Below are 115,343 nucleotides of genomic sequence, written 5' to 3'. Positions count from 1 at the left end.
ACGACGTGTGCCCCCTCGGATACCAGCCTGCGTGCAGTCTCGCTGCCAATTCCGCCGGCCCCCCCTGTAATAAACGCCACTTTCCGGGAAAATTCGGTTTCAGCCGGTGCAAGGGACAATTTATACAATTCAAGCGGCCAGTATTCTACATTGTAGGACTCATTTGCACTTAGCGATACGAATTTACCCAGGCTCGTCGCGCCCCGCATAACGGCAATCGCACGGTGATACAGTGCTCCGCTTACTTGGGATAATGCCCAGCTCTTGCCTGTGTTGATCATACCCACACCGGGGATGAGAATAACGCGAGGGGCTGCTTCGAACATGACATCGCCTTCGTTTTTGTTGCTTTCAAAATACTGTTTGTACTGCTCTTTATATGCAGCTACGCCTTCGGTCAGCTTCGTTTTCAGACCATCAATATCCTCAGCATCCGGCGTCCAGTCGATGAATAACGGAACGACTTTGGTATGTACCAAATGATCCGGGCAAGCAGCTCCCACCTGTGACAGCTCTGGTGAATTGGCTCCACCGACAAAAGCAAGTACATCATCCTGATCGTCATAGGACAGAATCATTTTTTTGCTATCCGATACGGCACCGCGAAGCGTTGGCATGATTTTGGCTACAATCTCACGCCGTACTTCCGCAGCAAGTGCCGGATGTTTAACGCCACCAAACAAACTACCTTCATCCACACGAGCTTCAATGAACGCTTCCGCCTCATTGATAATCTTGATTGTTTGGGCGTAACATTCCTCGGATGTCTCTCCCCAAGTGACGAGTCCGTGCTTCTCCATCAGAACCAGTTCCGCATTCGGATTCGCGAATACGCTTTCAGCAATCATCTTGGATAACGTAAATCCTGGGCGAACATACGGGACCCACACAAACCGATCTCCATAAATCTCTCTCGCCAACTCTTTCCCGTTATCGGCACAACATAGACTGATAATCGCATCCGGATGCGTGTGGTCCACATGGTTGTATGGAAGAAAGGCATGCAGCAAGGTCTCGATCGAGGCACGCGGGTGCTTGGAATCGATCATGCAATGACCCAAATATTCAACCATCTCTTCATCCGTCATCGATTCACGTTCAATCAGGGGACGAATGTCTTCCAGAGCCAGGCCTGTAAAATGCTTCGCTTGCATCGAGCCCAGATCGGAGCCGCTTCCTTTCACGTACATGACTTCTACATCACGTCCACGAAAATCCTTCACTGTTGTTTTGGTAGACGTATTTCCACCATAAATGTTGCATACACTCCGGTCTGCACCAATCAGATTGGATCGGTAAACCAGCTGCTCAAGTCCCGTCGTTTGCTCAGATGCCTGTGAAGAATTCCATAAACTCTGTACCATTCATTTCCCTCCGATAATGTTTGTTTTATTCCTAATCAGAGTTTAACATCTTTGTTTTGTTTTGAAAACAAAAGATTTTAAATATAAACGGAAATAATCAAAAGATCAAACTCCCTGCTAATGCGTTGAATTAAAAGACACCCTGACGATGCCGTCAGAGTGTCAAGAATGCAGAGAAAAACCAATAGAGTTTCAACATGCCTTTTAAAATTCAACCATCCTTACCCAGCAATATCATTGATACAAATAGGTATTGATTTTAGAAGATTCCCGCTTTTTGGGACGTATTTTTAATTCCGTAAGTATCATTGACCACCGTATTACCATAGCTCGTCAAGCTGCCGTTAGGTCCTGTTGCCAAATCAAGATAGTTTAGTCCAGAGCTATTACCGTACCAAGACCATGCAAGCCATCCTACCCCTTTTTCCTGACCATATTTCATGATGGCATATTCATCGACATCTCCATTCGTGTGATAGCCTCCGAATTCCCCAATGATTAACGCCAGCCCCTTGTTCAGCACATTTTCCATATTGGATTTGACGGTGGCCGCATCCTTGCCTGCATACTCATACATGTGAATGGAGAACACTGTATTTTTCTGTGAATCCGCGGCAAATACGCTTTGTCCGTAATCGACGATCGATTGAGGATACTGACCCCAGCCTGCTGCATCTACAATCAAGGTATTTTTAATACCCGCATCTCTTAATTTCGGAATAGCTTTTTTGTACCCATCTGCCCAGGCGCTTCCGTTCCATGTTCCGTACCACTCGTTTGCAATGTTTACAATAACCCGATCTTCCTTCCCGATCAGTGCTTCCTTGATGCTGATCCAGTAGTTGACCGCTGCATCCAACGAATTGTAGTCATCTTTGCCAGTGGCATCATGTACTTCAAGCACAGCAATCATCTTGTTTGCATTGACGACATTAATGATGTTTTTTACGGAATTCAGATCATCTTTGGTGTATTGTGTACCGTTTGACAAAACAATTCGTACCGTATTGGCACCCGTTTTTGCGATCGCAGGGATAGCCGTGTTTAGATCATTTTTGAACCAAGAGTGCCCATGATTGATCCCCCTCATGTAAAATGGTTTACCCGTAGAATCGTACAATTTGCCCCCATTCACATAAAAACCTGTTGCTGCTGCGGCTTTGGGAGCCGCGCTCCCCAAAATGACAAACATCAGTGCTGCAATGACTGTTAAGATTGTACCCTTTTGCAACTTGGCCATGGCATATAACCTCCTGAGTTTTTTATATTTCAATTAACCCTGCACAAGGCAACAGGCTAACTAAAATCAAATTCATCAACTAATTAAGTGAGTTATATAAACAAACAATTTTAAATATTATGTTTATGATTTACTTTATCGTTTAAGTTATGAGATTATCATAAAATGAAAACGCTTACTAGTCAACTCATTCTTAACTCTTTTTGGAAAAAAAGAAACGCCCGTCCAATGATAAAAAATCGGACAGGCATTTCTTATAATCCATTACACAATTATTTTCGCCTTGCAAAATCAACAAATTTGAATTTGTCCGGACGGTGCCGGGATTCCGTAAACTGAAAAGGACTCGCATCCTCCAGATAGACCTGGCTTCGTACAACGACCACATTATGGAAGCCTTCCAGATCCATCAATCTTCGATCTTCTTCGGTAGGCTCTTCCACCAAGATCTCTTTCTTGGCAAAAGAAATGGACAAACCGAGCTGATCCTCCATGTACTCATAAATGGAATCATTGCATATCTCTTTGGTTAATCCCGGAACAAGACGTTGACTGACATAGTCTTTGTCCAGAATGACACGTTCACCATCCACATTTCTTACGCGCACGATTTTCCAGACCTGCTCGCCCAACCCAAATTGAACGGTTTTAAACAAGGCCTGATCTACCTTCAGTTCCTCTAATTCCTCAACATGCGTTCTGGCCCGCTGTCCCATTTTCTTGGCCAGTTCCTTGAAGCTGACCAGTCCCGAAATGGGAAAATCAATCATGCGGATATCCAGTACAATGGACCCCTTGCCTTGAATTTTTTGAATGTAACCTTCTTCATACAGCATTTTCAGTGCTTTGCGTATCGTCTCTCTGGACGTCTGATAGCTTTCGGACAAATCAAGCTCCGATGGCAGAAGCGAACCAGCCTCGATCTCTCCATTCCGAATATGAGCTGCGATATCTTCGTAGATTCGGATAAACTTGTTATTCATCATTCATCACCATAGTTCATTACCCTTTTTATCATATTAGCAACCTATTATAGCATTATTGGCAGGGTTAATACACTTGGTGGTTCGACCAGCCCGGCTGATAAATAAAAGTTTACAAGGAGTGACTCAGAAACCACTTGTACAGGTCCGGATTGCTGTATGCTTCATCCCAGGCATTATGGTTCCCTTCCGGATAGACAGTTAGCTTCACGTTTGCCTCGATCGCTTCAAGGGCATCCACAATTCCTTGCGATTCCGAGAGAGGAACAACATCGTCCATGGCACCGTGAAATGCCCAGATCGGCACATCCCGCAAGGCTTCTGCTCTGGATGGATCGATTCCCCCGCACACGGGGGCTACGGCAGCAAACACATGAGGATAGTCGATGGGCAGATGCCACGCCCCGTAACCGCCCATGCTTAATCCGGTAAGATATACTCTCTTCGGATCTGCAGGGTAGTTCTCCAGCACATGTTCAACAATGGCATGCAGAGCTTCCTTTTCCATGGCCCAGAATTCATCCTCCGGACATTGAGGCGATATGACGATAAAAGGAAAGCTATGATCCTGATCTACAATGTTCGGGAGTCCGTTTGCTTTCACCTTATTCAAATCACTGCCACGTTCGCCTGATCCGTGAAGAAACAGAATAACAGGCCACTTCTTATCTGCTGGCTGGTCTTCCGTAACCGGAATGTGCAGCAAGTAGTCCAATGTCAATGTTTTGGTTATTTCCTTGACGATTCGATGCCCCGTCTGGGTCATAACTGTCCCCTCACTTCTATTCTTTAATCTTTTTCAACGCTTCGTCCAGAGCTCCAACCACCTTGTCACACCAAGCATCAAATTCAGGATCTTCGGTTTGCAGCTCTGGATGATCCAGCATATAATGGATCGTTTTCCGTATTCCCTGATCCGCTCTCGTTGTTGCTACAAATTCAGGTACAAGCCTCTTCAGTTTGCTATTGTCAAATACGACCGTGTTGGCCTTATCTCCAAGCAAACCGCCGCGAAGGTCCTGATCACTGCATGCAGCCAAAAATTCCGAAGGGACATGAACCGCATTCAGCTTGACTCCAAGTACTCCTGCGATAATTTCATAGATCTGGTTCCACGTCACGGACTCGTCCGAGGTAATATGTACAGACTCACCAATGGCATGGATATTCCCCATCAGACCGATAAAACCTTTGGCAAAATCACTATTATGCGTAATCGTCCATAGCGACGTGCCGTCACCGTGAATGATTACGGGTTTGCCTTCACGAATCCGCTTGAGAACCTGCCAGCTTCCTTTGGCACCATGCACGCCCAGAGGCACTGACAGGTCACCATACGTATGGCTTGGACGTACAATCGTCACCGGAAAACCATGCTCCCGGTACTGCTTCATCAAATAGTCCTCACAAGCGATCTTATTGCGTGAATACTCCCAGTAGGGATTGGATAATGGTGTACCTTCCGTAATGCGATAGTCGGCAAGTGGTGTCTGATAGGCTGATGCCGAGCTTATGAATATGAATTGTTTGGTTTTGTCTTTAAATAAACGATAATCTCGTTCGAGCTGTGACGGGACAAAAGCTATAAAGTCTGCAACAACATCAAATTCAAGATCCGCAATGAGTTCTGCAACCCGTACTTCATCGTTGATGTCGGCCTGAAGCACATTGACTTCCGCGGGCAGATCATCATTACGATTGCCGCGATTGATCAAATAAAGCTCACAACCCTGACTGGCGAGCTGCTGCGTAATTGCTGTACTGATTGTACCCGTGCCTCCAATAAATAGCGCTTTCATATTAGGCCACCTCCAGATGAAATGTCTCACAAGTCCATGATAGCACGCATGCAAAAGAGGAGCAAAGCCAGCTTGTCACTGACTCTGCTCCTCACGTTTAAACGACCTTAATTGTTCCGTAGATCATGTACATGCCGCAGTGAATTTCATATTCTCCAGGCTGCAAATTTTCATCAACGGTGTAGTAGTTGTCTCCTTTTTGCATGTACAAATCCATTCCCAGAGCTTGTGAACCAACCGATTTCACATGGGTGACTGACCGGGTAAGAATAAAATTAATTTTAGTGGGAACTCCCGCTTTAACTTCAATCACCCCAGGTTCGAATCCGTCATTACTCACATTCACATCAATGACTTCATATCCTTCCAATTCTTCAGGCGTCTTCGCTTGTGCTGTTACTGAACTTCCTGCACCGGGAGACATGTCCTTGCCCATGAAGTAAACCAAAAATGATCCGAGTAATACAATAACAGCAAGGCCAAGCGTAAGCCACGGCCACATTTTCTTAATTGAGCTATTCATATCCGCATGCCTCTTTTCCTGAAATAAAAGTACAGCCTATATCATACCTTAACACGCTGCAGAAGAAAATGGCTCCTATGGGCCATGTCAGATCATACTTAGCAAGGGAGGGCTGAATATCCAACTGAAAACTTCGTTTTAATTAGAAAAAGCCTGATTTCTCAGGCTTCTCTACTAGTTTATATCTATATCCATGATAACTCTAGCGCATCCCCGGTGTACTGGGGTTCGTTAAGAGGAATACTGTGGAGCACTTCGACTCCGTTTCAGCCTCAGCTTATATAACTCTGGCAGTGCAACGCCGATCAAAACGATAATGACGCCAAACCACTGCAGTCCACTTACATGCTCATGAAGTACAATGGAAGATAACAACACCGCAACCGGAAGCTCTACTGCACCCAGAATGCCTGCCATATCGCCCCCAATATGAGGAACCCCAATGGCGAACAACACTGGCGGAATGAAAGCACCGAAGAAACCGAGCAGTAATCCGAACACAAGCAGTTGGCTCCAGATCAATCCGTTAAACAGGAAGGTCGGCGGGAACAGAATGCAGAGCAGAATCAAACCGCCGGTAACCATCCACGCGCTGCGAAAAGCAGGATGAGCTGACGGAACGGCTTTGCCGCTAAACAGTACAAACAGGGAATAACTCACTGCCGCCAACAGTCCGAGTGCAATACCCAGGCCGTTAAACTCGCTCAGTCCCTGCTCCAGGAACCCTGCTGCAAGCAGTGTACCTCCGAACAGGATAATCAGAGTTAGGAAGGTTACTTTGTCTGGACGTTGGCGTTTACTTACCGCCTGAATCAACACGCTAATCCAGGTAAACTGAAACAAGAGAATAATGGCGAGTGATGCGGGAATGTAACGTAATGACTGATAGTATACCAAACCGGTTATAACTGTTGGCGTTCCGGCAGCCATTAACAGCAGACGCTGCTTCCATGTCAGTCGCGTAAACACACTCGTCGCTGTCCCAGATGTTTTGCTAGTTTGTGATCTGCGTTTTGTTTTAAATTTCGTATATAGTACAAGCAACCAGGACAGGATGAACCCCGTGATCAGCTGTGAACCAACAACCTCTCCGAGTTGGTATCCCTCACCGTATGCCAGCACAACTATAGTGGACAAGATGCCATAGCTCATCGCTCCAGCGAGAACCGACAAATAGTACTTCATTATGAATAAACCTCCTGATGATCGATAATACGTCCGCATGTCTAATCCATGCCAAGGTCACAACCTGCCATCCAAACGCAAAAAATCCTAACTTCGAGCAAGGAATACATGAAATTCCTGGCATCGTAGTTAGGAAGTATAGGCTTCCCGTAGAGACCCTCGCCCTGTGTACACTTTTGGCCTGCGAGGTTATACGAAATGAAGTATGCTTTTGTGATTGTGATGTTACGTATGTGACGACTTTTCATATATTACATGGCAGGTAAGATGTTGTCAACCCCATCATTCCATCGAAAATGAAATTGGACAGCTAGGGTATCAAACGATATCATCCACGGCGTCATCTCATTCAGGAGATTCCCAAGCCAGCGTTTGTTCCAAACCCTCCTGTAAACCTTGCAGATCCAAGCCGTCCACGGCAAAAGCTTCCCTGATCAATGCCGGGGCCACAAATTCATCATATTTGCCTAGATACGGGGCCTCGTCTTCCGCCAGCAGTCCTGAAGCATCCTCAACGGTCCGGCATTCGCTCATTATCTCTGCCAGAAGTGTTCGTGCATCCACTTTTCCAGAGACGACAAAATAATAAGGCTCCATGGGCACGACCGAACGCAGCGCAAATCGATCGGACAGATTATGCTTCATCAATCGTTCCAGTGTTCGAAACGATTTGCTTCCCACCCAAGGGAGAACGTACAGGGAATCACCGCCAGCCGGAATAACCACCTGCTTCAGCAATCCACTTTCCCTTGCCAACCGGCGTGCACGCTCCAAGCGATTCACCGCTTGTGGAGACAGATAAGGATAGATCACGGAATCCGACAGAACCTCACGCATTTTCTGAATGACCAGCGTATGAATGTCACCCCCCGCTCCAAGCCACAGGGTGTCTACTTTGCCTTTGGCCGCCTTCACATATACGGCTTTGTGTTTATGATCCACTTCTTCTACTTTCCACAGCTTTCCTGCAAGGGAAAAGCAATACCCAGGCGGTGGAACTGTCGTAATCGAACCGATTTCCTCTGAACCATTCAGCACCTTGTGTTCCTCATCGTCTTTGAAAACCGCGTAAAATCGATAATTATTCACCGTTTTCTCGCCAGTGAGCCCAATGATTAAGGTCTGTTCTTCCGTCCACTGCAGATGATCGGTTTCAATCAGATAATTTAAGAACGTCTGGTACTGGTCGGCCCGGATCTGACTGAACGGTGCAAGAGACAGAACGGCATACGCGAGCTCGCGTGGCTCTGCCTCCCCCATGCTTTTCAGCATGCTCATCGTCTGATGGTAGAGAACGCCCATTGGCATTTTGCGAGCCTCAAGCGGTTCGACCCATTTGGTCTTCACATACAGCTCTATGACAGCAATGGCACGAAGCAGCGTCCATGGCATTCGAGCTGGAAGCTGCGCTTCTTCATCCTCTTCTTCCGGACAAACGAATAACATTTCCGAAGCCATGTCATCCCGTCTTCCTGACCTTCCGAGACGCTGGACAAAACTCGAAGCGCTGTAAGGGGCACCGAGCTGCACTACCCGTTCCAATTCACCAAGGTCAATCCCCAGTTCCAATGTTACCGTAGCCGCAGCTACGGCCGGACCCACCCCGGTCCGCAGGGCTGCCTCCGTCTCTTCGCGAAGCATGGCTGATATGCTTCCGTGATGTACATGAAATACATCCCTTTCTTCCCGCCGTGCAGCGACTCTTCTCATTTCAAGGATGGTCACTTCGGCATCCGTTCGGCTGTTGGTGAAGATTAGCGCCTTTTTGCGATGAGTGCTCTCATAGATGAAATCGTAATAGGCTTTGCGTGCGTTGTGCAGATGTTCGGCCTGCTCCTCATCCCGGGCATCCGGAAAAGAGAAATGCTCCACCCGCAGGCGCAGCTTGCGGCCGCCTGGAGAAGACACGACATCTACCCCTTCCTGTGTTCCTGCTGCGAGCCATGAAGTTGCGGCCTCATAATCACTCAGCGTTGCAGATAATCCAACTCTGCGGGGTCTGCAGCCAGCCATCCGCTCAATCCGGGCCAGTTCACTCAGTACCTGAATTCCCCGATCTGCTCCCATAAATGCATGGACCTCATCAATAATAACGTACCGCAAATCATGAAACAGCGCTGGTATGGCATTGGGACGGTTCATGAGCAAACCCTCGAGCGATTCCGGAGTAATCTGGAGCACGCCGGACGGATTACGCACCAATCGTGTTTTTTCTGCTTGAGGAACATCCCCGTGCCAGTGCCACACCGGTATGTTGCCCTCAGATAGCAGATCCTTCAGCCGCTCGAATTGATCATTGATCAGTGCCTTTAACGGCCCGATGTACAGAATACCCACCGATTTGGAAGGACGTTCATACAACTCCGTCAGTGCAGGAAAAAAGGCTGCTTCCGTCTTGCCTGAAGCTGTTCCTGCCGCAATCAGCATATGATGCGGGGTATCGAAGCAGATATGACAAGCCTCAATCTGTGCAGGGCGGAGCGAATCCCATCTTTTTTTATAAATAAATTCCTGGACAAAAGGCGCCAGTCTGTAAAAAGGATTATCGCTCATAATTCAAATTCCGCCAGAAAATCGTCCATCTCATCCGGAGCAGAAGATGCTGCCGTTCCTTTACCGCCATCCTGTGGCGCGTCTGCCCGCTCACCAAGCAATTGGGCATAGGTCACTTCCGGATTATGGTGGAGCGTATGCAGTACATCCATAAAATCACGCACTACTTCACGGGTGGTTAACAGCTCGTCCGCCCCGAGACGGTTCACCGCCGTTTGCATGAAATCAACCAGATCTTCATCCGTCAAGCTGGCCTGGTAACCAAAATGAAGGGCATGAATCTGACGCAGCTTCTGCAGCAGGATGAGAATCTCTTCATGAGATAACATCGCCAGCTTCAGAATAGGTCCTGTGTAATTCGCATATTCTCTCGCTGCATACCGACCATCGATCAGTCTGGAACGAAGCGCCTCATAACTGAACAATCCACGTCTCTCATCCTCTACAAATTGCGGCGTACCGCCAACAAAGATGCCGAGGTGCTCCGCCTTGCCCTGCATCGTGTCATTAAACATGGTCAGCAATTTCTCATAATTGCTTTGCCGAGAGATGCTATTTGTGATTTTGTACAGATTCACCGCTTCATCAATAAAGAGCAGCAACCCTTTATAACCTATTCGTGCCGTAAACTCCGACCATAATTTGAAATAATCATACCAGTTGTCATCATCAATGATCACGCCGACAGCAAGTTCCTTCTTGGCTTCCGTCTTGGTGGCATACTCCCCTCTGAGCCAGCGAAGCGCAGCCTGTTTGCGATCATCATCTCCCAGCTTGTATCCGTTCCAGTACGAAGCAAGAACTTTGGCAAAATCAAAGCCGTGCACCAGGTTCTGCATTTCGTTCGTGACGGCGTAAATCTGCTTCTCCACCTCTGACGGCAGGGCAGGATCATCAGGTCGCAAACCCTGATTCTGCATCGTTTGCTGCTGCAGGGCAGCAATCCACTTCTGCAGGATCGGTTCAAGTGCTCCGCCATCCGGACGTGTGCGCGTGGACAGACGGGTCATCAGTTCTCTGTACGTTGAGAGTCCTTGACCTTTGGTGCCTACCAATCTTCGCTCTGGGGACAGATCTGCGTCTGCTACAACGAACTCCCGGTCCATCGCATAGTTACGAATCATTTGTAAAAGAAAGCTTTTCCCGCTGCCGTACCTACCTGTAATCAGTTTAAATGCAGCTCCGCCTTCGGCAATGTTATCCAAATCACGCAATATTGCATCCACTTCAGGCTTGCGGCCGACGGCAATCTGCTCCAGTCCAATTCGCGGCACAACACCCGCTGTCAATGAATTCACCAGCGCGGTGGTCAGCCGTTTCGGTATTTTTAGCTCTGTCACTGTCCTCTCACCTCTTCACATGTTCAATTACATTCATATATTCAGTAACAATCCGGTCACTGTCGATCAGCAGGTCACCAATCGTTTCCATGGCCAGATCATTAATTTCATCAAGCAGAAGTGCAGGCATTGTTCCATATTGCTCAGCCACAAGATTCAGTTCAGTATCCGGGTCCTCGCCGAGCAGAGCATGAATGGCCAGCACATGCTGAGGAGCAAGCTGGTCCGCCAAGTGCAGCCACTCTTCATCCACATCCCCGGCAATCGCTTCCTCCCACTGCAAACGGACTGGTGCATTATTCGTTGCGATGGCTTCGGAACGTTCAGCTACCGCCCCATCAGCCTCTCGTTCGAGAGAGTGATCCTTTTTCAGTTCAGTCATAAATTTCACAGTTTCGCTGGCTTCTCCCTCAACCTCTACCTGATGTTCGAAGGAAGCCGCTTCCTGTACCTGCTCCACGTCTTCCTCAATCGTTAAAGCCTGGCGGACATATTCACTCTCCTGCTGTAATGATGTCAGTTTCTCCGCATCAATTCGAATGATTGGTTTCACGGCAGCTTCTGCTTGTTTAGCGGCATAGGCCTTGTCCAAATAACGTTCGATCAAGCCTGCGAGTTCAGGTTCCAGAGTCTTTCCGCGCAATCGGCCTCTGAAACCGAGCAGTTCCCGGCACTTGTTTTCGGTACATCGAAAAATGCGTGTAACCAACTGAACGAAATCCGAATTTTCTCCAACCGGAACATAGGATAAGGGAACCGTTTTCCCATAAAGGGTATCGTCATATACCGCTTTGCGAAAGAGCACCCGCTCCGTTGTTCTTGGCTTATCCTGTATAAACTGGTCCGCGATCCCCGCCTGACGTGTTCGCCGCAGATAGGAATCGACGAGCGCCATAACCTTGGGAATAAGCTCTTCCAGAACTTCCTGGCCGCCATCCCTATAAAATTTGCTGAGCGAGATGTCATAGTCATAATATCGCCGCAGCAGATTCAACGAAACGTCGGAGATTTGATTCTGCAAAATCCGCTGCATCTCCATATCCTGTATCTCAGCGGTAAGGTATCCGCCTGAAATGTCCAGTATCTCGGACAACGGTAAATCCAGTTGATGAACCAACGTGTAATCCACGAGCCATTCCTGCATATACGTGTCCAGCTGTGGATTCTGAACACGGTAATGTATCCATAACTGTTTCAGTTGATCGTAGCCCGCTTGAGGATCACTCCACCCTACTCCGTTAATCAATTCATACGTATGAACGAATACGTAGGACAGATCTGTATCCAAGAAACGTCCTTGCCTTACTTCCGACCTCCAGTATAAGTACCACTCGCGCTGGGACTCGTTCATGACACCATAAGTCGGCCAGTAGCTCATGAACGGAACAAACGGAGCAGGATCTCCCTCCACCTCTTCAAGCTGCCGCGCCTCTTCCACGAATCGCTTCTCCGAAGACAATATGCTGCCGCCAGCACGGCTTGAATGAAATTGCCTGTGGGGGAGGGTTGAACGTTCAGGCACCGGAACAGCCGAAGCTTCTGGTTCTTCGGTCAGATCGATCTCCATAAATTCCAACTGTCTTGAATGGTCTTTCATTGAAACTGTTTCACCATCCTCGATAATTCATAATACGAACAAGTGTATCCATATGCCTCATTATAGCACTTGTCCTGTGACAATGGCGAAGAGAATGCATTTTTCAATAAAAAGAAAAAATGGCGTTCAAACTGGTCTCCAGTTCAAACGCCACCTTATCATTCTTTCTCAGCCAGCCTTGATAAAATGAATTGTTGATTCGTTATGAATATCAGACCATGGTGATCCGATTTTTCCCTTCATTCTTCGATTGAAGCAAAGCCTGCGTTGCCTTTTCAATTAAACCGGACACGGCCAGACTCACTTCAGGCACCATAACAGCACCGCCCACACTGACGGTAACGACTTCATTCGGGCTGGACGGGTCCCGCTGAATTTGAAGAGCAAGCACATGCTGCCTGATCTCTTCTGCAAGCTGGTCAGCCTGTTCTGACGTTGTACCCTTGAGTTTCAGCATGAAAGTTCCTCCGCGCAGGCGGGAGATCAGTGCTTCATTCTGCTCACTAACGACAGCCAGCACTTCGCCTATCCATTGCAGGCAGAGGTCTCCGCCCTGAAGACCGTAGGTAGCGTTGTAGGATCGGAAATCGTCGATATCAATAATCAGCAGTCCCAGACTGCATTTTTCCTGCAAACACGCATCCCAATCTTCCTGAAGCTGCGATTTAAATATGGATTGAATCGGCATCTCCGTTAATGGATCTGTATTAAGATAGTTTTGCAGCTGATTGGTTGTCTCCGTATAACCTTCCTGCTCGTGGTTGGATACTCCACTGTTGAGAACGACCATGACCGAAGGTTTGCCTGCGTGCGTCACCGAAGCAAGTGTAACTTCCAGGAGCAGGGAAGCTCCTGCAGCTGTTGTGAAGTAGGACTGATTCGTGTACAAACGTGTATCCTCTAATTGGAGCTCTTCCAAATGCTGCTGCAAGACGGATCTTGCATTATCAGGCACGAATTGGCTGAAGTCCATGCCGTTCAGAGGCTTCGAGTTTTCATACCCCAGCAGTTCTGCCGCCCGGTTGTTGCAATATATAATTTTGCCATCCGTCAACGTAAAGAATGCTACAGGTGAGAACTCCATCAGCTGCAAATAGCGTTGTTCATTTTGCCGCAAAATTCGTGCGTTTTGCAGTGCCTGCTCTTCGGCCTGAACCAGCTGATTTTCCGTTTGACGACGCACAATGCTTTTGAGCAGAGGCAGCACACTCAGCTCTTTGATTGTCCAAGGATAGGAAGTGGATTGTACAACCTCTCGCCACTTCTCAAACGATTTACGCGGAGAGAGACGCACTCCGTCATCGGTTTTAAGTACAGCTTTGGCCGGGTCCCCTGCCCAATCGACAAGCTGAATCACCTCAGGCCTGAACCAGATCATATAATGATGCTGCCCGGGTGAGATCGCTACATAGATTACGCCAGACACTTTCTCCTTGTAGGCTAACGCAGCTCCGTACTCCAAACTCAGCTTGGATGTATGGTAACTATAGTCCTCTGATTTACCCGCAAGCCAAGCGGCAAGCTCACGCACTTGTTCACGTGTCGGTGTATCCCCATACAACATTAATTTGTCCTGGTAGCAGATGGCCGCCCCGGAAGCACTCATAATACCAAGTAACGTTTGCTCTTCACTCTGAAGCTCTTCCATAATTCTGGCCGGGCTGGTATTCCCGATAAATATGCTCGATATCCGGGAAGCAGCTTCCCGCGACCTGATCTCTGCCTGATATTCGTCCAGCTGTTGACGCTGGAACAATTCGCTGGAGAAAAACGCACCGAGGAAGTTGCATAAGTTCCGTACACGATGAGGTACATATCTGGCTGAATAATGATGGCATGTAATGAGGCCCCACAGTTGATTGTCATGGATCAGAGAGATCGTTACTGTCGCTCCAACGCCCATGTTCTGTAAATATTCAATATGCAGTGGCGATACACTGCGCAGGACCGAAAGACTTAGATTAAGAGGTTTACCCGTTAAGGGCTGCAATGTAGGGATGATCTCTACAGGTTTGTAATTGACATTAACGATGGTACGCAGCCAGTTCCGCAAATACAATTCACGTGCCTGTTTAGGAATATCCGAAGCCGGATAATGATGTCCGAGAAATGGTTCCAGCTGTTCCTCACGCGCTTCGGCAATGACCTTTCCGTTCCATTGCTCGTCAAATTCATAAATCATGACCCGGTCATAACCAAGCATTTCCTTCACTTGCTCCGCTGCAATCTGACTGGCCTCAATTCGGCTGTCCGTGCTCTTGATCCTTCCGAAAAAGCGTGAGATCCACTCAAAATCATTGCCTTCCATCGTTCTGCTCTCATTGGAAGGCTCCATCTCCAGTATGAGCAACCCTTCGCTCTCATGGATCACCGACGTGAACATCTGATCATGTCCAGCGATGTTGATTGTAATATCCATATATTGCAGATCTGAGGTAACTGAAGCACTGAAGCTGCGTGCGAGAATCTGGTGAAGACTCTCTCTGCCAATCAGATTTTCGAGAGGCAGACCGAGCACTTTATCGGTTTCAAGGCCGAGCAGCTCTTCTGTATTCTGACTGCATTGTACAATGGTAGGGACACTCTGGGTATTCACAGCCAGTAGTACACCATGAGGCTGAATGAAGCCGGGAATATGAATCGGTTCTTTATCACAATTGTTGAGATCTATCGGATCATTGGTGTACGTACCTTGATGAAGCAGCGTACGGTTCAGCAGATTATTATCTTTCCTCGACTTCGATTCGGCCATGGACTGAAAAAACCCCTCTCATATATTTCAATATATACCAACGTTAAAAGGTTCTTTCATTGCAAGTATTTGCTAATTACATTCTAAGTTTATATATCTCATTTGGTATTAATCCATTGGTCAAGCAGCCGGAAAGTTTCCGAGGCCGTATGAACCATTTCATTTTGATCTTCCTCGCTCTTAGCGAATTGAACCAGCTGCGCCATGAATTCAGCCCATCTTGTTCTGGTTTCCGAGCCATAAGCATTGAAATATTCAAGTCCATGGCCCGCTTCAATCGGCAAAAACTGAGAGAGACGTTTGGTTATGATCTGCCCTCCGTTAGTAGACCCTTCAATGACGTAAAGATACCCGAACAATCGTGCAGGCGAAGAAATATCCGGCAATTCCTCACATCTTGGCAGCTGCTTGATCTCTTCATCACTAGAACCTAAATTACGCAGGTCGTTTTCGAGCAAAATGGCTTTGCCCCGGATCCCGTAATCAAGCCCTGTATTCGCCCAAAACGGCTGCTGAAGAGCATGTTCTTCCAACGGTTTTAAAAAACCGTAAAATTTCGCTAAGTATTCCTTATACTCTTCTAAGCTCACGGTTTGATTCATAATAGCCTTCGCATAGTCGTTCTGTTCCACTTGTCTGTGATAATGCGCTGTCTCACTCTTCAGACGTTCCATAATGGTACTGGCTGTCATGTAATCACACCTTTCTCTACTTCCTTTATCATAATTAAAACCAAACAAGAATCACATGTTCAGTGCAGGTTGTAATGGATGCCTTTCTTAATCCAGATAAAGATTCTATGTTAGTATACTTTTTCTCGCAGAAGAAAACTACTTGTACCCAGAACCGTTACGTTTAGAGCGTTTTATAGGGTTGTTAATGTACGTTCCCTCTCGTATGTATAGTCCATTCTCCTTAAATTACGAGGTAAATAGACCCCACCATCACGTTTGCATGAAGCCAGCAATAACGTAAACCCGCTATTAACATTGTTAATCTAGCAGTGTAACTAACGTGCTATTTAGCACAGTAAGTCTACAATGGTTAATGCTGGCATTTCATCGAAATGATACACTGAGGATATATTCTGTCATTGGAGGTATCGTATTCATGGAGGTACGTGTTCAAGAAATTATCGATCATTTGACTGCTCAAGTTGAATTGCAGGATAACACCGTGGATCAGTTAATTAGCGGATCGATGGATCAGCTCGTCACGGGTGTCGTTGTTGCATTCATGCCCACTCAGCAGGTCATTGAACGTGCAGTACAACAGGGAGCCAACCTGATCATTGCCCACGAGCCCCCCTTCTATAACCACCATAGTCATACGGATTGGCTAACCGAAGATCCTGTCTATCAGACCAAGCGTAACCTCATTGATGAAGCCGGAATTGCCATTTATCGCTGTCATGATTCCATTCACCAAGTTCAACCCGACGGCATCACCGAAGGTTTAGTTCAAGCATTAGGATGGACATCCTTCCTTGAGCAAAGAAAGCCGGAAGCAGATGTTCTTTCCTTTGATCCAGGTATGACGGTTCAGCAAATTGCAGAACATATCAAACATACCCTTCAGATTGAATATGTGCGCGTTGCCGGTAACTTGGAGATGACTTGTCAGCGTGCAGCTGTGTTGGTCGGTTTTCGCGGTAATGGGAATCTAACGATCCCCCTGCTGCATAACGAACGATTGAACCTGATTATTGCAGGAGAGGGCTTCGAATGGGAAACACCGGAATACATACGTGATGCTGTACAACTAGGCAGGCAGCAGGCTCTTATCATGATCGGTCATGCCGAAAGTGAGTCTTCCGGGATGAAACTCCTTGCCAAGAGGCTGGATCAAGCCTATCCTGAATTAACTGTAACCTTTGTTGGAGAACAGCCTATATATAACGTGCTTTAATTGATTTTGACTTGATCGCCGCCCTCTGCGAAGAGGGTTTCTTTTTATTTTCCTGCAAAAGATCCTTAGCTGCTGTCTGACTGATTGAGTTTAGATTGTACGATTTCTACTTTGCTCACATGTGGATTTTTATGCACCAATGTTGTACGCTGATGGCTATGGTTTTGGAGTTCAGGACATTTGTCCTTGGCGTTCGGGGCACTTCTATCATTTAATAGAAGTCGAAGTAACACAGTGATAAGGAGCGTACAGCATGAAAGGAATTATTTTTGCATTACTCGGCGGTGCCTGCATTACGCTGCAAGGTGTGGCCAACACCCGAATTAGTACGGACATGGGTACATGGCAAGCCGCCACCATTACACAGTTTACCGGCTTTATCTTGGCAGCCATCATTCTGATGTTTGTCCGGGATGTCAATCTTCAGGGATTAAAACAAGTCAAGCCGCTATATCTCGCCGGAGGAGCTTTCGGTGCGGTTATTATTTTCAGTGAAGTGTCTGCCATTCAACAAATTGGGGTTACCTTCACCATCTCTGCCCTGCTGATTGCACAGCTGTTCCTGACTTTTCTGGTCGACAGCAACGGGTGGTTTGGTGTTGTGAAGCAGAAGATGAAGCTGCCGCAATTTCTAGGCATAGCACTCATGATTACGGGTGTTATTATTATGAAACTGTAGTTTTTTTAGTTTGCACAAGAACAGGTCGGGGGCGAAGTACTTTATGGAAGAAGTCCATGATGAAAATCAATTGCTGCACTACTTGAAGCAGTACCAGCTCGAAACCGTATTCCCCGAGCCCCTGCGTCCATTGATGACCATATGTCATTTTGAAAAATGTGAATTGATCTGCCGACAAGGCGAAGCATCCGAATACTTATATGTGCTGGTTGAAGGCAAAATCAAGATTTTTACGACGTCTGCCCAGGACAAAACACTCGTGCTCTGCTTCAAAACCCCACTTGAAGTTGTTGGGGACGTGGAGTATGTCCGGGAAAGTCACATCATCAATACCGTGCAGGCTGTCACGCCTGTCGTCATGCTGCGTATCCACTACCGACACCTGGCCGAACATGCAGGCGACTACGCCCCTTTGCTTCAATTTTTGCTAAAGATCATTTCTCATAAGTTCTATATTGATTCAAACTTCTCAAGCTTCAACCTGATGTACCCGGTCGAGGTGCGGTTAGCCAGCTACCTGCTGTCTATCTCCACCGAGGAGGCAGGTGCCGTCGTACATGAAGGGCTGGATTCGTTCAATCTGACGGACATTGCCAATCTGATCGGCACAAGCTATCGGCATCTAAATCGGGTCATTCAGAAGCTATGTACGGACGGGTTCATTGAACGCAACCAAGGTTTTATTCAGGTCAAGGATCGAGCCGGTTTGCGTCAAATTGCAGGTCACAACATCTATGAATAAGGAGATTACAGCTCATGATTGTTACGGGTATTTTGCTCGCATTACTTGCAGGTTCACTCGTCAGTCTGCAAACCGTTTTTAATAGTAAAGTTAATGAAAAGACCGGGTCATGGTCCACGACAACGATGGTTCTTTTCACCGGATTTCTTGCCTCATTCCTGATTTCGCTGCTCGTGGAAGGCAAAAACACGTTCAGTTTCCAGCATATGCAGCCATGGTACTGGATAAGTGGTGCTATCGGGGTAGGCGTCGTATTCTGTCTCGTTCAGGGCATGAAGCTGCTCGGGCCTACCTTTGCCATATCCATTGTCCTGACCTCCCAACTGAGTTTTGCCCTGTTGTTTGATTCGATGGGTTGGCTTGGGCTGGAGAAGATCCCCTTCTCCTGGAATCAGCTGCTCGGGGTGCTTGTCATCGTGGGGGGGATTGTACTGTTCAAATTTGGCGGTAGTAAAAGCAATACAGCGGAGAAACCTCGACGTGCTCTGCGGTCCGATTCATAATTACACATGCAAAAAAAAGAGTGCCCGGCCATCAGTAAGATGATGGTTTGGACACTCTTTTTCTTATAGACACAAGCAATAGGCAAGTATGCAAGTAATCTTATACAAACTCTACGTTGTGGTACACTTGCTGAACATCTTCAAGGTCTTCCAGGGCATCAATCAGTTTTTCGAATTGAGCCTGTGCATCCTCGGGAAGTTCAATATGGTTTTGCGCCAGCATTGTCAGCTCGGCTACGGTGAACTCGGTAACACCAGCAGCTTTGAAAGCTTCCTGTACGGCATGGAATTGATCTGGCTCCGCGTATACAATCACGGATTCATCCTCATCCACGATATCCCGTACATCAACGTCTGCTTCGAGCAGGATTTCCAGTACTTCTTCAGAGTTTTTACCCTCTACGCCGATGACCGCAGTGGGATCAAACATGTAAGCAACCGAACCGCTGACACCCATGTTCCCGCCGTTTTTGTTGAACGCGGAGCGAACTTCAGGTGCAGTCCGGTTCACATTGTTGGTGAGTGCATCCACGATGACCATCGCACCATTTGGTCCGAAGCCTTCATAACGCAGCTCTTCATAGTTCTCGTCCCCGCTGCCTTTGGCCTTTTCCATCGCACGATCGATAATCGCTTTTGGTACATTATACGTTTTCGCACGTTCCAGCACGACTTTTAGTGCGCGGTTTGCCTCCGGGTCTGGTTCACCCTTCTTGGCAGCTACATAAATCTCAACGCCGAACTTGGCATAAACCCGGCTTGTATTTGCATCTTTTGAAGCTTTTTTTTCCTTAATATTATTCCACTTACGACCCATATCGTTTCCGCTCACTTTCAACATGTAATCTGCATTCTACCTAGTTATTATATCTTGTTGAGACTGCTTCAACAAGTTCAGTATGACGAAATAATGGTAATGTTTCATAGCAAACGGTCATCAGATGAAGTCTGAAACGTCATTCGGCCTTTCATTAACCTTTCGGCTCCCTCCCAAATATACTTCGATTTCCTAATGTATTACGAGCTTCGCCGAATACCAGTTCAATCAACGAATCTAGCACAAAGAGCATTCCCGCAGGAATGCTCTTCTAACGAACGCAATTCAATCAGGCATGAAACTGCTGGCCGTCCAGCACTTCAGGCACATAACCGGCACGAATAACAAAATCACCGAAATGTTCCCCTTCATGACGTTCTCTCGCATACTGATGCACCATCGGAGTTAACGTATCCAGGATCTCTGCTTCACCAATATTTTCTTTGTAAAGCTTGTTCAGACGATGACCCGTAAAACTGCCGCCCAGATACATATTGTATTTGCCCGGAGCCTTCCCGATAAATGAAACCTCGGCGAGCATTGGGCGTGCACAACCATTCGGGCATCCAGTCATACGAATGACGATCTCTTCGTCTCTCAGCCCTGCTTCATCCAGGACAGGTTCCAGCTTGTCGATCAAGGACGGCAGGTAGCGCTCGGACTCTGCCATGGCCAGACCACAGGTAGGAAGTGCCACACACGCCATGGAGCTCCGGCGCAGAGCCGAATAGTGAGCGCCATCTGTAAGATTATACTGCTGAATCAGTGCTTCGATTTTTTTCTTCTTCTGACTGCTGATGTTCCCGATAATCAGGTTTTGGTTGGCTGTCAGCCGGAAATCGCCGTTATGAATCTTCGCAATTTCACGCAATCCCGTCATAAGCGGATAGCCGTCGATATCTTTTACCCGTCCGTTTTGGATAAACAACGTATAATGCCATTTACCATTGCTGCCTTTGACCCAGCCGTAACGATCTCCGTTATGATCAAAATGGTAAGCACGCGCTGCTTCCAAGCTCCAGCCCAGGCGGCTCGTCAACTCATCTACGAACCAGGCGAGCCCGCGGTCATCGATGGTATATTTGAAACGTGCGTGCTTGCGTACGGCACGATCACCATAGTCCCGCTGAATCATGACCGTTTTCTCCGCAACATCAATCATTTGCTCCGGTGTGCAGAAGCCGATGACTTTGGATACTTGTGGATATGTCTTCGGATCACCATGCGACATCCCCATTCCGCCGCCGACCGACACGTTGAATCCCTGCAGCTTGCCGTTCTCGACGATGGCGATAAACCCAAGATCCTGTGAGAATACATCGACATCATTGGATGGAGGAACCGCAATCCCGATCTTGAACTTCCGCGGCAAATATACTTTGCCGTAGATTGGTTCCACTTCCTCGTCACTCGCTCCGGTATCGATGACTTTCTCTCCATCCAACCACAACTCATGATATGCGCGAGTACGTGGATCCAGATGGTTACTCACCTGACAAGCCCACTCATACACTTCTGCGTGCACATCCGACTGATTCGGGTTCGGATTACACATCACGTTCCGGTTCACGTCTCCACATGCCGCAAGTGTACTCAGCAGGGAATCGTTCACCTCACGAATCGTGTTTTTGAGATCCCATTTTAATACACCATGAAGCTGGAAAGACTGACGTGTAGTCAAGCGAATGGTTCCGTTAGCATATTTATGGGCGACTCGGTCCATCATGAGCCATTGCTCAGGAGTGACAATTCCGCCCGAAGCTCGTACACGCAGCATGAACTGGTAAGCTGGCTCAAGCTTCGACTTGTTTCGTTCGTTGCGCAGATCACGGTCATCCTGCATATAGCTACCGTGATGCTTCATCAGCCGGTTGTCATCCTCCGGAATCGAACCGCTAATACGGTCCGCCAGTGTTTCGGTAAGACTGCCGCGCAAGTAATTACTTTTGATCTTTATATCTTCCACATCACTATTGGCGCGCTGCGGATTCAGTAAGTTATTATAAGCCATGCTGCTTTCTCCTCTCGTCTCTGCGGGTGACTCATCCGGTATTTCCGGATTAATACACGTCCCGCTGATAACGTTTTTCCTGTTGCAACCTAGTCAGATACTCCGAAGCCTGCTCAGAAGTCAAACCGCCCTCTTGTTCAAGAATGGTAGCAAGTGCGCCATGAACATCATGCGCCATTTTTTTCTCATCACCGCATACATAAATGACTGCGCCTTCCTGAAGCCATTGATACAGCTCTTTGCTATTCTCCAGCATCCGGTGCTGAACATATACCTTATGCTCCGTATCCCGAGAGAAGGCCACATCCATCTTGGTGAGAACGCCGTCTTTGAGCCAGCGCTGCCATTCCGTTTGATATAGGAAATCCGTGAGAAAATGTTGATCCCCGTAGAACAACCACGTTTTGCCCTGCGCGCCCGTTTCTTCACGCTCACCCAGGAACGATCTGAATGGGGCTACTCCCGTTCCAGGCCCGATCATGATGATTGGGGCATCCGGGTTCTCCGGCAATTTGAAGTTCGGGTTATGCTGAATGTACACGGGTAGGCTGTCTCCTGCCTCAATCCGCTCTGCGAGATGAACTGAACAAACTCCATAACGCTCTCTTCCGCGCGCTTCGTAACGCACCGTACGCACCGTAAGATGTACTTCATCCGGGAATGACTTCGAACTGCTGGCGATGGAATATAAGCGTGCAGGGATTTTACGAAGAACGGCGACAAATTCTCCCGCCGGTATGCCCTTCAGATTATAATCCTGTACCAGATCCAGCAGATCACAGCTGTTCATAACATTGCGGAACTCGGCGTCATTTGCAAGCAAATCGGCAAGTCCACTGTCAGGACTTAGTTTTGCAAGCTCCTGGACTACAGGTTTGGTCACAGCAGTAATTTCGAAATAGCGCAGCAACGCTTCATATACCGATACCTGCTCACCGGATTTGTTCACCGTTACACGTTCATCGGCATTCCATCCCATGGCTGCAATCAGCTCATCTACCAGGCGAGGATGATTTTCCGGGAATACACCCAGGCTGTCTCCCGGATCGTAGTCCAGATTGGAACCTTCCAGGGACAATTCGATATGACGAGTCTCACGGTCTGATCCCCTGCCGTTCAGATTAAGATTCTCCAGCACTTCTGCCTTGAATGGGTTGGTCCGATTGTATTCGGATTCCCCGCCACTCACCGCAGCGACAACAGCTTCGCTGGATAGGGTGCCCGCCGTCGCTGGCGTGCTGCTAAGGGAGGCAAGAACGTCATTCATCCATTCCGCAGCCGCTTCGTCAAAATCAACGTCACAGTCTACACGAGGAACAATTGGCGTACCACCAAGCTCCTGCAGACGCTGGTCGAAATCCTTGCCAGTTTGGCAGAAGAACTCGTACGACGTATCGCCCAGCGCCAGCACGGAATATTTTAATCCATCAAGCTTCGGAGCGCGTTTGCTGTTCAGGAACTCATGAAGCGGAATCGCATTATCCGGCGGTTCGCCTTCACCGTGAGTACTGACAACAATGAGCAGATTCTCAATTTTTTTCAGTCCGTTCGGTTTGAAATCTCCCATGGATGATAACGTCACCTGAAGACCTTGCTCTTCCAATTTTTTAGCCAGCTTCTTCGATAATCCGCTGGAGTTCCCTGTTTGGGATCCGTAGAGTACCGTCACTTCCCGGGAAGCTGGAGGTACACTGACAGCCGCTACCGCTTCCGCCTGTACGTTCGGTGCTGCACCTGTTCCGGCCGCTACTGCTGCAATCCCCTGAATAGCTGTTAAATATCCGCTAAGCCAAGTCTTTTGTGAATCGTTCAATGTAGGAATAAGACGGTTGAGCAGCTCAACCTGTTCCTGATTAAATGGGCTGTTTGTAACTTGAAGTTCCACCATTTGCCACCTCGCGCATTGCTTCAATTTTAATTCCTACTAAAATGATCAAATTTAATTCTACTCTCTAGAACCTAACACACCGGGTGTTGGGGGTCAATTTCAATCATTTTATAACATTTATCAGTTTCGCTGATAAAGGAACAATATGTACGAACTCACTTCATTTATGGTCATGCAAAAAAAGCTTACTAAGACCATTAATCCAGATCTTAGTAAGCCTTCTCTTCTTCTACTTCATTATATTGCTTTGTCAGTTGGGCCACACCAATTTGTCCATCATTGCGTACACAAGCGCAGCCGATTCAGCACGGGTCGCTTCGGCAAGCGGCTTGACCTCGCCGTTGTACCCGCTAACGATACCCAGATCCACTAAAATGGCCACACTGTCCCGGGCATATGAACGGATTGCAGATGCGTCGCGGAAGCGAGCGAGGTTATCCGTGGAAACCGATTCGGGTTCGACGAATCCTGCAACCTGCAGTGCTCTTACCGTCAGCGTGATCATTTCCTGACGGGTGATGGTGGCTTCGGGCTTAAATTGCCCATCTCCCGTGCCGTCAGTAATGCCAAGCGAACGAGCGGCATTAACAGCTTCGTAGTACGAAGCGTCAGTACTTACATCCGAGAACGGAATGGCAGACGCACCATTCAAGCCGAGTGCCGTAATCAGCCACTGCACGTAATGACCGCGCGTCATCTCCTGTTTCGGATGTAATTGCCGTTCGCTGCCGTTTTCAGCTGCATCCACGATGCCGCGGACAGCCAGTGCCTCCAATGCATTCTTGGCCCATGGCACATCGGCAATATCTGTGAATTTCTGCTGCACAGATACGGCTGCATAATTTCCTGCTGCCGACGCTACGGGGAATGCTACCTCCCTCTTCTCTTGATCGTAACGGCTTTGCGGCAACGGGGCTGCCACATGGCTCGCATTCAACGCGAACGATACAATTCGGTCTCGCTCTGCACCTGACAGCGGTAGGTAAGGCAGGTGAAGCTTCAGCCCATGTGTATCTGGCCAAGCATCTCCATCCATAACGAGTTCAAGGCGTACTCCATGCTGCGTTCCGAGTTGATCGGCGACTGTTTTTGACAGCTCCATGCGGATGATTCGCACCTTAGCCAGTTCGCGGCCTGCCAAGTCTTCTGTTGACAGCGTCGCAGGGAGCTCTAGTGTTCCCAGTTCCGTAACGATCTGGAACACACGCGATTCGCCTTGATCCGCCAATGCCGAGGCTGGCAGGGACACTTCATAAGTGCTTGCACCTGAGACAGGTTTCTGTCGAAGTTCAACCTGACGGAGTCCCGTACCTGTAAGAGGTGCAGCTTGGAAGGCTTCTTGGATTACAGAAGCATCCACTTTCGTCTGCACAATCCCATCCTTATCTGCCACCCCTTGTAACTCAAGAATGGAACGATCTTTTTGTGATTCAGGTTTTGGCGAAGAATTCCCTGGTGTTGGAGTACCAGACCCCGGTTGTCCTCCGGAATTGCTCGAGCCTCCATTAGAACTTCCACCTGAACCATCCGAGCCGGATCCGCCCGGGGAAGGCGTATACCCAGGTATGTACACCGTTAACGGCTGGGTCATGGCTTTGCTGTCATCCGAGGTTCGAGTGACCTCCAGTTCCAATGTCACCGCAGTTTCCTTGGATGGCGGCACGATTGTTCCATCGGTTTGAATGACGGATGGTAACGAGCTTACAGCGATCTTTATAGTAAAGCCTTGCGGTACTACAGGCAGTTTTAACTGCTTGACGCCTGCAGAAGGCTGCTCCAAGGTTGTAATCCGTGCAGCCACATCAGCAGCGGCCTCTTCAGCGGTACGCACTAGATAAGCAGCAGATAAACCGCGAATGGTGCGCCCCGAAGCGTCAAAGGCCTCCACTTTGTAATAGTAATCCGTGCCAAGACGCAGCCCGTTGTCGGTGTATTCCCGAAGACTACCGCTGTAAACGATATTATACTCCCCCTGTTCCTTGTTCGAACGGTAGAGCTTGTAGCTTGCTGCACCTAGCTGGGCATCCCAGCGAAGCGTAACACTCGCTGCATCGGCTATTTCAGCATTCAGCCCGGCCGTGTTATCCCTCGGTGGTGGTGCATCCGGCTTGGCGATGACGATCCAGCTGATAAGCGGGTCCTGTGATGCCGTATTGCGCACCGTCAGTTCAAGCTTATTCTCCGTAACGGCAATACCTGTATGAGATCTGACATTAGCAGGCGTATACGTCACCGGCCCCGTGTTATTGCCGTTAATCAGGAAGTTTGCTCTGCGGGACGTATTGGTCCACGGATCGTTAAATCCTGCGTACACATCATAAGTTCCATTCGGCACTTCAAAGGTATAGGTAAGATCGCTGCCCTTGGGTGAATTGCTCACATTGCCACCGTTCAAATAACGCACGGTAGAGTAGATATCCCCGCCAGCTGAACCGGATGGCAGTGCATCAGCACTAAGATATCCCCAATTCCGTCCTTCCGCCGGTGCATACATCTGGTCAGCCGTTCCCGAATTGACTAGCGAACCTTTCATAAATTCACCCATTCGTTTGTAATCTGCCGTTTCATAGCCTCCGCTGTTCACGAAATAAAGTGCGTTCTCCGGTATGACATATACTCGGACTGCCTGTTTCTTGTTGCCATACTCCGGTGTCGTGACCTGCAGCGTAACCGGTCCCGGTTTGGCAAAATCATCTGCAGTCATCGCCCGGTTATCCACCGTCCATACGGCTGGTGTTGGCACAAGCACATCTCCATCCCGCACGTTCACTGTTGCTGGCAGAGAAGGCACTTTCCCGAGAGGCACAGCCTCAGGCAGCGGGTCGGAGATGTCCACCTTACCCATGGAATTCAGCAGATCAGGGGTCCAGCTGTCGTACCACCGAATCGCAATATCGGAGCCTATGCCAAACTCAATCGGCAAGAACACGTATTTAGCCCCATCATTGGAGAAATTACCGCCGTTCCACGTATCCCCCACATAAATGAATTTCCCTTTTTCCGGGTCAACAGGAATGACGGATGTAGTCTGCGTGCCGAATGCCTTGCCTGGATCAGGATCGCTCGGCAGTGTTCGTATGAATGGATTCGTCATTGTGGACCATGGACCAAAAATGTTATCCGCCACCGTTACCTTGTTTTCGTTCGGGGACCATCCTGACGCACCGGAGGTCAAGATGTAATATTTCCCCTGATACTTGAACATGGCAGGCGCTTCGCGTTGTCCACCAGGGAATACTCTCACGTAATCGACGCCATATTCCGCTTGATACGTAGCATCTCGTACCGGATTGCCTTTCTCATCCGTGAGACCTTGCTTATGCCAACCTGTTACATCGCTGTAATCTTCGTTCAGTTTAGAAACATACAGGGTCAGATTTTCCTCACTGGAATAGATCAGGTATGCCGTACCGTCATCGTCCTTGAATAAAGTCATGTCACGTGCCATGCCCCGATCGCTTGGGAAGTAATCTTTCTCCCCTTCCGGAGCTCTGTCCATCCGGTAGCTCTTTTGGTAAACGAACGGCCCTGTTGGCGAATCGCTAATGGCATAACCAGCCTGTGCTTTTCCGTAATTGGCACTATTGTTGTAGGGATCCTTGTCTCCATCCATGTGAGCCCACATGACGTACTTTTTCGTTTTGTCATTATAGATCACCTTCGGACGTTCAATAATTCGCCCTTTACGGATATCGGCCCAAATGTCCACCCTATCTTCACGCCCAGCATACAATTCGGAAATCAGTGGATCATTCTCGAAATCATCCATGGACTGAATCATCGTGAGTGCCATGCCTTCATCCGTCCAGTTCAGCAGATCCGTCGATGAATACACGCGAATACCAACGGCAGGCCATCCTCCCGTATGATATTCCCCATACCAATAGTACTTATCTGTCTGCTCATCGTAGAAAAAGCCCGCCCCATGGGCATCGATGGGCTTGCCGCCAAGATCCGGCCATAACTGGCCCGGTGTAAAGCTCGTGCGTATTGTGGCAGCACTCAGCGGTGCAGATGCAGGAGAAGGAACACCATCCACAGTTGCCTGAAGAATATAATAATATCCTGTGCCCATTGTCAGGCCGCTATCGTTAAACGTGTTAGCCCCGCCGCTATAGACCTCTTGATACGTCCCACTTGCACTGGTGGATCTGGATACGGAATAGGTAACATCCGAACCGGGGAGCGCATTCCACCCAAGGGTAATCGACGTACTGGTCACGTCCGAAACGGTAAATTCGGCTGGGGAATCCATCAGGTACGTTGTCACCTCTGCAGCTGCATATTCGGACTCTCCGGCTGCATTATACGCCGTTACGCGATAGCTGTAGCCTTGGCCGGATGCAAGACCTTGATCCGTGTAAGTGAGTGCCTGCCCTTCGTACACCTGCTCATATTGCTCACTGCCCGCCTCTGAACGGACGATACGGTATCCGGTTGCCTTATCCACAGCTGGCCAAGACAATTTCACACTGGATGTATTCAGGGCCAGAGCTTTCAATTCTCCTGGAGCCTGCGGTGCGGTTGCTGCTGTCCGAACCTCGAGTGGTGCCGACCATAACGATTCCGTCATTCCCCCGTATTCATAGGCGAGCTTGTAATAATAGACCGTATCGGTGATTAAATCATCGTCTACATAACCGAGTGATTCGGTATCCGCCACCAAGGAATATCCCGCTTCAGGCGAGGTGGAACGATACAGGCGATAGCTGGTCGCACCTGCTGTCTCGGTCCACTGCAGCGAAACCGAAGATGACGTCTGCCCATCGGCTGTGAGCACAGCATCATTTCCTGGCGGCGGCTCGGCGATGATTACGTCATCTGCATGAACGGATTGCCAGCGATTTCGTATGCCGATGCTGCCTTGACTGTATGTCGTATCGTTCAAATCGAATACCAAGCGATTTGCTCCGTTTTCGACGATGTACCCGCGAATGGAAGGTCCTGACAGCACGATTTTCAGGGTATACCATGTGTGTTTGGCAAAAGAATAATCCACTGACTTCAAGGTGGTATCCGCTCCATTCACCCGCTTGGAGAAAACGAGTTTATTGGCTGGAACCTGCATTTGAAAATAATAAAAATTGCTCTTATCCTGAAACCGCGGCAGCATTCCCGGATATCCCTGACCATCACCCGTGTAAAAGCGCATGGATACGGTCATGTCGGACATAATGTCGCCGGTGGAGATAATACCTTCCCCGGTATCGCTCTGAAAAAGCGTCTGGTTCGATGCGTCTGCAGGATCTGAGCTTACCTCCCATAGACCTGAGCTTACGTCCCATGCGGGTGAAGCCGAGTAATCCCCATCCGAAAAATCGTCCTGCAGCAGTGTAATAGGCATGCTGTAAGGATCAGCATATGTCTTGCCTGGCAGCATCAAAGGTCCGGAAGATAACACGAGCGTAGCAGATAACATGAATATGAGTGGCTTTCTGAGTTTATCCAATATCCATTCTCTCCTTTGCCTCGGAAAATGAAAGCATGGTCCTGATCACACGGTGCTGTTATTCGGCGTTACCTGTGTATCCAGCGCGCAGTAAGCGTTTCACCTCCTTCGTTTAATGAAATCGGTTTCATTGCAGGGCAAAAAAAGACCTGTCTCCCCCGCTAAGTGCAATGATCCCAATACGGATTACCGTGTCTTCTTTGCCCTAAGTCGTGAAACAGGTTTGCATATGTCATGTGAATGTAAGTGCTTTCTCGCATTATATTATCGCCTTATTGATGCTGTCAACCGCATCACAGCTCGAACATTTTTCGCAGAACCACGCAAAAAAACACGCATTTTGCCTGCTTCCGCAAGCAAAATACGTGTTTTTGATCATTGGTTCGAGCTTGCTAGCAATTCAGCTTGTACGACACCCATTCCAATGAGGCCAGAACGGATTATTCTCTGATTGCGACAAAGTCTCACCTCTTCATTTCGACATCAATTTAGAATACTTTGGTTGTCCACGATTCGCAGTTCCACGTTTCCGTCACAACATCACGATAGAATTCCGGTTCGTGCGAAATCAACAGAATGCTGCCTTTGTAGGCTTTGAGCGCGCGTTTCAGCTCATCCTTGGCATCCACGTCCAGATGGTTCGTCGGCTCATCGAGTACAAGCAGGTTGGTTTCGTTGTTGATCAGTTTGCACAGTCGCACTTTAGCCTTTTCTCCACCACTCAGCACAGCAACCTTACTCTCAATGTGTTTCGTGGTCAGTCCACATTTCGCAAGTGCAGCACGAACCTCGAATTGGGTATACGACGGGAACTCCTGCCAGATCTCTTCGATACAGGTATTGTAGTTCGCATCCTTTATTTCCTGCTGGAAGTACCCGATCTCCAGATGCTCTCCGCGCTGAACTGTTCCTTCCAGGGCCGGAATTTCACCCAAAATGCTGCGCATCAGGGTGGTTTTACCGATTCCGTTTGCACCCACGAGTGCAATCTTCTGACCACGCTCCATACGCAGATCCAGCGGTCTGGACAATGGCTCGTTGTAACCGATCACCAGTCCTTTGGTTTCAAAAATAAGCTTGCCGGATGTTCTGGCATCACGGAAGTTGAACTGTGGCTTCGGCTTCTCCTTGGCGAGTTCAATCACATCCATTTTGTCGAGCTTCTTCTGTCTGGACATCGCCATGTTGCGTGTCGCCACACTGGCCTTATTACGTGCAACAAAATCCTTCAGATCGGCAATTTCCTGCTGCTGACGCTTGTAGGCCGATTCCAGCTGCTGCTTTTTCATTTCATAAACTTCCTGGAAGTGATCATAATCACCCACGTAACGGGTCAGATCCTGATTTTCCATGTGGTAGATCAAGTTAATGACACTGTTCAGAAATGGAATGTCATGCGAGATCAGAATAAATGCATTCTCATACTCTTGCAAATAACGCTTCAGCCATTCAATATGCTGTTCATCCAGATAGTTCGTCGGCTCGTCGAGGAGCAGAATATCTGGCTTTTCAAGCAACAGCTTGGCGAGCAGCACTTTGGTCCGCTGACCACCGCTCAGATCGTTAACGTCCTTATCAAGACCGATATCCGTGAGACCCAGACCGCGTGCAGTCTCGTCCACTTTTGCATCAATCATATAAAAGTCCTGGTTGGTCAGGGTATCCTGGATGGTTCCGACATCCTCAAGCAGCTGTTCCAGTTCCTCGGGAGTCACGTCTCCCATCTTGCCATACATCTCGTTCATTTCCTGCTCCATGTCGAACAGGTATTGGAACGCACTGCGCAGGACATCACGAATGGATTGTCCCTTGTTCAGCACGGCATGCTGATCGAGATATCCCACGCGCATGCGCTTGGACCACTCGACTTTGCCTTCATCAGGCTGGAGCTTGCCAGTAATAATGTTCATGAAGGTGGATTTACCTTCACCATTGGCCCCGATCAGTCCAATGTGTTCGCCTTTCAACAGGCGGAAAGATACGTCGTTAAAGATAGCACGGTCACCAAAACCGTGACTTAATTTTTCCACATTTAATATGCTCATTCATGACACCTTTTCTATATAGACTTCATTCCTGTATATTATAATCGTTATAACCTGCACAACTCAACGCCATATTTGCCTTATATGCATGAATCGGTTAAAATTTGGCCTTAAACTACTATAGAACGGAGCTCTCTCAGGCGAGCATCAGGTGAACATTATGATTGAAGTAAAACAATCCAAATTGGGTGATGGCGAATTTAATCGAGGGGTTTTTGCTACAGTGGATATTCCCAAAGGCCAATTGATCCATCAGGCCCCGGTTGTCCCTTATCCCAACGAAGACCACGAACATGTCGAAAAAACGATCCTGGAGGATTATGTATTTGAGTATGGTGCCAACCACACCGCCATTTTGCTGGGATACGGCAGCTTGATCAATCATTCGTACGAGCCCAACGCAACCTATGATATCAACTTTGAAAACCATACATTTGACTTCTATGCTTATACAGATATCAAAGCGGGCGAAGAAATCCTGATCAATTACAATGGCGAAGAAGACAACATGGACCCGCTATGGTTCCTGGACGATTATGAAGAACGGATGCGTGAGCTGAACGAAGCTGAGGAACGTAACGAAGAGAATGGTGAGAACAACGAAGCTAATTAACCTTGGTAGAAAAACGAGCAAGCCAGGGACAGGATTAAAAAATGGCAGCGTTACATTTCGCTGAAATCCTGCTGAGCACTTCGGCTGCTCCCTTCTCACAACGTAAACAAGCAAGCCCTCCATACAGGAAGGACTTGCTTGTTTGACGTGGAATAAATTCGTTCAACGCGTGCCACCGTTCTCAATCCAGTATGGGCGGATCAGTGTGCAAATCCTCGTCAGGTGTCGTTGTTCTCCACTTCGTGAATGCCACTTCAAACCCCGCACGCTTGGGAGAACACAGGAATGGACCCGCCTGCTTGTTCGCCGGATAGGCAAAACGCGCAACCCGAATGGTTCTCCACGGATGTTCGTCTGTACGCGCCCGAATGACTACCGCTTCATTGTGGTAGGAAGCTCGAATGGTAACCTTACGTCCTCCCCATTCCGGAACGGGAGATAACGACCAGTCCGAGAAGTGATCCGTTACCACAGCGCCGATATGAACGACCCCATCGTTTACTTCCACGCCAGCCTTGATCCATTGTTCACGACTGTGCCAGAGCATTAAACCTGCCTGATCATAGAGTTCAGTAAAAGAACTTAGATCAAACGTAATTTCGACGGCTTCATTACCGTCCCAAGGCGTCAGAAGGGCGTGTCCATTTTGGTGCCTGAATCCGTAGAACGTGTTCTCCCAAAAATCACTGCCTTCCTGTGCCTCCACAATGAAACGGTCTCCCTCGGTACGGGTTCCAACTGGTTCAGTGGTCCATTTGGCATCTGATGTACCCAGAAATTGTGCTGCAGACATGTTTTCAACACCCTCCCCTAATCAAAACGTCAAATCAAAGAGCCCAAATCCGATGCAGCCGTAGGATATGCAAAATTCATGGTGCTTAACTGATCGGCTGTCAGTTCGAATTGAATGGCCATGGCAAACAGGTTAATCATTTCTTCGGTCTCGCTGCCCAGTACATGAGCCCCCAGAATGCGACCTGAGTTGTTGTCGATCACAACTTTGGCCTTGGCATACTTCTCATTTGTCCGTTTATAAGTATACCATTGCGACATGTCATTTACCTTCACCTCATAGCCTTCCTCCTGTGCTTGATCCGCGCTAAGACCAACAGAGCCAAGCGATGGTACAGTAAACACGATGGACGGCATAACGTTGTAGTTCGGCACCGTATGGTTGCCCTTCAGCAAATTCAAGGCGACAGCCCGTGATTCCTGACCGGCCAGAGGCGTTAGGGGAAGCCCTCTCGTTGCAGCAACGTCACCGGCAGCGTATACCTTGGGGTTGCTGGTGCTTTGAAGATACTCATTCACGGTAATACCCTTCTCACCATAACTGACCTTCCCCTTTTCCAGTTCCAATCCATCCACGTTAGGGATACGTCCCGCTCCATGCACGACCCGTCCACCATGCCACTGATGATCGGCTCCGTTCCGGGTACCACTGACCACGAAGGTCTCCCCCTGTTTCCGAACAGACTTCACTTCCGCATTCAGATGAACGTGAATGCCGATCTCTTCCGATTTTTGAACCAGCAAGTCAACAAGCTCCGGATCAAACTGCTCCAACGGCTGCTCTCCACGGTGGATCATGTGCACCTCGCTTCCTGCTCTTGCAGCGATGTGAGCAAATTCAAATGCAATGTAACCTCCGCCCACCAAAACCAGTTGATCCGGAAGCTGATCCAGTTCCAGAAAATCATCGCTGTTAAGAAGATGTTCTGAACCATCTATTGGGAGCGGTGCCGGCTGCGCGCCTGTTGCAATCAGAATATGTTTTCCCTGCAGCACTTCATCTCCCACACGAATGTGATCTTCATCTACAAAAGAAGCCTTGCCATGGAAAGTATCCATCCCCGCCTGTTTGAATTTATCCTCGCTGGCTCTCGGAATGCTCGCCGTAAATGTTCGTTTGAAAGCCATAAGTTCCGGCCAGTTTATGGTCGTTCTTCCCCGAACACCCTTCCCCAGCATTCGTTCATTCCAGTCGATCAGTTCAGAAGCTCCTGCCAATACTTTCTTCGGATCGCACCCTCGCAGGGCGCAAGTTCCGCCAAATTCACGCTCATCAACCACGGCTATTTTCCAACCAGCTTCAGCACAGCGAGTTACAACTGAATTCGCTGCACTACCGGTTCCAATTGCAATTAGATCGTATACTTGTGTCATAACTGGCTCCTCCTCTTCCCTTTTCTCCATTGAATTTTATAGTAAACCCGCCTTCTGTAAATAGTCGGACGCTACCTGCTCCGGACGGGCTCCATTCACATTCACCTCATAATTCATCTGACGCATCTCATTGTCTGTAATGCGTCCCGCCAGCTGATTCAGTATCTCGATGAGCTGAGGATAGGCATCCGCCGTCTCCTTGCGCAGCAGCGGAGCTCCCTGATATGGCGGGAACAGCTTCTGATCATCTTCAAGCACCACGAGATTATACTGCCTTAGCTCACTGTCCGTGGAATAGGCATCAACCAGATTAATATCGCCTCGCTGAAGAGCTGCATATCGAAGTTTGGGTTCCATCGTGGCAACGTTAGGAAACCGAATGCCATATTTCTTCTGTATTCCCAGATAGCCGTCCTCACGGTCTGAGAATTCCAGTGTGAATCCAGCCTTAATCTGCTGCTGAGCAGATTTGAGGTCTGATATGGTTTTCAGGTCATATTGGTCAGCAACCTCCTGCGGGACTGCGAGTGTGTATGTGTTGTTGTAATCCATCGGGTTCAATAGCACCATATTAAACTTGGCATCCATTCCGTCTCTTGCCTGTTCATAGACTTCCGTACGATCCGTACTGACAGCCGTTTCCTTCAGGAATTCTGATATTGCTGTCCCCGTGAATTCGGGGTAGATATCGATGTCGCCGGAGCGAAGAGCATTAAACAAAAAGGGGGTTTTCCCCAAACCAGGTTTCAATTCAACTGTAAGATCTGTATGCTCCTCAATCAGCAGCTTGTACATGTTAATGAGAATCTCAGGCTCTGCGCCCAGCTTGCCCGCAATGACCAGGTCCTTCTGTCCTCCGCGAAATAATAGCGGGAGGGTTATCACGAGTATAGCGATCAAAGCGAGTGTACTGAGCGTACCCACCGTTTTACGGAATGACATCCGCTGAAATTGCCGAAGCAGGACATCAAACAAAATTGCCAGCAGTGCTGCCGGTATCGCCCCCAACATAATAAGTGCTGTATCATTACGATCAATCCCGAGCAAAATCAGATCACCGAGGCCACCTGCGCCTATTAATGCTGCAAGAGTTGCGGTACCCACAATAAGAACCATTGCCGTACGAATGCCCGCCATAATGACAGGCATTGCAAGCGGAAGCTCCACTTTGCTCAAACGCTGTCGACTATTCATACCCATCGCATTGGCGGCTTCAATCATGGAAGGGTCCACTTCGGTTATCCCTGTATAAGTATTACGGAGGATCGGAAGCAGGGCATACACCACTAGAGCAATAATCGCTGGTACTGTACCTATGCCGAACAGCGGAATGAGCAACCCAAGAAGAGCAAGTGATGGAATGGTCTGCAGGATAGCCGTAACACCGATGATCGGTTCAGCAACTTTGGGTTTTCGGGTTAGATAAATGCCGAGTGGAATTGCAATGAGAACGGCGAGAAATAGGGCGATAAAAGAAATCTGAACATGCTCCAGAAGAGCGGTTAACAGCTGCCCTTTGCGCTCAGTAAATACCTCTGAGAACTTACTCATGGGTCTCACCCCGCTCTTGCAGTTGACCAGACCAGTACCTCAGCATATCCGTCCTGCTCACTTGTCCTACAATCTGATGATTCTTCTCGACCAGTAAGGTATCGTATGCATCCAAGACATCCAATAAATCCGTCAATGTCATAGAAATCGGGACTGCTGTCTTGGCAGACTTCGGAACATGGCCTGGTGCAATAGGTGTCATAATCGATTCAAGATTGAAATTCGTCTGAGTATGAGAAGACAAGTGCATGCTATGATCTTGATCTTGATTCACATCTGTACCAGGACTTCCGACAAAATGATGCACAAATTCATTCACGGGGTTCTGTAACAGCTCTTCAGGTGTTCCCACCTGCAGTACTTGTCCATCCTTCAAAATACATATGCGATCACCCAGCTTCATGGCTTCTTGTATGTCATGCGTAACAAATACAATTGTTTTCTTCATCTTACGTTGAATCTCCAGAATATCGTCCTGCAATTTCTCTCTGCTCATCGGGTCGAGTGCACTGAACGGTTCATCCATAAGTACAATCTCGGGATCTGCTGCCAATGCCCGCAGTACGCCGATTCTTTGCTGCTGTCCACCCGACAGTTCTGCTGGTTTGCGATCACTGTAGGTCTCTCCGTTTAATCCCACCATATCAAGCAGGTTATGTACCCGTTCATGAATCTGGACAGGCTTCCATTTTTTCAATTCAGGAACAACAGCGATATTTTCGGCAATCGTCATGTGCGGAAACAAGGCGATCTGCTGCAGGACATACCCGATATTCCAGCGCAATTCGTGAATGTTAAATTCATCGATTGGCCGCTCCTGGATACGAATCGTTCCACCCGTTCGTTCTATCAGCCGATTTATCATTTTGAGCATCGTCGTTTTGCCGCAGCCGCTAGGCCCAATCATGACCAATAGTTCGCCTTTATTAATCTTGAGATTAACCTGATGAAGCGCCTGTGTCCCATCAGGGTATTGCTTGGATACATTTTCGAATTCAATCATCCGCACGCGTCTCTCCTTTATTAACCTTTCATTCTCATCTATTTCCCCAAAAGAACACCCCCATAATCATTACTGTTGTTTGAGTACCTCTGCTTAACGGAGGGTTGTTGCCACTATTCAATGCAGCCTGAATATGAAAAAGTCCAACACAAAAAGGACGGAGCATGAAGCACCGTCCTCCAAATCATGCAGAGCTGTTCCGGACTTATTCATTTCATACCTGTACATGCATCCTAATCAACTGCTCCAGTGATATCGGATCACGTCCGGTCACAACTTTCACTGTATCTGTGGTTTGATCTTCTGTCCCTTCTTCCCGGATCCGTCTGTCCAGTCCGGCAAGGAAGGTGGCATACTCCGTCGGCATTCCTGATTCCAACATACCTCTTGTTAATGCTTCGTCCGTTAGTGGACGATAGTGTATGGTCTTTTGTAATACTCGACTGAAGATATCTGCGACCTGACCGTAGGATAAGGCCTCCGGTCCTGTTATAACATGCTCTGTATTATGGGGTTCCTTATCAGTGAGAGCATGAAAAGCTACAGCAGCGATGTCATCCGCGCTAACAAAACCAACTCTACCCTCCCCTGTAGCACTGTAAATTTCTCCATGCTGCTCCATCGTCATCCGGTGTGGTCCCTCGGTAAAGTTCTCCATGAAGTACGATGGTTGGAGCACAGCCCACTCCGGAGCAAGCTGCTTCAAGGTCTGATGAACCTTCCCGAATACCGGGTCATCTTCATCTACAGAAGCACTGCCAAGCAGAACCAGACGTTTCACACCTCCCCAGACCGCTTCCTTAATGAATGGAATCATGACGTCCTCCGGATTCATATCCAGGATCGGTACAACGAGGTATACATGATCCACGTTTTTCAGTGCAGCTGCATACGTGGAAGAATCGTACCAATCAAAATGGACCTGGTTATCATCCAAATCGGAAGCAGACTTCTTTCGAACAGCGAGGCGAACGGGATAGTTTTGGTTCTGAAGCATAGCCGCAATCCGGCTGCCCGTCTTGCCGCTTGCTCCCGTAATGAGCGTTAGGGGTTTATCGTTAATCATATGAATTCCTCCTCAATTTTAATAAATTTTATACTTTCCTTACTGGCTCACTCTGTTTCAATAGACTCAAGTACCACCAGGGGATTCCAATAGTCCTTGTAATGTGTAATCTTGCCGTTATCGTCATAAGTGACGACCGATATGTAGGCCTGGTGATATGGCTTGTTCGTGATGAGCGAGCGACCTTTGCAAGTGAACTCAGCTACGAATTGATTCGTATCCTGTGAAGCCATAATTACCGGCTCAGAGAACTCCTGAATCTCCATTTGTTCGAAAAGAGTATGAATATGCTGCGAGATTGCGGCGCTCCCATTCAATTGCTGCGGATATCCTACCGGGGAATATGGAAATTCAAAAACGGCTTTTGCTGTAAACAGCTCTGCCCATTGATCCAGCTTACGTTCCAACAACAGTTGAGTAAATCCATGCATAATGTGCTCGGCCACGTTCTTTTCCACTTGTTTGTTCGTATCATTCATATCTGATGTCCTCCTCAAAAATGGATGTGTTTTTTCAGACCATTCAGTCTAGAATTGTGAAAAAATAAACGCGTTACGCGTTCATTCTCTAAATCCAACTTTAATCCAATACCTTTAAGGTTGTGCGTACCAGATCCTGCAGGACTTCAGAATCAGCACCACATTTGGCTGTAAACGTCAGCGACAAACGAGAATAGTTCAGAAACCGGGCAAGACCAGGCAATTCCTCCTCTGTATGACGAAGTTCACCATTATTTCTCCCACGGATTAGTGCTGCAAGGAACACATCCTCCATCTGTTTGTTGTTCTCCTGAATAAATGCAGCAATTTCGTGGTTTTGCGGTGCCTGTTCGACGGCACTGTTGATGATAAAACACTCATTGCGGCGCTCATCATCCGAAAGAACACGAACCGCTTCGTTAAACATCTCTTCCACACCCTGGCGAATATTCGAGCATTCATTCAGGAATTCGATGCTGGCATCGGTTTTCTGCTGAACATAAAACTTGAGTGCAGAGACAAACAGTTCATGTTTCGTTCCATAGGTGTCGTATAAGCTCTGACGAGCGATGCCCAGTTCTTTCAGCAGCACCGACAAGGAAGTCCCTTCATAGCCGTACGACCCGAATACTGACGTCGCTTTTCGAAGAACAAATTCCGTATCAAATTCCTTGGCTCTTCCCAAATCCCGACCTCACCTCCCTCTTCATGAGAATAGAATACATTTTCCAGACCGATCAGTCAAGAAAATATTCTGCGTTGAGTTGAAAGCCAGGTGGTATAATGAAAGTAGATTCAATTTTACATCATTTACATTTCAGGATTATTTTCAACATATAAGGAGTGAGCACGATGCATATTCAAATTACAGATTTGGCTGCAGCGAGATTAACCGAGAGCTTGAATGACCAACCTGGCTACTTCAAAGTGTTTTATGACACTGAAGGCTGTGGCTGCAACGGAATTCTGGTCCTCTTGATCGTAGATGAACCTGCTGCACTGGATGAGCAGATCGAGACCAACCTGGTTCCATTCTATGTTGATCCGAAACAACAATTAAATCTTGAACAGCATATGAAACTGGATACCGAGGAAAACTATCCTTCCTTCACATTGAGCAGTGATTCCGGTGTACTTAGCAGCAACGTTCGGGTTAGGGATACGCGAGCTGTAAGTGCGGGAAAATCCAGTGCACCTGATGCATGCATGCTGTAAACAATAATCCATGATCTCAAACAATCGTTGAACATTATATATCCGATAAGCAAAGACTCTGCACTGAATGCAGAGTCTTTTTTTGTGTTCATTTTGGCCAAATGACCGAAACTATGAATCTCGCATGATTTGTTTACAACTCGGAAACAATTGGAGAACCTATGGATATAATCCTCTAGTATACTCGGTATATAGAAAAGCATGCCTGGTATCGATCAGATGCAGCATGCCAGAGATTCATTAACCCGAGGAGGAACATCATGAAATCATTCACACGCAAATCTATCATTTCCACTCTACTCATAGGCTCAGTCGTAGCAGGCGCTGCCTTCACTGCCTTTCCCTTTGTACCATCTATGACACCAGTCGCATCGGCTGCAAGCTCCAGCTTCACTCAATTTTTACATGATAACGCACCAAGCCGCACCATTAAAACAAGCAGCAGCGGTCTCGCAACTGTAACGAATCTGTCCAGCACCGTGGTACTCGTGAACAAAAAAAGAAATCTGCCTTCCACCTATGCACCCAAAGATTTGGTTGTACCGAATATTCCATTCAGCTTCTCCGGCTCCAGTCCGAAGAAACAGATGCGTAAGGTCGCTGCTACCGCGATCGAAAAGCTGTTTGCAGCAGCCAAAAAAGACGGCATTGATATCAAAGCCGTATCAGGTTACCGGTCCTATTCGACACAGAAATCGATCTTCGAACGCAATGCAAGTATCAAAGGTGAAGCTGTAGCCAACAAGACAAGTGCTCGCCCAGGTCAAAGTGAACATCAAACCGGACTTGCCATGGATATTTCCAGTGCATCCGTAGGCTACGATCTGCAGCAGAGCTTCGGCAACACCAAAGAAGGCAAATGGCTGAAGGCCAATGCCCACAAGTATGGATTCATCATTCGATATGGCAAGGATCAGGAGAAGTTGACAGGTTACTCTTATGAACCTTGGCATGTGCGTTACGTTGGGGTCTATATCGCTGGGGAAATTACAAGTCAGAAACTTACTCTGGAACAATATCTGGAGCGTGCCAAATAACGAAGAGGTTGCTGTACACTAAGGAAATGAATGAACCAGGAGCCGGTGCCCGGAAGGGGGCATTCTGCTCCTGCATTCTGCACGACGATAACTGCATGGTGCTATGGTTAAGACATCATACATTTTTGCAGCAACATTTTTAATGATCAAAAACTGACCATTCTTTTGACTGCGAGAGGCAGTCGTTTCAAACCTTCGGTTCCCGCCCAGGAACCTGCTCCTGCCAGAAGTGCATTGTGACACAAATAAAATGCAGCATGGTAGGCAAGCGTACCGACGATGATTTCCATGACCAAAAATCGCTTCAATGTGGAGGATTGAATGACATATACCTTAAATTCGTGATAGGAGCTCTCCCTCCTGAATCTGGTGATGAACGTCCTCATGTTTCACCTCTACTGTTTTTATTAAAGGTTATGGCCCTTTGGTCTTGTCTTATTCGAAAATAATACTTACCAAAAGTAACTAAGCGTGTTATAGTCAACTTATACTTTATACATAAGCGAGGTAAACCACCATGAGTGCACTGGAAAACTTGGTCAAAAACCGTAGATCCGCCGTTATTTTTGAAGAAGGTATCGAAATCCCGGAAGCCGATTTGCAGCAGATGTTTGCTTTAAACAAATTTGCCCCATCCGCCTTTAACCTTCAGCATACCCACTACCTGGTCTTGACCGACCCGGCCCAAAAAGAAAAAGCATACGAAGCCTCACAGCAATACAAAGTTAAAACCGCCTCGGCTGTCATCGTTGTTCTGGGTGATATCAAGGCTCACCACCACATCCGCACGATTAACGAAGGTTTACTGCATTTGGGTGTGCTCAATCCGTTTGAATATGAACAGGAGTCCCAAAGTGTTTTTGACTTCTACGAAGCCCGTGGCAGTGTGTTTCAGCGTGAAGACGCCATCCGTAATGCCAGCCTGTCGGCGATGCAGCTGATGCTGATTGCACAGGATATGGGATGGGATACGTGTCCGATGATTGGTTTTGACGCCGATGAACTGCAGAGCAGTCTGAATGTTCCCGAACATTACGTTCCAGTCATGATGATTACGATTGGTAAAAAGTCAGAAGCCAAACAACGCCCACGCGGCTATCGCAAACCCATCAACGAGTACGTCAGCTTTAATAAAATGCATGCAGAGTAAATCCATTCAAATAGATATACCAAAAAAGCCACGGTTCCGTGGCTTTAATACATTTCATAGATCAGCTGCTCCGACAATTGAAAGTTCTCATCGAACTCCGCATAGATGTACATTCGGCCTGCTGGTGTATCACCCGCGTCATACCCGAGCTTGAAAACCTCACAGTCCTGAAATTCCACATCTGCCAAAACCAGTTCAGATACATCCTCATCCGGATGCGCTTCGGCGATGAACACCAGCGCCTGTTCAGCAAGCGAATATCCATATCCGAAATCTCCCTTCCTGCAACTCTCCTTTCTCGAAAAGAGTTATGCAAATTTTTTTATACCATGTTAACATCCATCAAGTAAGTGAATTCCTCCTGAGAAGGGAAGATCGAAAATGGAAATGTCTATGGAACATCTGGCGGCATGTCGAATTGCTTATGTAAGGCAGGTTGGTCCTTATGGTTCTGCTAACGTGCAAGCTATGAACCAGTTGAAACGATGGGCAAACGAGAAACGTTTACTCACTGAAGCTGCCGTTTTATATGGCATACCACAGGATGATCCAACAACGACACCACCGCTCCACTGCAGATACGATGCCGCAATCGTGCTCCATGAACTTGAACTCCCGGGAGATGACTCGATTGAGATTGGAGAGCTCCAGGGCGGGAATTATCTCATCTGCAAGGTTAGACACACACCAGAAGGTATTCAGCAAGCATGGAATGAAATAATTCCTTACTTGCAAAACAACCGTTATATCATGGATCACCAACCGGTTCTGGAGCGATATCGATGGGATCTCCTCGAACAGCATGAGTGCGAAATTTGTGTGCCTGTGAAACAGGTCTAATCTAATCCGTTGGCGTTGGACAGCACAAAAAAGTGACTTCATCATTGAAGTCACTTTTTCACTAGTCTACGCTGTAAAAATATTAAAATGCCCAGTTGCCTTTGCGGAATACTGGTTCAATTGTGCCATCCTGCAGCTCGCCGTCAATGTCCAGTTCAGCCGATCCAATCATGAAGTCGACATGAGTCAAACTCACATTGCACTCATGTTTAAGCAATTCCTCATTAGACATCGTTGTGCCGTCCTTCATATTAAACGGATATGCGCTGCCTACAGCCAGATGGCAGGATGCATTCTCATCAATACCGGTATTATAGAAAATACGATTCAGGTTCGAGATAGGTGAATCATGCGGCACAAGTGCCACCTCACCCAGATAACGCGCTCCTTCATCCGTAGCGAACAGGTTCTTCAGATGCTCTTCACCGGAAGCCGCTGTGAAAGCCACAACCTGACCGTCCTTAAACGTTATTCTCATCTGATCTACCAGCTGTCCGTTCAAGTTCAGAGGCATCGTACTGCTGACATAACCATTAACACCGCTGCGCTTCGGCATGGTGAATACTTCTTCGGTTGGCATGTTCGCAACGGTATACACACCCGCTTTGTTCTCACTTCCGCCACCACCCCAGATGTGATTGTCTACCAGCTCAATTTTCAAGTCCGTTCCTGGTGCGCGGTAGTGCAGGCTCTTGTAGTTTTTCTGATTCAGCTGATCACTCTTCGTGTTCAGGGTATCCAGGTGCTGTCTCCAGTTCTGGATGGCATCACCGCCATCCACACGATTCATTTGGAAGATGGTGTCCCACATCACATTAATGCGGTCTTCCTCAGGTATGTCGGCAAATACCTTATTCGCCCACGCCTTGGTCGGCGCCTTGATCAGGCACCAGCTGATTTCATGGTTGCGCGTATATTTCGAATAACCACGGCGTGCCTGGGCAGCCGCCTTGGTCGCACGTGAAACCTTGTCGGAATCAATTCCGTTATACAGTTCCGGGTCCGGTACTTTGATCGTCAAGGTAGCGCCGCCAGCCTCTGCAAATCTCTCCATCATGTCGCCTTTCCATGCCGGATAGTAATCGAAGCTGTCGTCAGAACCTTGCTGGAAACGACTGCGTGTAATTTGATCGTCTTCAAAATCCACCTGTACATACTTGGCCCCGGCTGCATATGCCTTCGCTACGATCAGGCGAGTAAACTCAAGCGTTTCAATAGGAGCTGTAACAAGCAGATCCTGTCCTTTTTGAATGTTCACGCCTACTTTGACCACCAGTTCTGCATATTGCTCCAGCGATTGCTCAAACGTTTGCTCGAAATTACTCATAGGTTCATTCACTCCTGGTTCATATAGAATTAATTCATGTTTTACGCGTTTCTCTTTTCTTGCTCGCGCAGTTCAATCCGGCGGATCTTGCCCGAATTCGTCTTCGGCAGATCCGTCACAAACTCAATTTTGCGCGGATACTTGTATGGTGCGGTCCATTCCTTGACGTGATGTTGCAGCTCACGCACCAGTTCAGGCGAAGCAAGGGACTCGTCTCTCAGCACAACAAAGGCTTTGACCACATGGCCCCGAATTTCATCCGGACTGGCAACAACAGCACATTCCTTCACGCTGGCGTGTTTCATCAGTGCCTCTTCCACTTCAAACGGTCCTATCGTATATCCGGAGCTGATGATAATGTCGTCGCTGCGGCCTTCAAACCAGAAGTATCCTTCTGCGTCCCTGCGTGCGCGGTCTCCTGTTACGAAATATTCCCCACGCTGATTCGCTTCTTTCCGTCCTGCATCCTTATAATACGTACGGAACAAGGCAGGCATATCCTGATGAACGGCGATATCACCCACTACCCCTGCAGGCTGAGGTTGTCCGTCCTCGTTAACAATCTCGATGAGGCCCGGCGTAATCGATTGACCCATGGACCCGATCCGTACTGGCGCATCTTTCAGACTGCCGATCAGCAATGTACTTTCGGTCTGGCCGTATCCATCACGAATGGTCAGGTCGAAGTGACGCTGGAAGATCTCAATCACTTCCTGATTCAAGGGTTCACCAGCTGACACTGCACTGCGGAGTTTGGACAGATCATAGTGACCGAGGTCATCCGCTTTTGCCATCAGACGATATTCCGTTGGCGTACAGCATAGTACGTTAATGCCATGCTCCTGCATTAGCTCCAAATAGCGCTTTGGCTGGAATGATCCGTTATAAACGAGACCTGTTGCTCCTCTTCCGAGTACGGAAAGGAACGGGCTCCAGATCCATTTTTGCCATCCCGGCGCGGCTGTGGCCCATACGACATCTGATGGCTGAATATCCAGCCATAACGTGGAAGCGATACGCAGGTGGGCATATCCCCAGCCATGGCTATGTACAACTCCTTTTGGATTTCCGGTTGTGCCGGAAGTGTAAGCCAGTATGGCGATATCATCACGGTGTGTCTCAACGGCATTCATTTCATCCGACTGCCCTTCCATCAGCTGATGTACGTTAACCCAGCCATCAGCGGGAACGCTGCTGTCGCCAGATGGTGATGCCACGATACGATGGGCCAGTGCAGCCAGGTCTGCATCCATTTTCTCCACTTCAGCTGTTGTCTCGGACCATACAATGACCGCTCGCGCCTCGGAATGCCGCAGGCGATACTCCAAGTCCTTGGCACGCAGCATTTCGGATGAAGGAATCACGGCAATCCCTAGTTTCAGACAAGCGATATAAATGACATAGGCAATGATACGGCGTGGTACCATGACCAGTACCCGATCACCCTTTTCCAAGCCCAAATCACGCAAGCCCCCGGCAAGGCGGTTAGCCTGCTTAAACAACTCTTCGTACGTAATCTCTTCCAATTCATTTTGATCGCTGAGCCATCTAAGTGCAATCCGGTCTGACGGGTGATTCTCCATCTCGGATGTCAGGTTATAGGTTTCAGGCGAAATCCACTGTTCAAAATTCAAATGGAGCCTCTCCTTCATATTTCAAATGTATAGCATCTATATATTATACCCTAAATCCTAGGACCAGGTGCTATGATATGAACACCTTTTTGAAAAAAAATAAACACAGGTCAATTATAATGAACTCTCATTACAACTGACTTGTGTTTATTCTCACTATTTTATTCGTGATCTCTGAACATTTTTCGTTCCATTTAGTTTACCAGGCGTAATTTCCAATCCCGTTCAGAATGCCTTCAATCTCATTCAATTCTTCGGTGGTCAGACCAGGTGCCTTCAATGCGGCAACATTCTCCTCGATCTGTGAAACACGGCTTGCGCCAATCAATGCAGAGGTTACGCGGTTGTCTCGGAGTATCCAATTCAGTGCCAGTTGGGAAATGGTTTGTTCCCTGCGCTCAGCAACGGTCTGAAGAGTTTCGAATTTTGCAATCCGTTCGTCTGTATAAGCTTCTGTTTTCATATTGCCAGTCGGGCTCGCACGTTCTTCCTTGAGCTTGTCCACGTATTTGTTCGTCAGTTGACCTCGTCCCAGAGGACAGAATGCAATGGAGCCTACGCCCTGCTCATCCAGTACATCCTGTAATCCGTCTTCGATCCAGCGGTTAAGCATGGAATAGTTCGGTTGGTGCACGAGGCAAGGCGTTCCCAGATTACGCAAAATGGCGACCGCCTCCCTAGTCTGCTCCGCATCATAGTTGGATAATCCGACGTACAGCGCTTTGCCCTGTCTTACGATATGATCCAGCGCAGCCATCGTTTCCTCCAGCGGCGTATTCGGATCCGGACGGTGATGATAGAAAATGTCCACATACTCAAGCCCCATCCGTCCAAGGCTCTGATCCAGGCTGGCTATCAGGTTTTTGCGGGAGCCCCACTCGCCATAGGGACCTTTCCACATGTAATATCCAGCTTTCGTCGAGATCAAGAGTTCATCCCGGTATGGGCGCAGATGTTTTTTGAACAAGACACCAAAGTTCTCCTCAGCAGATCCTGGAGGTGGTCCATAGTTATTCGCCAGATCAAAATGGTTAATTCCCAGATCAAATGAACGCAGAATCATCTCTTCCTGAATATCCAGCGTGCGGTTTCCGCCAAAGTTCTGCCACAGGCCAAGCGCAATTTGCGGCAGTCTGATTCCCGATTTGCCGGAGCGTGCATACTTCATCTCATCGTAACGCTGTTCATTCGCAGTATAAGGCATATCATTTTCTCTCATTTCTTGTTAAAGTGGGTGAATACCCTTTCATCTTAGTCAGTTTCGGTCCAAAACGATATGGCATATCGCTATAACCGTATGGAATAATACTTGTTGTCTATTCTTTGAATCACATCTATAATTCATATCCCCATACAGAAAACATGTTAAAATGCAAGATGAAATGAACTGCACAGGAGTGAATGCCTTGATTACATATATGTTCAAAAACAATCCGTTCCAGGATCTGCAGCTCCTTCATTATGGAACCGAACCCTGCACACCGGGTCACCACTTCGGCCCAGCCATGCGGGATCATTACAAAATCCATTATATTTTGGATGGCAAGGGTACTTTCGAAGTCGGGGGCAAAACCTATGAGCTGCATAAGGGCCAAGGCTTCCTCATCGTCCCGCATTCCGTCGTGCACTACAAGGCTGATCTGGAAGATCCATGGGAATACAGCTGGGTTGCTTTTCAAGGAAATGCCTCCCATTCACTATTACAGCAGGCCTGCCTGACGGAGCAGCATCCGATCTTCGAACTGGAAAATGACGATGAGATGCGTTCCTGTCTGCATCGCATGATCCGTTCCCGAAATACACACAAAGGATGGGAGATTAGCATGACCGGATGGTTATATCAATTTTTCTCCATTCTGATTGACCATGCAAACGAAGACATCCGTCCACCCGAGCAAGAGTTCTCCAAGGAAACGTATGTCACCCAGGTCATGGACTTTGTGGAGATGAACTATGCGAATCCCATCACAGTGCAATCCATTGCTTCTCATATCGGCTTGCAGCGCAGCTATCTGTGCTCCCTGTTCAAAGACCGGATGGGCACCAGCATTCAATCGTATTTGGTCAACTACCGGATGCGCAAGGCTGCCGAATTGACTCTGGATACCGGGTTGACCATTGGCGATATCTCCCGCTCTGTCGGATATTCCGATCAGCTTCTCTTCTCCAAAATGTTCAAAAAGGTGATGGGCGAAGCCCCCACCCATTACCGTAAACACAAAACAGCACCTTCCCGGTTAAGCAGTTAACGGGAGGGTGCTGTTCTTTTACTTACATTTAAGCTCAGACAGCATAACCTGTCCATCGCTAATCATCATTCTTTTTCCGGAAGAGACTGTTTAAGCTACACTTGCTCCTGCATGGATACACCGACGACGTGCACTTTAATTTCATTGACCAGAATGCCTGTCATCTGCTCCACGGCCTGCTGAACATTGTGTTGAAGTTCTTTGCACACTTGATGCATCTTGAACCCGTACTGCACATTGATACGCAACTGAATGGTTGCCTGGTCATCTTTCACATCAACGTCAATGCCTTTTTGCAGACTCTTGCCGCTGATGCTCTTCGCAATGCCTTCGGTCAATCCTACTGACATGGAAGAGATACCAGAGGTGGCCTGTGCTGCTATTCCCACAATCTTGGATACGACATCATTAGAGATGTGAATGGCGCCCATCCGGACGGCTTGAGGTTCGATGTATTCGGGTTCGATATATTCTTTAGGGATGATTTCAGACATGGTTCCCACTCCTTCTATGGTTAATTGAATGATTTAAATATAAAGTAGTTACCTAATCTACACTCTGTCACTCCAATTGCAGTACCATCTTCCGATCGCTGTTACCCCCAGATTTCTTTGATTCTCTTTCCAAGGGAGAAATCCGGGGATAAACGCGAACGCTTCGCTTCTTCAGATTGGTTCTGCACTTTCCGTTAACGTGTTAATTCCAGACAATACCTATCAAATAATCAGGCATTCTGCCATTTCTCCTTGAAGAACAGCTGGTAGACCCTGACCAGAATGATTTTAACGATCATGTAGACAGGGATGATGATCAAGATGGCAATAATGCCGCCGAGATCCCCTGCGCCCAGCACCAATATAATGGTGGTCAGCGGATGAATGTCGAGCTTTTTGCCAAACACATACGGAGCGACCAGATTGTCCTGAATTTGCTGGGCCACCAGAATAATAATCAGCGACCAGATCGCCACCGATGGCGACTGAATCAGACCGATAATGACAATGGGGATGGACGACACGATAGCACCGATAAATGGAACAAAGTTCATAATTACGGCAACGACGGTAAGCAGCAGTGCATACGGCAGTCCAATGATCAGGAAACCAATATACATCAGTACGCCAAGTGCCAGGTTAACGAGCACTCTTCCGACAATAAAGCCACTCAGCGCCTGATCGATCTCAAGAACAACCTCACGGCTGTCTTTTTGGAACCGTTTTGGTGCGATATGCACCAGTTTGCGGCCGAATTTCTCTCCCTGTTTCAGCATGTAGAACAAGATGATTGGGAGCGTAAACAGAATGATCGCAAAGCTGGAAATGAGTGAGAACAATCCACTTACATAGTTGGTCACGAAGGTAAACCCTTTATTAATATAGTCCGTAAGCTGAGAAAACGGCGTGGATCCCTCTGGGAATAATGCCGTGATCGCTCCGTTCTGCTCCAGTTCTCTCAACTGTACACTGAGTGAATTAATCAAATTCGGTGCATTGTCCACCAGATTGATCAGCTGTTCACGCAAGGACGGCCATAACCCCACAATGAACAGGACGAGCAGCACACCGAAGACCAGATAGATCAGCAATATGCTGAGTGTTCGGTTCAGCTTCTTTCGTTCCATGTAGTTCACGAGCGGCCTTAGCAGATAATAAAAGAATACGGACAGCATCATCGGCACCGTGATAACTGTAATCATGGTCACCAGCGGCTGAAAGATAAAACTGACGCGTGATAACAGGTAGATATTGACGAGCACCAGAGCCAGCGCGATGCTGAACCGGACAAACGAACTTGCTTTAAACAAAATGTTCCCCTCCACATAACCTTTTCTATTTGGGATTTTTCTACAGGTTTTTTCTGCCCTCTTCGTTACCCGTATAAATGTATATTCAACGTATTAATTTGGGATCTGAATGGTAAACACGGTTGTCTCCTTACCTCGCTGGGACAGGATCAGTCGGCCGCCCATCTTCTCTGTATTTCGCCGGGCAATCGCGAGTCCAAGTCCGGTTCCGCCGGTACCGGTGCGTGCTTCATCTCCTCGTACAAATGGATCAAAAATGGTGCTCCACAGTTCCTGGGGAATACCCACCCCCGTATCTGCAACCTCGATGACTACATGCGTGTCCAGTGGAATCAATTCCACCCGTAACTCTGTTCCCTTCGGATTGTAGGACAGCGCATTGGTAATGAGGTTTTGAATAACCCGTGACAGCAATTCAGGATCGTATCTGGCGTATATCTCCTGATCAGGTACCAGAACATGAAGCACAAATTGTTTCTGCTCAATCTCACCATAGGTGTCGGCCATGACTTCACGCACGAACTCCCCGATCTCTCTCTTCTGGATCTGCATGTGATAATCGGGAGAGTCCACCTTGAGCAGTTCGAGCATATTCTGGATCATTCGTGCCACCTGAACGGATTTGTTATAGATATATCCCAGATAACGCTGCTGCCTTTCCTGGTTTTCTACCCGTCCCTCCACTAGAGCCTGAGCATATCCCTGTATGGAGGTAATTGGTGTTTTCAGATCATGCGACAGATCCACGATTAGCCGCTGCTTGCTCTCTTCCGCATAGCGCTTTTCTGCAGAGGTATTCTCGATGACATCTGCCATATAATTAAACGTCTCGCCGATCTGGACAAATTCCTTCTCTGCCGAGATGGACAAGCGTGTACTGTAATTTCCCTGAATCATCTGTGTAAGCCCCAGTGATAAAATACTCAGTGGTTTTTTGATACGGCGTGCGACCCAATAGCTGTATACGAATATCAGGAGCAGAACGAAGCCAACTCCGATCATGATGTAAAATGACAAAGGATGCTTCAGATTGGTAATCAGCAGATTTTCATTCATACGGATACTCACCAGATCACGCGGTATTTTCAGCAGGACATACTTCGCATCTCTCTCTGCTGTGTATGGAGAAATGGAATAATAATATGTGCTATCGCTTCGATTCTCCAGTCCGGCATACAACTCCGACTCACTGTAATATGTAACTGCATCCTGCTTGACACCGATCTGGCGAATGACCGAACGATCTGCATCCAGAATTTCGATCCACCCTCCGCTATCCATTAGACGCTGTATTTCCATGATTGAAGAGTCATCCTCAAGCCTCTTGTTCAATTCGGCTGCATAGACATGCGCCTCGACGTTCAGATCAGGATCAACCACCTGATCCGAAATGCGGAAATCCACGACATCCAGCGAAACCATGAGATACACAATCAAGACGAGCAGCAGCAAAAAGAAGTTGAACAGCAGGAAGTCCAGTGTCAGGGAGGTTTGCAAAAGTCGCTTTTCTCTAGCTTTCCGTTGGCGCTTCAATTTTGTATCCGAGTCCCCTTATCGTTTTTAAATATTCCGGTTGTCTGGAGTCGCGTTCGATCTTCTCGCGTATGTTGCTGATGTGCACCATAATGGTGCTATCTTCATGCGCGTAATAGTCCCCCCATACCGCCTCGTAGATTTTCTTGCGTGTAAATACCCGGCCAGGCTGCTCCAGCAGCAGATCCACAATTTTGTATTCCGTGGAGGTTAGGGTTACCGGTTTGCCTGATCGAAAAAGCACACATTTGGAGCGATCCAGCATAAGTTCACCGAGAACCAGATTGGTCTCCTGGGGTGCGGAGGATTCATGGGCGTCAAATTGATTCACACGTCTTAACAAAGCTTCTACACGAGCAAAAATCTCCAGCGGATTAAACGGCTTCGAAATATAATCATCTGCACCGAGTCCAAGTCCGAGAATCTTGTCATGGTCCTGGCTTTTGGCGGATAGAAACAGGACGGGCATATGATGGGTTGCCCTGATTTGCTTGATTAACTGAAGTCCATCCATTACAGGCATCATAATATCCAAAATGACAAGATCGATCGGTACAGAACGAATGCATTCCAGTGCCTCCGCTCCATTCGCGGCAGTCCTGATGTCATAGTCCTTTTCAAGGTACAGTTGAAGCAGTTCCACGATCTCTGGTTCATCATCTGCAATCAATACGGTGTATCTCATGTTATTCCTCTCATTTCTTCATTCCTCAATCATCGGCAGTGTATTCTTTTACATGTATCTTACTACTATATACCACGTCCCTTAAATCCACCTAAATCAAATCTAAAGATAACCTAAATAAAAGCCCTGGCATGTGCCGGGGCTCGTAATTCTAACCATGAACTCAATGCTACTGAAGCTTCAATGACTACTTCATATGGAGCCAAGGCTCAACCTTTTTATTCAGACTTCCCTTATCATATTGTATATACTGGCCTGCACGGTTGCGAACTGGATCACCGGCGTAGTACCGCTCATAGAGATCATGCCTCGCACCAAGTGCACTTCCGGTCAGATCCCAAGCCAGCTGAAACAGACGGATTTTCTCTGGCGCTTGCAGTGTCACTCCACCAAGATATTTGGCCATCAATGGTCCTACCGTTTCATCCAGATCGAATCGGCCCGACGGGATCTGAATCAGTCCACCAGCTGCAACGGTTTTCAGAATTTCAACTGCTCTTGGGTAATATCGGCTGCCCAGATTACGAGCTGTCTCAATGTATTTGAATGACGGGAGCCAGTTGCCATGCGCATCTGGTTGAGCCTGGGCCTCTGAAGCCACGATCAAGCCCTCAATGGTCTGCATCTGGCTGATCATCTCTCCGAGCTGTTCCTGAACATTCAGGAATGAATCCACACCGATCTCCTGCGCAATGGCTGCTGTGACGGCGGTGATGAATTCCAGCTTGGAGTGCAGCCGAATGATGCTCTGATGGTAGGCCAGACTGGAAGAGGCTGCGTTACAGCGAACCTGCCACACGGCTTCCGGATTGTTATGCAGCAGCACACGCTCCCATGGAACCAATACATCATCAAAAAATAATACAGCGTCCATCTCATCATAACGAGCACTGAGAGGATGAGCAGCATCCAACTGTGGAGCGGCAAAAGATTCACGGCAGATCAGATGTAAACCCGGACTTCCCACAGCAACAATCACCATATGTGCCAGTTCCGGCAGATGCCCCGGAATCCGTTGAACCGGATACGCAATGATATCATCTGCATAAGGAGCTGCGGTCGCCACCATCTTGGCACCCCGAACTATAATCCCCTCCGAGTTGGTTCTCACAATCCGCAGCATGGCATCTTCATCTTCCCCAACAGGCAGGGATCGGTTGATCTGCGGGTCACGCTGGACAATCGTCAGGAATGCATCTTTTCGTTTGGCCTCCTGATAGTAGGCTGCTATCTTATCTGCATACGTGGGATCATGTCGTGCCATATCCTGACGTGTGGCATACCATCCGACAAGACGCGAGCGGGCATAATCCGACAGTCTGCTCATGACTCCATAGGTTCGGTCCGACCAGAGCCGAAATGCTGCCGCTCTACTGCTGACATCTTGAGAAGCGTGAGGCACCCGAAAAGCCTGATGCACATAACTTCCCGTCTCTTCATCCCAATATGCCACTGTTTCTCGTGTATCCGGATCATCCACCAAATTGAACAAGTTCTCAATCGTCTGCAGTGTTCCCTGAAAAGCGGGATGTTCGGTTACCCGGACACGCTTGCCATCCAGCCATACGTTTCGCTCATCATTCAATCGGTGTATGTAAGCTTGTCCGCGAGACATCGTGATGCTCATGATACATCCTCCCTCTCAGGCAAAAAGCCTTCTATGGCTGTCAATCTCAAAGTACAACGTTCATATACTGAAGTTATGTATGATACACACCGTGCTACAATTTGTATCTAATGAAATAGTACTGTGTCCAGGATAGAAAAGTCAACAAACACCGAACGAAGCGTCCGATGTTTGCCTAGGTCATGCCAGTTTAGATTAATTTGGAGTACATATGGCGTAAATACCGCCAGCGCACAAGCGCAAAGTATAGGATCTGCATGGAGGCAAAAACGCAGAAGATACGCAGGCTGTATCCCATAACCGAAAAATCGACCAACTGCTGCAGCGCCACAAATGCTACCGAGCTATGAATCAAAGCAATGAGTAAGGGCAGGAAAAACATGAGCAGCAGCTGCTGAGTTACAATTTTACGAAGTTCAGGACGACTAAGTCCCATCTTGCCAATCATGCGATACTGTGCCTCATCCCTTTCCAGATCCGCGTAGAGTCTAAAATAGGTAAAGCTTGCCGCAAAGGTAAAGAAGACAATACCGATCAGACCGCTCAGGATCAAAATGATCCCATTGGTTTGTTTCGAATTCAGCCAGTCCACAACGAGAGCGCTGAACATGAAGTAACCTTTGGTACGAGGCCGATCCTGAATCGAATTAACCAGTTCAGGGGCGAAGGCCCGCGTGCCCATCCAATCCTCCACCACAAATTGAGTCACTTTATTGGAATAGTAATCTTCACTCAATTCTAGGAATTCATTGTACGCTCGCTTCATCTTTTCAAACAATTCATCGGAAATGACGTAGATGTCCACTTTGAAATCAACAGGAATAACGATTTCGGTAGCTGGAGGAGACAGCTCAACCTGTTGATGATAATTATCAATTTCAAGATCGACCTGTGTTGGTGAGAACCCCTGCTCCACTTGTTTACGCAGCTCTTTGCGTGCTGCCAAATTCGATGGAGTCATAAAGGCCCCATTTTCCGTATCCAACGTGCGTTCTTCGTAACCAAGGGCCTTGGCCAGATGGTTGTATTCACTCAATTTGATGATATTGCTGCCAGTGTTATTCTCATACAGCTGGGTGTAGCTGCCTTTTACATAGGGGACCTCATGGTCAACAAGCGTTTCCTCAATCTCTCTGATATCGCCCTCTGCCTCAGGTGTATCCCATGAATTCGTGTAAGTGAATGCATAAGGGTTCGTCATCGACGACAACCCTGGATCAGCGATCGCCAGCATGGTGCCAATGCCGGTAAATGCTGAGGCTGAAATGACACTTACCATGAAAAACATGACAGCATTGTCCTTCATGCGATACGTAAGCTCGGATAGAAACAGTACATTGGTTTTACGGAAAAACAAACGCTGATTTCGTTTTAATGCCCGAATGACATACACACTGAGCTGTGTGAATAGTAGGTATGTACCTGCGATTACCATAATGACACTGCCCAGGAGCAGCGGGAATGAGTACGTCACCCACACAAAAGTGAACACGCCTGCATAACCACCGCCAATCAACAATACGGATAGAAACGCGAGCAAGCGTGATGCCTTCGGCTCCGGCTTCGGCTTTTCCTCCGATTTTACCAAATCAATCAGCGTTCCCTTGCGGATAAGCAGAGAAGAAGACAGTGCAATGACAGCAAACAGAATAAGGAATGCGACAGCTGTCAGAGCGATTGCTTTTAACGGAAAATAAAATCGTAGACTGTTCTCCACAGCCAGCAGGGAACCGCAGATGAGCAGGATCAGTTTACCGAAGATGATCCCCAGTCCAACCCCCGCTGCAATGGCGGCGATCCCGATACACATGTTCTCCATAAACAGAAGCCGATTCATCTGCTTGCGTGTCATCCCAATGATCAGGAAGATACCGAATTCCTTCTTGCGTGTTTTTAGAAAAGAACCGACCGAGTACAGCAAGAACAGAAACGAAAAGATGAAAATAATGAACTCTGCAATCATAAAGCCCTGATTGGCAAGCACAGTAACCGTTTCACTTGATCCCCTCAAGCCATCCTTCAAATCCGGGTGAAACAGAAGCAGTGCGTACGTGAAAAATATCATGACGGAAAATGTGCTGCTCAGAAAATGAGCCAAATAAATCCGTTTGTTGCGAACCACATTGTTAATGGCGAACTGGCGAAAATTCATGTCCTGACCCTCCCATTAGGGATAACACATTAATAATCTTTTGATAAAAAGCAGCCCGGTTATCGCCGTAGTGAATCTCATTATAAAGTTTGCCGTCCTTGATGAAGACGACCCGGCTGCAGTAGCTCGCTGCTACTGCATCATGTGTAACCAGCAGCATCGTCGCCTGATCCTCCTGATTGCGGAGCTCCAGCATTTCCATGACATCACGTGCTGCCTTCGAGTCCAGGTTGCCTGTTGGCTCATCCGCCAATATTAGTTTCGGGGAATGGATCAATGCTCTGGCAATGGCCGTTCTCTGTGCCTGTCCACCAGAAATCTCATAGGTCCGCTTGTCCAGAATCCCCTCAATCCCAAGCTTGCTTGCGAGCCGTTCCACACGAGTGTTCATCTCCCCCAGCGGTGTTCCATCGAGCGTCAGCGGCAGAATAATGTTCTCCTTCACCGTAAGAGTATTCAACAGATTGAACGACTGAAAGACAAATCCCAGTTCTTTGCGCCGGAACAGCGCAAGCTCATCCGGGTTCAGCTCAAACGGATTTTTCCCGGCAATGCGCAGTTCTCCCGATGTCGGATGGTCGATCGTGGAGATCATGTTGAGCAGTGTCGTTTTGCCGCTGCCCGATGGACCCATGATTCCTACAAATTCGCCTTCCTGTATACTGAGGTCAATCCCCGATAATGCTTCGTAGGAGACGATCCCTTTATAGATTTTGCTGATCTGTTTTACCGAGCATATTTCCATATGTACCACTCCTTTTTACGTTGGACATAGATCAACCATGACCAACTTGCGTCTATTTATTCTTTGGTTATTCATTGGCACCCTTGATGCCCTGACTTCTGACTTCAGTTTACCGAAGTTTCGGCTAATCTCCTATGGCTTAACCTTTCACCTGCATGACAAAGTTGTAAGGTTCTTCTATATAAAACAAAAAAGACGCCATTACCCCGGGGTAACAGACGTCGATCTCTTGAACCAACCTCTTGAAAAACAATGTAGAAAATCAATATACAGTCACTAGACACTAAATGTAATCCGGACCGTTGTCCCTTCACCATATACCGATTCCAGATCGATTCGATGATTCATCCGGGTCAGGACCTCTTTCACGATGTACAGCCCCATACCCGTTGACTCCTTGAAATGACGACCATTCTCTCCTGTAAAGAAAGGCTGGAACACCCTGTTCAGATCTGACTTCGGGATACCGGCACCCTGATCTTGAACTTCAAGAATTATGGACCGGTCTGCTTTATATGCACGCAGGTATATCTTCTGTCCGTTACCAGAGGAGTATTTGATGGCATTGGAGAGCAGCTGGACGATGACAAAACGAATCCATTTGGCGTCCGATTGCACAATTAGCGAAGCATCCATCTGAATCTCCGGATAGACATGATTGCGAATGAAGAAACGTTTCAGCTCATGAATGGCCTCTTCGCCTGCTGCCTTGAGTGTGACCGGTTCAACACTGAAGTCCTGTTCAAATGTGTCCAAACGCGCTACGTACAGCACCGTTTCCAATCCGCGTCTCATCTGATCTGCTTCCTCACGAATACTCCTGAGACGTGGGTCATCGTCTTCCTCGTCCTGCACAGTCAGTTCAATCACGGATAAAGGTGTCTTCATCTGGTGTACCCACTGATTCATAAATGTGAGATACTCCTGCTGACGCTGCTCCAGACGGTGAAGATGGGCATGATAATGACCATATTGTGAGTCCAGCAGCTTCTCCAGCGCTACGGATAAGGGAACCATCTCTTCGAGCGGAACAAATTCATTAAGCGAATTCATGGGCTGTGTCATTCGGGTATAGAACGCTCTGTGAGACATATAACGGTACGTCAGGTAACCTGTATATAAAAATAACCCCAGAGATACGGCATAGACAGCTGTCAGCATATGATCGTAACCGTCATACCAAAATACGCCAACGACGGTAATCAAGATGACGACCACCCAACAAGTCAAAGCAAGGTGTTCTCTCATAAACAGCTTCATGATGGTGAAGCCGTATTCCAGTTTGCGTTTAACCGATAACCGGAACCTCTCACCGTTTCCAAAGCGTCAATTATGCCTATTTCGGCCAATCGCTTGCGTACACGGGTTACATTGACACTGAGGGTATTATCGTCTACAAAGGAGTCATCCCACAGTTTCTCCAGAATCGTCTCCCTGCTCACGAGCTTCGGACTCCGACGAAGGAGCGTTTCCAGCAGTATCGTTTCCTTCTTCGTCAGCTGCACTCTGCGTTCACCGAGCTGAATCTCCAGTCTTTCCAGGTATACTGTTAACCCTTCCAGCTCGACCTTGCGTTCCTCGTCACGGGCTGCGTAATCTCCATACACACGCCGCAGCTGACTTTTGATTTTGGCCATCACGATTTCATGTTCGAACGGCTTCGTTATATAATCATCCGCTCCGTTCTCCAGCGCCATCACCTGATCCATCTTGCCGCTCCGGGCAGAAATAAACAAAATTGGACACGTGGACATCGTACGAATCTGACGACACCAGTAGAACCCGTCATAACTGGGCAAGTTGATATCCAGAAGAACAACATGTGGCTGGATCTGCTCAAATTGCTGTAACACCCGCTCAAAATCCTCCACCAGAACGGCTCTGTCCCCGTAACGTTCAATATGGGATTTCAGCAGTCCTGCAATTTTGGGATCATCTTCAACGATCATTATGGTATACATAAATGGGCCGCACCCCTAACCTATAATAATGAAATGTAATATGTTCTCTCTCATTCCAAAATCATAACACAGGATGGATTATTCGGCATGAACCTGTTTGCGCCACTGCACTATGTCTGCGTTCAATTGCTTGAGGTCACCAGATGGCTGCTGCTCATCAGAGAGCTTGTACGACTGCTTCAATGCCAGAATGCGATACACGCTTTCATCAATGCGAGACTCGGTAATTTTTCCAGTTTTCACCGCATTTTTCAATGTATCAAATATCGTTTTGGCACTTTCATAGCTGTGAGCCACGAGCAAAATATCACTGCCTGCCTGAACGGTCGCGATTGCAGCTTCATTCAGCTTATAATTTTTGGCGATTGCACCCATGCTGAGATCATCAGTAATGACGACGCCATCATAATTGAATTTGCCCCGCAGATGTTCACCAATAATGACTTCCGATAAAGAAGCAGGATGATCGGGATCCAGCTTGGGGAATAAAATGTGAGCCACCATTACGGCTTCCACATGCTCTTTCACCGCAGCCTGAAACGGAATCCACTCCAGCTCAGCCAGCTGCTTCTCTGTTTTATTCACCACGGGAAGATCCAGATGGGAGTCCACCGATGTATCCCCATGACCGGGAAAATGCTTCACGACCGGAATCATTCCCTCACTGCGCAGACCTTTCATCTCAGCGACGCCGAGACGAGACACGAGATCAGCCGAACTGCCAAAGGAACGGTCACCAATCACCGGATTGTTCGGATTGCTGTTGACGTCCAATACCGGAGCAAAATCCACATTGAAGCCTGCAAGTTGGATCTGTCTTGCCAGCAACTTACCCATGGTCTCTGCCAGTTCGGCGTCTTTAGTCGCACCCACTTTACCATTGGACGGGATACTCTCCACTTCATCCGGCATTCGACTGACTTTGCCACCCTCCTGATCCACACTCATGAAGATGGGCACCGGATTGTCACGGTTTGCCTCTTTGATGGACTGCACAAAATCCGCTGTTCCCTGCAAAGTCGTCACGTTATTCCCATAGAAAATGATGCCTCCAACCTTTTGGTCCGCAATCATTTGTTTAGCCTGATCATCCAAAGCAGTCCCCTGTACACCAGCCAAAATCATCTGTCCAATCTTTTCATCCAGCGAGAGCTGGTCTAACTGCTCCTGAACCGGATCTGCCTCTACCTGAGGGGAAGCATTATTCTGCTCGTTGTTCTCCTCAGCTTGCTCCGCATCGGAATTAGCACTGCCTTCCGGTGCAGCTTGTTGTTCGGTAGTAGAGCCTGCAGAGGAATTCGCTGTGGAGCCTGGCTTTTGCGTTTCTCCACATGCGGTAATGAGCATAAGGACTGCAATCATCAGAAATAACATTTGAAACGAGTGTCTTCGTTTACTTCTTATAGAATCGTTATGTACATACAAGGAAAGCAACCTCCTAATTCATGTTGGAATGTGTACCGTAATGTTCAGGCATTACATTAACATAAGCAGCACTTTTTTCAAAATCACCTGCTGTAATTAAAAGAGTGAGATATGTGACTGATTAGCCAAAAAAATGTTTGCAATTGAGCGTTGTAGTCTGGTTTCTAATTGTTTTTTTCAACCGAAGGGCGTGGGTGTAGTATGGCCAACAGGGAGCGTAATTGCGGGCGAGAAGCGGTTTTCTGTTGTGAATTTTTCATATGTTGAAATTATTATTATAGTAAGTTGAAAAAGCCGCCTTTCGGCGGCATAAGGTTGTTGCGGATTGCTCGTTTTTGTTTTCCTTGACTGCTCGTTTTTGTCTTCCTTGTAGGTAAATATGCAGAAAAATGCTGAATACTATTCACTAATTCAATGTTTTCAGCACTTCAGTTGTAAATGGAATGATCTCGGACTGGCGTCCTTCACGCACTTTTGCAGGCCACTCCGGATCGCTTAGCAGAACACGCCCCAGAGCGATGAGTTCAAACTCCTTGTTCTCTAACATCGTATTCAATTGGTCCAAGTGAGCATCGCCAGTTCCCTGATTCTCGGTTGATCGGTCCACGAATTCGGCTTCCAGACCAACGGACCCAACGGATATTGCAGGTTTTCCGCTTAATTTTTGAGTCCAGCCGGCAAGGTTTAATTCGGAACCTTCGAATTCCGGCAGCCAGAAGCGACGAGTCGAGCAATGGAAGATATCTACGCCGGCCGCAGCCAGCGGCGCAAGAAATTGCTCCAGCTGTTCCGGGGTATCCACCAGGCGAGCATCATAATTGCCCATTTTCCATTGCGAGAAACGAAGTACAATCGGAAAATCCGGTCCAACCGCCTTGCGGCATGCTTCAATAACCTCAACTGCGAATTGTGTGCGTTTGATCAAGTCACCGCCATATTTGTCTGTACGACGATTGGTATGCTCCCAGAAAAACTGATCAATCAGGTATCCGTGAGCGCCATGCAATTCTATGCCATCGAACCCGATCCGCTTCGCATCTGCAGCTGCATGTGCGAACGCTTGTACCAGGCCCTGGATCTCTTCTTCCGTCAAAGGTTCCCTGTTCTCTTCCCCTGCCATGCTGATGCCAGAGGGGCTTACAGGCTCCGCTTCTGCATGAGGCAGATCACCCGTACGCCTTGCAGTGCCCACATGCCACAATTGAGGCATGATTTTACCGCCGGCCTCGTGGACGGCTTGAACCACATTCGACCAGCCCTGAAGGGATTCATCTCCATGGAATAACGGGATACTCGCACCGCTTACAGAGGAAGGGTGGTTAATTCCTATCCCTTCTGTAATAATGAGCCCTACACCGCCAGCTGCTCTGCGTCTGTAATATTCAGCAACTTCCGGCCCGGGTACTCCCTCTGGAGAGAAACCGCGAGTCATGGGTGCCATGACGATCCGATTGGACAATGTAAGCTTGTCTGAAGTGAAGGGTGTAAACAACGCTGAAGGTATATTCATTTGTTTATAGCTCCTTTATCTTGTGGAATGTCAGAACCCAATTACCTTTCCATTTTATAGTTTGTGAGTTTTATTTTCAAACTCGTTAATGAAGCGATCTATTATGTAACATAAAAAAAATAGAGCATCCCCGCAGCAAGTGGCAATACAATTACGCTGCTGCACGTGTACGCTCTGTGTTTACGTCTTTTTCATTTTAAATGATAGCCAAAAATAGATATGAGTCATAGTGTATACTCCTAACTCTTTCTGTTCGTTCCCCTTAATCCGAATTCACAGGAATGTCATTGCGATGAACTCTGAGGATTTTGCCTGATGAAGGTGAGACGACGTCCGGATCCGTGCCCAAACCGAAATAGAAATCCCCTTCATGCTCTTCAAATGACTTCGCATACGTATCCTGGCTAAACCGGAGGATTTCATGCCAATTGATCAGATCCGTGGTTTGGTACACCCGGTTAATATACAGGTTTTTGTTTTGGAACGTGTAGGTGAGTACATATACTTTTCCGTTGCGCAGAAGCAAGTCTGTTGGCAGAGCTTTGGCATCTGGTAAAATTACGCGTCTGGCCTGGTTAATGGCAGTCATGACATTCAAGGATTTGGGAAGCAATTGACCGTCATTGAATACACCACCAGCGATATAGACTAACTTGTTATCAAAGTTAACATTTTTCCCAATCTTGTTATACGGAACCGTTCCCTGTTGATAGGTCAGTCCCGGCAGGATTTTGTTTCCGTAGATTACAACGTCTTTCTTCTCCAGATTCGCGTTAATTTCCAGGAAATTGGTCTTGTCATTCCAGATTTTATTGGCAGGATACATCATGCCGGATGCATACAGCTTGCCCCCCAGCTCAAACAGCGTATATGCCCTAAGCCCGAACGTATTAATGTTTGCAAACTTCTGCCAGCTTACGCCCATATCATGTGAAATCAGAATCGTTGGCTTATCCTCTGTTCCCAGGGCAGCAAACATTTTGCCTTGATACAGAGCAAGGTCATAAACGTGTACTCCAAGCGGAAGGTTGCGGTATTTCGTCCATACGTCCCCATCCAGCCGATAAAAGTTTCCGAAATTCCATTGCTCTCCGTCAGAATCATTACCCGGAATATAGAGTTTGTCGTCCAGCACCTTGTAGATATCAATCTGCTCTTCATCCACAACCATTTTGGTTGATGGGACAATTCCAGGATTGCTGTTGCTGACTGCCTGCCTATTAAACGATGAGGTTGCTGTATCGAAATAAATAACCGGGATGGGACCCGAGTTCGGGGCTACCCCCATATTGCTGCTGTTGCCATGGCCCAAATAGATCTTGTCTCTGTACAACTGCATATCCCACACATTATTGGCGTAAGGCGTTTTGGCAAAAGGTCGTCCAAGCAGCTCAATCTTGCTTGTCACATCCGCAGAATTGATGGGTACATTGGATACCTTCGCCATAGCCCGTTCAACCGTCGGCTTGGGCTCGGCCTTGTCACTGCTTTTGGGCTTGGCGCTCCCTGTAAGCATCCAGCCCACGCTTGCAACGATGGTCAAAAGTAGAGCTGCCCATTTCGTGTTGTTATGCATGCCCGCTTCCTCCTTCGTTTTGATATTGAATACCATTTCATATAAACGATACAAATTGTATCTTTTTATATTATGTAAAACAGAACAAGCATGCAATACATTCCGCCCTTTTCAACAAAAATAGACAGCTTCATCCGAAGATGAGCTGCCTATGCAAGTACTCCATTTAGTCATAATGACTTCGTTTATTGAATTGAGAAGATTTCTGGTTGTGACTACTCGGCTTTGACCAGGATTTTCACCTGATTTTTCTCTTTCAGAAGCGCTTCGAATCCTTGATCCACCACTTCATCCAGCGAAATACGTTTGGTCACCAGCTTGTCTGCCGGGAAGAAGCCTTTATCCATCAGACTGATCACAGCCGGGAATACATCCCGATAACCGATAATGCCGTTCACTGTACGTTCTTTCATGACGATAGAGTTAGGCAGAATCGGAGCCGCTTGCTCAAAAATGCTGACGATCATCAGCTCTCCGCCAATACGTGTCGAATCGATCGCCTGCTGCAGCACAGGTGGAACACCTGTCACTTCATAAGCAACGTTTACGCCGCCTTGCGTACGTCTGTGAATCTCTTCCACGACATTGTACTGGGTTGGATCAATAACGATGGCGCCAAGCTCTTCGGCTTTCGCTTTACGCTCTTCGGACAACTCTACTACATAAATGTCGGAGGCGCCGGATGCTTTCAATGCTTCAATAACGAGCAAACCGATTGGACCTGCACCAAACACAGCTGCAGTATCGCCTACTTTCAGCTTGCTTTGACGCACAGCATGCAGCGCAACCGCAGACGGTTCCACCAAAGCACCCTGTTCGTAGGAAATGGAGTCAGGGATGGCGTGTACCATATACTCTTCAGCTGTTACGTATTCGGAGAAACCTCCGCCTCCTCCGGCTAGACCGAGGAATCCCATCTGGTCGCACAGATTGTATTTTCCCTGTTTGCAGGCTTCACAATGTCCGCATGCATAGATAGGTTCAACGACAACACGGTCTCCAGCTTGAAAACGGGTAACCCCTTCACCCACTTCAACGACTTGTCCCGAGAACTCGTGTCCCATCACAACAGGTGCTTGTTCGCCTGTTAGCGGATGTGGTGCTTGAGCTGGAATGAAAATCGGTCCTGCGGTGTATTCATGCAGGTCACTGCCGCAAATTCCGCACCACTCTACTTTTATTTTAACTTTCCCCTGCGCCGGGCTAGGTTCATCGATATGTTCGAGACGCAAATCTTTAACTCCATGCCAACGTAATGCTTTCATTCATTTCATCTCCCAGATCATAGGTTTGAATATAACCGGAAACGTTTCCGTAGTTAAATATGTCACAGTTTAGATAGTCTGTCAAACACATTTTCCCATAAATAAGTCGAATTCATGAATTTTTTGCCTATACATGCAGCATGATAAAACCCGCAGTGATTACCTGCACCCAATGATTTGCAGATTATACGCTCAAGAACGTATGGAATATGTTAACACCTTGCTTACGGTTATAGGTCATGGAAAGTCTATTGACTTACAAAAAAGTGTTATAATCAGAGTATATACATGAATTCAACACGAAATTACTATAGGTTCGGAATCGTTTCCGGTGAAGTGAGGTTACCCAAACGTGAGCAAAGAACAAAAAGTCACCATCAAGGATGTGGCGGAGTTAGCGGGAGTAGGCATTGCTACCGTCTCAAGAGCCATTAATAATTCTGAGGGGATCAGCAGCAAAACCAGAGATAAGGTCATGCAGGCCATTGAAGAGCTCGGTTTTGTTCCCAACACATCCGCTCAGAGTCTTAAAATACGCCAGACCCACCAAATTGCCCTGGTTGTTCCGGATATACGAAATGCGATCATTCCAGAGATCTCCTGGTCTGTGGAACAAACCGCCAAACAGCACGGTTATCACGTGGTGCAGATTAATACGGCGGGGAATGCCCGCACCGAACTGGAAACCATTCGAAATATTAAAAAGCTGCATGTGGACGGTCTCATATTCATGCCGCTCGCTTATCCCAAAACACTGCCAGGCTTGATCGATAAGGCTCCTCTTCCCATCTCCATGATTAACTACGGCAAAAGGCTTGAACCCGGCATGAAGGCAGATATCGTCTCTCTATCTCAGCCGGAGGGCAAGCTTGTGATGGAACATTTGATTAAAATTGGACGAACCCGGATTGCCTATGCGGGTGCCCCCAAGGACATCATTGAAGAGCGTTATCGGGCGTATGAACAAGCTCTGCCTCATGTCGATATTTCACTTGTCTATTTCGGAGAAGATTTCTCCCTGAACACCGGTGCCAACGCTGCGGATTACTTCCATGGACTGACCCATATGCCAGACGCAGTCTACGCAATCAATGACATGGTTGCCATCGGTTTGGTTAACCGGTTCAAAGAATTGGGTGTACGTGTACCCGAAGATGTCGCCGTGGTTGGGGTCGATAATAATCAATGGACTACTGTCTCGTCCCCGCAGATCAGCTCGGTTTCCATTATGGGTGAAGAGGTCGCCAGGCTGGCAACCGAATTGCTGCTTAAACGGATCCGCGAGATGAGTACTACCGACTATGAGCATATCCAGTTTGAACCCAGACTTATCGTACGTGAATCAAGTGTAGCGATGATTCGTCCCTCTTCATCACGTTCCTAAAGGCGTATCCTAGATGATGAAATCATGAAAATCACAAGCAAAAAAGGTGCACTCGCAGCCATTATGCACGGCCTGAGAGTCACCTTTTTGTTATTGGAATCGATTTAATAAAAACTGACGAGAACTCTGGCATGGTTTGTTTGTTATTACTTCACGATCAACTGTCTAATCGGGCTCCCTTTTAGAAACATCTCGATGTTCTCTACTGCATGATTGTAATATATTTCATAATTCCCTTGGGTCACATAACCCAAATGCGGTGTTGCCAGCACGTTGGGCAAGGTTCGCATAATATGATTAACGGGCAAAGGTTCCTGTTCAAAGACATCAAGTCCTGCCCCGGCGATCAGACCACTTTGCAATGCCTCTACCATAGCCCCTTGATCCACAATTCCCGCACGGGAAGTATTGATGAGCAATGCCGTCTTTTTCATCCGCTGGAATTCAGCCTGCCCGATCAGATGACGAGTACGTTCACTAAGCACCAGATGAATGGACACGATATCACTTTGCTCCAGCAGCTCTTCCTTTGTTTCGCACCAGATTACGCCCTGTTCTCCAGCTTGTCCAGGTTTCAGATGCTGACTCCAGGCCATGACGTTCATGCCAAAAGCCTTAGCAATCGCGGCCATTCGGGAACCGATTTTGCCTAACCCGAGCAGCCCGAGCGTCTTACCGTACAAATCCATACCGACCGTACTCTGCCAGTTGCGATTGGATTTCAGTGCATTATTTTCGGTAACCAGCTGCCGGGACAGTCCCAAAATAAGCGCCCAGGTTAGTTCCGTTGGTGGATTGGAGCTGCCCTCTGTCCCACACACCGTGACTCCATGGCGTTCCGCAGCCTTAAGATCAATTGAGGCATTTCGCATCCCTGTTGTAATGAGCAGCTTCAGCTTGGGAAGCCTGGATATAACCGATTCAGGAAACGGCGTACGCTCACGCATCAGAATAACGATATCCACATCCTGCAGCTCCTGGATGACCTTTTCTTCCGAGCCCATGTAATGATTAAAGGTCTGCACCTCAACCCGATCCTGGACTAAACTCCAATCAGCCAATGACAGGGCGACGTTCTGGTAATCGTCCAATATGGCGCAACGTAATTTCGTTTGCAAGATGTTCCCCTCCTTCAGAATGCGTTGTATCCTACACCTACCCGTATTGTACCAATTCGACACCGGTCTGCCCAATGTCCTTAGACATAAAAAAAGAGCCGGAAGTCAGTTCCGCCTCTTCCATTCATATTAACATTTTAAAAATTAGCGCCGTGATGATAATCGCAATCGTGATCTTTGACAATCCCTTTACTTTGAATACAAACCGATCTAATTTTCCCTGATCATTGGTAAAGAGGGATGCTTCTATCGCGGCCAGAGCCAATACTCCAAACATGATGAGACTGAATGTTATGATATCTACTCCACCAAGAGTCGTTATTGATACACCTATGACATAAAAAATAGTAAGATACAATCGCCAATATGTAGTAAGTGCCATGGAATTCCTCCTTGGAATTGGATGTTACTATTTTTACGTTTCACTTTACATATCGTCTCATATAAATCAATATTTTCCTATCAATTTGCGATACTGGGGTTTGACGTGCACCCCACTCTTAACGCAGCGCATCCAGTTCAATTTCATGACTGACATATAGCTCCATCCTGGATCTCAATTGATTATAACGTTCGACCAACGCATGATCCATTCCGAGTAATCGCGCAATCACACCTAATATGGAATCATCCACATGTGGTGTACTCCAGCTAAACAGCTGATGATACAGGTTCAACATTGATTCTTGGCTCTCCTTAACATATCGAAGCGGGTGTGAGACGGATTCGAGTTTTAACTGCAGCAAGTCGTGAAATACGTGAAACCGATGCTCCGCAGCCACACTTCTTGTTAAGCCTGCTTGGGAAGTCTGCACACTACTCGCTTTATCTGTAACTGCAGCTAAGCCTGCTTCGTCCTTCAGATCTCTAATCAAATCCGAGAATGTTAATCCGACCATGGGCATCGCCATGTAGGCCCACCAATGACTGCCTGTTCCATTAGCGCACAGTTCCCAATTCGGGTTCCATAACACATTTCGAAGTTGTTCCTTCTGGGATATTCCGTACATCGAAATACCCCACACCAGCCCGCCATTGCAGTCCACTGACGCCTGTTCTCCCCATGCCAGAAGCTTCGGCACCATCTTATCAGCAGGAGCCCATTTTGCACATAATGCAGGGAGGATCTCCGGGAAAATAGCATTTCCGTATACCTGCTCGAATTTATCTATCAACCGCCGATGTTGATCCTCACAAGGCATATGCAGCAAGGCCAAACAAGCATCTTTGGACAAATACCAATCATCTGTCATTACACAATCCACCAGATATTCGGTGCTGAGTGGATATCCCATGTAAGCCAGGACATGCAGAATGTCCCCGGGTACCCCCTCTTTTAGCATTCCTTTGTCAAAACTACATTGATGAAGCTGCCGGGCAAGCTCCATATCACCGCAACGCATGACGACTTCAAGCAGCAGTAAATATCGGTAGTCCTCCGAATGCTCCAAATATAACTGGAGCAAGACCGCTGCGTCCTCCCGGTCCCCATACCTCGCAATAACTCGGCAAAAGGACTGAAGCACATCCAGATCCAAGGGACGACCCGAATGAAACCATTCCAGCAATGTTTCGGTGGGCTGTATCATATCGATTTTTCTCCAATAATAAATAACGCCGCCTCAATACTTTGCTCTACAAACGAACGCTCTGGCCCCGATTTCATTAACACAGTAAGTCCAATCATTGAAATGACCAAAGATTTTGCAGCTGCACTCGCATTCAGCTCACTAGACAATTCTCCGGAACGCTGCCCCCGTTCAATCGACTCCTGAAAAATCACTGCCAGATACATCTGATGCTCTCGGGTTAAAATGGCGAATTTCGAATCGTGCGGAGCCAGTTCAACCATCGTATTAATACAAAAACAACCGTGGCTCGGCTTGGACACATCCCCCTCCGCCCCAATGTGCTCAAACAGCGCACGAAATGCCTGTTTTATAGACCCTTCATGCTGAAGTCTCGATCTGATTTGTGCGGCATGCAAAGTGGTATATCTGCGCAGCGCCATCTCAAATAACTCTTTTTTGTCCCCGAAGGCCGCATACAAGCTTGGACGCTGAATGCCCATTGCGGATGTCAGGTCAGTCAATGACGTGGCTTCAAATCCTTTATCCCAAAATATGCGCATGGCTGCATCAAGCACTTTATCGGTATCAAACTCCCGTTGTCTCACCATATTCTTTCTCCTTTTTATGTACCAATCGATATATTATATCGTAGCTATCATCCATCATGATGTCAATTGTAATCCTTAACTAAATCATGGTATTAACAGCACATGAATATTTCAAAAATATAAAATTGACATTTGGATGATATATACAGTATGTTAATTCAGAATTATTATGTACTGATCAGTATAAAATAAATTCAAAAATCCATTCTTGAAAGGTGACTCTCATGAATACTCCGATTCAACAGGTACATCCATCTTCAAAAGCTCCTGCTGGCATGTCCCGACTTGTTGCGCTCCTCTTCGCTCTGTGCAGCGGACTTTCCGTAGCCAGCATTTATTATGCTCAGCCCCTTCTGGATGCCATGGCCAGGGATTTCCGGATCTCCCACTCACATATCGGCGTAATCATTACAGTGACCCAAGTCTGTTACGCCCTTGGACTCTTTTTTCTTGTTCCTCTCGGTGACCTGATTAATAGGCGAAAACTGATCATTGCGCAGATGTTCTTCTCCGTCGCGGCTCTGCTAGTCGTTGGCACCACATCATCCAGTTTTATCTTTTTCATAGCAATGGCACTCGTCGGATTACTGGCAGTTAACACGCAAGCGCTCGTTGCCTTTGCCGCAGCACTCGCTGCCCCTTCGGAGCGCGGACGGATTGTAGGCCTTGTGACTAGCGGAATCGTGATTGGCATATTGCTCGCTCGAACGGTTGCGGGCACCCTGAATGATTGGATCGGCTGGAGGTCGGTTTACCTGTTCTCCGCATCGCTAACATTGGTCGGAGTAGTCGCCCTGCTCCTTCTCCTGCCGAAGCATGAGCCACAGCGAACAAAATTAAATTATGCTCAATTGCTTATTTCGGTAATACAACTCTATCGGGAGCTGCCTATACTTCGTATTCGTGGCGTGCTGGGCATGCTGATTTTTACTGCTTTCAGCATTTTATGGACTGCCATGGTCCTTCCGCTCAGCGCACCTCCATTCTCCTTGTCCCATACAGCCATCGGTGCTTTTGGTTTGGCAGGTGCCGCGGGTGCATTGGCTGCTGCCCGTGCCGGCAAACTCGCTGATCGGGGTCTTGGACAGCACACGACTGGATTCGCTCTTCTGCTTCTCCTTCTGTCCTGGCTGCCGATCAGCTTCGTTCATCAATCGTTATGGTTTCTGATCGTTGGCGTCATCGTTCTCGACCTCGCTGTACAGGCAGTCCACGTCACCAATCAGAGCCAGATCTATCAGGTTCGTCCTGAAGCACAGAGCCGTCTTACTGCTGCATACATGATATTTTACTCAGTGGGCAGTGCAGCCGGATCTATTGCTTCAACCATGATGTACGCCTGGGCAGGATGGACGGCCGTGTGCTGGTTGGGAGCTGGTGTAAGTGCAGCTGCATTTCTGTTCTGGGCGGTTGACCGTTACCTACAACGGAATATAATCCATTCCTCTTGTGCTCCGACACAACATAAAGGAAACTGAATTATTTCTCCAACTTATTCCATACAACGATGAACAGCGTAGCAAGCGGACCACACAAGAGGGAGATCAGAAACCAGTTAAGCCCACTTCTGTTTTTCCCTTGAGCAAGTCCGGCATTGATTAACGCAAGGGTGCCCCAACCAACAAAATATTCGTTATCCATCACTCATCACTCCTTATCACAAGTAATTGGTCGTCAGACCTGTTCGTTCGTCTGTTCCAGTATAGCTTTCAGCTTCGTATTGCGGCTTTGGATAAAAGCATGCATATAATTCTTCAAGACGAGCCGCTCCGCCAGTCTTCCCAACACACCGAGTGGTGCTTCAAATTTCAGCATGTCCCTCATGCAAGTGGTTTGGTCATCGATCCTGCTGAAATGATGTTCGTGACGCATGCTCTGGAATGCCCCTTTTACCATTTGATCAACAAACACATGCGGACGTTCATATTGCACGATGCGGGACGTCAGTTTCTGCCGGATGCCAAAATGAGTTGCCTGAAACGTAACCGTGTCGCCGGCACCTATCCTGCCAGAGGTTACGCCCGAAACAGCTCGTTCCCGTGTATGTTTCCATACCGTCTGTGTATGAACGTCAATATTCCGGGCATAATCAAAACATTTTTCAATTGGGGCACGTATCGTAATTTCGGTTACTACTTCAATCAAGGTTTATCGCTCCTCAGGTACAATGGATTTTGTACCCAGTATACGCTTGCCCTCCTAAGAGAACAATGCACCAAAAGCCGTTACACAGAAACAGGTCCCCTGCCATGATGCAGGAGACCTGTTTGTACTCTAAACTTTTATAACCTTAAATAATCAGTTCTTTAATGGCAATGCTGCGTTCTTTGGACAAGTCACGATACTGCTCGGACTCGACCTTGACCAGTGGATTGAAGATGTCCGAGGTATTATTCATGATGATTACCCCTTTTTCACCATTGCTCAGAAGCACTTGCTTACCGATAAAGTTCGGAAGAAGATGCTGCATTAGAGCCTGAACCGGCTTTTCATTCAGCTTGCCAAACCCCATCGCATAGATGTCACGCAGATTGTTGATCAGGTTCGGATTGCTGCCGCCATGAATGCCGGATCTCATACCAATGTATACGTCAGCCACAGACACGATCTGCGTATAGGGATGAATTTCACTTTTATCCATTTGCATTGGATACCCTGAGCCATCCTCACGTTCATGGTGCTGAAGCGCTACAAGCGCAGTAGCCTCATCGGTCATGGAACTCTTGATGATATCATGGCCATAAATGGTATGACGCTGCATTTCAAGCTGTTCATCCGCCGTTAATGGTTCCATTTTGTTACGAATCCGATGGGATACTCTGCATTTGCCTATATCATGCAGATAGCCGCCGCGGCTGATCTGATAGCTTTCCTTCTGGGAATAACCCATCCAACTGGCAATATAGAAGGACAGCAATCCAACCTGAATGGAGTGTGTATAGTTATTTACATCATCACGTTCCAGCATCATCAGGAGATGTACGACATCCTTTTGCTCGTCCAGTCCATCCACCATCGGCTGCAGTGCATCGTCCACCATGGTAGCATTGAATTTACCCACAGTAAGTGCTTCGAGAAATGCATTTTGGTAGTTATGTACAGTCTGTATAAATTGGGATTTCATTTCTTCTTCAGGCGGTTCTTCCTTAATACTCGAACCAGCTGCCATACTCGAACCGGCTGCAAATTTGGCTGCAGCAGCAAAAAACTCAGCTTCTGTTATTTCTTCTTCACGTGATTCAATATCTACATAGTCCACACGGTGCTGCATGAGCAAGGAAATATCCTCACTTTTGATTACAGTCCCTTTCCCGAGAATGTGCAACCCCGCATCGCTAAATGTATCCGCAGTCAGACGGTCTCCGTCTTGCAGGTTCATAATATGGATTCTCAATCGGTATTCCCCCTGAACAATTCATTATAGTAACAGTACCCGATGGATTGGGTCCCCAAAATACCTATACTTCTTTATATCGATCATTTTCTTGATTTTCTGCATAGTTCAAACGACCTTAATCGCAAAAGGAAATACGAACGAGTAAGACTTTCTTCTCATTCATATTTCTAAAATAATCCCGGTTTTGCCGAATAAGGAACATCGAATGTTATGTTTCGTTGGAATGGAGAACAGTAAAGAGCCCAAACTTCTGTTTGGGCCCTTCCTATTACGCTAAATTTTGACCGATGCCAGACTGGCTCCACTGACGAATAAACGTTCAATGCCTTTCTCAACCGCTGGATCAGGAATAAGCGGAGGTGCTTGATGCGGCTTCACCCGGGCATCTATAATGATCTGATCGCAGCCCCAGTGCTTATGCGTATAGCTGCTGTTTACCCCATACATGTCGTGTGATGGATTGCTGCGCGTAAATGTAGCCCATAGGAAGTTGCTGAGGCTCGCACTCAGGAAAGAGCTGTCATCGCACAGAATGATCAATGGGCAGGAATCAAGTCCTCCTTGTTCCTTCAGCATATCCGTAAATTGCTGCATTTCCCGCGCCGTCTCTTCATAACTCGTAAAAGCTGACGTCTGAATCGATACGATCCCAGGCATAATCAGCCGTGCATTCGTATAACCACGAATATTCTTCAAAGTATCCGGCACTTCGGTGCACAGCTCCCGAATCTTCTCACCGTACGCTGCAAAAACGACCTTACTGCCGGTATTTAACCCGGTTCCTGAGTAATCCAGTGTATCGATGGTTGTATTGGTATGAAAATGGATATCCCGCTGCAAATTCATGCGCTCCAGAATATAGGTCAGGAATTCCACTTCGCGGTGGGTATCCAGCGGCTGCTGATCCTCAGCTGTAATAAACAGATACTTTGCCAAACTCAGCTGCCCCGTACCCAGAATTCGGTTCGCAATGGTCAACAATTCGGTCGGCTGCTTCACCGTCTGATATGGCGTGTAACGCTCACTTCCAATTGCGAACAACAGAGGGTGCACCCCGGCAGCGTCTACGGCATGTACTTCTTTGACACCCGGAATCTCCTGTTTGATCGCATCGCCCGTAATTTCATGGATCAGATCACCAAATGCCGTATCCTCCTGCGGAGGACGACCAACTACCGTAAATGGCCAGATTGCATTAGGCTTCGCATACACCTTGTGCACTTTCATCAGCGGGAACTCATGCGTCAAACTGTAATAGCCCAGATGATCACCAAACGGTCCTTCCGGTTTTGTTTCACCTGGATAAATATCTCCGGTAATGACAAAATCAGCGTCATTGCTAATACAGTATCCATCCTTGTAGCTATAACGGAAACGACGACCAGCGAGTAGACCGGCAAAGGTCAGCTCACTGAGACCTTCAGGTAAAGGCATCACCGCAGACAGGGTATGAGCTGGAGGACCACCGATAAAGATACTGACTTTGAGCGGCTCTCCCTTTTTGACAGCCTTCGCCTGATGTATACCGATCCCGCGATGAATCTGATAGTGGAGCCCGATTTCCTTGTTCATCGCATAATCATTGCCGCTCAGCTGAACACGGTACATACCCAAATTGGAGTTCATGATCCCGGGTTTGTCCGGGTCCTCTGAATAAACCTGCGGCAACGTTACAAAGGCACCCCCATCCATTGGCCAATGCTTGATCAGCGGCAGATCCGAGATTTGAATTTCCTGAGCCGACACGGGCAGACTGATCGACTTCTGTTTGGGCAGCGCCTGCCACGCTGCAAGACCTGTGCTGATGTGCTGAAAAGGCGTCTTGAGCGCCTTCATTGGATCATCCCGTACGGCCATGACCCGCTGTACGCCTTCGAGCGTGTTACGGAACATGAATTTGCAGCGTTCGAGTGTGCCAAACAGATTGGATACCGCCTGGAACTTCGAACCTTTTACATTTTCAAACAACAGCGCCGGGCCTTTCGCCTCATGCACCTTCATATGTATTGCGGCCATTTCCAGATTCGGGTCTACTTCTTCCTTAATCCGGATCAGATGTCCATGCTGCTCCAGATCGTTGATGCAATCTTCCATATTGCGATATTTCATGGGATGGCTCCATTCTTTTGATATAATATATATTTATGTTCATATATTCACATGGACGCGCAAACAAGAATTTTGAACCAGCTGCCTGAGTCCACGCCCTAATCTACTTCATTCTAAAAGATCACTCTTCGCGGCTCTTCTATTTTATCAAATGATCTGCTAGTAAACAAAAAATATATATATTATCCTCATTGACTAGAGTTAAAGATGGAAATCCCGAACATTACACTTCCGTGTATATGCAAGAATGCCAGCCAAGAACCTCGGTCCCAAGCTGGCCTCCTTATCCCTCATACGTAAGAGAATATTAAATTCCCTCAACAATCCGCTTCGCTCTAACCTTCACCTCACGTGAAAGTTCATCCTCATCGATTGTTAAGAGCTTTCTGCCTCTCATCAGAACCTGTCCGTTTACAATCGTCGTGTCGACGTCCGCACCATTTACACTGTATGCAAGTAGTGACTCCACCTCATGTACAGGCTGAAGATGGGGCTTCTCCAGATCGATCAGAATCAGATCCGCCTTGCGCCCTGCCTCCAGCATACCTACCTCTTCCTCAAGCTTAAGCAGACCCGCGCTGCCCCGAGTCGCCATCTGCAGCACTTGCCTTGCAGGCAAACGAGTCGGATCTCCGTAATCAAGCTTTTGCAGCCATGTTGCAGCTTTGATCTCTTCGAACATATCGACAGTCGTCGCACTTCCGGCTCCATCTGTTCCGAGTCCAATAAGAATTTCCTGTGCAATCATGTCCGTGATGGGAGCAATGCCGCAACCCAGCTTCAGATTACTGACCGGATTGTGGGCTATGCCTCCACGCATGCCTTTCAGCCTGCTGATATCTCTGCGATTGAGCTGCACGCCATGGGCAAGCAGTACATGTGCGTTCTCGAACATACCGGCTTCCTCAAGGTATTGCGTTGGGGTCATTCCGTAACGATCACTAATCTTCGCGACTTCTTCCTTCGTTTCGGCCAGATGAATATGAAGAGGTATATCTTCCTTTTCAGCCAGGGCAATGACTTCCATTAACGGTTCCATGGAACAGGTGTATGGCGAGTGCGGCCCGTACATCGTTGTAATTCTTCCATCCGCCTTGCCTGACCAGCGATGAACGAGATCAATGGCTTCCTGCATCCTACGGCCTCCGTCATCCTCCATGAATACCATTCCGCGCGTGAGAGATGCCCGCATGCCCGTTTTGGTTACGGCTTCAGCGATCTCATTCATGTGGATATACATATCTGCATAGGCTGTGGTACCTGATCGAATCATCTCGGCCATGGACAACTGGGCTCCCCAATAGATGTCTTCCGGCGTCATTTGTGCTTCAGCAGGCAGCATTTTGCGGTCCAGCCAGTCCATTAACTTCAGATCATCCGAGAACCCCCGAAGCAAACTCATCGGGGAATGCTGATGTGCATTAATCAGCCCCGGCATGGCAAGCATGTTTTTTCCGTTCATAATGTCGTCACCCGGATTGGCGGCAAGGTGATGCGAGATCTCCGCAATCCGGTCTCCTTCAATACGAATATCCCCCAGGAAGGGGGCCTCTCCGTCTTTCATCGATAGAATCATCGCTTGCTGAATCAATATGCCCATTCGTTTCACAGCTCCTCTGGATTCAATTAAAAAGCTCAGATCCAAAGGATAAGCCTTCACGTAACGTAAAGGTCAAGTCATGAATATTTCTGTATCGTGATCTTTCGATAACTTTGAATGAATGGTTTGGGATCAATTTTCACCATGTATGGATACACCCCGGTGCTTGTATGGAGGTAGAAAAATCCCCCCTCATTGCCCATTCTTCGAAAGGACATATCGAATACATCCTTGATATGAAACTCTCGATATTTCGTTACAATTTTGTCCGAGTACAGGATCATGGATCGTTCGTTCGACTTGATCTCTTGCGCGAGACCTGTCACTTCCCTCTGGACTTTATAGTATGGCAGCACTGCAATACAGGTCATGATCCCCCTCCGCTCTTGTCGTGATTCTGGTTCCATCATAGCAGATTGGAGAGGTGAGCCAAAATAATCAACTTGAATTATGATCAAGAAGAGAGTTCTGTAGTTTTAGTTTGCATCTTTCTTTTCCACTCATTCCGGGATATTTTCATAGGGGATTAGGGGATTAGAGCATTGCCTATTCTTATATAAAAGATGGATGTCGCTTATGGGAATTATGCTGAATGCTCACTTGATAACGGTCACGACGTTCAGCGGAGATGGGAGCGTATGCTGAACCTCTTGCAGGGTGAGACATTGTTCAATATGGAAGACGCCGTGGGGCAGTTCAGTCCGGTACATTCGTTCCGCAACGGCTGCAGCCACTGCTGCCGTCGCATCGGCTTCGCGCTCACCCACTAACAGGTGCTCAACTCGAACCGGCTTGCCCTGCTTCCATCCAGCTGCATCCACCTTGACTGCAAACATCTCTTCTCCGCCGGGAATGAGAGCGAATGCCTTGACGGTTCCGTTTCGAATGAAAGGGTAACGCAGCAAGCTGAACACCCCCGCTCTCTTTGTAATCGCCATGGATCTTGTAATCCAGCGGGAATCCAGGCATAGGCGAGTAGACACGGTTGGAATATGCAGCGTGTGGGCAACCGCATGTTGATCTGAGAAGTTAAACCGATATGCCATTCTGCGTCCCAGCTTTGGTCCAAAATCAATCCATTTCCCATCCTGGAAACTTCGGACCTCAGTTGGCTTACCACCCTTCATCACAGTATAAGTTGCATTCATCTGATCAACCGTCCACTCCACCGCTGCCTTTCCGTGCTTCTCGCCGAGTCCCAGCATAACGGTAATATCTGCTTCATCCACCTGATCCATTTGAGCAGCCGCTTCACGTACAAGCAGATTCGTCACGCCAGGTGACAGACCCACACTCAGCATGGATGTTGCCTTATGGCGCTGCATTTTCTTATGTAATGTTTCTACTTGAGCAAGAAAATCCACCTTGGCCGAGATATCCATATAATCTGTTTCTGATTGTGCGCATGCTTCCACAAACCGCGTATCCGATTGGTCCACACACATGATAACCAGCTTGACGGATTCCAGCATGGCCGGATCGATGGCTTGCCTCACATCCAGCTGCAGCGGCTTCACAGTCCCCCCTGTAGAGCGACTGAATTCCTCGGCTCGATTCATTCGAGTTCCCGCCGCCCACACCTTACCCGGGAACAATTGTCCGAGCTGGGTGCATATCATTCGTCCTACTTGACCATAACCGCCTACGACCCAGATTTGGTCTTTATTTGCCTTAACATTAGATTCGAATTGCATAATAACCCTCCACCCAAAATGCTCCGAAATAGCGTGTAATATGAGTAAAACCACATTCAGAGAGCAGCGCCACGGTCTGCTCGGACGAGATCGGATCAGACTCCCTTCCCAGGGATGCCGCAAACCGATCCCATTCTCCCCCTTTTACTCCCGCACATAACATGTGCTCCCTCCATGCATTCATCATGACCTTATAGGCAGGTGAATTCAGGTCAGCGTTGACAGCAGCAAGAACCAGTGGTGCTCCGGATTTAAGCCTCTCAGCGAGGCTGTTCATAAATTTCCTCTTTGCCTCCATGCCCCGAAGGAAATGCAGCATCAGCATGCTTGTTGCCCCGTCGTATAACTCATCCAGTGGCAATTCTTCCACAGTTATGCCTTCCAGTTTCACTCTTGGATCTGCTCCTGCTTCAGCAACCCTTCGCTTCGCTAACTGAAGCATGGGCCCGGAAGGATCAACGCCGGTAAACGTCCACCCTGGGTGTCTATCTGCCAGCAATGTAATCTCTTTCCCTCCTCCGGCACCGGCAATGAGTATCTTAGAGTCGTTGTTATCCGTTAACGATGCAGCCAGCAGCCTCTCCATCAGATCATGCATATGAGAATATCCCGGAATCTTCAGGGAAATAGACTGTTCATAACGATTTTCATCTGCTGTCTTCCAGCTCATCAGGGATGAGTGATCTGCGTTCATGGTGCCACACTCCTTCTGTGTTGAAGTTAGACTTGACTCCTGATTCGTCTAATTTCATTATAAAAGAGTACGATGAGCCTACAATCCCAGAACAATGGGATATCCCCCGCGGGAGAGGAGACTCCTGATATGAAGTCAGCATTAGAGCAAGGCAGAACATCCATAACGTCTCTCGAAAAAGGATCCTGGACCTCCCGAACCTATAGGGAAGCCGTACTGAAAGCAATCCAAGCCGTTGTCCCCTTTGATGCATACTGTTTTACGACAGTGGACCCACAGACCCTGTTATCCACTGGTGCTGTGACGGAAGACGGCATTGAAGCGATACATGATCGGCTGTTCATTAACGAATATACGGAAGATGATGTACATAAATATGCAAACTTGATTCGCAGCAGCAAACACACCGCACTTCTACAAGCATCGATCCAGGATATGCCCGAACGAAGTTTGCGATATCGTTCGATCTTGCAGCCTGCTGGTTTCGGGGATGAGCTTCGAGCCGTCCTGATCTGTGACGAGACGTGTTGGGGTTACCTCACCCTCTATCGAAAGGCTGATCAGCCTTTCTTCTCGGAAGAGGAAGGGCAATGGATTCAAGAATGGACCACCTCCATAGCCAGGATGTTGAAAAGGACCAGTCTGTCACTTATGGATGAGATCAAACAAGGAAGTCCAGCCGATCCGGGACTTATAATGATAACCGATACTTTTCAGTTATTGTCATCCAATGAATCAGCACAATATTGGCTAACCCAATTGCAGCAGCTTGAGTCAGTAGGCCCGGACATTCTGCCTCGTCCGGTACGCGCAGTTAGTTCTCATTTGTTGAGCCAGACGCTGTCATCGGCTGTATCTTCGGAGTTGTCCGCAAAGTCACCTTCCAAAGTCTGCATACAGCTCATGGATGGTCGATATCTTGTGCTGCACGCAAGCCGCATGCAGCAGATGACTGGTCCGGATCAGATCGCCGTCAGACTTGAACAGGCCATGCCGCAGGATTTGCTGCCCCTGCTTGCGGAAAGTCACGGTTTATCCGCGCGTGAACGGGAATTGCTCGGATATGTGCTGCGGAGCTACTCTTCCAAAGAAATCGCAGCAGCGATGAATATATCCGCGTATACAGTCCAGGATCATTTAAAATCCATTTTCGCCAAGACAAGCGTATACTCACGCCGGGAGCTCATATGGTATTTCGTATCCCGATTCCAACTTAAGGATGATCGTGCCATTTAAGAAATGACGGAGAACAAAAAAAGAAGCGTAAATCCATCTAAGGATTACGCTTCTTTTGTTCTATTCGCTTAAGTACACCTTACCATCATACGCTTCTGATAGCGTTCTTTGTTGATAAGTGATACCTAGGATTTTGCTGGTTTGATCTTCTTCTCCTGCAGGATTACTGTTTCCTGAGGATGTTCCACCGGATACAGTTTACGGAACAATAATGTCTGAAGGACAAGGAATGAACCGCCAACCGTCCAATAGAGCGGCATGGCTGCGGGTGCTGTCAGAGAGAAAAAGGCCATCATCAGCGGTGAAATGTACCCCATAATTGCAAACTGTTTTCGCTGTTCAGGTGCCATATTGGCCTGTGAAACTTTTGCCTGAATCAGGTAGATCACCGCAACCACAACAGCAAGCACATAATCGGGTGCCCCGAGTTTAAACCACAAAAAAGAATGTGAAGACAGCTCTGGCGTTAGCCGAATCGCTGTGTATATCCCCGACAGGATCGGCAGCTGAATCAGCATCGGCAAGCAGCCAATATTCAGTGGATTAAAATTATACTTTTTATACAGCTCCATCGTCTCTTGGGAGAGCTTCTGACGATCTGCTGCGTCATTCTTGCCCTCGTATTTTTTCTTGAGTGCATCCATCTCAGGCTTCATAGCATTCATGATCACTCGGGTCCCCTGCTGGGATTTCGCCTGCCGCATCATCAAAGGCAGCAGCGCAAGCCGAATGACCAAAGTAATCACGATAATGGAGACGCCGTAACTTCCACCAAAGATGGTTGCAATGTGCTGAATCAGATACGACAGCGGAAATACAATATAGTGATTGAAGAATCCAGGTGTTGAAGCGTTAATCTCCGATACATTGTTACTGCATCCGGCCAAAAGCATGACTGCAAATAAAATGGCAATCAGCCCATAGATCCGTCCCTTGCCAGATGTAAAAGTGAACCCCTTGCTTGTCTTATGTTCCATATATATCCTCCTCGTTGATTGGGTTTCCATGTGTCCAACGAGGATGTACAATCTGGCTCATCTTCATCCGGTGCTTCTCTACGTCTGATCATCCTGGTTAAATCTTCAGGTCTATGCTGTCCATCCAGCGTCAGTGTTGGGAGTCCGGGTTCAACGCCGTCTCCGCCTCCGCCTTCCATCCAGTACTCTGTCAATCCACAGTGCAGATGGGCAATGTAGGCATAGCTCACGGTGAAAATAAGCCCTATTGAGAATAAATAAGGTAATAACTCCTGAAGTTCAAACAAGGGATTCACCCCCTTTATAGGTTCATTTTTATATTATAACACTTACATATCTGTTTTGCATAAATTCACGGCTCAGATGTTATAATCCCTCGCTAATCCGTTCTCAATTTGGACAATTCCTTCGCAGCCCGATGTCTTGCCACGTTATAAGAGGGCCAGGAACTGCTGTTTTCTCTCTCATTCATGTAAGCTTCACGCTCCAATAAATGAACCTTCAGCGCCGGAAATTCCTCTTGCGCAAACTTCCGTAACTGCGGAATTGCATCCGCTGACAAATTCGCCAGATAAGCTGCATCAATGCTGCCTGTCTTATGGTAACGTTCCACGTTCAGCTCAGCGATTCGGTTATCCATACCCGCATAATTGACGGCTATATAAGCTGTAATTGACAGTACAATGTACCAGCGAAGCAGCGGAATGGATGTATATCGGATGCGTAAACCGGCGATGAGAAGCAGCAATGCCAGAAATATCATGAATGCATGTACCAGGAATCGAATATACGTGTACCCGTAAGCCTGTTCGTACAGATGAAGACGCATAAACGCAGAATACAGCATGATGGCTGTGCATCCCACAAGAATAAGCAGAAGCAGCTGATGAATAATCGAAGCTCTTCTCCCGCTAGGTCTAGTACATTGGAGTGCAACAATCAATATAAAAAAGTTAATACTGGTGACCAGCACAAGTTCGGCAAAGCCACTGCGGGCATATTCTGCGTATGACAGGTCAGAGGGAAGATGCCCACTCCCTGCTCCAAACAGGTATGAAAATTGTACAAAAACAAACAGCACATACACACAGTTTATAACGAACAGCATGGTACCCACGATGATGGGATCCAGCTTCACTGTCTCCCTGCCGGTACGGATGGCTTGCACATGGGTTTTGGCTTCACCCGTCTTGCTCGATTCGGTTTCCGTATTCTGCTGGCCTGCATGGACATGATCGGAGTCCTTCACTGCTGCAGGTGATAACAAGGCTTCATTTTTCCAATGGGCGTTCTCCCTCTTCTCGGCTTCGTACTCCATAGGTTGAACGAATCCCCATACATAACTAAAGAGTAAAATGCCTCCTATGATAATCCAGATCATTCTCGGAAATCCAGGTGTTAGAGTCAGATGGTTCAACCATTCCGGAAAACCGGACAAATATTGATTGAATACACCATCTGCGGAAGTCAGCAATGCAACCACCACAATCAGGATCGGGAAGGATGCGGCCAGTCCAATAAGAACTTTGACCAGAACTGCTCTCTGAGACTTCTCCATTCCACGTCCCCCTGCTTTTACCACAATGCCCCCGATGGTCCCCCAGTGGCGAATCGATTGTGGCAGCAAATGATCCAGGGAGGTACCGATGATTCGGAGATCCCACCACTGCTTCCGCTTACGTCCTGCTAAATAAGTCATATGTAGAATAATCAAACCGGGGACGAACAGTAAATTGAGAACGCGCAGCAGTTCATTGTCAAAAAGTAAAAAGGTTAGCGCGAGCATGAGTACGACTGCAGCCATCCATACGTCAATCAGGGTTAAAGTCCGAAATCGATCCTTCGCAAATACATACATAAATGCATAAAAGAGAAGCACAAAGATCAGATACGATACGCCTGGCTCTCTTCCATAAAACAAATACTGATGAACAACCGCCAGAATCAAGGCAGACAACAGCGTAATCAAAGCGCGATTCGGTGAATCCAGTATTTTCTGAATCATGGGAAAAACCTCCATTATCTTTCTAGACTTTATTCTAGATGATAAAATAAGAAGATAAAGAGAAATTATAGGAGATAAAATTTCTTATTTTAGTCCGGTTGCCACAACAGCTCTTTTCCCGAGGAGGCTTGATATCGTGAAACTGCATCAACAATATTTGCTGCTTCATAACCGCTTTGGTGATATGTCCGAGCATGAAGCTACACTCTCCGAGCTCGCAGAACTGCTCGATTGCACACATCGAAATACGCTTACCATTGTCAAAAAAATGGCGGCCTGCGATTGGATTCGCTGGATCTCCCAGCGTGGCCGAGGTCGCAGGTCAACACTCACGCTGCTCGTACCTGCCGAACAGATCGCAGCGGAATATATGATGCAAGCCCTCAATCGCCGGGAATTGCATCAAGCCGCTGAACAGGTGCGCGCCTTCTCCACCTCAACCATGATGCGGGAGCATTTAAACCACTGGCTGCTCGGTTACTCAGGCCATCATACGGAAGCAGGTGAGCATAACGAACGAATTGATACCTTGAGACTGCCCCTGCAGCAGCAGCTTCATGCTCTTGATCCGCTGTATATTAATCTGCTTGCCGAGTCCTTTGTCACCAGTCATGTGTTTGATGGGCTGATTCAGCGTAATGAGCAAGGGGACATCGTTCCATGTCTTGCCCACACTTGGGACGTTAGCCCAGATCGGAAAACCTGGCTTTTTCATTTGCGAAAAGGTGTCTTGTTTCACCATGGAGGACGATTGACTGCAGGAGATGTAGTACATACGTTTGCCAGGCTGCAGGCTACCGAGCGACGGACATTGTATCGGGATGTGAGCAGACAGATTCTGTCTGTCGAAGCCCTGAACTCGCTCACCGTAGTTTTCCGCCTCAAAGCACCGCATGAATTATTCCTGTCCTTTTTAGCCACAAGCCGTGCAGTCATAGTCCCTTCGGACAGCACCCTGAAGCCTGATGATGACAAGTCAGCTGAATCCACATCCATGCAAAAGCCTGTAGGAACAGGCCCCTTCAAGGTGACGTTATGGGATGAACACCTGTGCAGACTGGAAGCATTCCCGGCCTACTTTCAAGGAAGAGCCCATCTGGACCGGGTGGATATTCTGCAGATTCCCTGGAGTGCCGAGACCGAATGGGGAGAACATGCCGAAGCGGAAACGCCTTTCTTCCACCTTGTTCCGAATCCAGCTGCCGCTAAGGGTGCGGACTGGACACAGATTAGTGCAGGTGTCATGGTGAACAAGCTGCTCACTTGTAACACGCAAAAAACCGGACCGCTAAGCGATCCGGCTGTACGAAATCATCTATATGAATGTATCTCTGGCTTGATTCAATCCTCTGATAATCCCTTGGTCAAGGATCAGTCAATTCCTTTACAGCTGGCTACCATTCCACAATATCGCAAGGATGCTGCTGTCATCGCAACCAAACTTGAACAATGCGGATATACTTGCAAGATTCATACGGCAACGATGGAACAATTCAAAGGGCCATTGCGGCTGGAGTCCGATCTCATTCTATTCTCCCTGATCCGGGACCAGGATGAAGAATTGCGCAGGACTGACCTCTATCTAACCCTGTCGGAGCATCTGGATGAATCCTCACAATGGCGTGTGCAGATGATGCTGCAAACCGTTATCGAGTCACCATTAATGACAGAACGAACTGCAGGCCTTGACCGGATTGAACAATTTTTGCTGGATCATCATCTGATGTTCCATTTATCTGAGAAACCTGTGGAAACCGCCTACTTGCCTTCCGTGCGCGGGCTTTCGTTTAATAGTCAGGGCTGGGTCAACTTGCGCCATATCTGGTTTCCATCTGGAAGTACAGTGATAGAAGATTGAAAGGCAAGTTACCATTTTATTAATGTCTGCATGATAATAGATCTGCTCATTGTATTGGTGTCGTCGTTGGTCGGCTTTTATTGTTCTTAAGTGAAACGGTGTCTTTGCGGCGATACACTCCAAGTAGCAATCCCATCATGGCATAATCAAAGATGAGATGGTTGCCGTATCCTATAAAAGGAAAGACCACACTTAAAATCGGAACTCTACCCGTGGTCATTGCCAGCGAATAAACCATTTGCAGTGCAAACATGGACGTAATCATGACGATAATCATCCGACCAAAGTCATCCCGAATGCGAGGAAGCGTCTTCACCATACTTGCAACAAACCAGATGATAGCCACCAATAGCCCTATTCCCCCTGCCCAGCCAAACACATCGATGAGCAGTACACCTGGGTAATCAAAATAACTGGTTTTAAACCTGTCAAATGGTGTATCGAGTCCATTACCCCACCATCCGGCTGATTGAAGGATGCCCATGATGGAATGGTTGTAGTAGCCATTTCCCATTGGGTCATCATCAAGATTGAACACAACCGAGAATCTATCCAAACGATTGTAAGAATCCGTTGTGAGCAACAACAAAAATCCGATACATGCAGTTATAACTGTTGCTATGACTGTATAGAGCCATTTACGCGTGATCCAACCAAATAATACTAGTGAAATAATCCCGAACATCACAAGGCGTACCCAATCCGATATTTGAAACAACAGAGCTGCCGGTAACGCCACCATCGCTATATAGGATAAGATGGTTTGCACACCAAAATTGAAACGAAGCTTATCCATCAAAATAGCACCAATGGCAAGTGGTAATACCCACATTGCAGCTGTGGTCAGATCTAATACAAATCCATATCCGGTCATGAATCTGGTAGTCCCAAATAAGCTAGGAGATATCATCAGATTGATCCACAATATGGTATTAAGCAGGACATAGATCCACCAAGCAGATCTTTTCCATCTGCGATAATCAAAGAACATAAAGAAAGACATAAGTATAATGCCTATGATAGTGTATACCACATGATTGTTATACATGGATTGGTACATTGTATTTGTGACATTGCTTGTAAAAATCCACATCAGAAACAGGCTAACGATGGCTAAACTGATCAATCCGATGATCAGCCCCCAATGCACCCGATGACTGTGTAGCTTGTGCATGCTCTTTCCTACTGCAGAGGGATCACCCATTTGCTCTATGGCATACGCGGCAGCCTCTTCCTGAGTTAAACCCTCCTGTTCCTTGTCCAGCATCATTTCTCTTATGTGGTTTCCCAATTCATCACGCAGATCAGTATGTACTTCACGAGCTTTGACTTGACTGCACATCTCGTCCAGATAACGTTTAATCTTATCATGCTGATCTGTCATGTTAAGCCTCCCTCCCCAAGTACACGATCCACAGCACGTCTGAATAAAAGCCACTCCGTCTTTTTGTGCTGCAATGCCTCCACACCTTTGTCTCGAATGGAATAGTATTTACGTTTTCGGCCATCTACCTCCATCCAATAGGATTCCACCCAACCTTCAATCTCCATGGCATGGAGGATGGGATATAATGTGCCTTCTTTCAAATTAAATACACCTTCCGATTGTCGATGAAGTTCCTTGATTAATTCATAACCGTAAAGGGGCTGATTGTGCAATAACGTCAAAATTAGAGTTTCAGTACTTCCTTTAATCATTTGTTTGTTTACATTCATATGAATTCTCCTCCTTCCCTGTCATTCAATTAATTACATCGGAAACCTATGTATAGTAAATCTAGGTATTATACTACCTTATTCTTCCTTTTCTGTCTATCCATCGTTTCGATCTGCTTTGTGATAAAATAACTCTATTAAGGAGGGTGACTCTCATGAGTAAACTGATTTTCTTTCTCGGCGGTGCCGGCAGCGGCAAAACGACCCTGGCCAAAGCCCTTTCCCGCAAATATAAGGCGGCCTTCTTCGATATGGATATCCTGCTCCGCCCGGCAGCCGAGGCAATCATGACGCTTCAGGGACTGGATCCATCTGACCGGGATTCACCTGAATACAAACGCTTATGTCGTGATCTGGGATATCGCATTACAATGGATGCGGCACTGGATAACGTTCAATTAGGAATCGATACCGTGGTTGTCGGACCGTTTACCAAAGAAACCGAAACAACGAATTGGATTGAGCAAGAGCTCGGCCGAATCGGGCGTTCATTGGAAGATACGGATGTCCGCGTAGCGTACATTTATTTGGCAAACGAAGAGTTGTATCACAAGCGGATTGTGGCAAGACAATCTCCTCTTGATGAATACAAGCTGGCTAACTGGGATACCTTCACCGCTTCCCTTGCCCGCAAGCAAGTGGCCTGGCCGCTGCCTGCTTCGTCCGTCGTTTATATCGATAATTCAGAGGAAGATGTGAATGTGGCTCTAGCCGAAGTTGAGAGACACATGTACGGGTAGTATTGAGATCATTATTCTATTCCACCAAGTAAATAGACAAAAAAGGATTGGTTGGTTCCCAACGGGTTCCTTTCCAATCCCCCTAACCCCATACATAATTGAGGCTAATCGTTCAAAAAATTTTTCCATTCTTGTATTAAACTATCCAAACCAACATTGTATGTTTCTTTAACTTTTGTCATATCGGTGTAAATCACCATAAATTTTTCTTTTCCATAGGTTTGAATTAAATAATGGACGAATGAAGCTGCTTTGTTATAATCATTCAGATCTTCGTTGTAATCTGGATCTACTGCTTTATATTTGAGAGAGTCCAATGGATTTTCCCATCCTTTCCTAGAGGCCATATTAGCCCACACGTGCATCACTGCTATTAAATCTATGGGGTTAGATGGTTGATATGATTGTCCAGAGTATTTTTCATAATTTTGAATTACGTTATAGAGTAGGGCATTTTCGTTTCTTCTTTCATATGCGAAAATGAGATCCTCTTTAGACTTGTTGTAAACATAAAGCCGTTTCTCTGCCTCAAATTCATACATTAAAGCTTCAGCAAGCCCTTCTGTTAAAGGATAGAAATCCGAAAACATCCCCATTTGAAAAGTTATTGCGTGAACAGTCTCATGTACTGCTCTGTAAGGTGGAACTTCGAAGACCTGATACAACTCAATTGCGTAATCATCTCCTGATTGGTATGTGAGGCCACCATAATTAGGCTTATAAGCATTTTTATGTGGATAGATTGTAAACGTCAGCGGATAATTCAATGTGTAATTCATCCAATTTTCTACATAACGAACACCTTGATTCAAATAGTTTTGATACTCAACCACCTGTCGATGATTCCAGTCTTCTTTCTTATATCTCGCGTTGACTTTACCTGTATGAACTTCAAACCAAATCTCTTCATATGAGAATATATAACGATAACTTGTATCCATAGCAGTGTTAGGAGTTTCGATAAATTCACTCCAGTATTGTCCTAATAGATTTAAGTCTTCATTTCGATCCTTCAAAAATATATCTACAACAGATTCTAACTGTTTCTCTTGATCCAGATATTGAATAAACATTAGGGCAATCTGTTGTGCTTCTCCTACAATTTCTTCTTCGAGATAATTCGGGATAAACCATGCATCCCCGAAATCTGGATATTCCCAAGATTTTGCTGTCTCAATCCATTTACGGATGCTTCCTACGAATAGCTCAGGGGACTCACCCTCTTCCCTATCATCTTGCCAATATAATTCCAATCCAACACATAACCAAGCAGGAAGTTTATAATCACTCAAATAACTTACGATTGCACCTTGAGAATTTTCCCGGTCTTCAGACACAACTATACGGGTCAAACTATTATTAAAGGGGACTTCACCATCTCTATTGAGATAAATTTGAATTGTTTTCTCCTTACGGGGAATATCCAGATAATCCTGCATATTTCGGATAATAATTTCCGTTTGATTTACAAATGCTTTGTTATGAGAATCGTTAGTGGTGTTAAAGTAATACTCAGCGTTTTCAGTGCTAGTCTTAGACACAAATCCAAATGTAGCAATCGAATCTATACTCTCAAAAGTTAACTCTTTTACATGGTGTCTCGATACAAAATTCCCCCATAACAATACGATTAATATAAAAAATATAAATAATGTACTAACCAGAGGGCGTTTTGTTATAGCAATCTCTCCTTTTATGGAAATGATATGTTTCTATTTCAATACATCTTTTCTTGCTTAGCAATATATAGAATATTATCCCATATTTATTTTATATTTCTATATATCTCCTGAGTGTGATCTAACTCACTTGGTAAAATAACTAAAAAAATAAATCTAGCCTTCCAAAAAGTCTAATGTTTCTATTTTAGACGTTTATATGTTTCCGAAATGATGACCCTTACATAGAATGAACTATCACTAGTCAGGAGGGGTCGCAATGAACAGAAAGAAGCATAGATGTCATCCACCCGTAACGAAATGTTATTACAAAAAGATCACCAAAACTTGTGTAACTAAAATCAAATATGTTCCCACCAAGGTTAAAAAGCACTGTCATGTTACTGTTAAATATGGTGTAATCAAAAAAAGAAATCATCATTAATAATAATCTTCAGCCCTTCTCGATGGAGAAGGGCTTTCTTAGTACCAAAAAAACCGGGGGCATGATGCCTCCGGTTTTACTTCCTTATATATTAGGTTTTGGATAGTTCGATAAATCCTTCACCGAACACGTCGCGAACATCGTGAATCGTGATAAACGCGATCTCATCCTCAGCACGTACAATTTTCTTCAACATGGGAACTTCCTGTTTGCTAATGACAATATAGAGAATTTCTTTCGGTGTTTTCGTATAGTAACCATGGCCCGACAGAACCGTTACACCGCGATCCATTTTCTCGATGACCTGCTTCGCAATCGCATCCTGCTTTGTCGAGATGATGGTAACCGCCTTTTTTGGATTCAGCCCTTCGATAATAAACTCCATCGTTTTGGTTCCAACAAACAGCATGACAATCGTACACATGAGTCCCTGTGCCCCGATAATGAAGAAAGAGGAGAACGCCACGATCAGATCAAAAAACAGAAGTCCATAGCTGATGTTCCAATCCAGATACTTATTGGCGAGTCTCGCCAAGATGACGGTTCCTGCGGTTGTGCCGCCAACTCTCACAATCAAACCAATCCCGAGACCAGCAAATAGTCCCCCAAAAATCGTATTGATCCACAGCTCATGCGAATCGATTGTCCAGCTCTCGGTCAGATGCAAGAACAAGGAATTGAATACCACTGCAATAATGGTGTATACCGTTGTGGTCTTGTCCAGAAACCGGTAACCCACAATTAACAAAATCCCGTTCAGAATCAAGTTCATTAAACCTGGTGACCATTCGAACAGATAATACAAAATAATGGTGATCCCCGTTACGCCACCCTCAGCAAGATCATTTGGAATGACGAACAGATTCACTGCCAGGGCAAATAAAAATGCCCCCGCCATAATAAATAAAATATCCGTTATTCGTTTCTTCATCATGTATTCCTTCCAATCCTTCAGAAATCAACCTATCCATCAGGCTCATAAGTTGTCATGTGCACTCACAATGATAGATTCTACCATGTCACCAGCAAAATTTGTATACATAATACAAATTGTTGCACGAAATGTGCAAAGGATTCGGTTAATTGCCTTCTGGGCAGCTGAATCCGGAGCTCGAACTAGATTCGAACCATGACAAATGTCATGTGTCATCCTTGATATTCATCATTACAGATGGCTGACGTTTATGACTTACCGGATGAAATGGATTCTTTTACAATGATAAAAACGCTTCCCTCCAAGACACATTTGGGAAACGCCGGGTTATAGCCGTGCTTGGTTATAACGACTGAAGGAGGACTATCATTCATGAGCAGAGCAAAAGAGATGGCACTGAAAAAAGAAGTTACCCCTTACGAGAAAAACGATCTACGATTAAGTATCCGACAAATTATAAATACGATCCTTCCACTCTTCTTATTGTGGGCCGCCGCTTATTACAGCTTATCCGTTTCGTATTGGCTAACCTTCCCGATTGCCTTGGTCGCATCCGGATTTGTACTTCGAACCTTTATTATTTTTCATGACTGCTGTCACGGTTCCTTTTTCAAAAACAAACGCGCCAATGACATTCTGGGTACCATTACGGGCGTCTTGACCCTTACTCCCTACCAACAATGGAAAGCGGAGCATTCCATCCACCATGCCACCAGCAGCAATCTCGACAAACGCGGAGTCGGCGATATCTGGGTCATGACAGTTGAAGAATACAAGGCAGCATCCCCTTGGGGACGGCTGTGGTATCGCATCTATCGTAATCCGTTTGTTATGTTTGGCCTCGGTCCAATCTATGTATTCCTGCTTGCATATCGTTTTAACCGCAAGGCTGCTCGTCGCAAAGAACGCATCAACACACATCTGACTACGGTATTGATCGTTGCACTTTATGCATTCATGTCCTGGTTGGTCGGATGGCAGGCCTTTGTTATGGTGCAGGCACCTGTCTTTTTCTTCTCCGGCTTCTTCGGCATCTGGCTGTTCTACGTTCAGCATCAGTTTGAAGACACCTACTTCGAACATGAGGATGAATGGAGTTACGTCAAGGCTGCTGTGGAAGGCAGTTCATACTACAAGCTGCCGAAGCTGCTGCAATGGATCAGCGGTAATATCGGATTCCACCATGTGCATCACCTGAGTCCGCGTGTACCGAACTATTACCTGGAAGAGGCACATAATGCGACGCCACCGTTGCAAAAGGCAACGACCATTACCCTTCGTTCCAGTCTCGCAGCCCTTCGCTTCCGTCTGTGGGATGAGGAATCCAAACGATTTATAAGCTTCAAGGAAATCAAATCGGCATATCGCAAACCTTATACTCAGCCACCTATACGCGTAACCAATCAAGCGGGTCTGACAGAGAAGCCTTAAACTCTGTCGGATTCGTTTTCTTGTATTCAGGCTGAAGTCATGCTACAGTCAGGCTAAAGTTGGAATACAGCGCAAAGTCGTGCAAGGAGGAGAATTTTCATTCAAAAGTGGATGCAGCTCTTTTATAAAAATACAGGATTGAATCCGTACGTGTGGCTCGTCTTTTTCATCCTGCCCTTCTATTATATTTCGCAATACTCAAAACTATGGACTCTAGTGACAGGAATTGTGATCATTCTAGTCTTCTTTGTCTGTTATTTACTCGCCTTCATCACCAAGGGCTGGCAGGTATATATGTGGATCGGTTTTCTGATTGCCATTTCGATTACCATGACAATCGCCTATGATTATGCGTATTTCTCGCTGTTTCTTGCTTTTTTCATTGGAAATATTAAAAATAAAGCTGGCTTCATTACGCTCTATACGGTCAATTTGGCGGCCAGTTTTCTGACCATAAATTACGGGTTTATCATTCAGAGCTCCCGGCTGCTTAGTCAATTCCCTTTTGTATTCATCAGTCTGATGGCATCCATTCTTCTTCCGGTAAGCACCTATAACAAAAACAAACGGGAGCAGTTGGAGGGACAGCTGGAGAATGCCAACAAACGACTGGATGATCTGGTCAAAATGGAAGAACGCCAGCGAATCGCTCGTGATCTGCACGATACCCTTGGACAGAAACTCTCTTTGATCGGCCTCAAAACCGATCTGGCGAAACGCCTGCTTCGTGTCAATCCCGAGCAAGCCGAGATGGAGCTAAACGACTTGCGTCAAACGGCAAGCACAGCACTCAAGGAAGTTCGGGAAATGGTTACGACCATGCGCGGAACACAGCTGGTTGATGAATTGTACCGTGCCGAGCAGATCCTGAAGGCTGCTGCAATCGAGTTCAAGCTGGATGGCAACCCCAAGCTGCAGGACACCTCTCAGCTTAACGAAAATGTGATGGGGATGTGTCTGAAAGAGGCCGTTACAAATGTGGTCAAGCATAGCCAGGCAACCCTATGTACCATCAGCCTGAAAGAAACACCTTCCGATAACATATTGACTGTTCATGACAACGGAATTGGCATGGAACACAGTAATAACAAGGAACGCCGCGGTACAGGAATTCTTGGCATGAAGGAACGACTGGAATTTGTTAATGGTTGTCTGGATATTCGCTCGGGAACAAATATAGACGGAACGCAGCTTATGATTCAGGTACCGAAGCTGGTTCGCAAACCAATCAAGGAGGAATAAACATGATCAGAATCGTCATCGCCGAAGACCAACGCATGATGCTGGGTGCCCTCTCCTCCCTGCTTAATCTGGAAGAAGACATGGAAGTGGTTGGCCGAGCAAGCAATGGGCAGGAGGCGCTTGAACTCGTCCAGGAGCATACACCGGATATATGCCTTATGGATATTGAAATGCCTATCAAAAGTGGTCTGGAAGCAGCAGAGGAACTGAAAGGAATGAACTGCAAGGTTATTATCTTAACGACCTTTGCTCGCACAGGGTATTTCGAACGTGCACTAAAAGGTGGGGTAAGAGGTTACCTGTTAAAGGATAGTCCGATCGAGGAATTGGCTGAAGCCATTCGCCAGGTCATGAACGGACGCCGGATCTTCGCCCCTGATCTGGTGGACGAGGCCTATGTAGAGGAAAATCCGCTTACGGAGCGAGAGAATGCCGTTCTCGGCCTCATGGCTGATGGTAAGAACACGAAGGAAATTGCCAAACACCTCTTTATTACAACCGGTACCGTCCGCAACTATATCTCCATCATTTTGAACAAATTAAATGCAAGCAATCGGATTGAAGCCATCACCCGTTCCAAGGAGAAGGGCTGGTTCAAATGAAAGTACCGCTTCAACCCATTACGACACAAATAATAGCTTGGTCAGGAGCTTTCACTCCCAGCCAAGCTATTTCATTTACGTATATTATTTGACCGACGCAACCATACCTAATGCTTCATTCGGCACCTGGTTCGTTTGCAGCTGATGGATCTGCTTGCCTTCCTGCCATGAGATCGTGACATTCACTGTTTTCCCGCCACTCGGATATTCTACGTTTACGAAGCCTTTATCCTTAGGAGCAGGTAGGGTATGTGATTCCAGGTACTCGACCATTTTCTTGGCAATTCCCGGATTGTTCATCTTATCTTCGGAAACCGATCGGATCTGCAGCGTCCATCTGCCTTCCTTCCAGGTTAGATACTGGCTCCCTGCGGCTCCTTCGGCCATGCCTTTGATTCCATGTCCCAGATCAACTGACATGTCATCGGGAATGTTGTCCAGATCCGTATCCGGGAAAATCCCTGAACTATCCGGGTCCTTATAGGTTTTCACTTCATAGGATGCGAGCACGTCTGGGGCGTTGTTGGAAGACGTCAATGAAGCATCATTGACGGGAATAGATTGATCTACGGAATAGAAATTCACTTTGAAAGCATCTGACGAATTGACAGGAAGGGCAGCTGCCAGATGTTTACCTTTATCCAGGGCGAATGAAGTCGGCAGAACAGCATCCTTCATCTTGAGCTGGCTGCGAATTTCCTGAAGGACATCGTTCATGTTAGACTGCCCTTGTGTTCCGGTTGTTTCACCCCCAGAAGTACTGGTGGTACCCCCTGAGCTATTTTCATTATTGGCCGCGCCTGCTGCCTCATTGCTTCCTTCGGAAGTGTTCGAAAAATCAGCCCCACCGCTCCCGGATTGAGTTTGCTCTCCTGAAGTCGAGGTAGGCGTATTGCTTGCCTCTGACGTATTGTTATCCTGCCCTCCACAACCTGCTAGCGCCAGTAACACAGCAGTGGTAACAGGAATGATGACCCAACGTTTTTGCTTTTTCATGATGATAGCCTCCTTGATGTCTTTATTTCCAGTGAATTAAGTTTCATTACAAGTTACATAAAGTGTAACTAGATTAACGTTTATCGTTCCAGAAGTTAACCGGCTGTACTTTTTTGGTCAATACTTTGAACTGGTATCCTTCTGCTTTCAATGTTTTCAACAATTGCGGAAGTACTTTTAACGTCGCTTCCTGATCATGCATGAGTACAACCGGTGTTGTACCGCTCTTTTGGACCGTGTGGATCTGTTTCATTACACTGTTGTAGACCTTTTGGTGATCTTTCTTGTATTTCCAATCCTCAGAGTCCACATTCCAATCCCAGAGGTGGAATCCACCCTGAGAAAGCAGTACTTTACGGTAAGATGATTTGAGATATGGCTTACTGCCATAAGGTGTACGAACCAGACTTGTTTTCACTCCAGCCACTTGGTTCAGCGTCATATTGGCCTGCTGCATTTCCTTTAAGCCGCTATATGCCGATTGATAAAACTTGCTGGGAACGTGTGTCACACCATGAAGTCCCAAGCCATGCCCATCCGCAACTATACGTTTCGTTGCTTTTTGATATTGCTTCATTTCCGGTCCTAGCATAAAGAATGTCGCTTTGGCATGATACTGATCCAAGATATCCAGCAGTTGTCCAGTATGGGCTGTAGGCCCATCATCGAACGTAAGATATATGATCTTCGCATTCGCTTTTGCTCCAGTAGAGCTTGAAGCACTTGGCTTCGCGGATACTGACTGAGGCAGCAGGAGTGGAATCATAAGTAAGATGGCGAGTGCAGCAATAAATGACTTGCGAATATGTAGCATAAATATAAATCTCCCTTGTGTCTCGTATTTCCCCGGGTGTCTTCGAATCTCTCATTGCATCCCTTGGCGATAATCCTAATACTAACAAAAAGGACATGCCTCATTCTCGCTTCAAATGCTACGTTCGAGTTACACTTTTGTCAGATTAGCCAAGGAAATAAAACGAAATTGATAGATTTGCAGTGCAAAATCATGCCCGTCAGGATAGATCTTTTTTGACATATGTTTCATTAACCTATTTTGAATGATCTGATAGATTCCGGGTAGAAGTTGTTCCTTCTTTGATCAATTAGTTCTAAAAAATCACAGCAAAAAAGCCTGCACGATGGTCATAACCCTGTCAAGTAGACAGTACAAAAAAGACAAGATTTAAGCTGCGGCCGTTTCCCGGTATTCTACCGGGGAGCGGTCGTTTAGTTTTTTCTGAAATCGGTTTTGGTTGTAAAACAGTATGTATTCACTCACTTGCTGTTCAACCTCTGCTTTGTTTGCTGCCTTATTCAAATAAATTTTCTCCGTCTTCAAATGAGAGAAAAAAGATTCGATACAGGCATTATCTAAGCAATTTCCACGCCTGGAGTGACTGCCTAGCATGCCGAGCTGGTTTAGTTTACGGTTAAATGGCTTCGACGTATATTGAAATCCTTGATCTGAGTGTAGGATTACGCCACTCAGATCCACGTGCTGACGGAGTCTATCCAGCGTGTCATGAACTAAAGCGAGATCATTTCCTTCAGAAAGATGCCACGCTACAATTTCGTTATTGTATAAATCCTGAATAACAGAGAGATAAACAAAGTGTTCTCCAGCACGAATATAGGTAATGTCCGTAACCAGCTTCGTTCGTGGTGTATCCGCCTGAAACTGACGCTCCAGCCGATTCGGGTTCACCACAGAGGCTTGTTTCCCAAAGAATCTACGTTTTTTTCGAATGACAGAACAGATGCCTAATTGTTTCATTAATCGGTACACCTTTTTGTGGTTGACTCGAAGGCCTTCCCGTCGTAAAGCCACGGTCATTCGAAGATAGCCAAAGTAAGGATGCACGCGATGAATGGCAAGCAAATGGGATTCTAGTTCAATTTCCTTGTGTCTACGCTCTTTTGCTGCTGCTATGCTTTTTCTCCACTTATAATAACCCGAGCGGGAAACCGCAGCTAACTTCAAGAGCCAAACCAGACCGTGGCGTGCTCGTAGGTCCTCAATGATTTGAAATCTGGCCGCTTTACTCGTCACTCCTTGTGTAGATTTGGATACTGCTTTTTTAAATATTCAATCTCCGCCCGCAAGTACGCCATCTCTTCTTCCATACTGGAAAACTTGGTTCTAAGGCGTCCCCGTTTGGGTGTAGCAGATTCTAGACTCATTCCTTGTTTCACTTTGGCTGCCCACACTTGTACCTGAGATTTATTTTTGAATATCTAAACGTGTCGCTACTTCACGTATACTCATATGTTCTTCGTTGACCAGCCGAACTGCCTCCAATTTCAAATCCAAAGAGTACCGCCGGAATGTTTGACCTTTTTTAGCCATGAAAAAATCCCCTTCGTTTACATGATTAAGTTCATCTTAACAGATGTCTTTTTTCTCATGTCTACTAAAAGGGGATAATACCACGAAGGCAGACTTTTCATATGTAGAACGGTATACTCCATGAACATGGAATACGTATGATTAATTTGCACTCGCAATCACTCCGCAGGAGCGGTGAATGAACGTTTACCGAACTCAGCGTCAAGCATGTAGAAGGCATTGCTGTCTTTTTCAATTCGGCGCAGCTTCTGAATGATGCTGTCAAACAACGCTTCTTCCTCTACCTGCTCATCAATGAACCATTTCAGGAAATACATTGTGGCATGCTCGCGTTCATTCAAGGCAAGGTCAGCCAGATTGTAGAATTTTTTGGTGTTTTGCTGTTCATGTGCGTATCCGTGCTCGAACACATCCAGCATGGAAGTATACTCATTTTTCGGTTCTGGCAAAGCCTCCAGCGTCGCGCGTTGTCCGCGATCATTCAGGAACTTGTATATTTTCATGCCATGGAATCGTTCTTCTTCAGCTTGTACAATGAAGAAATTCGCGAAGCCGTCCAGACTTTCACTGGAACAGTATGCTGCCATCGCCAGGTATACATGGGCAGAATAAAATTCAAAGTTCATCTGTTGGTTCAATGCTTGTGTTAGCTCTTTACTCATGCTCGACACACCTCATGCTTTCTCTAGGAATGGTCCTATTCTATCATAATGAACGTTGGACTGACATGGATTATCTACCTAATCAGCTAAGAATGAATTTATGTTCTTCATATGAGATGTGCAGCGAAGCAGAATAAAAGAAAGCTCTGCCGGAATGGCAGAGCTCTCTTCATTCATTTGGAGAAATGAATTATACCAAGAACGCTTTGGAGATGATAACCAACAGGATGAACAGAACCAGAATGGCACCTACAGAAGTGAAACCTCCGTATCCGTAGCCTCTTGTTTCTCCACCTAATACTTCGCTCATTGACGTACCTCCTCTGCAACAGGTATGGGATATCTTATGCAGGAAGAACGGGTTTGACCGGGCGAATGCCCTATTATTTAAAATTGCACTTCTTAATAACGGGGAGATTCCACCCGCATGATATCGAGAAAAGGTACTTTTGCCATGAACTCCTCTTCGGTGTGCTCTACATGTACCAGCCGAGTACGGGAATCCAGCTTCACAATTACCCCTTGCACCTGCTCTTCTTTCCCCCAAACCGTCAACAGCACTTCCGAACGCTCATGATACGCTTCAACCAATTGATTCCCCAGCTCTTCCAGCTCAAATTCATCCCGGGTAGGTCTTTTTGCAACTTTTGCTTTTGCCAATGTGGAGGCCTCCTCTACAGCTAATCCGACGTCCCGATTCCACGGGTTGTTTGCCGAGGGCATATTCAATTAGTATACCATTCATTTGCGTTCGTGTAATGTCATGGAAGTCATTTGGAGCAAATTTCCCAATTCATCACTGTATGTTGATCGACGTTATTCATCACGGTACTCGATCACAATCGTGTACTCGTTCGATCGCGCTTCCCCGCTTCTTCTCTGTCCGTTCAGTTCATAGGTATACAGGGCCGTCAGGAAACCATTCAGCGTTCCCGTCTCCTCTGGCGATAGCTGCGCTACATAAGAGATGTTTTTCTCCGCACCCGGGGCCAGCTCTCCCAGATGCAGATACCTTGGCGAAGAGTATTCGGGTATGTTCCATTGAACTTGACCCTCCGCTTGACCGCGCCATTTGGCTCCCGGTGGAAGAACGCCTGTCAACTGTACACGAGCAGACAGAGAGCCTGTATTCTCGACGCGGACCTGAAAAATAACAGAACCTCCCTGCTCGACTAAATTGGGGTTTACTTCAACGTGAACCTTAATCATTGGGCTCTTCAGATAGACTGTTGCTTCGTTGGAAGCGGCCATGCGCTGCACCGTTCGTGAATCAGGCAATCGATACGTATACAAGAGACGCGCTTGGTTAACCAACTCGAATGATTCAGGCATTGCGGCCCCGTGTTCATTAATTTGGGCTTCAAATTGAAGGTTAATGACAGACCTTGCAGTCAATGTTCCCAGGCTAATGCCTTTGACCGGATTGGCCCCGGGCCGCTTCACTCCATTCCAGCTAAGGCTCCCCTCCACAAAAGTCATACCGGCTGGCAATGAATCTGATACCTTGGCATCCACCGCATAATTGCTTTCATTCGCTATGGTAATGTCATATCGTATGATGTCATCGACTGCGGCGACTACTGGATGGACCCTCTTTTGGATTGAAATCAAAGGCTGAATGACCTCAAGTGTAACTTCGTTGGAATACACGATCTCCTGCTTGCCAGCAGAAGTATACTCCAGCACCGCCTGACTTGGAATGCTTTCTGCATCTCTTACCGAAACAACCTGTACCCGATATTGAATGGTAACCGTATTTCCCGGCTCAATGTCACCGATCTCTATTCCGGAATCCGGTGTCATCTGGGGGGCAAACATTCCATTGATTACAACACTTCCCGGAATAAACCCAAGGCCAGGAACCAAAGCGATGGTCACCTTGGCACCTGCAGCTGTCAGAAATCCCGGATTGCTAACAATAACACTGTACAAAACAATATCCCCTGAAAAGGTCTGGATATGATCCGTCTGAAGGGATACCACCAAACGGGATGAGGCCAGAGTGACCTCAACCGTATTGGAAAGTTCTCGGCCTGTAACCGTCCTGCCTTCCGGTGTTAGAAACTCATAGTTTACCTGCGCCTGATTGAGCAGCTTCAGTGTAGGAGGTAATCGCACGATGGCAACTTGAAAGTGGTAACGCAGTGTAGCTCCCGGCTTAACCTCTGCAGGAGGTAGCCCAAGCTGAGGTGATGCACCGGGTAATGGAATGCCATCACAAAGTACACTATTCGGAAGCAGTGAAGTATCTTCCGAGAGCGGATCTACTACGTACACGATGGCGGTTCGATTACCGGTATTCGTAATCTCAATCTGGTAAGTTAGCGACTGTCCCAATGCAGCAACAGTGACATTGGCTTCTTTTCTCACTTCAAGCTTGGGTCCAACCCATGGTGTAACAACGGTATTGGAGTAGGCCACCTGTTCCAGTTCAGTCGTACCCGAGCTGAATCGAACCAGTGACTGATTCTGTAGCCAGTGGGACAACGGACCGGAGGATTGGCTCATATCACCACGACCTCTACTCTGAATGTCACGGTAACCGAAGCACCAGCAGCAATCGATCCGAGCGTTATTCCCGTATTCGGATTGCCGGTTGGTCTTGCCACTCCATCTACCGTTACACTTCCCGGTACAAACACCGTTCCTACCGGTACAGGGTCAACCATGACCACATTATTGACCACCTGAATACCACTATTGGTTACAACAACCGTATAGGTGATCACATCACCGACAACAGCATCAATGGCATCAGTACTTTTGACGACAACAACATCCGGAGAAGACACGGGAATGACCAAAACATTGGAAGATACGGTACCTGTCAACTGACGGCCATCCGGCGGACTGAACGTATAATTGGCCACAGCCTGATTGACCAGCTGCTGATTCTGCGGAAGTGAATCCACAGTAACCTCGAGGGTAACGGTCACATTAACAGATCCCCCTGGCGGTATGGTACCTACAACAATGCCTGCTTCCGGGTTCGCTCCTGGCTGCGGAACACCATCAATCAAGACACTGTTCGGGAGAAGCACAGCCCCATCCGGAATGTTATCTGTCAATGTCAGATTGGCAGCAAGATTTCCGCTGTTGTTGATGGAGAAAGAGTAAATAATGGTATCACCAATTGTTGCATTCGACGTACTTGCGGTTTTGGTTACAGCTATGATCGGTTGATAAATTGGTGTTACTACGATATTCGAGTATGAAGCACCCGAGAAGACACCCGATGTGAAACTTACGGCAGACTGACTGCTCACAACAGGTGGTGTAGGCAGCGTATTGACTCGCACTGCATAGGATATTGCTGCCGAGGCACCCGGAGCCAGAGATCCAATGGCGATACCCAGTGCCGGGTTAGCCGAGGTACGCGGAACACCATCCACCAGAACACTACCGGCGACAAATGTGGTGGCTGGATCGATGGGATCGGTTAGTACGACATTGTTAACAGGATCGATTCCATTATTGGTCACAACCATCTGATATACAATCGTGTCGCCGACCACTGCATCTACCGACGTTGTTGTCTTCGTTACACTCACATCTGGAGCAGATACCTGAATGTTAAGGGAATTGGATGTTAGGCTGCCCCCCAGTGTTCTTCCGTCTGGCAGCGTATACGTAAAGGTTGCAGAAGCCTGATTCGTAATGGATTGGCTCAACGGAAGAGTGACGATGACAACCGAGAACATAACCATGGTTGTTGTTGAAACGACGCCCAGCGGAATACCCGAAGCCGGATCGGCACCCGGTACAGATGTACCATTGACGATAACGCTATTGGGTACAAGTTCGGTTCCGGCAGGGATCGTATCGGTCAACGTAACGGTGGCCCCGTAGTTCCCGGCATTGGAGATGGCGATGCTGTACACAACGGTATCCCCTACCGTGGCTATCGCCTGATCTCCCGTTTTGACAGCTGTCAAAATTGGCTGGAACACCGGTGTTGTAACCGTATTGGAGAACGTGGTGGCCGAGAACGCCCCTGATGTAAAGCTGACCGTGGATTGATTGTTCAAAACTGCACTTGCCGGAAGAGCTGTAACCTGCACACTAAATACAACGGTGACGGTAGCCCCAGGTGCGATGGAACCAATGGTAATCCCTGTTGAAGGGTTAGCACCTGGTCGGAGAACCCCATCCACAAATACGCCGGTCGGTGCAAGAACGGTGCTTGCCGGAATCGGGTCCGTGAAGACTACATTATTGACCGTCGCAATTCCGTTATTTGTCACTGCTACGCTGTATGTCACAATATCACCAACCGATACCGATGTTGATGTAGTCGATTTCACTACATCGACATCCGGAGCCGACACGGTGATGGTAAGTACATTGGACAGAACAGAGCCTGTAATCGTCCGGCCGTCCGGCAATATGAAGGACAGAGCGACCGAAGCCTGATTCACCAGCTGCTGTGGAGACGGCAAGGTATCAATAACCACGGAAAAAGTAATGGTTGTTGTCGCACCGGCACCGACAGTGCCTGCCGAAATGCCAGTGGCTGGATTGGCGGCTGGCAGCGGCTGGCCATTCACAATGACACTGTTCGGAACGAGTATGGTTCCTGCCGGGATATTGTCCGTCAGGTTAATCTGGGCCCCATAGTTACCTGTGTTGGAGACAGTGACCGTGTAGCTAACGGTATCGCCTACGGTAGCGTTCTGTGTGCTTGCCGTCTTGGTTGCAGAGAGAATGGCCTGGAATACCGGCGTGACCACCGTATTGGAAAACGTCGTGCTTGAGAATGCCCCTGAAGTGAAACTGACTGTCGATCGATTACTCAGCTGGCCGCTTGGCGGTATAGCATCCACACGGATGCTGAAAGTTACGGTTGCGGACGCTCCTGGAGCGAGTGTGCCGAGTGATATCCCCCCTGCCGGGTTGGCTGTAGGTTGTGGCACTCCATTCACGGTCACACTTCCTGTGACAAAGGAGGCACCGGCAGGAATCGGGTCCGAAAACTGAATATTGTTTACAGGAGCTATACCGCTGTTCGTTACCTGAACGGAGTACGTGACGGTATCGCCTACCGCTGCCGCAGTGGAAGGTGTACTTTTAACGACAGCAACGTTAGGAGAAGAAACCGGAAACGTCAGCGTATTTGAGGTGGCTGTTCCTGTCAACGTACGTCCGTCAGGAGGTGTAAAGGTAAAGGTGGACGTTGCAAAGTTGCTGAGCTGCTGCGGAGACGGAAGTGTATCCACAACCACAGCAAACGTAACAACTGCGGTTGCTCCAGCTGCAACAATGCCTACCGGAATACCTGCTCCCGGCGTCGCTCCCGGCTGCGGTACACCTGATACCACAACACTGTTGGCTACAAAAGAAGTCGCAGCAGGAATGGTATCTGTAACCGTAACATTGGCCTGCAAATTTCCGGTATTGCTGACAGTCACCGTGTATACAACTGTATCACCTACGGTTGCATTGACTGTATTGGCCGTTTTGACGAGTGAAATCTGCGGTTGGATAACCGGAGTCTGTGTTGTATTGGACGAAGATGACCCCGAAAACGAACCGGATGTGAAACTGACCGTCGACTGATTGTTAATCTGCGAAGGGATCGGCATGGTAATCGTCACCTCAAAAGTTACGGTAACCTCAGCTCCTGGAGCCAAAGTACCGATTGGAATGCCGGCGGTCGGATTGGAGAGCGGGAATGAAGTCCCGTTCACAATGACGCTTCCGGGTACAAATGGGGTATTCGGAGGAAGAGGGTTGACATATACCACATTGTTAACGGCTACGGTTCCGTTGTTGCGAATAACAGATGTGTACCTGATGACATCCCCGACTACGCCATATTCTACATTGTCACTGTTAACAATCGTTACATTGGGCAGAGAGACAGGAATCGTGATGGTGTTGGATGACGAGAAGCCGGCAATTGTTCTTCCACTTGGAAGTGTGTAGGAGAATGAAGCAACCGCCTGGTTAGTCAACTGTCTTGAATCAGGCAAACTTGTGACCGTTGCGACAAAAGTAACGGTTGTACTTGAGTTCGCTGCAATGGATCCCAAGCTAATACCTGCTGCCGGACTTACACCTGGTGTAGGTACACCATTAATGATGACACTGTTCGTACTGAAAACAGCTCCCGCAGGAATCGGATCCGTCAAGGTAACCGAAGCCGCGATATTACCTGTGTTGTTAATCTGAATGCTGTAATTAAAGGTATCTCCCACCGTCAGATTGGTTGTACTTGCTGATTTCACCACTTGAATGACGGGCTGAAATATGGGTGTACTAACCGTAACCGATGAAGAGACACCATTAAAACTGCCTGACGTAAAGGCGGCGCTGGCACGGTTGGTAACTGATCCTGTCGAAGGAACAGACGTCACTCTGGTCTGATAGGTCACGGTGACGCTGCTTGAGCTGTTCAAGGTTCCGACAACAATACCTGAGACCGGACTTGCACTTCCGGAAGCTGTTCCGTTAATGGTGACACTGCCAGGCACAAACTCCGAGCCGGTCGGCGTATCTGAAATCACCAAATTTTGGACCGCACTACTTCCAGCATTGGTCGCAATAACGGTATAGGTAAGGATGTCACCTACAGTCGCGTCAGGTGTGTTTACCGTTTTGCTAATCGAGATATTAGGAGCCGATGCAGGTATGCGAACGATATTGGATTGACTTGAGCCTGAGAGATTCCGTCCGCTCGGAAGCTGGTACGTATAAGCTGCGGTACCCTGATTCTCCAGTGTTGGCGGAGATGGAAGTGTATTCAGTGTTGCGCGAAACACGACCGTTGCCGTGGCTCCTGCCGAAAGACTGCCCAGCGTTATTCCCGTTAAGGGGCTGGTTCCTGGACGCGCAGTACCATTCACGGTTACCGAATTCGGAACAAATGTCAGTCCTGCCGGGATGGTATCGGTTACCGTAACTTGAGCTGCTATGTTACCGCTGTTTGTCACCACCAGTGTATATGCAAGCTGATCTCCCAGCGTTGCATTCGTTTGACTCGCTGACTTGTTAATCGCAATGATCGGCTGGTACACAGGTGTAGTAATTGAATTGGAGTTGGAAATGCCCGTAAAGGCACCCGAACTATAGGACACAGAAGCGCGATTAAGCAGCGAGCCTGATGAAGGCAAGGATTGAACCGTAACCTGAAACGTCACCGTCGCGGAACTTCCCGCAGTCAATGTTCCAACAGATATGCCACTATTGGGATTAGCCGATGCAACGACAGTGCCTCTTACGGTCACACTCCCTGGAACAAATATGGTTCCTGCAGGGAGAGCATCCGTCAGAATTACATTGTTAATCGGCTGAATGCCACCGTTCATGGTAACCACGGTGTAGGTGAATGTCTCCCCTACGGCTACGTCACTGACGGAAGCGGATTTAACCGCGGTTACATTGGGCAATGTCACCGGGATCGTCAAGGTGTTCGATGCTACTGTTCCTGTTATGGTCCGTCCGTCAGGCGAGCTGAACGAATATGAAGCGGTAGCCTGATCCACAAGGGTTGGCGGTGTAGGCAAGCTTGTGACAAGCACTTGAAAGGTGACGGTATCCGCGCTGCCTGCAGCAAGGCTGCCCAAATTCACACCCGTCGCCGGATTGGCACCTGCAATGACATTTCCGTTCAGGCGGAAGCTGCCTGCTACATACGAACTGCCACTAGGGATGTTATCAGTCAATGTGACGTTCGCCGCAACATTCCCTCCGTTATTGACCTGAAGCGTGTACGTTACCGTGTCACCCACCGTGGCATTGGTGGTACTCCCCGACTTCACAATGGACAGGTTCGGTGAATATACAGGAAGTGTGGAGTTGTTGGAGGGAATCACACCTGTTATGGTCGGACCTCCCGCCACACTCTGAAACGTAAAAGCCGCATTGGCCGAATTCACAAGCTGCAGGATGCTTGCATCCTGTCCGATAAGCGCCCGGTAGGTTACAACAATACTGCTGGACAGGTTTAATGAACCCAGCGGAACACCTGCCGTTATATCCAGTGTTGGACGGGATACACCTGCAACGGTGACACTTCCTGGAATAAAAGTAAGCCCTGCAGGCAATGAGTCCGATAGCACCACACTGGCGGCGCTGGCCGTACCTGCATTGGCAACGGTAACTGTATAGAGAATACTATCCCCTGCTACCGCACCAGTGGCCGTTGATCCCTTCGATACGGTAATTCTTGGTGCGTTAATATCGACCTGAATGGCATTGCCGTTGACGATGTAGGCGTCTCCCGATGTGGTTAATGTCAACACGGCTGAAGATTGATTGTTAATCAGTCTGGCTGACACATCCACATTGGTGATGTCCCAACCCTGTCGTCCACCAGAAATGTTGGAGCCTGGTGCACCGTTGATTTGGTTCCGGGTTCCGAAAGTTCCTGTCGTGTTAAGTGCTCCGGTGTCTCCGTTGATTTGGGATGCAAAAAAGTTGGCAGCCAGGTTGTTAGGCCCTGATAAGGCAACCGAAGTCGCCGACGTAGGTCCAAACAAAGCCTGGTCTCCGGTCCGATTCGCGTCTCCTTCCTGCGCACTGAAAAGCGCTCTTCCTCCGAGCGTGCCAGAGATTGGAGTCGCAAATCCGGTCAGTGTGGTCACTACCGGCGCTGAAGACGCTTGGACGAGCACCCCGCCAGCCCGGAGTGACATGTTACGGAAAGGCAGGGCCGGATTTTGATAAATGACGCCTAGTGTCCAGCCTGCATGGTTGGCCGTGGAATCATTGTTGATAACGATCGTTCCGACGACCGCACCGGTGATGTATGTACCCGCTCCCCCATTTTGCACCAGCGTTGTAACATTGGCCGAACGCACATATCCGGCAGCGCCGTTCCCCAGATCGAATTGATTGTATGTCGCCGGGTCAGGAGTAACGCTGGATGTCCCTGCCGGGGTGATAAATGTGACCGGATTGTTGATGGCCGCACTCAGGTTCACATTGCCATTAATATAGCTTCCGCCCCAGATCAACTCTGCGTATAGAACGGTACTGCCTGCAGGAAGGACAAGTATTGCAGCTGAGCTGTTGCTCTGATATAAGCTTGTCGTCCCTGCTGGATATGTCCCATAAGTCAATGCCGTATTGGTCGTTGTGAATGCCCCAATACTGTCCAGTGTTCCGGGTACCCCTGCCGTTTCAGAACGACTCAAACCAAGTGTATTGCCTGTAAACGTAATTGCTCCCGTAGCGTTGACGGTTGAACGAACGACAAGAGGAATAGAGATCACCTCCTTCATCAAGGATTGTAATCATCGTATAAGGGCGGAGCCTTGGTTCAGTCTATGAGGTTCATTCCGAAATTTGTTTGTCCCTGTGAAAAGTTTCTGCTTGGGTTCTGCGTTTATGTCACTTTGTTTTCACCCATTTAATTAACATTTGCGTTTTGCACAATCTGTTTTATAATCAACTAATACGAGAGTCATTCTGTCGTACCATTATGATGCAGTCAGCGGTGATATATGAAGAGTTTGTCTACACCTAGCAACCATATTCCAACAGAATATGAATTCAAGCATTCCAAGTGGATCAAAAAAATGCTTCATGCTTATTGGGTTGTTGTAATCACACATTTCGTTGTTCAGATCGGCTGTTTCCTATTCCTGGACTATGATCGCACTCCTGAGGATTTTATCATTCATGTTCTAATCTGGCCGACAGCCTCAGGTGTTGCTTCCATTTTGATTGCCAGCTGGATTGACCGGCGCTTCAGTGCCCTTTCGTTCTATGCCATGTCAGCAGCCAGCACAGTTGTTGCCTGGACGATCATTCATGTCAATTATGACATTCGAATTATTCAAGCGATCAGTCTGCTGCCCATCTTCACGTCGGTTTTGTTTTTTAGCAGAAAACGGGTTTGGACCGCATGTTTGATGCAAACGACGGGTTATGTTTTGGTTCTGTTTGATTCAGGCTATCGCTCCTATCTGACTTCCTTTGACATGGTCTCCATCCCAGCCTTTCTCATTGTCGGTACATATGTAGCTCAGGTCATTGTCACAAGTGGTGTTGAGGTATTGGATGATCTCAAGGACAGCATGTTGGCCAAGCAGGAACTGATTGTACGAAATGCCATTATGACCAAACAGTCCAAAACGGATGGGCTTACTAATCTGTATAACCAGAGCTCATTCAAAGACTATTACGATAAAGCATATGAGTATGCCAAGAGCGGTATGAGCCTACATTTGGCTCTCATTGATATTGATGATTTCAAATCAATTAATGACACCTATGGACATCGGGTAGGTGATATCATTCTGGAGAAAGTTTCGCACGTCATTCAGGAGAACATCACTTCAAGTGATATTGCAGCCCGTTATGGCGGTGAGGAATTCGCATTGCTTATGTTTGAACAGTCCTTTGATCAGGCTTACGCGCTCGTGGAACAGATTCGTCAGAAAATAGCGTTGATGGGCCATCTGGAACTGGGGGGAAATTCCATCACGGTCAGTGTGGGACTCAAAAGTTTCAATGCCCGTCTGACCAAAGAAAAGCTGTTTGAAGAGGTGGATGCCTGTCTATACGCTGCCAAACGGACCGGTAAAAACAAAACCGTAACTTCCCTTGACCTCGTTGAGGTTTAGTAAATAGTAGAGACATCAAAAAAAAGTTGTACCGCACACCGAATTCGGTTGTACAGTGCAACTTTTTTTACATCCAGAATATTCGTGTTACTCGGCCCATTCCCAGCGATGGGCATACTGCTCCAACTTGGGATGAAGTGTACCCAGCTGGCCATCAATAAGCAGACGAAGTTTCGTAATCCAGTCCTTGAACGAGTCGAACGATGCAAACAGATTCGCCATTTCAGAGGTGAGGTACAGAAAATGAGGCGCCGGATATTCAGCCGTCAGATGACGTAGAGCCGAATCCATTGGTGTGTACTTCTTCCTCTTGCCTTCCAGTCCCTCCACCTTAATGCGGTACTCCGTATGATCTCGCTTCCACTCATGCAAGCGGTCCTCTCTCTTATAATACGGCTGTACCCCATCCTTGCTCATACGCTTAACCGTGTTCTCATGCAGCGGATAAAGGACCAACTGTGTAAATGCGCGCGTATCTGAAGTGACTGCTGCATGTTGAAGCTGTTCATCGGTCACATGCTCGAATGAATCGTAGAAAATCAGTGTCCCTTTCCGGCTTGCTGCAGGGGGTTCGTAACCGTAAGGAACCGTTGTATAATTTGCAGACATGATCTTCCTCCAGTCCGTTATAAATGCTTATTTGCTTTGGGTATCCTGCTCATCCTGATCCTTGTTCAAATCCACATAGAATGTCATTTTATTCTTGCCCGAACGCTTCGATTCATACAAGGCTTCATCAGCCATACGGATAATTTCACTCGGATTGCCGCTGTTTGTCGGATACTCGGCACCACCGATACTGCATCCAATGTGGATGCGCTCATACTCAATGATAAATGGTTTATTCAAGCTCTGGATAATCTCATGCGCATATGCTCTTGCCTCTTCTTTGGGATTAGCCCCAATGGAGCGGAGTACAATGAGAAATTCATCGCCGCCCAAACGAACCGTAATTCCCTTGTCGTGGCTGAGGGCCATCAGACGCTGGGCCACTTTTTGCAGCAGGACGTCTCCGGTTTGGTGTCCAAGGGTATCATTCACACTTTTGAATCCATCCAAATCCAGATAGAGGAACGTCAATGTGTGATCCGTACTCTCCGTCTCAAGTGATTCCTCCAGGTAAACTTCGAGCGCTGTCCGGTTCGGCAAACCTGTCAGTTGGTCGTAATGGGCCAAATTCTGCATGAAAACAAGTTCCGAGTCTTTATTGGTAAGCGCAGTTAGCATGCCCCTCAGCGAGCGGGACAACACTTCAATTTCCTTAATCCCCTTGTTCTCGGGAATCTGTACCTGATCACCTTCACGAAGTTGGTTTGCCACTTTGGTTAATCGGGTGATTGGTGATGATATTAGGCGAGAAACCAGCCATCCAATGAGCGCAAACAACACGGTAACGGCAAGCCCAGCCCACACGTTAAACCATAACATGTCGGATACGGAAGCAAAAGCCGTTGATTTGACCTGGCGAACAACAACAGTCCAGCCAAGACCCGGATAATCCAGATGACCCTGGCTGTATGCGAGTCCGGTAACATATTCCTTTCCGTCAGCCCACTTCTCTATGGACCAGCTCGTCTTGTTGATCTCCGCTGTTTCCATTTCGGACAAGTTCAACGGTTTGCCAACCCATTCGTCAGGACCCAGGAGCACCGTATGCTCTCTCTTGCTTACAATGAACAATTCAATGTCCTTCTCCCGGTATTTCAAAGGCTCCAGAACGCCCTTCTCCACTTCTTTAGCCCATTCCCAGCTTAAATGCGCAGCCAGTACACCTGCAACCTCACCATTTTTATATTTCAAAGGAAAGCTGATATCGACAAATTGCAGTGGTTCTCCTGTTGGATTCGGAAGCAGATTGGCTAGCAGCACTGCGTTATGTACGTCTCCAATAAACTTACCCTTGATGCCTTCCTGATACACAGGCCGTTCGGATAAATCTTCACCGCGCAATATGCCGTCCGTTGAGGCTAATACTTTTCCTTTCGGATCCATGAATCCAACCCAGGAGAATGAGGGAAAGCTATTTTGTAGCTGATCCAGCAGCATCTGGATCTCAGCAGGCTCGAAGCGATCTTTAAGTGCAGCCATCTGGCCAAGCAGTTCCAGTTCTCCGGAACGCGCCCACATGAAGCGATCCAGCTTGTCTGTTGTTTGAGAAGCCGTGCCGGTTAGTGAATGACCGATCTCGGTTTCAACAGCGACTGCTGATTTTTGACTGAAAATATAACCGATCGTTAATGTCACCAGCAAAGACAATATAGCGAAGGTCACGGTAAGTATGGTTCTGAGTTTGTAAGACATGTTGGCCTCCAATAATCGGTGAAACCATCCTGCTTCTTTAACACGAAACATGCTGTAAAGGGCACACGCGATGTCACCTATTCGTTTTCATCTTTATCGGAAATAATGACTTGTTTTATTATACATGCCTTGTGCATCTTTCGATTCCATATGCTCCGTCCATATAACCGTGTTTCTTCCATTCAAAGAATAGTCACGATTCTGTATATACATACTTGGGTTATGAATATAGAGAGCAAGCATATCATCCAATGATGAGATGAACATTCAGCATGTCTGTCGCACAGAGAGAACTTCAACTAGAAATTGGGGGTGTAATATTGAGCCTGCTTCATCTTGCTGTTATTTTCCCTTTTGCCATGGGGATTTTGCTTATGATGCTGAACCGCTTTTTCCGTAGAATACATATGGGGTGGCCGGTTCTTATCGTTCCGGTGCTGTTGTTCGGTTATTTTGCAAGCCTCATACCTTCCGTGTCTCAGCGAAATATGATATCCGGCTATGTGCCCTGGATTCCGTCACTGGACATCGGATTTAATCTATATCTGGATGGCTTAAGTCTGCTGCTAACACTACTTATTACCGGAATCGGGGTTCTGGTAGTGTTTTACTCCATCTACTACATGGACAAAAAAGAAGATTTGAACCGCTTCTATCTGTATTTGCTCATGTTTATGGGGGCCATGCTGGGCGTTGTACTGTCCGATAACATGATTGTATTGTACGGATTCTGGGAACTTACAAGTATCACGTCATTCTTGCTGATCGCGTTTCATTACAAACGCAAGGCTTCCACTTCAGGTGCACAGAAGTCGTTTTTGATAACCGTGTTTGGCGGGTTCGCCATGTTAGCGGGATTTATGATGATGTACTTGATGACTGGAACGTTTAGTATCCGTGCAACCATTACGGAATGGGGACAGATTCAGGATAGTGCATTATTTTTGCCTGCATTGGTGCTGATCCTGATCGGTGCATTTACCAAATCCGCGCAGTTTCCCTTCCACATCTGGCTGCCGGATGCGATGGAAGCTCCAACTCCCGTCAGTGCATATCTGCATTCGGCCACAATGGTTAAGGCTGGCTTGTACGTTATAGCCCGCTTCACGCCCATCTTTGGGGGAGAGGGAACCTGGTTTTGGCTGGTCACTGGCGTAGGTCTTCTGACCTTGTGTTACGGATCGTTCCTTGCTGTGAAAAAGAACGACCTGAAGGCCATTCTCGCCTATTCCACGATCTCACAGCTTGGATTAATCATGTCCCTGCTTGGCGTCGGCTCCGCTGCACTCTACTTCGGATATGGCGAGTCTTCTGCCGTTTATACCGTTGCCATCACAGCGGCCCTGCTTCATCTCTTCAATCACGCAACCTTCAAGGCAGCACTATTTATGGTCGTCGGCATTGTCGATCATGAAACCGGGACCCGCGATATTCGCAAGCTCGGAGGACTGGCTTCCTTTATGCCAATCACGTTCACTGTAGCGCTTGTGGGAGCACTTGCCATGGCGGGTATTCCGCCTTTCAACGGTTTCTTGAGTAAAGAGCTGTTCTTCCAAGCCATGGTTGAAGTGACACATCTGCGCATCTTCGGACTTGGCTCGTGGAGCATCCTGCTGCCTGTACTCGCCTGGCTCGCCAGCGTATTTACTTTAATCTATGCACTGATCATCGTGTTCAAAACGTTCCTCGGTAACCGCCGCACGGAGCTTCCGGCGGAGAAGCTGCATGAAGCGCCGGTTGGTATGCTGATTCCTCCGGTAATCCTCGGTGTACTTGTCATTACATTCGGACTTTTCCCGGATATGCTGGCTGGATCGCTTATTGAGCCTGCAATGGCCTCCGTGCTTCCAGCGCTGCTGGACGGAAACGAGCATTTTGATGTTCACTTCTCCTTATGGCACGGAATCACACCGGAATTAATCATGACCATCGGTGTCATTATTCTGGGTATCACGTTGTATAAACTATTACCTCGCTGGAGAAATGTGTATGAACATTACCCGCAGGGCCTGACCATTAACAATATGTATCACATCATTCTGGATAATGTGCAGCATTATGCCCGCAAATGGACAGAAGCTTACATGAACGGATCTGTCCGCAATTATCTGGTGTACATCTTCTCGTTCACGGTTGCACTGCTTGGATATGCCTTTTTCCGCTCAGGCGAGAATATTACCTGGAATTTCAAAGGGCATGCTCCCTTCTCATTCTATGAAGCAGCCCTGCTTGTCGCCCTGATTGCTGCTGCAGTCTCCATTCCTTTTGCGAAAAACAGACTCTCTGCGGTCATTATGACGGGTGCTGTCGGGTATCTGGTCACATTGCTATTCGTATTGTTCCGTGCACCCGATCTGGCATTGACCCAGATGATCGTGGAGACCGTATCGGTTGCGCTGTTCCTGCTGTGCTTCTACCATCTGCCTGAGCTTCGACGTGGACGGTCCAGCCGCAGGTATCTCAGTGTTAACATGATTGTCGCCATCGCAGTGGGTATTGTAATGACTTTCGTAGCTCTTGCCGCAAGTGGAACAGCCTCGCTGGAGAGCATCTCCAATTTCTTCATTCAGGAGAGCTATGACCTTGCAGGCGGTAAAAACGTCGTCAATGTACTGCTCGTAGACTTCCGGGGATTCGATACGATTCTGGAAATCATGGTGCTGGGGGTAGCCTCACTATCCATCTATTCCATGATTAATCTGAATCTTGAAGCCAGGGATCTTGGAGCGCGATTGAAATTCCGCAAAAAAGAAGAAACCAAAGATAACGATAATCTGGATGAAGAAGCAGATAATACGAAAAAATATGGCAATCAGGAACGCAACTCCTCCACTTGGGATACCGTTCCCTTACAGAGTAACGATGTGCTGCTGCAAACGACAACCAAAGTCGTAGTCTTTATCATTTTGACGTTTGCGCTGCATTTGTTCTTCGCAGGACATCATAACCCCGGCGGCGGTTTCATTGGTGGATTGGTCACAGCCGCTGCTCTGGTTTTGATTGCTCTTGCATTCAGTACCGATACGGTACGCAAGGCGCTGCCCATTGATTTTCGTATGTTGACGGCCATTGGATTAGTTATTGCCCTGTTGACGGGGGCCGGCTCCTTTTTATTTGGGGTTCCCTTCCTCAGCCAGACCTTCGGTTATTTCGAACTTCCTTTGCTGGGAGAGACCGAGCTTGCTACCGCGATGCTGTTCGATCTCGGCGTGTATATCGCTGTCCTTGGTGTCACCATGACCATCATTCTACAGATCGGGGAGGATCGCTGATATGGAAATATTGATGTGCGTTGCCGTTGGCATACTGTTTGCCGTCGCCGTCTTTTTAATCTTGTCACGGAGCCTGCTCCGAATCGTACTAGGCATGTCCATCCTCACGCATGGGGTGCATCTGCTGCTGATTACAATGTCACGTCTGAAGACTGGTGCTCCTCCCTTGCTGGGAGAAAATGCAGAAAGCTATGTCGATCCGCTGCCCCAAGCGCTGATTTTGACTTCCATTGTCATCAATTTCGGGCTAACCGCTTTCTTCTTTGTTCTGTCCTACCGCTCTTATCTGAAATTGAGAACAGACGACATGGAAGAAGTAAGGGGGCGTCCATATGAATAATCTTGTGGTTCTACCTTTGCTGCTGCCGCTGATCACTGGTGTTATTACCATTTTGTTCTTCCGTAATGTCCGCATTCAGCGCACGGTTAGTGTCATGGGGACGCTTTTGACTGCTGCTGCATCAACCGTATTAATTACACAGGTCGCAAGCTCGGGCGTACAAACCCTTAATATGGGCGGCTGGGCCCCGCCATACGGTATCGTTCTGGTAGCGGATATGGTATCTGCCCTGCTTGTTGTGGCTGCTTCCATCATTGCTCTGGCATGTCTGCTGTATGCTTTTCGAAGCATTAACAAAGAGAGAGAAGAACATCATTTTTACGTTTTCTTTCACTTTCTGATTGCAGGCGTGAACGGTTCTTTTCTGACAGGCGACCTGTTCAATCTCTTTGTCTGTTTTGAACTGATGCTGATCTCTTCCTATGCGCTAATTGTGCTGGGAGGAACGGAAAGACAGCTTCGCGAAACGATTAAGTATGTCCTGATCAACATTGTTTCTTCCGCCTTGTTTGTCGCTTCCATCGGCTTCCTCTATTCGATAACAGGCACACTGAATATGGCGGACTTGTCCAATCGGATTTCCGAGGTGGGTCAGAGTGGTGTAATTACACTGATTGCAGTCCTGTTTCTCATTGTGTTCAGCATCAAGGCCGGCCTATTCCTTTTCTTCTGGCTATCAGGTTCGTATGCAGCTCCTCCTGCAGTGGTAACGGCTTTGTTCGCCGGATTGCTGACCAAAGTAGGCCTGTATGCGATTGTGCGCACATTCACGCTCATTTTTTATCATGATCCGGATTTCTTCAATGCCCTAATCGGCTGGATGGCTGGTGCAACCATGATTCTCGGGGTTATTGGCGCCATCTCCTATCGTGACGTGAACAAAATTTTGGTTTATAACGTGGTTGCAGGTGTCGGGTTTGTGGCCTTCGGCATGGCCGCTGCGAGTCGTCAGGCTCTGGAAGGGCTGCTCTTCTACATGCTGCATGACATGTTGATCAAAACGCTGCTCTTCCTGCTGGGAGGTGCCCTGATCGCCGTTGCGGGTACATCCAAACTTGAGAACATGGGTGGCTTGCTCCATCGTTATCCACTGCTTGGATGGATGTTCTTCATCAGCGCACTTGCACTGGCAGGTATTCCTCCATTCAGTGGTTTCCCGGGTAAGCTGCTGCTCTTCGAGGGTGGCTTGCAGGCTGGCCTTTACGGTCTTACGGGAATTGCGGTGCTCTCCAGCCTGCTGATGCTCTACTCGGTCCTGCGTATTTTCATTCAGGCCTTCTGGGGCGAACCGCCAGCAGGTATCGTTAGACGGCCTTACGCGGTAAACGGACTCTTGATCCCTGCCGGCATCCTGTTCGTATTTATTATCGTCATGGGCTTGGGGGCTGAAGGAATGTTTCAGCTAACCTCCCGCGCAGGCGACATTCTACTGCATCCCAATATTTATATTGATGCAGTATTGAAGGAGTAGATGCTTATGGCCTTTCAGATCATACTGAATCTTATCATTGCCTTTGTATGGATGTTTCTGAACAATGCCTGGAATGGCGTTGGTTTTCTTATTGGTTACCTGCTCGGTCTGCTGTTAATCGGAAGTATGCGGCGGTTCTTCCCCCAGCGCTTCTATATCGTTCGAGTCTGGGCCATCATGAAGCTGCTCTATCTGCTGTTCAAGGAATTAATACGAGCCAGTATTGAGGTTATTCGCCAGATTATCAAGCCCAGGCTTGAAATTCGTCCTGGCATTTTTACCTACCGGACTCAATTGTCCTCCGACTGGGAGGTTACCTTTTTATGCCTGCTCATCTCGCTGACACCAGGATCGTTACCACTTGAGATATCTG

General features: G+C 47.4%; 93 protein-coding genes and 1 pseudogene (2 of these 94 running past the window's edge). 23 read left to right on the top strand and 71 right to left on the bottom strand.

The features are described 5' to 3' along the window. The 12 genes from F4V51_RS12785 to F4V51_RS12730 all read right to left on the bottom strand — a co-directional run. Positions 1 to 1,364, bottom strand: the 5' portion of a protein-coding gene (locus tag F4V51_RS12785) for a bifunctional aldolase/short-chain dehydrogenase (protein WP_153978242.1). Its footprint begins 706 nt before the window's first position; only the first 1,364 of its 2,070 coding nucleotides appear in the window; the start codon lies at positions 1,362 to 1,364; its stop codon lies beyond the left edge, outside the window. Between the two features lie 259 nt (positions 1,365 to 1,623). Next, positions 1,624 to 2,604 carry a glycoside hydrolase family 5 protein gene (locus F4V51_RS12780; RefSeq protein WP_095358362.1) on the bottom strand — a complete coding sequence of 327 codons (981 nt, stop codon included), beginning with the start codon at positions 2,602 to 2,604 and terminating at the stop codon, positions 1,624 to 1,626. Between the two features lie 272 nt (positions 2,605 to 2,876). Next, positions 2,877 to 3,587 (bottom strand): trehalose operon repressor, encoded by a 711-nt coding sequence (treR, locus tag F4V51_RS12775; protein WP_153980681.1) that lies wholly within the window; start codon positions 3,585 to 3,587, stop codon positions 2,877 to 2,879. A gap of 112 nt (positions 3,588 to 3,699) precedes the next feature. After that, positions 3,700 to 4,353 carry a carboxylesterase family protein gene (locus F4V51_RS12770; protein WP_153978241.1) on the bottom strand — a complete coding sequence of 218 codons (654 nt, stop codon included), beginning with the start codon at positions 4,351 to 4,353 and terminating at the stop codon, positions 3,700 to 3,702. A gap of 16 nt (positions 4,354 to 4,369) precedes the next feature. Further along, positions 4,370 to 5,386: an SDR family oxidoreductase gene (locus F4V51_RS12765; RefSeq protein ID WP_153978240.1), complete on the bottom strand. Its 1,017-nt coding sequence runs from the start codon at positions 5,384 to 5,386 to the stop codon at positions 4,370 to 4,372. Between the two features lie 97 nt (positions 5,387 to 5,483). Beyond that, positions 5,484 to 5,909, bottom strand: coding sequence for a cupredoxin domain-containing protein (locus F4V51_RS12760; RefSeq protein ID WP_153978239.1), 426 nt, complete (start codon positions 5,907 to 5,909; stop codon positions 5,484 to 5,486). Positions 5,910 to 6,140: 231 nt separating this feature from the next. Beyond that, positions 6,141 to 7,094, bottom strand: coding sequence for an EamA family transporter (locus F4V51_RS12755; protein WP_153978238.1), 954 nt, complete (start codon positions 7,092 to 7,094; stop codon positions 6,141 to 6,143). Positions 7,095 to 7,439: 345 nt separating this feature from the next. Further along, positions 7,440 to 9,647 (bottom strand): DEAD/DEAH box helicase, encoded by a 2,208-nt coding sequence (locus tag F4V51_RS12750; protein WP_153978237.1) that lies wholly within the window; start codon positions 9,645 to 9,647, stop codon positions 7,440 to 7,442. After that, positions 9,644 to 10,987 carry an ATP-binding protein gene (locus F4V51_RS12745; protein ID WP_153978236.1) on the bottom strand — a complete coding sequence of 448 codons (1,344 nt, stop codon included), beginning with the start codon at positions 10,985 to 10,987 and terminating at the stop codon, positions 9,644 to 9,646. The genes F4V51_RS12750 and F4V51_RS12745 overlap by 4 nt, the downstream gene beginning before the upstream one ends. 7 nt (positions 10,988 to 10,994) lie before the next feature. Beyond that, a complete protein-coding gene (locus F4V51_RS12740) occupies positions 10,995 to 12,584 on the bottom strand; it encodes a TerB N-terminal domain-containing protein (protein ID WP_153978235.1) in 1,590 nt (529 codons plus the stop codon). A 211-nt stretch (positions 12,585 to 12,795) separates the two neighbouring features. Further along, on the bottom strand, positions 12,796 to 15,336 hold the full coding sequence (locus F4V51_RS12735; RefSeq protein WP_153978234.1) for a diguanylate cyclase domain-containing protein: 2,541 nt from the start codon (positions 15,334 to 15,336) through the stop codon (positions 12,796 to 12,798). Between the two features lie 98 nt (positions 15,337 to 15,434). After that, positions 15,435 to 16,028, bottom strand: a complete 594-nt coding sequence (locus F4V51_RS12730) for a biliverdin-producing heme oxygenase (RefSeq protein ID WP_153978233.1) — start codon at positions 16,026 to 16,028, stop codon at positions 15,435 to 15,437. Positions 16,029 to 16,446: 418 nt separating this feature from the next. On the opposite strand from F4V51_RS12730, the gene F4V51_RS12725 reads away from it, so the two are divergent. The 4 genes from F4V51_RS12725 to F4V51_RS12710 all read left to right on the top strand — a co-directional run bounded on the left by F4V51_RS12725 (position 16,447) and on the right by F4V51_RS12710 (position 19,168). After that, on the top strand, positions 16,447 to 17,244 hold the full coding sequence (locus F4V51_RS12725) for a Nif3-like dinuclear metal center hexameric protein (protein WP_153978232.1): 798 nt from the start codon (positions 16,447 to 16,449) through the stop codon (positions 17,242 to 17,244). A 253-nt stretch (positions 17,245 to 17,497) separates the two neighbouring features. After that, positions 17,498 to 17,923, top strand: a complete 426-nt coding sequence (locus F4V51_RS12720; protein ID WP_110822416.1) for a DMT family transporter — start codon at positions 17,498 to 17,500, stop codon at positions 17,921 to 17,923. A gap of 43 nt (positions 17,924 to 17,966) precedes the next feature. Further along, complete coding sequence (locus tag F4V51_RS12715) at positions 17,967 to 18,665, top strand: Crp/Fnr family transcriptional regulator (RefSeq protein ID WP_153978231.1); 699 nt, start codon at positions 17,967 to 17,969, stop codon at positions 18,663 to 18,665. Between the two features lie 17 nt (positions 18,666 to 18,682). Further along, positions 18,683 to 19,168: a DMT family transporter gene (locus tag F4V51_RS12710; protein ID WP_153980680.1), complete on the top strand. Its 486-nt coding sequence runs from the start codon at positions 18,683 to 18,685 to the stop codon at positions 19,166 to 19,168. Positions 19,169 to 19,268: 100 nt separating this feature from the next. Here the strand turns inward: F4V51_RS12710 and F4V51_RS12705 are convergent, their stop codons facing one another. From F4V51_RS12705 to F4V51_RS12685, 5 genes are all read right to left on the bottom strand, one after another. Beyond that, positions 19,269 to 19,985, bottom strand: coding sequence for a YebC/PmpR family DNA-binding transcriptional regulator (locus tag F4V51_RS12705; protein ID WP_095287765.1), 717 nt, complete (start codon positions 19,983 to 19,985; stop codon positions 19,269 to 19,271). Between the two features lie 289 nt (positions 19,986 to 20,274). Further along, positions 20,275 to 21,996, bottom strand: coding sequence for an assimilatory sulfite reductase (NADPH) hemoprotein subunit (gene cysI, locus F4V51_RS12700; protein ID WP_153978230.1), 1,722 nt, complete (start codon positions 21,994 to 21,996; stop codon positions 20,275 to 20,277). Positions 21,997 to 22,045: 49 nt separating this feature from the next. Further along, the gene (locus tag F4V51_RS12695; RefSeq protein ID WP_153980679.1) at positions 22,046 to 23,881 is read right to left on the bottom strand and encodes an assimilatory sulfite reductase (NADPH) flavoprotein subunit; all 1,836 of its coding nucleotides are present in this window, start codon (positions 23,879 to 23,881) and stop codon (positions 22,046 to 22,048) included. A gap of 253 nt (positions 23,882 to 24,134) precedes the next feature. Next, complete coding sequence (locus tag F4V51_RS12690; protein WP_153978229.1) at positions 24,135 to 29,333, bottom strand: S-layer homology domain-containing protein; 5,199 nt, start codon at positions 29,331 to 29,333, stop codon at positions 24,135 to 24,137. A 488-nt stretch (positions 29,334 to 29,821) separates the two neighbouring features. Next, positions 29,822 to 31,378, bottom strand: coding sequence for an ABC-F family ATP-binding cassette domain-containing protein (locus F4V51_RS12685; RefSeq protein WP_153978228.1), 1,557 nt, complete (start codon positions 31,376 to 31,378; stop codon positions 29,822 to 29,824). Between the two features lie 160 nt (positions 31,379 to 31,538). Here F4V51_RS12685 and F4V51_RS12680 point away from each other — a divergent pair, with 160 nt between their 5' ends. Then, positions 31,539 to 31,991, top strand: coding sequence for an SET domain-containing protein (locus F4V51_RS12680; protein ID WP_153978227.1), 453 nt, complete (start codon positions 31,539 to 31,541; stop codon positions 31,989 to 31,991). A 181-nt stretch (positions 31,992 to 32,172) separates the two neighbouring features. On the opposite strand, the gene F4V51_RS12675 is transcribed toward F4V51_RS12680, so the two are convergent. The 7 genes from F4V51_RS12675 to F4V51_RS12645 all read right to left on the bottom strand — a co-directional run bounded on the left by F4V51_RS12675 (position 32,173) and on the right by F4V51_RS12645 (position 38,941). Next, a complete protein-coding gene (locus tag F4V51_RS12675; RefSeq protein ID WP_153978226.1) occupies positions 32,173 to 32,784 on the bottom strand; it encodes a DUF1349 domain-containing protein in 612 nt (203 codons plus the stop codon). Positions 32,785 to 32,813: 29 nt separating this feature from the next. Beyond that, positions 32,814 to 34,157, bottom strand: coding sequence for a dihydrolipoyl dehydrogenase family protein (locus tag F4V51_RS12670; RefSeq protein ID WP_153978225.1), 1,344 nt, complete (start codon positions 34,155 to 34,157; stop codon positions 32,814 to 32,816). 36 nt (positions 34,158 to 34,193) lie between these two features. After that, complete coding sequence (gene opuFB, locus F4V51_RS12665; RefSeq protein ID WP_153978224.1) at positions 34,194 to 35,708, bottom strand: osmoprotectant update ABC transporter permease/substrate-binding subunit OpuFB; 1,515 nt, start codon at positions 35,706 to 35,708, stop codon at positions 34,194 to 34,196. Continuing rightward, complete coding sequence (locus tag F4V51_RS12660; RefSeq protein ID WP_153978223.1) at positions 35,701 to 36,711, bottom strand: ABC transporter ATP-binding protein; 1,011 nt, start codon at positions 36,709 to 36,711, stop codon at positions 35,701 to 35,703. The genes opuFB and F4V51_RS12660 overlap by 8 nt, the downstream gene beginning before the upstream one ends. Before the next feature lie 214 nt (positions 36,712 to 36,925). Next, entirely contained in the window at positions 36,926 to 37,777 is an 852-nt protein-coding gene (locus F4V51_RS12655) for an NmrA family NAD(P)-binding protein (RefSeq protein WP_323131810.1), read from the bottom strand. Positions 37,778 to 37,824: 47 nt separating this feature from the next. Continuing rightward, positions 37,825 to 38,256 carry a nuclear transport factor 2 family protein gene (locus F4V51_RS12650; protein WP_153978222.1) on the bottom strand — a complete coding sequence of 144 codons (432 nt, stop codon included), beginning with the start codon at positions 38,254 to 38,256 and terminating at the stop codon, positions 37,825 to 37,827. Between the two features lie 100 nt (positions 38,257 to 38,356). Next, entirely contained in the window at positions 38,357 to 38,941 is a 585-nt protein-coding gene (locus F4V51_RS12645) for a TetR/AcrR family transcriptional regulator (protein WP_153978221.1), read from the bottom strand. Positions 38,942 to 39,108: 167 nt separating this feature from the next. Between F4V51_RS12645 and F4V51_RS12640 the strand changes: the two genes are divergently transcribed. Further along, complete coding sequence (locus tag F4V51_RS12640) at positions 39,109 to 39,471, top strand: iron-sulfur cluster biosynthesis family protein (RefSeq protein WP_110822424.1); 363 nt, start codon at positions 39,109 to 39,111, stop codon at positions 39,469 to 39,471. 260 nt (positions 39,472 to 39,731) lie between these two features. After that, positions 39,732 to 40,508, top strand: coding sequence for a M15 family metallopeptidase (locus F4V51_RS12635; protein WP_095287482.1), 777 nt, complete (start codon positions 39,732 to 39,734; stop codon positions 40,506 to 40,508). Between the two features lie 146 nt (positions 40,509 to 40,654). Here the strand turns inward: F4V51_RS12635 and F4V51_RS12630 are convergent, their stop codons facing one another. Further along, a complete protein-coding gene (locus F4V51_RS12630) occupies positions 40,655 to 40,894 on the bottom strand; it encodes a hypothetical protein (RefSeq protein ID WP_127536043.1) in 240 nt (79 codons plus the stop codon). Between the two features lie 131 nt (positions 40,895 to 41,025). Between F4V51_RS12630 and F4V51_RS12625 the strand changes: the two genes are divergently transcribed. Beyond that, the gene (locus tag F4V51_RS12625) at positions 41,026 to 41,658 is read left to right on the top strand and encodes a nitroreductase family protein (RefSeq protein ID WP_110822426.1); all 633 of its coding nucleotides are present in this window, start codon (positions 41,026 to 41,028) and stop codon (positions 41,656 to 41,658) included. 44 nt (positions 41,659 to 41,702) lie between these two features. Here F4V51_RS12625 and F4V51_RS12620 read toward each other — a convergent pair whose 3' ends face one another. Then, a complete protein-coding gene (locus F4V51_RS12620; protein ID WP_153978220.1) occupies positions 41,703 to 41,894 on the bottom strand; it encodes a hypothetical protein in 192 nt (63 codons plus the stop codon). A gap of 145 nt (positions 41,895 to 42,039) precedes the next feature. Here F4V51_RS12620 and F4V51_RS12615 point away from each other — a divergent pair, with 145 nt between their 5' ends. After that, on the top strand, positions 42,040 to 42,498 hold the full coding sequence (locus F4V51_RS12615) for an AraC family transcriptional regulator (protein ID WP_153978219.1): 459 nt from the start codon (positions 42,040 to 42,042) through the stop codon (positions 42,496 to 42,498). 82 nt (positions 42,499 to 42,580) lie between these two features. Here F4V51_RS12615 and F4V51_RS12610 read toward each other — a convergent pair whose 3' ends face one another. From F4V51_RS12610 to F4V51_RS12600, 3 genes are all read right to left on the bottom strand, one after another. After that, entirely contained in the window at positions 42,581 to 43,825 is a 1,245-nt protein-coding gene (locus F4V51_RS12610; RefSeq protein WP_153978218.1) for an aminopeptidase, read from the bottom strand. 41 nt (positions 43,826 to 43,866) lie between these two features. Beyond that, a complete protein-coding gene (locus tag F4V51_RS12605; RefSeq protein WP_236146804.1) occupies positions 43,867 to 45,408 on the bottom strand; it encodes an acetate--CoA ligase in 1,542 nt (513 codons plus the stop codon). A gap of 250 nt (positions 45,409 to 45,658) precedes the next feature. Continuing rightward, positions 45,659 to 46,663 (bottom strand): aldo/keto reductase, encoded by a 1,005-nt coding sequence (locus tag F4V51_RS12600; RefSeq protein WP_153978216.1) that lies wholly within the window; start codon positions 46,661 to 46,663, stop codon positions 45,659 to 45,661. Between the two features lie 202 nt (positions 46,664 to 46,865). Here F4V51_RS12600 and F4V51_RS12595 point away from each other — a divergent pair, with 202 nt between their 5' ends. Then, on the top strand, positions 46,866 to 47,708 hold the full coding sequence (locus F4V51_RS12595; RefSeq protein ID WP_193721749.1) for an AraC family transcriptional regulator: 843 nt from the start codon (positions 46,866 to 46,868) through the stop codon (positions 47,706 to 47,708). A 95-nt stretch (positions 47,709 to 47,803) separates the two neighbouring features. Here F4V51_RS12595 and F4V51_RS12590 read toward each other — a convergent pair whose 3' ends face one another. The 13 genes from F4V51_RS12590 to F4V51_RS12530 all read right to left on the bottom strand — a co-directional run bounded on the left by F4V51_RS12590 (position 47,804) and on the right by F4V51_RS12530 (position 63,991). Further along, the gene (locus F4V51_RS12590; RefSeq protein WP_153978215.1) at positions 47,804 to 48,202 is read right to left on the bottom strand and encodes an Asp23/Gls24 family envelope stress response protein; all 399 of its coding nucleotides are present in this window, start codon (positions 48,200 to 48,202) and stop codon (positions 47,804 to 47,806) included. Positions 48,203 to 48,432: 230 nt separating this feature from the next. After that, positions 48,433 to 49,512: an AI-2E family transporter gene (locus tag F4V51_RS12585; RefSeq protein WP_153978214.1), complete on the bottom strand. Its 1,080-nt coding sequence runs from the start codon at positions 49,510 to 49,512 to the stop codon at positions 48,433 to 48,435. 93 nt (positions 49,513 to 49,605) lie between these two features. Continuing rightward, positions 49,606 to 51,045 (bottom strand): sensor histidine kinase, encoded by a 1,440-nt coding sequence (locus tag F4V51_RS12580; protein WP_153978213.1) that lies wholly within the window; start codon positions 51,043 to 51,045, stop codon positions 49,606 to 49,608. Beyond that, a complete protein-coding gene (locus tag F4V51_RS12575; RefSeq protein ID WP_153978212.1) occupies positions 51,023 to 51,730 on the bottom strand; it encodes a response regulator transcription factor in 708 nt (235 codons plus the stop codon). Before F4V51_RS12575 ends, F4V51_RS12580 begins: the two co-directional genes overlap by 23 nt. Before the next feature lie 187 nt (positions 51,731 to 51,917). Then, complete coding sequence (locus tag F4V51_RS12570; RefSeq protein WP_153978211.1) at positions 51,918 to 53,357, bottom strand: 4-hydroxyphenylacetate 3-hydroxylase family protein; 1,440 nt, start codon at positions 53,355 to 53,357, stop codon at positions 51,918 to 51,920. Positions 53,358 to 53,547: 190 nt separating this feature from the next. Next, entirely contained in the window at positions 53,548 to 55,509 is a 1,962-nt protein-coding gene (locus F4V51_RS12565) for an FtsX-like permease family protein (protein WP_153978210.1), read from the bottom strand. Then, a complete protein-coding gene (locus F4V51_RS12560) occupies positions 55,484 to 56,254 on the bottom strand; it encodes an ABC transporter ATP-binding protein (protein WP_153978209.1) in 771 nt (256 codons plus the stop codon). Before F4V51_RS12560 ends, F4V51_RS12565 begins: the two co-directional genes overlap by 26 nt. 276 nt (positions 56,255 to 56,530) lie before the next feature. Beyond that, on the bottom strand, positions 56,531 to 57,514 hold the full coding sequence (locus F4V51_RS12555) for a sensor histidine kinase (RefSeq protein WP_153978208.1): 984 nt from the start codon (positions 57,512 to 57,514) through the stop codon (positions 56,531 to 56,533). After that, positions 57,511 to 58,215: a response regulator transcription factor gene (locus tag F4V51_RS12550; RefSeq protein ID WP_153978207.1), complete on the bottom strand. Its 705-nt coding sequence runs from the start codon at positions 58,213 to 58,215 to the stop codon at positions 57,511 to 57,513. The genes F4V51_RS12555 and F4V51_RS12550 overlap by 4 nt, the downstream gene beginning before the upstream one ends. A gap of 78 nt (positions 58,216 to 58,293) precedes the next feature. Continuing rightward, entirely contained in the window at positions 58,294 to 59,640 is a 1,347-nt protein-coding gene (gene nagZ / locus F4V51_RS12545; protein WP_236146753.1) for a beta-N-acetylhexosaminidase, read from the bottom strand. A 406-nt stretch (positions 59,641 to 60,046) separates the two neighbouring features. Next, on the bottom strand, positions 60,047 to 61,150 hold the full coding sequence (locus F4V51_RS12540) for an NADH:flavin oxidoreductase (protein ID WP_153978206.1): 1,104 nt from the start codon (positions 61,148 to 61,150) through the stop codon (positions 60,047 to 60,049). Positions 61,151 to 61,412: 262 nt separating this feature from the next. Beyond that, positions 61,413 to 62,726, bottom strand: coding sequence for a hypothetical protein (locus F4V51_RS12535; protein WP_153978205.1), 1,314 nt, complete (start codon positions 62,724 to 62,726; stop codon positions 61,413 to 61,415). 215 nt (positions 62,727 to 62,941) lie between these two features. Then, positions 62,942 to 63,991, bottom strand: coding sequence for a 2,3-butanediol dehydrogenase (locus tag F4V51_RS12530; RefSeq protein WP_153978204.1), 1,050 nt, complete (start codon positions 63,989 to 63,991; stop codon positions 62,942 to 62,944). Positions 63,992 to 64,343: 352 nt separating this feature from the next. Here F4V51_RS12530 and F4V51_RS12525 point away from each other — a divergent pair, with 352 nt between their 5' ends. Next, entirely contained in the window at positions 64,344 to 65,375 is a 1,032-nt protein-coding gene (locus F4V51_RS12525) for a LacI family DNA-binding transcriptional regulator (protein ID WP_095358403.1), read from the top strand. A 146-nt stretch (positions 65,376 to 65,521) separates the two neighbouring features. Here the strand turns inward: F4V51_RS12525 and F4V51_RS12520 are convergent, their stop codons facing one another. The 4 genes from F4V51_RS12520 to F4V51_RS12505 form a co-directional block, all read right to left on the bottom strand. Continuing rightward, on the bottom strand, positions 65,522 to 66,493 hold the full coding sequence (locus tag F4V51_RS12520) for a D-2-hydroxyacid dehydrogenase family protein (RefSeq protein ID WP_153978203.1): 972 nt from the start codon (positions 66,491 to 66,493) through the stop codon (positions 65,522 to 65,524). A 124-nt stretch (positions 66,494 to 66,617) separates the two neighbouring features. Continuing rightward, positions 66,618 to 66,875: a hypothetical protein gene (locus F4V51_RS12515; RefSeq protein WP_153978202.1), complete on the bottom strand. Its 258-nt coding sequence runs from the start codon at positions 66,873 to 66,875 to the stop codon at positions 66,618 to 66,620. 118 nt (positions 66,876 to 66,993) lie between these two features. After that, positions 66,994 to 68,082, bottom strand: coding sequence for a hypothetical protein (locus F4V51_RS12510; RefSeq protein ID WP_153978201.1), 1,089 nt, complete (start codon positions 68,080 to 68,082; stop codon positions 66,994 to 66,996). Continuing rightward, a complete protein-coding gene (locus F4V51_RS12505) occupies positions 68,079 to 68,672 on the bottom strand; it encodes a TetR/AcrR family transcriptional regulator (protein ID WP_153978200.1) in 594 nt (197 codons plus the stop codon). The genes F4V51_RS12510 and F4V51_RS12505 overlap by 4 nt, the downstream gene beginning before the upstream one ends. Positions 68,673 to 68,896: 224 nt before the next feature. Here F4V51_RS12505 and F4V51_RS12500 point away from each other — a divergent pair, with 224 nt between their 5' ends. Further along, the gene (locus tag F4V51_RS12500; RefSeq protein WP_153978199.1) at positions 68,897 to 70,150 is read left to right on the top strand and encodes an MFS transporter; all 1,254 of its coding nucleotides are present in this window, start codon (positions 68,897 to 68,899) and stop codon (positions 70,148 to 70,150) included. 1 nt (position 70,151) lies between these two features. Here the strand turns inward: F4V51_RS12500 and F4V51_RS28835 are convergent, their stop codons facing one another. From F4V51_RS28835 to F4V51_RS12465, 8 genes are all read right to left on the bottom strand, one after another. Next, positions 70,152 to 70,313, bottom strand: coding sequence for a hypothetical protein (locus F4V51_RS28835; RefSeq protein ID WP_167301695.1), 162 nt, complete (start codon positions 70,311 to 70,313; stop codon positions 70,152 to 70,154). A gap of 33 nt (positions 70,314 to 70,346) precedes the next feature. Further along, positions 70,347 to 70,817, bottom strand: coding sequence for an SRPBCC family protein (locus F4V51_RS12495; RefSeq protein WP_153978198.1), 471 nt, complete (start codon positions 70,815 to 70,817; stop codon positions 70,347 to 70,349). A 145-nt stretch (positions 70,818 to 70,962) separates the two neighbouring features. Further along, the gene (locus F4V51_RS12490; RefSeq protein ID WP_153978197.1) at positions 70,963 to 72,066 is read right to left on the bottom strand and encodes an HD-GYP domain-containing protein; all 1,104 of its coding nucleotides are present in this window, start codon (positions 72,064 to 72,066) and stop codon (positions 70,963 to 70,965) included. 276 nt (positions 72,067 to 72,342) lie between these two features. Further along, the gene (locus F4V51_RS12485) at positions 72,343 to 74,178 is read right to left on the bottom strand and encodes a UbiD family decarboxylase (protein ID WP_153978196.1); all 1,836 of its coding nucleotides are present in this window, start codon (positions 74,176 to 74,178) and stop codon (positions 72,343 to 72,345) included. A gap of 307 nt (positions 74,179 to 74,485) precedes the next feature. Further along, positions 74,486 to 75,778: an amidohydrolase gene (locus tag F4V51_RS12480; protein ID WP_153978195.1), complete on the bottom strand. Its 1,293-nt coding sequence runs from the start codon at positions 75,776 to 75,778 to the stop codon at positions 74,486 to 74,488. A gap of 77 nt (positions 75,779 to 75,855) precedes the next feature. Then, positions 75,856 to 76,149 (bottom strand): hypothetical protein, encoded by a 294-nt coding sequence (locus F4V51_RS12475; RefSeq protein WP_153978194.1) that lies wholly within the window; start codon positions 76,147 to 76,149, stop codon positions 75,856 to 75,858. A 225-nt stretch (positions 76,150 to 76,374) separates the two neighbouring features. After that, complete coding sequence (locus tag F4V51_RS12470; RefSeq protein ID WP_153978193.1) at positions 76,375 to 77,472, bottom strand: saccharopine dehydrogenase family protein; 1,098 nt, start codon at positions 77,470 to 77,472, stop codon at positions 76,375 to 76,377. Then, on the bottom strand, positions 77,456 to 78,166 hold the full coding sequence (locus F4V51_RS12465) for a class I SAM-dependent methyltransferase (protein WP_153978192.1): 711 nt from the start codon (positions 78,164 to 78,166) through the stop codon (positions 77,456 to 77,458). Before F4V51_RS12465 ends, F4V51_RS12470 begins: the two co-directional genes overlap by 17 nt. A 129-nt stretch (positions 78,167 to 78,295) precedes the next feature. Here F4V51_RS12465 and F4V51_RS12460 point away from each other — a divergent pair, with 129 nt between their 5' ends. Next, entirely contained in the window at positions 78,296 to 79,402 is a 1,107-nt protein-coding gene (locus tag F4V51_RS12460; RefSeq protein ID WP_153978191.1) for a helix-turn-helix transcriptional regulator, read from the top strand. Between the two features lie 125 nt (positions 79,403 to 79,527). Here F4V51_RS12460 and yidC read toward each other — a convergent pair whose 3' ends face one another. The 3 genes from yidC to F4V51_RS12445 form a co-directional block, all read right to left on the bottom strand. Further along, positions 79,528 to 80,379 (bottom strand): membrane protein insertase YidC, encoded by an 852-nt coding sequence (yidC, locus tag F4V51_RS12455; protein WP_153978190.1) that lies wholly within the window; start codon positions 80,377 to 80,379, stop codon positions 79,528 to 79,530. Next, on the bottom strand, positions 80,316 to 80,666 hold the full coding sequence (locus F4V51_RS12450) for a hypothetical protein (RefSeq protein ID WP_193721771.1): 351 nt from the start codon (positions 80,664 to 80,666) through the stop codon (positions 80,316 to 80,318). The genes yidC and F4V51_RS12450 overlap by 64 nt, the downstream gene beginning before the upstream one ends. Before the next feature lie 92 nt (positions 80,667 to 80,758). Next, a complete protein-coding gene (locus tag F4V51_RS12445) occupies positions 80,759 to 82,384 on the bottom strand; it encodes a DUF4153 domain-containing protein (RefSeq protein WP_162009929.1) in 1,626 nt (541 codons plus the stop codon). 136 nt (positions 82,385 to 82,520) lie between these two features. On the opposite strand from F4V51_RS12445, the gene F4V51_RS12440 reads away from it, so the two are divergent. After that, a complete protein-coding gene (locus tag F4V51_RS12440) occupies positions 82,521 to 84,242 on the top strand; it encodes an ABC transporter substrate-binding protein (protein ID WP_153978188.1) in 1,722 nt (573 codons plus the stop codon). Between the two features lie 46 nt (positions 84,243 to 84,288). Here the strand turns inward: F4V51_RS12440 and F4V51_RS12435 are convergent, their stop codons facing one another. Both F4V51_RS12435 and F4V51_RS12430 read right to left on the bottom strand, forming a co-directional pair. Next, positions 84,289 to 85,626, bottom strand: a complete 1,338-nt coding sequence (locus tag F4V51_RS12435; protein ID WP_153978187.1) for an FtsW/RodA/SpoVE family cell cycle protein — start codon at positions 85,624 to 85,626, stop codon at positions 84,289 to 84,291. Next, a complete protein-coding gene (locus F4V51_RS12430; RefSeq protein WP_127536073.1) occupies positions 85,623 to 85,958 on the bottom strand; it encodes a PadR family transcriptional regulator in 336 nt (111 codons plus the stop codon). The genes F4V51_RS12435 and F4V51_RS12430 overlap by 4 nt, the downstream gene beginning before the upstream one ends. Positions 85,959 to 86,113: 155 nt before the next feature. Between F4V51_RS12430 and F4V51_RS12425 the strand changes: the two genes are divergently transcribed. Then, a complete protein-coding gene (locus tag F4V51_RS12425; protein ID WP_153978186.1) occupies positions 86,114 to 86,698 on the top strand; it encodes a P-loop nucleotide/nucleoside kinase family protein in 585 nt (194 codons plus the stop codon). 104 nt (positions 86,699 to 86,802) lie between these two features. Here the strand turns inward: F4V51_RS12425 and F4V51_RS12420 are convergent, their stop codons facing one another. Both F4V51_RS12420 and F4V51_RS12415 read right to left on the bottom strand, forming a co-directional pair. Further along, a complete protein-coding gene (locus F4V51_RS12420) occupies positions 86,803 to 88,239 on the bottom strand; it encodes a hypothetical protein (RefSeq protein WP_153978185.1) in 1,437 nt (478 codons plus the stop codon). Positions 88,240 to 88,892: 653 nt separating this feature from the next. Next, a complete protein-coding gene (locus F4V51_RS12415; protein ID WP_095358422.1) occupies positions 88,893 to 89,732 on the bottom strand; it encodes a YitT family protein in 840 nt (279 codons plus the stop codon). A gap of 375 nt (positions 89,733 to 90,107) precedes the next feature. Between F4V51_RS12415 and F4V51_RS12410 the strand changes: the two genes are divergently transcribed. The 3 genes from F4V51_RS12410 (at position 90,108) to F4V51_RS12400 (ending at position 93,010) form a co-directional block, all read left to right on the top strand. Next, on the top strand, positions 90,108 to 91,166 hold the full coding sequence (locus F4V51_RS12410) for a Delta(5) desaturase DesA (RefSeq protein ID WP_153978184.1): 1,059 nt from the start codon (positions 90,108 to 90,110) through the stop codon (positions 91,164 to 91,166). Positions 91,167 to 91,265: 99 nt separating this feature from the next. Continuing rightward, complete coding sequence (locus F4V51_RS12405; RefSeq protein ID WP_153978183.1) at positions 91,266 to 92,408, top strand: sensor histidine kinase; 1,143 nt, start codon at positions 91,266 to 91,268, stop codon at positions 92,406 to 92,408. A gap of 2 nt (positions 92,409 to 92,410) precedes the next feature. Then, complete coding sequence (locus F4V51_RS12400; RefSeq protein WP_153978182.1) at positions 92,411 to 93,010, top strand: response regulator transcription factor; 600 nt, start codon at positions 92,411 to 92,413, stop codon at positions 93,008 to 93,010. Positions 93,011 to 93,094: 84 nt separating this feature from the next. On the opposite strand, the gene F4V51_RS12395 is transcribed toward F4V51_RS12400, so the two are convergent. The 8 genes and pseudogenes from F4V51_RS12395 to F4V51_RS12360 all read right to left on the bottom strand — a co-directional run bounded on the left by F4V51_RS12395 (position 93,095) and on the right by F4V51_RS12360 (position 106,239). Further along, positions 93,095 to 94,006 (bottom strand): hypothetical protein, encoded by a 912-nt coding sequence (locus tag F4V51_RS12395; protein ID WP_153978181.1) that lies wholly within the window; start codon positions 94,004 to 94,006, stop codon positions 93,095 to 93,097. A gap of 73 nt (positions 94,007 to 94,079) precedes the next feature. Further along, positions 94,080 to 94,820 carry a polysaccharide deacetylase family protein gene (locus F4V51_RS12390; RefSeq protein WP_153978180.1) on the bottom strand — a complete coding sequence of 247 codons (741 nt, stop codon included), beginning with the start codon at positions 94,818 to 94,820 and terminating at the stop codon, positions 94,080 to 94,082. Positions 94,821 to 95,189: 369 nt separating this feature from the next. Continuing rightward, a pseudogene (locus tag F4V51_RS12385) lies at positions 95,190 to 96,353 on the bottom strand (IS3 family transposase). A gap of 158 nt (positions 96,354 to 96,511) precedes the next feature. Further along, positions 96,512 to 97,015, bottom strand: coding sequence for a ferritin (locus F4V51_RS12380; RefSeq protein WP_095287527.1), 504 nt, complete (start codon positions 97,013 to 97,015; stop codon positions 96,512 to 96,514). A gap of 190 nt (positions 97,016 to 97,205) precedes the next feature. Continuing rightward, the gene (locus F4V51_RS12375; protein ID WP_017688846.1) at positions 97,206 to 97,325 is read right to left on the bottom strand and encodes a hypothetical protein; all 120 of its coding nucleotides are present in this window, start codon (positions 97,323 to 97,325) and stop codon (positions 97,206 to 97,208) included. Positions 97,326 to 97,417: 92 nt separating this feature from the next. Next, positions 97,418 to 97,675 (bottom strand): YolD-like family protein, encoded by a 258-nt coding sequence (locus tag F4V51_RS12370; protein WP_095287528.1) that lies wholly within the window; start codon positions 97,673 to 97,675, stop codon positions 97,418 to 97,420. A 156-nt stretch (positions 97,676 to 97,831) separates the two neighbouring features. After that, the gene (locus F4V51_RS12365) at positions 97,832 to 99,523 is read right to left on the bottom strand and encodes a COG1361 family protein (RefSeq protein WP_153978179.1); all 1,692 of its coding nucleotides are present in this window, start codon (positions 99,521 to 99,523) and stop codon (positions 97,832 to 97,834) included. After that, a complete protein-coding gene (locus tag F4V51_RS12360) occupies positions 99,520 to 106,239 on the bottom strand; it encodes a DUF7507 domain-containing protein (protein WP_236146803.1) in 6,720 nt (2,239 codons plus the stop codon). Before F4V51_RS12360 ends, F4V51_RS12365 begins: the two co-directional genes overlap by 4 nt. Positions 106,240 to 106,461: 222 nt before the next feature. Between F4V51_RS12360 and F4V51_RS12355 the strand changes: the two genes are divergently transcribed. Further along, positions 106,462 to 107,586, top strand: coding sequence for a GGDEF domain-containing protein (locus F4V51_RS12355; protein ID WP_153978178.1), 1,125 nt, complete (start codon positions 106,462 to 106,464; stop codon positions 107,584 to 107,586). Between the two features lie 87 nt (positions 107,587 to 107,673). On the opposite strand, the gene F4V51_RS12350 is transcribed toward F4V51_RS12355, so the two are convergent. Next, positions 107,674 to 108,195 (bottom strand): hypothetical protein, encoded by a 522-nt coding sequence (locus F4V51_RS12350; protein WP_153978177.1) that lies wholly within the window; start codon positions 108,193 to 108,195, stop codon positions 107,674 to 107,676. Positions 108,196 to 108,222: 27 nt separating this feature from the next. Next, the gene (locus F4V51_RS12345) at positions 108,223 to 109,887 is read right to left on the bottom strand and encodes a diguanylate cyclase domain-containing protein (protein ID WP_153978176.1); all 1,665 of its coding nucleotides are present in this window, start codon (positions 109,885 to 109,887) and stop codon (positions 108,223 to 108,225) included. A gap of 320 nt (positions 109,888 to 110,207) precedes the next feature. Here F4V51_RS12345 and F4V51_RS12340 point away from each other — a divergent pair, with 320 nt between their 5' ends. The 4 genes in view from F4V51_RS12340 to F4V51_RS12325 are tightly spaced (at most 6 nt apart) and all read left to right on the top strand, a layout consistent with a single transcriptional unit that may run on beyond the window. After that, complete coding sequence (locus F4V51_RS12340; protein WP_153978175.1) at positions 110,208 to 113,159, top strand: Na+/H+ antiporter subunit A; 2,952 nt, start codon at positions 110,208 to 110,210, stop codon at positions 113,157 to 113,159. A 1-nt stretch (position 113,160) separates the two neighbouring features. Next, positions 113,161 to 113,499, top strand: coding sequence for a Na(+)/H(+) antiporter subunit C (locus F4V51_RS12335; protein WP_095358434.1), 339 nt, complete (start codon positions 113,161 to 113,163; stop codon positions 113,497 to 113,499). Then, positions 113,492 to 114,970 (top strand): Na+/H+ antiporter subunit D, encoded by a 1,479-nt coding sequence (locus tag F4V51_RS12330; protein WP_153978174.1) that lies wholly within the window; start codon positions 113,492 to 113,494, stop codon positions 114,968 to 114,970. The genes F4V51_RS12335 and F4V51_RS12330 overlap by 8 nt, the downstream gene beginning before the upstream one ends. A 6-nt stretch (positions 114,971 to 114,976) precedes the next feature. Further along, positions 114,977 to 115,343 carry the 5' portion of a Na+/H+ antiporter subunit E gene (locus F4V51_RS12325; protein ID WP_095287536.1) on the top strand. The gene runs 110 nt beyond the window's last position, so the window shows 367 of its 477 coding nt (coding positions 1–367); the start codon lies at positions 114,977 to 114,979; the stop codon falls past the right edge of the window.

It is taken from the genome of Paenibacillus xylanilyticus (assembly GCF_009664365.1).
Lineage (GTDB): Bacteria > Bacillota > Bacilli > Paenibacillales > Paenibacillaceae > Paenibacillus > Paenibacillus xylanilyticus_A.
The sequence above is the reverse complement of the archived record's forward strand: the minus strand, read 5'-3'. Positions and strand labels throughout refer to the sequence as shown.

Excerpts from the sequence above, each read along its gene's own strand:
- F4V51_RS12780 (WP_095358362.1), bottom strand. The coding sequence starts at position 2,604 with ATGGCCAAGTTGCAAAAGGGTACAATCTTAACAGTCATTGCAGCACTG.
- treR (WP_153980681.1), bottom strand. The coding sequence starts at position 3,587 with ATGAATAACAAGTTTATCCGAATCTACGAAGATATCGCAGCTCATATT.
- F4V51_RS12770 (WP_153978241.1), bottom strand. The coding sequence starts at position 4,353 with ATGACCCAGACGGGGCATCGAATCGTCAAGGAAATAACCAAAACATTG.
- F4V51_RS12765 (WP_153978240.1), bottom strand. The coding sequence starts at position 5,386 with ATGAAAGCGCTATTTATTGGAGGCACGGGTACAATCAGTACAGCAATT.
- F4V51_RS12760 (WP_153978239.1), bottom strand. The coding sequence starts at position 5,909 with ATGAATAGCTCAATTAAGAAAATGTGGCCGTGGCTTACGCTTGGCCTT.
- F4V51_RS12755 (WP_153978238.1), bottom strand. The coding sequence starts at position 7,094 with ATGAAGTACTATTTGTCGGTTCTCGCTGGAGCGATGAGCTATGGCATC.
- F4V51_RS12750 (WP_153978237.1), bottom strand. The coding sequence starts at position 9,647 with ATGAGCGATAATCCTTTTTACAGACTGGCGCCTTTTGTCCAGGAATTT.
- F4V51_RS12740 (WP_153978235.1), bottom strand. The coding sequence starts at position 12,584 with ATGAAAGACCATTCAAGACAGTTGGAATTTATGGAGATCGATCTGACC.
- F4V51_RS12735 (WP_153978234.1), bottom strand. The coding sequence starts at position 15,336 with ATGGCCGAATCGAAGTCGAGGAAAGATAATAATCTGCTGAACCGTACG.
- F4V51_RS12730 (WP_153978233.1), bottom strand. The coding sequence starts at position 16,028 with ATGACAGCCAGTACCATTATGGAACGTCTGAAGAGTGAGACAGCGCAT.
- F4V51_RS12725 (WP_153978232.1), top strand. The coding sequence starts at position 16,447 with ATGGAGGTACGTGTTCAAGAAATTATCGATCATTTGACTGCTCAAGTT.
- F4V51_RS12720 (WP_110822416.1), top strand. The coding sequence starts at position 17,498 with ATGAAAGGAATTATTTTTGCATTACTCGGCGGTGCCTGCATTACGCTG.
- F4V51_RS12715 (WP_153978231.1), top strand. The coding sequence starts at position 17,967 with ATGGAAGAAGTCCATGATGAAAATCAATTGCTGCACTACTTGAAGCAG.
- F4V51_RS12705 (WP_095287765.1), bottom strand. The coding sequence starts at position 19,985 with ATGGGTCGTAAGTGGAATAATATTAAGGAAAAAAAAGCTTCAAAAGAT.
- cysI (WP_153978230.1), bottom strand. The coding sequence starts at position 21,996 with ATGGCTTATAATAACTTACTGAATCCGCAGCGCGCCAATAGTGATGTG.
- F4V51_RS12685 (WP_153978228.1), bottom strand. The coding sequence starts at position 31,378 with ATGAGCATATTAAATGTGGAAAAATTAAGTCACGGTTTTGGTGACCGT.
- F4V51_RS12680 (WP_153978227.1), top strand. The coding sequence starts at position 31,539 with ATGATTGAAGTAAAACAATCCAAATTGGGTGATGGCGAATTTAATCGA.
- F4V51_RS12675 (WP_153978226.1), bottom strand. The coding sequence starts at position 32,784 with ATGTCTGCAGCACAATTTCTGGGTACATCAGATGCCAAATGGACCACT.
- F4V51_RS12670 (WP_153978225.1), bottom strand. The coding sequence starts at position 34,157 with ATGACACAAGTATACGATCTAATTGCAATTGGAACCGGTAGTGCAGCG.
- opuFB (WP_153978224.1), bottom strand. The coding sequence starts at position 35,708 with ATGAGTAAGTTCTCAGAGGTATTTACTGAGCGCAAAGGGCAGCTGTTA.
- F4V51_RS12660 (WP_153978223.1), bottom strand. The coding sequence starts at position 36,711 with ATGATTGAATTCGAAAATGTATCCAAGCAATACCCTGATGGGACACAG.
- F4V51_RS12655 (WP_323131810.1), bottom strand. The coding sequence starts at position 37,777 with ATGATTAACGATAAACCCCTAACGCTCATTACGGGAGCAAGCGGCAAG.
- F4V51_RS12650 (WP_153978222.1), bottom strand. The coding sequence starts at position 38,256 with ATGAATGATACGAACAAACAAGTGGAAAAGAACGTGGCCGAGCACATT.
- F4V51_RS12640 (WP_110822424.1), top strand. The coding sequence starts at position 39,109 with ATGCATATTCAAATTACAGATTTGGCTGCAGCGAGATTAACCGAGAGC.
- F4V51_RS12635 (WP_095287482.1), top strand. The coding sequence starts at position 39,732 with ATGAAATCATTCACACGCAAATCTATCATTTCCACTCTACTCATAGGC.
- F4V51_RS12630 (WP_127536043.1), bottom strand. The coding sequence starts at position 40,894 with ATGAGGACGTTCATCACCAGATTCAGGAGGGAGAGCTCCTATCACGAA.
- F4V51_RS12625 (WP_110822426.1), top strand. The coding sequence starts at position 41,026 with ATGAGTGCACTGGAAAACTTGGTCAAAAACCGTAGATCCGCCGTTATT.
- F4V51_RS12615 (WP_153978219.1), top strand. The coding sequence starts at position 42,040 with ATGGAAATGTCTATGGAACATCTGGCGGCATGTCGAATTGCTTATGTA.
- F4V51_RS12610 (WP_153978218.1), bottom strand. The coding sequence starts at position 43,825 with ATGAGTAATTTCGAGCAAACGTTTGAGCAATCGCTGGAGCAATATGCA.
- F4V51_RS12605 (WP_236146804.1), bottom strand. The coding sequence starts at position 45,408 with ATGGAGAATCACCCGTCAGACCGGATTGCACTTAGATGGCTCAGCGAT.
- F4V51_RS12600 (WP_153978216.1), bottom strand. The coding sequence starts at position 46,663 with ATGCCTTATACTGCGAATGAACAGCGTTACGATGAGATGAAGTATGCA.
- F4V51_RS12590 (WP_153978215.1), bottom strand. The coding sequence starts at position 48,202 with ATGTCTGAAATCATCCCTAAAGAATATATCGAACCCGAATACATCGAA.
- F4V51_RS12575 (WP_153978212.1), bottom strand. The coding sequence starts at position 51,730 with ATGAGATACACCGTATTGATTGCAGATGATGAACCAGAGATCGTGGAA.
- F4V51_RS12570 (WP_153978211.1), bottom strand. The coding sequence starts at position 53,357 with ATGAGCATCACGATGTCTCGCGGACAAGCTTACATACACCGATTGAAT.
- F4V51_RS12565 (WP_153978210.1), bottom strand. The coding sequence starts at position 55,509 with ATGAATTTTCGCCAGTTCGCCATTAACAATGTGGTTCGCAACAAACGG.
- F4V51_RS12560 (WP_153978209.1), bottom strand. The coding sequence starts at position 56,254 with ATGGAAATATGCTCGGTAAAACAGATCAGCAAAATCTATAAAGGGATC.
- F4V51_RS12555 (WP_153978208.1), bottom strand. The coding sequence starts at position 57,514 with ATGAAGCTGTTTATGAGAGAACACCTTGCTTTGACTTGTTGGGTGGTC.
- F4V51_RS12550 (WP_153978207.1), bottom strand. The coding sequence starts at position 58,215 with ATGTATACCATAATGATCGTTGAAGATGATCCCAAAATTGCAGGACTG.
- F4V51_RS12540 (WP_153978206.1), bottom strand. The coding sequence starts at position 61,150 with ATGAATATACCTTCAGCGTTGTTTACACCCTTCACTTCAGACAAGCTT.
- F4V51_RS12535 (WP_153978205.1), bottom strand. The coding sequence starts at position 62,726 with ATGCATAACAACACGAAATGGGCAGCTCTACTTTTGACCATCGTTGCA.
- F4V51_RS12530 (WP_153978204.1), bottom strand. The coding sequence starts at position 63,991 with ATGAAAGCATTACGTTGGCATGGAGTTAAAGATTTGCGTCTCGAACAT.
- F4V51_RS12515 (WP_153978202.1), bottom strand. The coding sequence starts at position 66,875 with ATGGCACTTACTACATATTGGCGATTGTATCTTACTATTTTTTATGTC.
- F4V51_RS12510 (WP_153978201.1), bottom strand. The coding sequence starts at position 68,082 with ATGATACAGCCCACCGAAACATTGCTGGAATGGTTTCATTCGGGTCGT.
- F4V51_RS12505 (WP_153978200.1), bottom strand. The coding sequence starts at position 68,672 with ATGGTGAGACAACGGGAGTTTGATACCGATAAAGTGCTTGATGCAGCC.
- F4V51_RS12500 (WP_153978199.1), top strand. The coding sequence starts at position 68,897 with ATGAATACTCCGATTCAACAGGTACATCCATCTTCAAAAGCTCCTGCT.
- F4V51_RS28835 (WP_167301695.1), bottom strand. The coding sequence starts at position 70,313 with ATGGATAACGAATATTTTGTTGGTTGGGGCACCCTTGCGTTAATCAAT.
- F4V51_RS12485 (WP_153978196.1), bottom strand. The coding sequence starts at position 74,178 with ATGAAATATCGCAATATGGAAGATTGCATCAACGATCTGGAGCAGCAT.
- F4V51_RS12480 (WP_153978195.1), bottom strand. The coding sequence starts at position 75,778 with ATGGGCATATTGATTCAGCAAGCGATGATTCTATCGATGAAAGACGGA.
- F4V51_RS12475 (WP_153978194.1), bottom strand. The coding sequence starts at position 76,149 with ATGACCTGTATTGCAGTGCTGCCATACTATAAAGTCCAGAGGGAAGTG.
- F4V51_RS12470 (WP_153978193.1), bottom strand. The coding sequence starts at position 77,472 with ATGCAATTCGAATCTAATGTTAAGGCAAATAAAGACCAAATCTGGGTC.
- F4V51_RS12465 (WP_153978192.1), bottom strand. The coding sequence starts at position 78,166 with ATGAACGCAGATCACTCATCCCTGATGAGCTGGAAGACAGCAGATGAA.
- F4V51_RS12460 (WP_153978191.1), top strand. The coding sequence starts at position 78,296 with ATGAAGTCAGCATTAGAGCAAGGCAGAACATCCATAACGTCTCTCGAA.
- yidC (WP_153978190.1), bottom strand. The coding sequence starts at position 80,379 with ATGGAACATAAGACAAGCAAGGGGTTCACTTTTACATCTGGCAAGGGA.
- F4V51_RS12445 (WP_162009929.1), bottom strand. The coding sequence starts at position 82,384 with ATGATTCAGAAAATACTGGATTCACCGAATCGCGCTTTGATTACGCTG.
- F4V51_RS12435 (WP_153978187.1), bottom strand. The coding sequence starts at position 85,626 with ATGACAGATCAGCATGATAAGATTAAACGTTATCTGGACGAGATGTGC.
- F4V51_RS12430 (WP_127536073.1), bottom strand. The coding sequence starts at position 85,958 with ATGAATGTAAACAAACAAATGATTAAAGGAAGTACTGAAACTCTAATT.
- F4V51_RS12425 (WP_153978186.1), top strand. The coding sequence starts at position 86,114 with ATGAGTAAACTGATTTTCTTTCTCGGCGGTGCCGGCAGCGGCAAAACG.
- F4V51_RS12415 (WP_095358422.1), bottom strand. The coding sequence starts at position 89,732 with ATGAAGAAACGAATAACGGATATTTTATTTATTATGGCGGGGGCATTT.
- F4V51_RS12410 (WP_153978184.1), top strand. The coding sequence starts at position 90,108 with ATGAGCAGAGCAAAAGAGATGGCACTGAAAAAAGAAGTTACCCCTTAC.
- F4V51_RS12400 (WP_153978182.1), top strand. The coding sequence starts at position 92,411 with ATGATCAGAATCGTCATCGCCGAAGACCAACGCATGATGCTGGGTGCC.
- F4V51_RS12395 (WP_153978181.1), bottom strand. The coding sequence starts at position 94,006 with ATGAAAAAGCAAAAACGTTGGGTCATCATTCCTGTTACCACTGCTGTG.
- F4V51_RS12390 (WP_153978180.1), bottom strand. The coding sequence starts at position 94,820 with ATGCTACATATTCGCAAGTCATTTATTGCTGCACTCGCCATCTTACTT.
- F4V51_RS12380 (WP_095287527.1), bottom strand. The coding sequence starts at position 97,015 with ATGAGTAAAGAGCTAACACAAGCATTGAACCAACAGATGAACTTTGAA.
- F4V51_RS12375 (WP_017688846.1), bottom strand. The coding sequence starts at position 97,325 with ATGAGCGAAGTATTAGGTGGAGAAACAAGAGGCTACGGATACGGAGGT.
- F4V51_RS12365 (WP_153978179.1), bottom strand. The coding sequence starts at position 99,523 with ATGAGCCAATCCTCCGGTCCGTTGTCCCACTGGCTACAGAATCAGTCA.
- F4V51_RS12360 (WP_236146803.1), bottom strand. The coding sequence starts at position 106,239 with ATGAAGGAGGTGATCTCTATTCCTCTTGTCGTTCGTTCAACCGTCAAC.
- F4V51_RS12355 (WP_153978178.1), top strand. The coding sequence starts at position 106,462 with ATGAAGAGTTTGTCTACACCTAGCAACCATATTCCAACAGAATATGAA.
- F4V51_RS12350 (WP_153978177.1), bottom strand. The coding sequence starts at position 108,195 with ATGTCTGCAAATTATACAACGGTTCCTTACGGTTACGAACCCCCTGCA.
- F4V51_RS12345 (WP_153978176.1), bottom strand. The coding sequence starts at position 109,887 with ATGTCTTACAAACTCAGAACCATACTTACCGTGACCTTCGCTATATTG.
- F4V51_RS12335 (WP_095358434.1), top strand. The coding sequence starts at position 113,161 with ATGGAAATATTGATGTGCGTTGCCGTTGGCATACTGTTTGCCGTCGCC.
- F4V51_RS12330 (WP_153978174.1), top strand. The coding sequence starts at position 113,492 with ATGAATAATCTTGTGGTTCTACCTTTGCTGCTGCCGCTGATCACTGGT.